Below are 115,343 nucleotides of genomic sequence, written 5' to 3' on the forward strand. Positions count from 1 at the left end.
ATTTGCCATTTCTTCAAATGGTAGTGCTCAGCAGGTCCGGCCATAGCTTCGAGGGCCATACGGCAGCCCCACCAACGCTCTTTGAAGCTGACGGCAAATTGGTCATCGCCAATGAAAATAACACGCTTCGCGCCCTCGGATAGCAAGCGTTGACAGGCCATTTTACCAGCATCCAAATTGTTATTGAGCACACAATCGACTTCGATGAGTGGTTCATGATGGTCAATGAGGACGAGTGGAATCCCACTCTGTTTCAATGAAATAACAGACTGCGCAGGAAAGGTGCCTGCTAGCAGCTGCCCTATGCAATGCGACGGATCGAGATAGGAAGGCATCTGCAATCCCAGTTGATGATGAGGTGCGATAGGAACGATGAGATGCTCAAAGCCCAATTCTTTGCTAGCTGCGGCAATACCGGTGAGAACCTTTCCCCAAAAAGGGTTGTCCTCTAAATAGGTAGACTGAATCCACACCAAGATATAGGGAGTGATTTCAGTTTTGGCGTGTGTATCTCCAATGACATGGCTGATAGATTGATGATGAGTTGGCGTGCGTTGTGGGTGCTTCTGCTTGAGGGTATAGCCCATCGCTTTCGCAGTCTCCTGAATACGAAGACGGTTCTCTTCACTGACGCCTGATTTACCAGATAATGCTTGAGAAACCGTATATTTGGACATACCTAGTCGGTCAGCAATTTGCTGCATGGAAACTTTTGGGCTCATGAGTGACATCCTTCTATGTTATACATACGTTAATTTTCCGAATCGAACCTAACAAATCTATTGTTCCTGATCAGGCGGATATTGTCAATGTGCATTATAATGGGGTTATGCAAAAAAAAGATTGACCGCAACTCAGAAAGTGAGTAAATTATGTTCATAATTATGAGTTGTTAGCCTAACAAAAATAACAAAATGAATATGAATTGACGATTGAACCCACACATCGATTTGGAGGATGAAGCATGCTTACAACGATCATATTTTACGATCCCACATTTCCATATGAAGGAATTCGGCCCGATGACAAGGCTGTTGCACAGCTTGGAGAAATAGGAAGAGTGGTTGGAGCGGAGCGGCTAGAAGCGGCGCTGCAGCAGGGGGCAGATAACTTCATCCATCTTCACGGACGTTACTTTCCGAAGTCAGCATGGCAAGCAATCCTAATTCATGCGCGTAAGGGTAAAGGATTCGTACATCTGGGCAGCGCTCCTTTCCGAGTACCGTCTTACCTAGGCGCAGAGGGCTGGGAGCTGGAAATCGAGCAGACAGCGTATCATCAGCAGCTTCAAATTCATGAAATTCTTTCCGTAGACGACGCTCCTATTGCGGAGTATGCCGTGAATACTGAGCTGCCGTTGCTGGCAGGCAAAGAAAATCTGTTCGCCATTCAACCGACGGTTGGATTCGCGCTGCATGTGACACGGACTGATGATCATCCAGGTCAAATAGGTTCTAGTGGTCCGATGGATGCGCATTTCACACCATTGTTAAAGGGGATATCGAAGGAAGGACGCGAGGTGGCTGCGCCGATCGTGCTTCTTGAGAATACAAAGGGGGCATTCGCGGGTGGCCGGTGGATTTTCGCCAATGTGGTCACGGATGAAACCTTCTGGGGTAACGGTGGAGCCGCACTAGTTGGGGAGTTAGCAGGGTATACGAAGCGTGGTGTAACGGAAATATGGTTCAAGCCGAACTACGCTTGTTATGATCCGGGCGACCGCGCAGCCTTGACGGTTCAATTGCAAACACTTGCGAATCGTACAGGGGTTGTGCCTTTGAATGAGTCTTGGACCTTCCATGTCCAAGTATCTAAAGACGGTGCAACATCACCGATCTGGACGACGGAATTCACGATGAATGCGTCACGCGAGCTCTCTTTTAAAAAGGTAAATATTCCTGTTGATATTGAAGCGGGTTATTATACAGCGGTTTGTAAAGCGGTAGCGAATACGGGGGAAACGCGCACGTTTAACCAAGGCTTCTGGGGATATGATGCCGAGTTGCTTCGCGAAGGGACGCCGATGTCCTGTGATCGCGACTACTTCTGGAAGGACGGACGTCCGCTTCCGATCGTTGGGATGACGTATATGACGAGCGATGTGGCGAGGAAGTTTTTATTCTTGCCGAATGTTTCCGTGTGGGATCGCGATATTGCGCAAATGGTTAAAGCAGGCATCAACCTGCTTCGTACTGGTGTGTGGTCGGCTTGGCGTCAAATCATGTTCGTGGACGGACATCCGTATGAGGAAGTGCTGCGCAGCATTGATGCTTTTATTTTGACTTGCAAAAGACATGGGATCGAAGTCACGTTCAATTTCTTCTCTTTTACACCAGAGCTGTGGGAGGGCGTGAATCCGTATTTGGATCCGCGCAGCGTGGAGGCGCAGAAGCGGTTTATATCTTCGGTAGTGTCCAGACATAAGGAAACGACGAATGTGCATTGGGATCTGATCAATGAGCCCTCGATGTTCAATCCGAGCAAGCCGTTTGCTGGGCCGCAGTCAGCTCATGATGCTTTCGAGCATGAAGCGTATGTAGCTTGGCTGGAGGAGCGCCATGGGGATATTCGCAAGCTGCAAGAACGCTGGAATATGTCTCCTGCGGAGCTCCCGAACTTCGCTAGTGTCCGTTTGTTGGATCCTTCTGAAGTGAACATGAGCACGACAGAAACGGTTGAGAAAAAAGGTTCCCCATGGCTGGACTATACCCTATTCACCATGGACATGCACAATCGGTGGGCGAAGGAATTGATCGCGACAATTCGCAGTATCAACCCCGCACAGTTGGCGACTGTGGGACAGGATGAGGGATTGGGCGCACAACGGCCATCGCCTTTCTTTTACGCAGAAGCTGTGGATTATACGACGGTGCATACGTGGTGGTTGATGGATCAGTTGGTGTGGGATGGCATTTTCTCCAAGGCGCCGACGAAGCCGAGTTTGATTCAAGAAACGGGCATTATGTATGTCGAGACGGCAAATGGGCGTGCGAAGCGGTCGGAATACGAGCTGCGAAATATTCTAGAGCGTAAATATGCCTATTCCTTCTCGACAGGTGGAGCGGGTGCTGTTCAGTGGATTTGGAATATCAACTTCTATATGAACAACATCAATGAGTCGCATATTGGTGCGCTTCGGGCAGACGGGACAGAGAAACCGGAGGCGGATGTTTCCTACGATTTCGGGGCATTCATGGGCGCGATTCGCGATCTCTTCGTTGGCCGCAAATTAGAGGACGTCGTGGCAGTGTTCCCGTATTCAAATGATTTCTCCACGCGCAAAGTAGCAAGTGATGCAACAGCGAAACTAACTCGCACGCTTGCCTATGGGATGAACGTACCGTTCCGTGGGTTGAGCGAGTATCATCTCGATGCACTGGCATCGGATCAGCCGAAGTTGATTATCGTGCCGAGTGCGCATAATTTCAGCGATGCCGCGCTTACGAAGTTAACGACGCATGTCCGTGAGAATGGCGGAACGCTGCTGTTTACAGGGCCGCTAGGATTGAATGAGTACTGGGCACCCGTAGCTCGGTTGACGGATATAGTAGGTGAAACAGTGCTGGGCAACATTGTGCGAGAAGAGGCAATGGTGTTGGAGGGAGAAATGGTTCCTGTGTCCTTCGGAGGTGCACGGATCGCTGAGTTGAATAAAGAGGTACCACTATCCGATGATGGAAAATGGAATTCGCAGCATGGCGTCGTTCGCAGTTATGAGCTGGGCAAAGGGCAGCTCATCTGGTGTCCACTCCCAGTGGAGCTTGGTGAGCGCGGCGATGCACTCGAGAAGCTGTACGCGTATGCTCTTAAGTCAGCTGGTGTGGATGCGGAACTAACGTGGGTAAAAGGCGGGCAGCTGCCGGGCGTATATGGGCGGAAGCTCAGCTTTGATAGCGGTTCGTTGTTCATCTTGGTCTCGGAGTTCAGCGTGGACACGCAGATCGAAGTGACGGATCCGGCAACGGGCTTGAGCTACGCGTTCGAGCTGGAAGCCGAACGTACGGTGATGTTCGCCGTGAATTCTGTCGGCGAGTTGTTGGCAGTGTATCGACCTGAGCAGGTGCAGGTTGAGGTGAAGCAGTAGACGATTAGCGGGTAAGCTAATTGAAGAAGCCTCTGAATGAGATGTAATTCTCATTTGGAGGCTTTTGGTTTTTGGCGGGATGTCGTCGATGAATGTCCCGCATTAAATAGATTTTGCCGAACTATTGCAATATTTGGAGTTAAAGTGTAAATTAAATACCTAAGTGCATAATCACGGGAGCTTGGTGAGACCAGGCTGAGAGGATAGTTATAACTATCGACCGTTAAACCTGATCTGGATAATGCCAGCGGAGGAACACAAGATCTCTTTGTATACCAAGAGACCGCCTCTATTTATAGATGCGGTCTTTTTTTCGCAGCATGAACCCTCCGCTTGATCATATCAACTATAGGAGGCATGGCAAATGTCAATGGAAACTAGTAATGAAAAGGTCACATCATCAACATCCGCTTTTCCGGGAAGCAAAAAAGTTTATGTCGAGGGCTCACGAAAGGACATCAGGGTCCCTATGCGTGAAATCAAATTGAGTCCTACTACTGGTGCTTACGGAGAGCAGGAAAACGCCCCTGTTCGTGTATACGACACGAGTGGTGCTTATACAGATGAGGAAATCCAAACCGATATTCGTGCAGGTATTGCGCCTAATCGTTTGAATTGGATTGTAGAACGCGGCGATGTTGAAATATATGAAGGAAGAACGATTAAACCGGAAGATAACGGATATACCAAGGAAGAGAACGTTACCGAAGTTTTTCCAGGCTTACATCGTCACCCGATGAGAGCGAAAACAGGTCGTAATGTAACCCAGATGCATTATGCACGTCAAGGTATCATCACGTCCGAAATGGAATATATCGCGATTCGCGAAAATGTATCTCCGGAATTTGTGAAAGACGAAGTCGCTCGTGGTAGAGCGATTATCCCCGCCAATATTAATCACCCTGAAAGTGAGCCTATGATTATTGGACGAAACTTTCTCGTTAAGATCAATGCGAATATTGGGAATTCAGCTGTATCGTCTTCCATTGAAGAAGAAGTGGAAAAAATGAGATGGGCTACTCGCTGGGGCGCTGATAATATTATGGATCTCTCAACGGGTAAAAACATTCATACCACCCGGGAATGGATTATTCGTAATTCCCCTGTTCCTATTGGTACCGTGCCTATTTATCAAGCATTAGAGAAAGTGAATGGAAAAGCAGAAGATTTGACGTGGGAAGTGTACCGTGACACGCTAATTGAACAAGCTGAGCAAGGTGTCGATTACTTTACGATTCATGCTGGTGTCCTGCTGCGTTACGTTCCTCTTACGGCCAAACGAGTGACAGGTATTGTTTCACGAGGCGGCTCCATTATGGCAGCCTGGTGTCTCGCCCACCATCAGGAAAACTTTCTGTATACCCATTTTGAAGAGATTTGTGAAATCATGAAAACCTATGATGTATCCTTCTCTTTAGGCGACGGTTTACGCCCAGGATCCATTGCAGATGCGAATGATGAAGCCCAGTTTGCAGAACTAGAAACATTAGGTGAACTCACCAAAATCGCTTGGAAACATGATGTACAAGTCATGGTAGAAGGTCCTGGTCACGTACCCATGCATTTAATCAAAGAAAATATGGATAAACAACTTGAAATCTGTGACGAAGCTCCATTTTACACATTAGGACCCTTGACTACGGATATTGCGCCAGGCTATGACCATATCACTTCTGCCATTGGAGCAGCGATGATTGGCTGGTTTGGCACTGCCATGCTCTGTTATGTAACGCCCAAAGAGCATTTGGGCTTGCCCAATAAAAACGACGTTCGTGAAGGGGTTATTACTTATAAAATTGCTGCTCATGCCGCTGATTTAGCCAAAGGGCACAAAGGCGCCATGGATCGCGATAATGCATTATCCAAGGCACGTTTTGAATTCCGCTGGCATGATCAATTCAACTTATCCTTGGATCCAGAAAGAGCCATAGAGTACCATGATGAGACACTTCCTGCAGAAGGTGCCAAGGTCGCTCATTTTTGTTCGATGTGCGGTCCTAAATTCTGCTCCATGCGAATTTCCCAAGATATCCGAGACTTCGCCAAACAACAAGGTCTTGAGGAAGCTCAAGCCATTGAAAAAGGGATGAGTGAAAAGTCAGAGGAGTTTAAGAAAGCGGGCCACGCCCTATATACGTAAACAAAAAAGGGTTGCTGCGGCAACCCTTTTCCTTGTCTAACCTTTAGCTGACGCTTGAATCATAAGAAGATCGTAACTAGCAATGATACCTTCCTGTATGCCAAACTTATCTTCGTATTCCTGATACATCTTAGCGAACAAGCGTCGCGTACTGATGCCAGGCAAAGCAACAGCTTCTGATGAGCTAGCTCCCATTCCTTTTACCGAAAAGAGAAAATCTCTTACGGTAGGATAGGTTTCCTTTCGAACCTCACGCTCATATTGGATGCTAGAAAACCCAACCTCATTAAGCCATTCCTTCCACTGATCCGTCGATTGAAAGGATAAGCCATGCCTCTGCGGCTCTAAACCGCTAGCTCGATAAACTTCATGAAATGACTTGTGCAGTTCATGGAATGTATGGGGTCCGAAGGTAGTGAACACCAGCATTCCACCAGGACGAAGCAGCCGCCGAAGATGACCAAGCGTGTGCACTTGATTACTCAGCCATTGAAAGCAGGCATTCGAGATGATGAGATCAAACGAGGCTGAAGGAGCATCTATCGCCCACACCTCAACATCAGCTTCAAGAAATTGCAAGCGAGTGGATGAGCTTTGGTAGGACTCCGAATCGTATACGGCACTGGATAAGACTCGCTGTTCAGCCACTTTGATCATCTTAGGAGCGATGTCTAGTGCAGTAATAGATACGAATGACGACCACTCCTTCAGCAAAATTTCAGTCAGTGCACCTGTGCCGCAGCCGATTTCAAGGAGGTTGAGTCCCTCTTTGTAACTATCGTCCACCCACCCTTTGAGAATTTGAACAAGACGGTCTGCCATACTACGCTGCACACTAGAATGACGGTCATACGAACCTGACGAACTACGGTTAAATTGACGCCCAATCGCAGTTATCCTAGTGCTCATGCCACCATCTCCTCAGTTTATCAACTAGGGCCGATTCCCTATCCCAAAACGGTACATGCCCACAATCTGGAATGGTAAGTAGCTCTGCTTGAGGCAATCCTGCAACAAGCTCTAATGCAGCACTGTAAGGATAAATCTTATCCTCAGTTCCGTGAACAACAAGAACGGGACAAGCGATAATCGGCAACTTCGTCAAGACTTCCTCACTTCGTAAAATCTGGAGACCAGAGATGAGCCCCGTGATTGTCCATTTACCAATAAATGGTAATATATTTCCAAGACCGGCTCCGGCTCTGATTTCAGCTTCCCTAAATAGGTTCTGTCGAAATCGGGTTTCAACCTCTTGCGGATTCTTCCTGAGCCCGATCATCATCTGTTGAATGGCAGCAACGGACCAACCGAGGTCCATCTCTTCCTTTGTCCGAGTGAATCGAGCGTTTGCCGCAAACAACACCAGTCCATCCCCATAGCCTTTGGCAGCTAATTGCAGTGCCAATAGTCCACCAAGCGACCATCCGCAAATCAACAGCCTGCCACCATCACCTCTCGAATGAGCAGCTATTCCATTTGAAGATAGGATATTCTTGGCGACCGTTTCAATCAAGACCAACATTTCCTCAGGGGAACCAGCCTCGCTGTAATCGACAGAAATATGATGAAAATCTGGCAATAACTCACGAATGGGATCGAAAACTTTATCGGACATACTCCAGCCTGTTAGCCACATGATGGTGGTACTAGCCTCTTGCCGAGTTTTCACTTCGTGGAACTGAGATGTCCTCATGGCTGCACCATTCCTAATCGTAGTCCGATATTACGGATTCGTGCAGCTGCATCTCTCAGTTCCTTTTCTGTATGGGCTGCCGACAAGGAGAAACGGATTCGAGCAGTGCCATCCGGAACAGTAGGTGGGCGTATGGCTGCTGCTGCAATGCCTTCATCTTCAAGTGCACGACTGAATCGTAAGGCCATATCGTTATCGCCGATGATCAGAGGCACTATGGGAGAGTCCCCCTCACCGATTGTGAAACCAGAGGCTCCCAACAAAGACCGAAATAACATGCTTAACGCGAATAGCTTTTCTCGCCGCCAATGCTCGCTTTGTACCACAACTAACGCCTCTGAAACACCAGCTACAACAGAGGGAGGCAATGCGGTCGAATAGATGAGCGGCCTCGCTTTGTTCACCAGCCATCGAATGAGCGTGCGACTACCGCAGATATATGCGCCGTAGACACCGAACGATTTGCTGAACGTCCCCATATGTATATCCACATCATTTTGGATTGCAAGCTCATGGCATAAGCCCTCTCCATACTTCCCGTAAATCCCACCACTGTGTGCCTCATCTACCATCAGCATGGCTCCGTACTCGCGTTTGAGCGCGACCAATTCACGCAATGGCGCCTGATCACCATCCATCGAGAAGACAGCGTCTGTTATGATCAGCTTTCGCCGTTTATCTCGGTACTTATGCAATAATGCCCGCAAATGAGCCATATCCTTATGACGGTACCGAGCGTGCTCCGCTCGACTCAAAATAATACCATCCACAATGCTTGCATGATTCCACTGATCACTGAAAACAACATCGCCTCTGCCAGCTAACGCTGCAATAACACCGGAATTAGCCATATAGCCGTTTGCAAAAACAAGTGCTGCTTCATAGTTCTGCCAATAGGCTAACTCCTCTTCAAGACGATCATACGGGGGACGATTACCCGTCACAAGCCTTGAAGCTCCTGAACCTGCTCCTTCTGTGAGCAACTTCTCGCGCATTGCTTCAATAATGGCAGGATGCCCGGAGAGTCCCAGATAGTCATTGGAGGACAAGTTGAGCAGCCTTCGTTCTTCACGCACGGTGTAGCCTGGAGCTCCGCTTACTGGACTAGATGTTCGCAAGGAGCGCTCCAAAGAGGCGTCAGCCAGAAACTCAAGTTCTTTTTCTATCCAATTCATAGTTGTCACAACCTTAAAGAGCGTTTAATTCAATTTCAAAGCCCAAATCTTCAATGATTTGGTGATCAGCCGAAACGTCTTGGCCTGCTGTTGTTAAATAGTCACCTACAAAGAGTGAATTTGCGGCGTACAGCGACAAAGGCTGTAGGGAACGGAGGTTAACCTCACGCCCGCCCGCTACGCGGATCTCTTTGGACGGACAAATGAAACGGAACAGGGCCAGTACCTTCAACGCTTTCATCGAAGGCGTGCGGCCTGCGTGTTCTAGCGGGGTTCCCTGAATCGCATTCAGGAAATTAATCGGAATCGAATCCACATCGAGTTCGCGTAATGCATAAGCCATTTCAACTATCTCTTGATTGGTCTCACCCATCCCGATAATGACACCGGAACAGGGGGACATGCCTTGTGTCTTTACTTTATCCACGGTTTCAACCCGTTGGTCGTAGGTATGCGTCGTTGTAATTGATGCGTAATTGGCCTTGCTGGTGTTCAAGTTATGGTTGTAGCGATGTACACCTGCTTCAGCAAGACGTTCAGCTTGATTGCCTTTCAGAATACCCAGACATGCGCAAATTTTGAGCGGCATCGTTTCACGTATTTCTTTTACTGCGTCTACGACTTGATCCAATTCCTTGTCTGTCGGGCCTTTTCCAGCTGCTACAATGCAATAAGTTCCTGCTTTGCGTGCCAACGCTTCACGCGCCCCGGCAAGCAGCGTATCTTTATCAAGCAGTGTGTACTTGGCAACAGGCGCTGTCGAAACGATGGATTGCGAGCAGTAGCCGCAGTCCTCAGGACAAAGGCCGCTTTTGGCATTGATGATCATATTTAACTTTACTTTTTTACCGTAAAAATGTTTTCTCACCTGAAAGGCAGCTTGTAGTAGGAGTAGTACCTCATCATTGTCGGCTTCTAGTACAGCAAGCCCTTCCTCTAGGGTTATACACTCACCATGTAACGCTTTACTAGCTAGTGATTGCCATTTCAGATCAACAGTAATTGTTTTCATTTCAATTATCCCCCTATGTGCGATAGCTTTTGATCGGCTAATGCCTCTCGGATAGGCCCTAATTGTATGGTTTGGCGAACGGTATGTATCCACATTTCTGAATGGGAATCGGCGTGCAAGCGGGGAAACCTCCCCAGTACTTTAAGGCCACTGTATTGTTCAATTAACTCCGCATTGGAAGCTATGCTAGGGTCGTCAAGCGGCTCAGTCCATTCGCTGTCATTCAAGATAATGCCTGTAATCTGAACTCCACGATTCCTAAGAAATGACACAGTCAGAAGTGTATGGTTAATCGTACCAAGGCTGGATCGGGCTATAATCAACGCAGGAATCCGAAGCTCTGAGATCAAGTCCACCATAAGGTTGTCGTTGGTAAGCGGTACAGCGACACCGCCAGCACATTCGATGAGGAGCGTGTCGTAACGTTTCGTAAGAGGTATACCTGCGTCAATGAGCTCAGTGAGCGTAAGGGTCACACCCTCCTGTTTAGCAGCTAGCAGCGGAGTAAGCGGAGCTTCGAATGTAAATGGCGCCACAGCTTCTGGTCGCTCATCAATTCCCGTAATCTGCAGCAACCTCTCGCTATCTGTCAATCCGCTGCCCAGCCGTGCACCGGATTGAACAGGCTTCCAGACTCCCACATTCAGCCCTTCAGCGCGAAGAGCAGCGGTAATAGCCGCAGTAAGAATGGTCTTTCCGACATCCGTGTCTGTCCCTGTCACAAATAAACCGCGTATGGATTCATCTCTCAATCTACTCATGTCATGAATCGCCTTCTGTAACACGGATAATGGATTCTATTAAAATATCTGTCATAGCATCAAGCTCAGCTTCATTACTCGCAAGCGGAGGGATAAAAACGATCACATTGCCAAGCGGTCTTGTTAGCATTCCGAGTGCTCTGGCACGCTGACTTGTTCGTACGCCGATTCGTTCTGACCAATCATACGGCTCGCGTGAAGCCTTATCGCGTACAAGCTCTATTCCGATCATCAGTCCCTTCTGCCTGATTTCACCGACATGCGGTCGATCCTTCAGCGCTGTGAGTTTACGCTCGACAAATGCTGCCTTAGCTCTTACACCTTCAACCATGTCGCGTTCCTCCATTAGCTTCAAGCTAGCTAAAGCAACAGCACACCCAAGCGGGTTGCCCGTGTACGAATGACCGTGAAAAAATGTCTTCTGTTCTTGGTAATTCGCATAAAATGCGTTGTAGATCTCATCTGTCGCAAGCGTTGCCGCCACAGGCAAATAGCCGCCGGTTAGACCTTTCCCAATCACCATCAAATCAGGCGATACTCCTTCGAGATCACAAGCAAACATGGAACCCGTCCGACCGAAACCAGTGGCCACTTCGTCAGCGATAAGCAATACGTCATGTTGTCGGCATAGTACTGACATTTCGCGCAGACAGCCCGGCGGCATGACAACGATGCCTCCTGCCCCTTGCACAATAGGCTCCACAATGAGCGCCGCAATCTCATCGGAACGCGTCTCAAGCAATTTACGAAGAGCAGTTAGCGTATCTTCCATTACTTTCAACGCATCACCCCCATGGCGATAAACGTAGGGATATGGAATGACGTGTGAAGGAAATAGCATAGGGCGGAACACCTCGTGATAGAGTGGAATTGCCCCGACGCTTACGGCACCAAGGGTATCTCCGTGGTAGGCTTGATTCATCGTGATGAACCTTGTTTTCCCGCTTGCTCCCTGGTTATGCCAGTATTGAAAGGCCATTTTGATCGCGATCTCAACAGCGGTCGCTCCGGAATCCGAGTAGAACACTTTGTTTAAACCTTTCGGCGAAATCCCCACCAACTTCGCTGCAAGCTCGATCGCTGGTATATTAGCCATTCCGAGCAGAGTGGAATGGGCGACGCGACCCAATTGATCTGTAATCGCTTGATTTAACTCGGGCATATTGTGTCCATGCACGTTGAGCCAGACTGATGAAAAACCATCCCAATAGGCTCGACCTTGGACATCATACAGCCTAATGCCTTCTCCACGCTCAATAATGAGTGGATCAGCGTTAATGTAGTCTTTCATTTGAGTAAAAGGATGCCATAAGTGATCCTTATTCAGGGCAGCAAGTCGTTCATAATCAGTCAACACCATGTATCACCTTCTGTCATTTATTTAATTGTCAACCAAATTAAACGAAATTAAGTTGACAATGAGTTTTGGCAATTTTATCAAACCGTGAGGATTCTGTAAAGATAATTCCACAGAGAATGGTAGTGATAAAGGAGTGACTGAGTGAAGTAGGAAATGAATAGCGGTTAAGCTAATGTCCGCTCACCCCCTCCACGAACAAAAGCCCCTCAGGGTCATCCCTGAAGGGCTTTTGTCCAGCCTTACTTTTACAATTAAGCTATCTCATCAATACAAGTGCCGCAAACGAGCTTCCCTTTGAAATAGGTCATGTCCTCGAAATTCCCACAGAACACACAAGCAGGCATATACTTCTTGAGCGTAATACGCTCAGGGTCCACATAGACCTCGATAGCGTCACCGATCTCAATATGGAGTGTCCGACGCAACTCAATAGGTAAAACAATCCGTCCCAATTCGTCTACTTTTCTTACAATTCCCGTCGATTTCATACAATTACCTCCTTTTTTCATGAACGAAGGAACTACTTTGTCTAGTTACAAAGACTCATATTCTGTTTATACATCTATTCCACATATGCACTCAAATTCCTTTTATTTACTGGGTGTGATTTTCATGAAGTGGCCAATAGGGATACTGCTGAATGAAAGCGAAAAAAATGTAAACTTACTTCAATAGAAACGTCAACTTTGAACCAGACAATCTTGGTATAGTTAGGAAAATAACAAGCGAAGGTGGAGGTTTCTCATTGATTTGGAATCGATTAGGCGTACTGACGGATGAAGTATCTCCAGATTTCGAGAAAGCGTTAAATTGGGCTGCCGAACAGGGTTTGAAACATGTTGAAATAAGAGTTGTGAATGGCATGAATGTATCCGTGTTGACTGACGATCAGATCGTTGGCATCCGTAAAATGGTTGAAGAGCGCGGATTGTATGTCTCCGCCATTGCCTCTCCTTTGTTTAAATGCGCATTGGATCCAAAGCGATTGGTTGAATCGGGGGACACATTTGGGCAGAAGGAGCAGAGTGTAGAGGAGCATTTTAAGAAACTGGATAGAGTGATCGAAATTGCTAAGCTGCTGGGGACAACGCGCATCCGTATTTTCTCGTTTTGGCGAGAGTTGGAGCCTGAGCAGCATCGTGATGAGATTGTTCATCATTTAAAAAGGGCAGGCGACATTGCAGCGCGCGAAGGCGTAATCCTGCTTCTAGAGAATGAGCCTTCCTGTAATGGAGGCTTTGCTGAGGAAGTGGCGGCACTTGTGTCTGCCATCGATTCTCCAGCTGTTAGGGGCCTTTGGGACCCAGGCAATGAAGCATATGGCGCCAGAGAGGCTTTCCCGAGCGGGTACCAGTACATGAAGAATGCTTTGGCACATGTCCATCTGAAGGATGCCTATATTCGTCAAGATGGAACACCGAGATGTGTGCCTCTTGGTTCAGGGGATGCGGCAATAACAGCTCAAATTAAGGCGCTTGAAGCGGATGGGTATGAGGGATTGTATACGATTGAAACGCATTTTGTTCCAGAAGGCGGCAGTCAGCTGACAGGTACGCGAATGACACTGGATGCGCTTCGAGCTCTGCTTGAGGAGGTATAGGGTTGGCTAACTGGAGGTTCGGGATTATCGGCTGTGGCTCGGTTGCTGATTTTCATATCGAGGCTATTCGTCAAATCGAAGAAGCAAGCCTAGTCGTGGTATCTAGTCGAACGGAGGCGAAAGCGCAAGCGGTTGCTGATCGAGAAGGCTGCTCCTGGACGACGGACTATCGTGAGCTCTTGGCCAGGTCTGATGTAGATATCGTCTGTGTAACGACTTCAAGCGGCAGCCACGCGGCCATCGGTTTGGAGGTCGTGAAGGCGGGCAAGCATCTGATTATAGAGAAGCCAATTAGTATGAATGTGTCTGACGCGGAGCGGCTTGTGCAAGCGGCAAAAGCAAATCATGTGACACTCTCTGTCATCTCACAACGGCGATTTGAAGCTCAGAATCAAGCTATTAAACGGGTGTTGGATGAGGGTGTGCTCGGTAAGCTTCTGCTAGTTGAGGTGTCGCTTCCCTTCCATCGATCCCAGTCTTATTACGATAGCGCGAAATGGCGTGGAACGATTGCTGAAGATGGAGGGGCGTTGATGAACCAAGGGATTCATTGCTTGGATCTGCTGCTGTGGTTTGCTGGAGACGTTCACACCGTCTTTGGCAAGGTGGCTACTCAGACGCACGAGATGGAAGCGGAGGATTTAGGTTTAGCCATTTTGCAATTTAAAAATGGTGCGTTCGGTACAATCATGGCGTCGACCAGCATTACGCCAGGTTTTGCAGCGACGATCAATTTGTACGGTGAAAAAGGCTCGATCAAGTTGGAAGGCTCGACGATTGTCCATTGGACAGTACCAGAGCGAAGCGAACCGACTTGGGCGCAGGCAGGTGCCTACGGCGGCATTACCGATCCGCGCAGCATCGTGTCGGATTTTCATCAAAGCCAGCTGCTCGACGTCATGGCTTCCATCGAAGCCGGCGATGAACCGCTGGTTACCGGAGAATCTGGGCTGCGAGCTGTACAGCTAGTTGAACAAATTTATAAGAGCGCTGCCGAAGGGCGGCAGCTGACTATATGATAATTGGAGGAACGATTCTATGAGCGAGCCACAAGTACAAGTGCAACCTGTTTGGCATGCACGAATCGACGCGTTGAAGGTTAACGTGTATGAGAACCGTATCGGGTTGGGGCAAGCGGCTGGGCTAGATGCAGCCAACCAAATCAAGTCGCTGCTTGCTGAGAAAGCGGCTATCCGTATTATTTTCGCGGCAGCGCCCTCGCAAAATGAAATGCTCGAAACGCTGGCTCAAGATGAAGCCATCGATTGGTCAAGGATCACTGTGTTTCACATGGATGAATACATCGGGCTCAGTGAGGATGCGCCGCAGCGATTTGGGTGTTTTTTGAAAGACCGATTGTTCGATCAGGTTAAGCCGGGTACTGTGCATCTGATTAATAGCATGAACCAGGCAGAGGACGAGTGCAGACGGTATAGCGCACTCCTGGAAGAAGCGCCGATTGATATTGTCTGCCTTGGCATTGGTGAGAATGGTCACATCGCCTTCAATGATCCGCCTGTTGCCAATTTTGCAGATCCGGAATTGATCAAGCGTGTGGAGTTGGATGACGTTTGCCGGCAGCAGCAGGTGAATGACGGATGTTTTGTCCGTTTAGCCGACGTGCCGACCCATGCATTAACCCTAACCATTCCAGCTCTGATGTCAGGTACTCATCTGTTCTGCTCTGTACCTGGGGTAACGAAGCATCAGGCGGTGAAGCGTACGTTGAACGGAGCGATCTCGACCGAGTGTCCATCGACGATTCTCCGCCAGCATCCGGACTGCACGATGTATCTGGACCGCGATTCCTATGGCCGATAGAACGAGCATCATTCGCGCACGCCATTATGCCACAGGGGCACCTGTCGCGATTACCGTCAGCGATGGACGGTTTAGTGAAGTGATGCAGGTAGAAGAATCAGATGGATTGCCGATCGTCGCCCCTGGTTTGGTCGATCTGCAGATCAATGGCTATGCGGGATTGGACTTCAACCAGCTTCCACTGCAAGCGGAGACGGTTAGTCAGATCATCCGCAAGTTGTGGCGGGAAGGGGTCACCTCCAGTTACCCCACTGTCATTACGAACACGCCCGAAGCGATCGCAAGTGCGCTCGGCAGTATTGCAAGCACCTGCGCAGCGGATCCGGCGACAGAACAAGGCATTGCGGGCATTCATCTCGAAGGCCCGTTCATTTCACCGGATGACGGAGCGCGCGGCGCTCACCGCCTGGATGCTGTAAGGCCGCCCGATTGGGACCTCTTCTGCCGATGGCAGGAAGCGGCGGGCGGCCGCATCAAGATCGTGACGCTGTCGCCGGAATGGCCGGACAGTGCCACATTCATCAAGCGCTGCGTCGATAGCGACGTGATCGTCTCCATCGGTCACACCGCTGCAGACGCTTCGCAGATTCAGGAAGCTGTCGCGGCAGGCGCGCGAATGTCGACGCATCTGGGAAACGGGGCACACCTGATGCTGCCACGTCATCCCAATTACCTGTGGGAGCAATTGGCGCAGGATGAATTGTGGAGCTGTGTCATTGCTGACGGGTTTCATTTGCCGGATCAAGTGTTGAAGGTCGTGCTGAAAGTGAAGGGGGAACGAGCGTTATTAGTTAGCGATGCTGTAACTATCAGCGGACTTGAACCAGGCGTCTACAAGACGCATATTGGTGGAGATGTTGTACTTACCTCAGAAGGCAAGCTTCACTTGGCTGCTGACCCCCGGCTGCTTGCAGGCTCGGCTCAGATGCTGCTGTGGGGCATTGCACATCTGAGCAGACGGGGCATCGCTGAGTTTCCATCCGCGTGGGAAATGGCCTCGACACGACCGGCTCGCTTGATGAGATTACCCGTCGCAGAGGGCTTGTCGGTAGGAGCACCGGCTGATTTCGTTCTCCTGGATAGGGTGCAAGCGGACGGCCGCATCCCTTTGCGGCAGACTTACAAAGCCGGCAGGCTCGTCTATGATGAGGGCAGTGAGATTTAAATAGAAGCGCTGATCTGCGCGTTGCATGATAGGGTTGTTCTATTCCGCCAATTGGCATATGCTTGAAGGAAATATGGCTTCGGACAGGTGGTAATCGTATGAGCATGGGGAAGGGAATGTCCTATTTTCAAAGTAAATTAACGCTGAAAAAGGAATTTCCTTTTAAAATATTCAGCTACTCCAGCCTTGCGCTGAAGCAGCCCTTGCATATTCACGAATATACGCAGATTGCTTACGTGCTCAAGGGTGTGTGCAACCATCAGCTGCGTGGCAAGTCGCTGAATGTCAGCAGAGGAGATATGTTCATCATCACCCCAGGGGTGGAACACAGCTTGAGCGCCATTGAAGAACATGAGTTCGAAGTGGTCCTGATTGATTTTCTCCCGTATTTGGTGAGGGAGCAGTTGAAGCCTTTCTCGGATACTTTGCAGCCCTTGCTTCAAAATGCTGACGAATTACCCGAGCTTTCCTCCTTGCCGCAGCCTTGGTTGCATATTGCGAAGTCGAAGCAACTTCTCGTCGAGCAACTGCTTCAAGATATTCAGGATGAATTTGAGCACCGTGAAGCGGGATATGAATATGCCATATGTACGAGTCTTGTCAAGCTGCTCATCATCATGGATCGCGAATATCGGCGTGCTAGGCGCAAGCAACGCGTACAATCAACATCGACGAGCCAGCATCCAATCGAAGAGGTAAAACGATATATACACGACAATTACAGTCAGGATATTCCGCTTGAGCAAGGAGCTTTCCTAGCGAATATGGCGCCTGCTTACTTTAGTACGGTTTTTAAGAAAGAAACAGGCCAGAACTTCGTCGATTATGTGAATGAGGTACGCATCGAAAGGGCAATGGAGCTGATTCAGCGCAACATGCATACGATTACACAAATTGGCTTCCAGGTCGGATTTCATCATCTTAGCCATTTCATCCGAACATTTAAGAAACGAACAGGCATCACGCCTACTGAATATAAGAAAACGTTTGGCAAGACCCCCTAAACCTACGAAGAAAGAGGTAGTTGAGATGACCAAGAAAATTGTAAAGGTAGGTATTATCGGACAGGGACGCAGCGGGCGCGATATCCATGGGAATTTACTTGTTCAACTTCCTGAGCATTACCGGATTACGGCGGTTGCGGACTCCATTCCAGAACGTCAAGAGCTGGCGAAACTAGAATACGGATGCCAAGCCTATGCGTCCTGGGAGGAGATGGTGGCCCACGAGGAGCTGGATTTGATCGTGAATGCTTCTCCGAGTCATCAGCATTTTCCGATTACACTGGATTTGCTTAACCGCGGTCTACATGTTCTGTGCGAGAAGCCGTTGGCAAAGACAACGGAGGAGGTTGACCAGCTCATCGAGTCATCTGAGCGAAACGGTGCTATCTTGGCAGTATTCCAGCAATCCCGATATCAGCCGGCCTTCGTTCAGCTACGTAAAGTAATCGAATCAGGTGTGCTGGGTCGTATCGTGCAGATCGATTTTAGCCTGAATGGCTTTGCTCGCCGTTGGGATTGGCAAACGCTGCAAAGCAATAATGGCGGCAGCTTGATGAATACGGGGCCGCATCCACTGGATCAGGCACTGCAGCTGTTTGGTGCGGACGCGCAGCCCGAGGTCATGTGCATCATGGATAGAACGAATACCTTTGGTGATGCGGAGGATTATGTGAAGCTCTTGCTTCGTGGAAAAGGTAGACCAACGATAGATATGGAAATTTCATCCAGTTCTGCTTTTCCTCATGAACAGTTCAACATTCAAGGAACGAATGGGGGCCTCCATGGAACTGGAGATAAGCTGGAGTGGAAATATTTTAAACCAGAGGAAGCGCCTGAGCAGAAGCTGATCCGAGAGCCTTTATTTTCAGCAGAAGGGAAGCCTGCTTATTGCAGTGAGAAGCTGCCTTGGCAAACGGAAAGCTGGGAGGTTGCGATTCCAGGTGGGAAGTCAGCTTTCGAGCATATGACGGAGAGGCTGTATTTGATGCTGTATGACACGCTGACCGAGGGGAAAGAGTTGGAGATTACGCCTCAACAGGTGCGTAGACAGCTGTGGGTTATTGAGGAGTGTCAACGCCAGAATCCTCACATTTATACGCAATAAGTAATAAGAAGTAAAGCCCCGAACTCGCTTTTTAGGCGGGGGAGGGGCTTTTTGAGATAGCTTGTGGTGTGAGGACGGCGTTATACCGTGATCTCACAAGCTTATTAAGGTTTGAAAGACGATTTTAGTTAGAACAACTGGATTTCCTGTAGTTAATTTTGCACCTTTTCCTCATTTTCAAGGAATAACTGTATTTCATACAGCTAATAGAGCTCAATTTGCTGGGAATAGTGAAATGTGGCGATATTAACTGTACTTTTTACATTTAATTGGATTTTCTTGGCGGACATGCAGAAAATAGCTGTAGTTTATACAGTTAGTTGTCGGCGAGTGTTGGGAAAGTGGCTAGTGAAAGTGTATGTGAGCGAGTGGCAGGCAAGTAGCTAGTGAGTGTATATGTGAGCGAGTGGCTGGCAAGTAGCTAGTGAGTGTATAGGAGCAAGATGCGTTGCCCATCTAGTTAGCCTCTTTTCATAGATGATTCTTATCATCTACAAACAATTGAAAGATTTGCTTATAGGCGAGATCGCCCAGATGTCCTATATTTCTCAGTAAGGCTATGCCATTTGCGGTAACTTACGTATGTGTAATCAGGGATACCCAGAGGAGGAGCAGCATGAACTGGATTTTCGAACGGATGGAAGAGACGCATCTGAGTGAGATGGTGGCGCTTTGGAACAAAGAGTTATTGGAGTCGTTTCCGATGAGGCTTCGATTGCTGGAGCAGAATGTCGTAGGAGACAGACTTTGGCTAAGGGAAGGATCCTGGGTGGCGCTAGAGCCATCGTCCGGGCGTGTTGTTGGATTCGTCATTGCTAAGAGGGCTAGTGAAGTTACTTCGCGTTTTGGCATTCGCGGGGATATGGGATGGATTCAGGCGCTGATGGTAGACCCCCAGCAAAGGAACAAGGGGATCGGTAGTTACTTGCTTCACAAAGCTGAAGATGCCCTGCAGAATGCTGGAGCACGGCGGATCATGCTGGGCAACGATCTGCATGGCCGTCTGTTTCCAGGGATTCCGGATCAGCTCGAGGAAACGAAAGCGTGGTTTGAGAAGAGGGATTACGCCTTCCTGGAGAAATCATTCGATCTATTGAACGCGTACGAAGATGATCAGACCGTATCTTTGCCAGCTGTCCACGAGGCGACATTCCGAGTCGCAAATTCGCATGATCGAGAAGGCTTAACAGCGTTCATGAGTCGCTGCTTTCCTGGCGCATGGGATTATCAGCATCGCGACTATTGGGAACGCGGTGGTACGGGCAGAGAGTTCGTTCTGTTAGAGAAAGAGGGCTCGATCATTGGGTTCTGCAGAATGAATGATGCGCAGTCTCCTTTGTTAGCTCAGAACATTTACTGGTCGCTGCTCTTCGAGGGGGAATTGGGCGGTATTGGGCCACTAGGCATCGATGAGAGCTTCCGAGGACATAAATATGGTATCTCGATTGTACAAGCAGCGATTCATTATTTGTTGCAGCGTGACGTCCGTCACGTGGTCATTGATACGACTCCTTTCGTAGATTTCTACGGAAAGCTGGGCTATCACAGTTGGAAGTGCTACGCGAGATATGCCAAGGATCTATAAGGTAGAAATCAAAGAGGGAGCCGTTATGCCGAACAGGCGTAATGGCTCCCTTTATTGTTTGCTCCTTTTATTCAGTTTTTATTATTGAGCCTTCTGAACTCACTTGGAGTAATCCCTGTATGTCGCTTGAAAACACGGTTGAAAGAAGCAGCTGTGAAATAGCCTACGAGCGAAGCGATTTCCTGCACTTTCAGGTCGGTATCCCGCAGCATTTCAATTGATTTATTCATTCGGACGGTGAAGATGTAATCGCTGAAATTCGTTCCTGTCTTTTCTTTGAAGTAGGTCGATAGATACGGACCGGTAATTCCCAGCTTGGCTGAGATGGCTTCCAGTGACAGATCATCTCCGAAATTAGACTCCACATATTCCATGACGAACTTGGTCATGACGTCGGTTTCAGATTTCTTCTCTTTAATGGCGGCTGCAGATCGTGCTAAGAACCAATGCAAGAAATCTTTGTACTGCGCCAAGGTATGGCATGCTTTCAAGAGATCGTAAGGTGAACCTCTGTCAGAGAACGTGTGGATGGAAATATTTTGGGCGTACATACTCTTCATTGCTTTGTTCACGATATCTTTGGTGAAGTCTTGGAACTGGTGGGCTAGTGCGCCTGCCTTCGCAAGCTGATCGAGCAGCTTATCGGCTAGAGGAATCGTGACGGCATCAGATCCTGCTTGTAGATTAGCTGTCAGCTCGTTCTCCTCAGACGGTGTAGGAATCAGTAGAGCAGGCTGTGGAAGCCATTCCGTAATAATCTGAACATCTTCGCCTAGCCGCCGTTGTTTAATGAGATCTAGCGCGTTCTGATAGGTTTCCACAAAGTCAGATGAGTTCTTGTGAATAGAACTTGGTGCAATGGTGAAATTGCAATACGCAGAGTCGATATCCAGCATACGCACAAGATGATCTAGATCATCAGGATGCCCAACATCTTCCTCATTTTCGATAAAAAGAATGGATAAGATTTGATCCTTTTCCAATTGAAAGGTTAATGAATCTGTGTACATGCGCGAGAAATGGGCCTCGATCAGCTCTTTATACGTGTTAAAAATGCGCTGATGCCCGTTCGTAATTTCCGTGAGGAATTTATCCTTGAAGTCGATTTGAAAAAGGACGAGCTTGTATGGCTTGTTCGCATCGATAGAGGTCTGCAATTGTGAGCCTTTGCCTTCCAGTTTCTTCAATCGTGTCATATAGGCAAATTGCTGCAACAGTGTATTCTTGGAGCGAATATCATTATGAAATTCCTGATTCGATCGGGATAGATCGTGAAGTGTATTGTGAAGCAAGTTGAATTCCTTAATTCGGCTATTCGTAATGTTTTGCAGGCCAGCAGGATGATATGCTTCCAGCGAGCGAAGCATATTCGCAAGTGGATTATGGAATCTCCTAGCAATCAGATAGGAAACCGCAAGTGAGATGAATAGGGAAAGTAGGATAAGTACTAGCATATTGAGGTTAAGTCGGTGAATTTGCTTGGTGAGACCTTTGTCGGAAACGACCTCGATATAAGTTAAACCTGTCTCTGCGCTAGTCTGGTAGATGTAATAGGTATTCTTAATTAATGAATAGCCACTTCCAGATTTCCCCTTGATTTCAGCTGGTAGTTGAACCATATCGGAGGAGAAAATCATGTTTTGATTACCATCCATAATCAGGAGGCTACTTTCAGGCTGTGACTGATGAAAGGCTTCATAGACCTTTGAGCTCTTCATGAAGACGATAAAAGCGAAATTCGTATCATACGCACTCTTAATTAGGATGGGCATGAGGCTGCCGATTGGTTTATTTTCGAATGCGGTAAGTGAGTTGAAGACGGCGGAAGGGTAGATTTTGAAGCTCTGTGAGCTTTCCAACTCCTTGTTCCAGAAATCAACCGTATAGGATGACTGGGCATAAAATTTACTGAACATGGTCTCGGCATTCCGGGTACCGTCTTTCTCAATGACAAACCGACTATCTTTGAAGTAATAGAGGATGTTGTCTAAATAAAGTAAGGAATTATTAAGTGAGTACTGTAAATTAGTTTGCGCTTTAACCACAATATCGTAGTGGGTTAACGGATTGCCATTCTTTAAGATTTCTGTGTCATTGCTGAACAGGTAGCCGACCATGATGCTTCGAATCAGCTTGATATGCTTCTCATAATTAGCGACAGTCGTATTCAAATTCAGACCGCTATTGAGGATAATCTCATCCTTGATCCGATCGCGGAAGAAGGAATAAGACCACGTATTAATCGATACGAGCAATAGAATAATCGCGATGAAGCTGAAGAACAAGGTGTAGAACAGTGATACTTGATTTTGAATTTTTGTCGAAAATCGTGCTATCCACTTCATCGTGTCATTCCTTTCCTTAGTAGGAGTTAACCATATTGAGTATATCACGGTGCAGTGGGAGGGGTTCAATACTCTGAGCTTTAAAAAGTTCTCCATTTTCATGATTCATGCCTCATGAAGCGAGGAGAGGGTGCAAAATAGTTACAGATAGTGGATGCTCATGCGGAATTTTCCAATCAGGTTGGAATAAAGAATGTTGACTTTTCTTAAGAATCTATGTCGATTTCGGGAATGTAGAAAATGGTGAGGAATCGAAAGTATGCCTCATTGCCCGGATGATTGCGTTACATTAAAGTTTGATGCATAGACAGGATATTCAGACTGGAGGTCAAGGCATGGGGCAATTCCAAAAGAGATGGCAGAACAGCAAGTATTTAATGCTCTTGTTTTTGCCGGCGCTTATTTACTACCTATTATTTAAGTATGTGCCGATGTTCGGGATTTTGATTTCGTTTAAGGACTACAACACCTTTAAAGGTGTGTGGGCGAGTGAATGGGTTGGTTTGAAATTCTATTCACTATTCTTTCATAGTCCCGATTTTCTGAAGCTGCTGAAAAACACAGTGCTCCTAGGGATTTATAAAGTAGTTTTCGGATTTCCCGCACCCATTATTTTAGCTCTCTTATTAAATGAAGTGCGCAGGGCTACATTAAAGCGTTTTGTACAATCGATCAGTTATTTACCTCACTTTATATCCAATGTTGTTGTTGTAAGTATGATGTTCTTATTTCTCTCACCAACGAGTGGATTAGTCAATAAAGTGATCCAGTGGTTCGGATATGATGCCATGAACTTTATGCAGAATGAAAGCTATTTCCGGACAATTTATATTTTTTCAGAAATTTGGCAGCATGTCGGCTGGGAAACGATTATTTATCTAGCAGCGCTAAGTGCGATCGATCCTCAATTATATGAGGCGGCGAAAGTGGATGGCGCAAATCGCAGACTCCAATTGCTGCATATTACAATACCTGGCATTCGGCCGGCAATTATTATTCTGTTTATTTTGAACATCGGACATGTCTTGGATATTGGTTTCGAAAAAGTGCTTCTGATGTTGAATCCATCCATTTATGCAACCGCCGATGTTCTATCTACCTATGTATATCGGACGGCTATACAGTCATTGAACTACAGCTATGGTACCGCGATCGATTTATTCAGCAGTGTCATTAACCTTATCTTCATTCTGACTGCCAATTGGATTAGCCGCAGAACGAGCGAGACAAGCTTATGGTAGGGAAGGGAGTACGTGTATGAAAAGAAAATTTGGTCTCTTTGATATTGTTTTATTCGTGAGTTTGCTGGGAGTTGTCGTATCGGCACTGTATCCCTTCGTTTATATGATAGCGGTTTCGTTCAGTGGAGTCGTTCCCGTCTTAAAGGGGCAAGTATTCCTATGGCCAAAAGAATTTAATCTGAACACCTATGCATCCGTTTTTGAAAAACCAGAAATTGGAAGGGCTTACCTCAATACGATCTTCTATACCATACTCGGTACGACGCTTTCTTTGTTAGTTAGTGCAGCAGGTGCTTATGCCCTTTCCAAGAAACATATGCTGTTTCACCGTGGCTTCATGATCATGATCGTGATTACGCTATTTTTCAGTGGTGGCTTGATTCCGACGTTCCTAGTGGTCAAAAGCTACCATCTCATCGATACGATTTGGGCGATGATTTTACCAACATTGGTCAATTCCTGGAACCTGATTGTAATGCGTACGTTCTTTGCTGGCATGCCCCAAGAGGTTGAGGAATCTGGCAAAATGGATGGGCTTACGGACATCGGCATCTTCTTTCGGCTCGTATTACCCTTATCCAAAGCGATTCTGGCGACCATTGGTTTATTCTACGGCGTTGCAATCTGGAACAACTTCTTCTCTGCTCTCTTATATTTGCGAGATGCCGACTTGTTCCCTTTACAAATTATTGTTCGCAACATGGTGCTGCAAGGTCAAGGCACGGGTGCTGGCAATATAGGCGGCGATACGATGATCGTAGACGAATCCATTAAATACGCAACCATTATTATTACAACGGTTCCCATCCTGATGATCTACCCGTTCCTTCAGAAGTATTTTGCAAAAGGAGCACTAATTGGGTCGATCAAAGGTTAATATAGAGGTACAAGAACAATGGGAAGCAAGGAAGAAAAGACAAGCGAGACAAGCTAGACAGGGAAAGTCGAATCAGTCGAGCAGCATGAGGCCATTCCGCACAAGGGGAAAGCAAATTTAAGGGAAATAGGGAGAGTGGGGCAACGTATGAAGAAGAAGTCGGTCGTTATGTTAGCAACAATTATGAGCATGAGTTTCGTCATGGGTGCATGTTCCAAAGAAAACAGTGTGGCAACACCATCCGCAGCATCGACAGCAGCTGCCTCATCGTCGTCATCAGTACCGAAAGCACAAACCTTCAAGTTTCTAGACTACAGTAACCCAAGCTGGCCTTATGATGCGAATTGGAAAGTATGGGGATATTTGACGGAGAAAACAGGTGTAAAGCTTGATATTCAATTGCCTCCAGGAAATCTGCTTGAAGATGCACTTAGCATAACTGTTGCTTCTGGTGATATGCCAGATTTGATGTGGACACAAACGAAAGCAACCGCTGATAAATTCGGGCAGCAAGGTGCCTTGGTCAACATTCTTGACTATGTGAAGGACATGCCGAACTTGAAGGCTTGGATGGAGAAATATCCAACAGAAGCGCAGAACGTATTATCGTCTAATGGCAAAATGTATGTGTTCCCTAACCAAGGTTTAGGTGAATCTAACCGTCGTACCTGGATGTATCGGGAAGATGTATTCAAGAAGCTCGGTTTAGCTGCACCAACGAACTGGGATGAACTCTATGAGACTTTGAAGAAGCTCAAAACGGCATATCCAGACAGTTATCCGTTGACGTTCCGGAATGGCTTGCGTTATTTGTACGATTTCGGAGCGGGCTTCAACGTACCTGCAGAAGTAGAGAAACGTAAAGCTTCTGTGTTCTTTGACAGCGCATCTAAAGATTGGAAATACGCACCTATTCAAAATGAATACAAAACGATGTTAACCTATTTGAATAAGTTCTATAAAGAAAGCTTGATCCCGAAAGATTTCTTAACCATTGATACGAAAATGTGGCAGGATATCGTTTCCACGAATCGCGCATTCGTAACACTTGACTACATGGGACGTATTGACTTCTACAACAGTGCATTACGTAAAGACAACCCACAGTTCACTATGAATTATATGGCCCCGCCAGCAGGCTGGGCAGGTGGACCGCGTAAGACTGCCTTTACAGCAGTGACAGAGGAAGGCTTCATGGTTTCTTCCAAGTCGACCAAGATCAAAGATGTCATGAAATATATGGATTTCTTCTACTCGGAAGAAGGTAAGAAACTTGTTAGTTGGGGGAAAGAAGGAGATACGGCTAGCGGAAATTCCTTCACAACGAAATATGCGGACATCGCAGATTTGAGAAAGAAAACCGGTTTGTCCACAGATGGAGCTTATACATGGTTTGATTTCAATGCACATATTTCCGTTTCTTCACCAGAGTTGCAAGCTGCCTATAAAGAAGCACCTAAGTATGATGGCGAGAAGAATAGTACGCTTGCCTTCACGCTGGAAGAGCAACAAATCTTGGATACGAAAGGTGATTCCCTGAATGCTAATCGTGACGAGAATTTCTCCAAATTCATTATGGGTTCACGCAACTTCAGCGAGTGGGATAAATTCGTTGAAGAGCAGAAGAAGCTTGGCTACGAGGAAATCGTGAATATTTACAGAAATGCTGACAAACGTGCGAAAGCCGCAGTGAAAAAATAGGGTTACAGAGGAATGGCTTCACTGATTACAGCCCCGCCTGAAATAGCGGGGCTTTGTATTACCCCAGAGGAGAGGAATGAAGATTATGGTTCTTCGTCGGTTTATGAAAAGGCTGTCAGCTTTACATGCAGCACTGCTACTCTTCAGCCTGCTGCAAGTGTTCCTTCCACTTCAAACCGCGCGTGCGGCGGTTCAGGAGTTTCCGATTTCCTTGCAGTTGAACAATATGGATTCGACGACGAATCTAGCTGGCGACATCAAAGGCACAGCTGATCTTGCAGTCGTAAATAATTTGGATCCTCAGTATATCAAAGAGGGAACGGGATCCAAGAAGTGGTTATTAGCCTTTAATAATGGCGCTGATGTTGCGGGTTCGGCTCTTATTTATCCCAAATTAGCGCCAAATGTTGATTTAAACGGATATAGCACAATGAAAATATGGGCTTATTCAATAAAAGCAAGAACCGGCGATCAAGCTGATAAGCCTATTCAACTTCGATTTTATATGAAAGGGGACACCAGTAATTATTATTACTACAGAGTCCTTTTGGATTGGACAGGATGGAAGGAAATTGAGGTTCCCCTCAGTGTTGTAAAAACACAGAAGAGCATCGCAACATTGAATAATTGGGGTTCGTTAGATTATGTGCGTTTCGATCAAGCCGCAATCGCCAATACGACGCTTGACTTGGGATTGCAAATTTACTTAGATGACTTCCGGTTGACCAATACGGCATCTGTCCAACCTGTTACGGCAGATAAGGCCTCTGGCGAATATGCAAATAAAGTAACGGTTAGTTTATCCAGCTTATCGACGCCAGCTATACTCACGAAGATATACTATAAACGAGTTGGCATTGATAGTGCGTTCCAACTTTACACAACTCCGCTCACGCTCACATCAAACGGTGAACAGACAGCCAATGTGACACTGGTTACGAAATCGTCGATTAACAATATTGAAAGTGAAGAAACGAGTTATCAGTACTCAATTATTTATCGAGACTATGTAGAAACGGTTAATGTGAACCCTCCAGCGGGATTGTATGCGGAAACGAAGTCGGTTACCTTATCATCACCGACAGTCGGGGCTGCGGTCTATTATAAAATTGATGGCGTAGATAACGCTTATAAGTTGTATACAACACCCCTTGTGGTTGATCACTTACAGACGGTAACGACGAAAGCTGAATTCGAAGGCAAGGTCAGTGAAGTGAAGAGTTACACGTATAACATTGATTTGTCTGGAAGTTCCAGTACACCAATTGGTAATATGGAAACTTTTGCAGGTTGGACGAACACGACAGCAACCTCTGAAATACCAGCCGTTCTTGGTACGAAATCGGGGAAATGGACAGATCCAACAACGGCCATTAACGTAACAGGGATGACTGGACTTTGGAAGCAAAATGACCAGATTGAATTCTGGATGTATTCGGAAAAAGCATCGAATAAAAAGGTGTATTTCATTCTTGAGTGTAACGTTCCAACGCCAGGGTTCGATTATTTCATGTCTACCTTTTATGTGGATTGGGTAGGATGGAAGAAAGTTGAAGTACCTTTCAATAAAATGCTGAATTCAACGGGATTAGCTGACTTAGCGAATTTCAACCAAGTCATTATTCATCCGAATTGGTACAATTTAGATGTATCCGATCCGACGGATAAGTTGTATTTCGATGGTTTTGCTCTGGCTAAGAATGCGGTAGAATCATCCATTAAGCAAATTGATAAGAGCACATTACCAGATAGCACGCTGAACTATACATTTTCACTCAAAAACATTAGTGACGTTGATACCGCTTATCAAATTACACCGAAAACAGCATTTGGATCTGGTTATGATGTAACGGTTACTCCGACAACCGCTGTCGTTGCGAAAGGCGCGGAAACGGATGTGAATCTTCAGGTCAAGGTGCCTGCCTCTGCCCAAGCGGGTGATGTGCAGAAGGCGATTTATACTGTGAAGCCTTTACAAGGTGGTAAAGAAATAACAATTGAATTGAATGCGAAGGTCGGGGCTCCAAGGGTCGCGACGAAGCAACATCCGTACATTATGACATCTCAAACGCAACTGAATGAGGCGAAGGCTAAGATTCAGAGCTATGGTTGGGCTGAAGATTACCTAGATGCGATTAAAGTAAAAGCGGATGGCTGGTTGAACAAAACGGTCTATTATCCTTCCAAACCAGCAGGAGAGAGTGGGAAATTCGTCTGCGGAGATACGCCACTCGTATTTAATTATGACAAACCTCATGAACATTTATGTCCGACTGACAATCAAATATATACGGGTTCGGATATCGATGCCGGATGGCGGTTTACAGCACATACAGTTAATATCGAGGCAGTACGCAATCTAGCGCTGACTTATGCATTAAGCGGTGAAGCTAAGTATGCGCAGAAAGCCAAAGAGATGCTGCTCAATTATGCGGAGCTATATCCAAGCTACGCGTTGCAAGCGCTAAACGGCAGACTGTATTATCAGTCGCTGGATGAAGCGGTTCAAATGATTGAACTCGTTCAAGCCTACGACTTGATTGAACCAAGCGGTCTGTTGAGTGCCGCTGAGAAGTACAATGTGGAGCAGAATTTATTTGCCCCTTCAGCTAAAACCTTGCAAGGTTATGATGTGGGTAAGTCCAACTGGCAAACGTGGCACAATGCCGCAATCGGTGCTGTTGGCGCAGCATTGGAAGATAAGACGCTGATGGATTTCTCTGTCACAGGGAAGAGCGGATTTAATTTCCAAATGGCAAACAGCGTACTATCCGATGGATTCTGGTATGAGGGTGCGATCGGATATCATTTCTACGCACAGTCAGCGTTGTTCTTCCATGCGCAAGCTTTGAAGAATATGGGGTATGATCTTTTTGCTAGTCCGAATTTCAAGAAAACATTTGATGTTACACTGCAATATGCGTTCCCGGATCTCGGAATTATTAACAGCAACGATTCTGGTAAATATCCTACGAATTTAGGGGCGCCAGGCAGAGTTGTGCCGATGGATTACGAAGGCGTATATGCGGAGTACAATGACGCTGATTACGGCACGCTGTTGAGTATGCTTTATAATGATAGAGAGCGTGCCAGAGGCGGCTTTATTGTGCCGGGCAATACAAACTCGGGTATTGTTGGCGAACAAGCGGTGTTCTACGGGAAATCCATTATTCCAAATGGAGGAACATTGCCGTCCGAAAGTATGAATTTCACGGGACTCGGCCATTCTGTTTTGCGTGCGGGTACTGGAGAAGAGCAGCTTTACGCACTTGTTGATTACGGTGTGCACGGAGGTTATCACGGTCATCCGGATAAGCTTCATTTAGAGGTATTTGGGAAGGGTGAACGGTTAGCCCCTGATCTTGGTATTCCTCCTTATAGTAACTCTATGTACACGTCTTATTACAAAACGACATTCTCTCATAACACCGTCATGGTTGACGGCGATACGCAGGCAATTCCGACTGTGAACAATGTGGAAGTGTATGAACCGACGAAGTTATTCATGCAATCTGAGCCATTCAATATTATGACGAACACATCAAGTAAAGCTTACGCGGGCATGGGGCGCTATGAGCGAACAGTGGCTGTGACCAAGGATTACATGATCGATCTATTTACACTGGAATCGTCAACAAGACATCAGTATGATTGGTTATTGCATGGTATTGGTGCATTCACACCTGGCACGACAATGGACACTTTCGCAGGTCCACTGGGCACGAAGGACTCAACGCCTTTCTTCCGAAATGGCACATCCAAGGAGCTGTCAGGTAATTGGGAAGGTACATGGAATACTGTCAATGGAAATGGGTTAAAGCTATTTAGCTTAACAAGCTCTCCTAGCGCGACTTCTACGATGATCGTAGGCGAAGCACCTGGGCCTGGTAACGATACAGCTGCTTACACACCTACAGTGGTAAATCGGGTGTATGGCAACAATGCGCAATTCGTGAGCGTACTTGAACCGTACAAAGGTACAAGTAAAATCGAGAACGTGCGCAGAACCGATCCAACACACATCGTGGTGGACATGAAAGATGGTCGTAAGCAATTATTCTATTCGAATAGTGAGAAGGAAGTCGCTGGACAGTTGCAATATTATTTCGTAGACGGTTTGCAACAAACAGCGGAGAATGTGGATATTACAACGAGTGTGAACACGAATGAATTACAGCTGACGATAAACGAGCTGTCAGGCGTCAGCAGTGTGACTACGGTTACTTACGCACCATCCACAACGAAGGTGTTATGGAACGGCAGCGAAGTACCTTTCACCAAAGATAATGGTTTTGTGATGGTAAGTGTGAACGTAGCATCTGCCCCCGTGTTAACAGCAGATGTGACAACGAACGATACGCTTAGCGCAATCGATATCACGTTCACAGAGGATGCGGCATGGAGAGCGGCCATTACAGCCGTGAAGGATGGCACAACGACGTTGTCACCGACGGATTACACCATCCAATCAGGGAAGATCACGATTCATGCTGGCGTGCTAGGTGAGGGGAGCCATACAGTAACGTTAAAAGCAGCGAAGTATGAAGATGCCGTGGTTACACAGGTTATCCTGCTCGGTGTTCCAGTCGTGATAAGTAACGATGCTTTGCTATCGGACTTAGGTGTAGATCAAGGCACAATAACGTTCGATTCTGCGCAGCTTTCTTATAACGTTGAAGTTCCGAATCGTATTACCAGTCTTATTTTGACAGTAAGTAAAGCTCATGCAAATCAAACTCTGACAGTGACCGGAGCAACGTATAGTTCAGTAACGGGTAGTGTGTATACGTACACAGTGAACGACTTACAAGTGGGATCTAACCTAATAGATATTCAGGTGACAGCCGAAGATGGCATTGCCATGAATCCATATCAACTTCGTGTGAATCGATTGCCAGAAGTGCCTGTAGTTAGCAGCAATGCCGACTTAAGTGGATTAACATTATCTACTGGCGTAATATCTCCTGCTTTTGCAGCTGGCACAACGTCCTATATCTTAAATGTACCTAATTCGGTATCGCGTATATCGGTAACGGCGAATGTGTATGACAGTCATGCGTCGATGACCGTGAATGGCGTTTCAACGAGTAGTGGCCAAGCAAGTGGAGGGGTTAATTTACAAGTAGGTACGAATGAAATTAAAATTGTGGTAACTGCTCAGAACGGTAGTAGTAAATCTTATACAGTAACGGTAAGACGCGATGCAGATAACAGTAGTTCTTCACCGTCACCGTCAACTTCAAACAACCAACCCATTGTTTCTAAAAATGGGACGTTGACATTACCTCAAGGTAGAACAGGCGAGGTTAGTTTGAATAATGAGGTGAAGATTATAATCCCGGCTGATGCTTCGGCCAAAGAACTGAAGGTCACGATAGACAAAGTGCTAGATACTGCAAAACTGATAACCAGTAAAGAGGTTCTCGCTAGTCCGATTTTTGAGATTTTGAAAAACATCTCTGAGAACTTCAGTAAGCCAATCACGTTAACGTTTGCTTTTGACAAAACGAGCTTGAAGGCTGACCAGAAAGCAGCGGTTTTCTACTATGACGAAGTTAAAAAAGTGTGGGTGGAGGTCCCAGGCGGTAAGGTAAATGAGGATCTAATCACTGTCGATGTGAATCATTTGACGAAATATGCGGTATTCGCTGTTAACCAATCGACGGCAGTACCTGGGAAACCATCCGTAGACCCCATATCGATTCTTCGTGATATCGCAGGACATTGGGCAGAGGCAGATATTCGAGCAGCGTTGAAAACGGGCATCATGCATGGGTATGAGGATGGCTCATTTAAGCCGAATCAGTTCGTGTCACGTGCAGAATTCATCGTTATGCTGATGAACGCTTTGCATCCAAACGCCGGGGCAGAAAAGCTGCCGAATTACAGCGATGGTGATACGATCGGCGATTGGGCGAAGCAAGCGATTGCGCTGGCAGCCAAATCGAACCTTGTTCAAGGCTACGAGGACAGCACGTTCCGTCCTGGCAATCCATTGACAAGAGCACAACTGGCTGTTGTGCTGGCGAACGCGTATGCGCCGGGCACCTCAGGGGTGAAAGCCGTGACATTCGCGGATGTCTCCGACATTCCTGCGTGGGCCCTAGAAGCTGTAGGCATCGTACAAGAAGCAGGACTGATGCAAGGATATGCAGAGAACCGTTTTGGACCGCTTGCCACAGTTACCCGTGCAGAGGCGATTACGGTGATTACGCGATTGTTGCCTAAGCAAGCTAGCAAGTAAAATCAATTAAGCCATTAACAGGAACCCGAAAGATGTACGCTTGGAAAGCGTTGTCTTTCGGGTTTTCCATTTGTGTGGCTCCCGCCTCTTCCCAGGCCCTCGCCCCCGCCTCCGCCTCCGACTCCCTCGATTCCCCTTGACGCCCCGACACCCCCAATATGAGTAGTGAGAAGTAAGGACAGCAATGAGGAGTTAAGAGTGTAATGAGAATAATTGGTGAGTAGTGAGGATAAAGAGAAGAATGTGGGAAAAGTGGAGTAATGTGAAGTAGTAGTAGGATGTGGAGTAATGAGTAATGAGTAATGAGTAATGAGTAATGAGTAATGAGTAATGAGTAATGAGTAATGAGTAATGAGTAATGAGTAGTGAGTAGTGAGTAGTGAGTAGTGAGTGGAGGCAACCAATATAGTGCCCGATCGAGAAAGGTTGTTGAGTTTCTGAGAACTCTTAAGTCTTTAAGTCCTCTATCTCTGTCAAAAATGCAAAAGAGCACTTTTTGAAAGGTTTTCCCCTCCGTTATGGGAAATTGATGCAAATAGGCATCAATTTAGCGTGATTTCAGGAGATTCTCCTGAAATACGTTAAAAAAAGTTGCCTATTTGCACGCATTTTCTAATATCGACATTAAATTAGTAGAAATGGTTGTATTTTTGCATTTTTGAGAGTGAGATGGAGTGAAAAGAGAGAAGTTGAAGGAACGATGGATGGATGGATGGATGGATGGATGGATGGATGGATGGATGGATGGATGGAGTATGTTGTCAGGTTAGTAGAATTGGGCATACGAAGCATCGCTCCAAACAACTCTCGTACAAGGAAAATAGGTAAATAAGTCGGTAGAATCGGACTATTAGGCTATTTTAGGATAGAATGTTCGGTAGTTAAGAGATATCGGGTTATAGGATTTTGAGGAGGAGTTGAGAAGATTGGAAAAAAAAGAATAAGCCAATTGCCTAAGCAACTGGCCTATCCCTCCTTCACGTCAAATTAATATAGTTTGGTGATTTTCCACCAATTGATATCGAAACCGCCGGTCGCCGCATAGAGACCGAATTGATGTGTGCCTGCTGGGATCTGCACCTGATGGGAGACGGTTCGATAAGTGGAAAAGCTGCCAGTATTGGGAATATCGATTTGACCTAGTACGGTTCCGCCGGCGTTGATGTCCAGCGAGATTTTTCCGTTATTATTCGGGGTCGCGATCCGATATTCGACCAAATACGTGCCCGCCGTGGGAATGTTCACATTGCTGAAAGCGATCCAATCTTGGTTGTCAATCGCTCCAATATTTTGGCCACCGCCTGTATCGGGTGTGGTTTCCGTGATGACGCCGCTCATGGAATTATAGCTTTCGGCTTGGAACGTGCGGTTATAACAGCCGCCAACGGCGAGTTCGCAGATTTCTGCTTTACTAGTGGAAACCTTGAGATCATCGTACCAGATATAGGAGTCATTCTGAGGTGCGAATGCGGAGGTAGCTCCACCGAAGAACGAAGAGAAGTACGCTTTATCAACCTTATCGGTGTTGCGAACGAAGCGCAATCCTGTAATGTTGGCTGCCGAAGTGCCGTTATACCAAATTTGGATTTCACCATCTGGATTGGCATTTCCGTTCGTAACGGTGTTGACTTTGAGGCGCTGAACGATGTTCACCCAGGATCCTTTTGGATAATAGATGTCGGCACCGTTGTTTTTCAAAACAGCATAGTCCCCATATTGCCCAGCATTGCCCATGTGATAGTAATAAATAGCGGCTTGCCCGCCGGAACGCCATATCATCCGAGAGCTAAAACCATTATAGCCCGTACACTCCTGCCCGCCAGAACAAGCGGCACCGCCGGCTAATCCGAGCCCTAGTTTACCTGCATTTTCGGTCGATCCCCAACTGAAATCACTGCTAAATCGAACCCAATAAGATAAATAGTATTCTTGCCCAGGTGTAATGGTAAAAGGTGCTTGAGCGCCAGAGTTTTGCGGATCAATTTGGCCTTGGGGGTAGAACACGCGTAGTGACTGACCGCCAGAGTGGTTAAAATTGTAGCCATCAATCCATGTGCGAGTGCTCATGCCAAGATCCCAGGGGGCACTCCAACCGTCAACACCCCATTGCGATAAGCTGTAAGCGCTTCCGCGTGCGGGCCGTTCAAAGGTATTCACTTTTGGTGCGGCATATGCAACAACCGATCCCATCATCATGAAGAAAACAAGCACTAACAGCAAGACTTTCTTTTTCATAAAAAACCTCCTGTTTACAATAATAAACGCCTTATTTCGGAATGAATGATAAGCTGATGCAAATTCATGCTGATCGTTGGCCGTTCGTGTCTTGCGACGTTAAGGTATCACCTTCTTCCTTCGTCTGGGGAATTCTCTCCACTACGCAGAATTACGAACTCTTGCTGACTCTAAGACTCGATAGATGTCTGCGCTTCTTAATTGTAGTAGCGAAAAGCTAGGTGAACTATCGTCTAATTTTCGGAAAATAGCCCTAAATACGTCTTTGAGGGTGTGTAGGGTTATCACTTTTTAAGAAAATTGATCAAAATGGGTATGTATGGATTATGTTGAATTCTCCATGTTAGAATAGAGGTAAATGGACAACTAGGAGGCACTATGGATTCCATCAGATTGTTGAAAAAAGATGATTTTCAAGACAGTCTTGCCTTGTCGGAGTTTGCTTTTCAATATACGTTTTTGCCGGAGGAACGGGAAAAACGTCTGGCAGAGATGGCATCCCAACAGACTCTTGGATATTTTGCCCAAGAGCAGTTAGCAGCCAAATTAACAATTCTGGAGCTGGAAACATGGGTAAACGGCAAAGCTTTTGATATGGGCGGTATTGCGGGTGTAGCGACTTGGCCAGAATATCGTCGGCAGGGAATGGTCGGTCAATTGTTGTCCCATGCACTGCAAACGATGAAAGAATCTGGTCAGATTCTGTCTTTCTTGGCACCATTCGCTTTTGCTTTTTATCGCAAGTACGGGTGGGAGGCATACATCGAGTACATGCGATATGAAATTGCTACCCACCAGCTGTCGAAGCCAGAGGTTGCAGAGGGCAGCACGCTCCAACGGATTGAAGCGGAACCGGCGGTGCTGAATCCGATCTATGAGGCGTACGCCAAACGTTTTAACGGCATGCTCGTGCGGACGGAGGATTGGTGGAGAAAGAGAGTTTTTGGCAGGAAGAAAGGGATCGTAACCTTATATCGAAATGCTGCAGGGGAGCCAGAGGGGTATATCATTTACCAAGTAAAAGATAAGGTGCTCACTGTGCATGAACTGATTGCCCTGACAGAGGATGCGAATCGTGGGCTATGGCGATTGATCTCCAATCATGACTCCATGATTGACAAAGTGGTATGCCAGGCACCGCTTGGCGACCCGCTGCCTTTTATATTGGCGGATCCTCGGATCAAGCAAGAGGTCGTTCCCTATTTTATGGCACGCATCGTCGATGCTGCGGAGTTTCTTAGGGGTTATCCTTTTAACACGGTTGTGGAAGGAGCAAGCGAGGGTAAGCCGTTTTATCTTCAGCTTAGTGACGGACATGCCGAGTGGAATAACGGGATATTCCGAATTCAACTAGCGCGAGGTGATGGGAATGACGTTGTTAAACTAAGTGAAGAACAAACGTTCGCTATTGAGGAAGGCGGCGATAAAAAGGAAGAGCGGCATATCGTCTCGTGTGATATCCAGACTTTATCCGCGCTGCTCATGGGTTACAAACGAGCATCGTTGCTTTATCGCATTGGCCGTCTGCAAGGTGACGCAGGTGAGATCTCCAGATGGGAGCGATTCATTCCGGAGCGTACAACGTATCTGACGGATTTCTTTTAAAAGAGTGAAAGGCACGGATCTCGGATCCGTGCCTTTTGAGTTCCTGGGGTAAGGGAAGGAGGCAAATAGAAGGAGACCGATTCCGCTGGCAAGTCTATTCCACTAACTTTACATCCACGATAACTTCCAAGTCCTGTGTGCCCGAGCCGCGATAGACGCCTTTGACAGGGACGATATCATTATAGTCTCGTCCATGCCCAAGCTTGATATAGCGCCAATTCACTTCGCAATTGTTCGTTGGGTCATACCCGAACCAGCCTGAGCCGGGGATAAGACATTCCACCCATGCGTGGGAGGCTTGCGTGAAATCGGCGCTGCCTCCTTGCAAATCACCGACGAAGTGGTAGCCACTCACGTAACGGGCTGGAATACCTTTTTCGCGGCAAATGGTGATCATGAAATGAGAGTAGTCCTGACAAACACCACGCCGCAGCTTCAACATTTCGCCTACTGTGGTCTGTACGGAGGTCGCCGAAACATCATAAGTGAAGTCGCGATTGATGGTGGTATAGATGGTTTGGAGTAGATCATATAAGGGTACGCCATCATCGACAATGGCATCGGAGTAAGCTTTCAATTCAGGCGTTAGCCCGGTATAGCTGGTGGGTAATAAATACTCAGCGTATTCATTCTGGAACTCTTCTCCGTATCTCAAGGCCTTATCCTCATAAGAAGATCGAAGGGAGACAGGATTGTTATTATTTTCGTGGGTGACAACGGTGGAGACCATCTTGATTGTGAGCTCGCGATGGAGCTTGTTGACCGTAAAGGCGTGCACGCGGTTGTGGAAATAGTCGGAATAGGTGAAGAAAGCCGATACAGGCTCGGTTGTGATCGCATGGTGATAACAGGACTGACGATTGTCCGTTAACGGAGTTAGCCGAATTTCATTGACACTGTCCTGTGCGGAATCGGTGTAGGAATAGCGAGTAATGTGCGTGATCTCCAGCTTCTTCATGCGATAACCTCCTCCCGAGAGGGAAAAAAGACTTTGGACATCCGTACCCCCATCCCATTACAGGAGTCGAGGAGTGTTTGCAATGTCGCTTCTAATTTACCTGATCTCAAATCCTCTTCGTCCATGCAAGCCAAATTCGCTTTCACTTTCCCTGCTAATTTGGCCAGTTTATGCACAGCGTTGGTGAGTTCAGGATCATCCAATTGAATGCCCTTGAACGAGCGCTCCAAAGACTGTATGGAGAAGGCAACGGATCGAGGGAAAGTTTCATTTAAAAGCAGAAATTTGATGATGCTATTCAAATTGACCGTATCCGCATACTCTTTTCGATACGATTCGTATCCACTGACGGATTTCAAAACCGCAAGCATGAGCGGATAGGATGAAAAGTCCTCTTTGGCATATTCCGAACAAAGCGATTGAATTAAACGCAGCAGATTCTCTGCACGTTCTAGATAGCGCCCAGCTTCAACGAAGTGCCATTCGTTCTGACGAGGCATGACGGAAGTCGCCGAGCCTTGAAACATAGATAGCGTATCCCGGATGAAGCGATAGAACAAATGAGGCGAATCGTTCGTGATATCGCGGACTTCTTTTTCTTTTAGCCATAAATAGAGGCCATTCATAATATCCCATAACTCGGATGGCATTTTCTCCCGAATATTTCGCAGGTTAGCACGTGCATGGTTCGTGCAGGCAAGAAGGGAGTTCGCATTATTTTTATCTAGCGTAATGTATTGAAGGACATGTTGTTCGGTGAAGCTGCCGTACTGCTCTAAGAAAACAGCACGGTCTCCGATTGTATCGATGAGCCGGCTCCAGGATTGCTTACTGCTGCCTTCCATGTCCTCACGGATATGATAATACACATCGATCAGCCTCGCGTGATTCTCTGTTCTTTCCGAATATCTACCGATCCAGAATAAAGCTTCCGCTGTTCGTCCCATCATGACCATATCCCTTGGCCTCCATTCGAATTGTAGGTTGCGTTTAGCGAACAACCCACGTATCTTTACATCCCCCGCCTTGCGAAGAATTCACAACGAGGGAGCCTTCTTTCAAAGCAACGCGCGTAAGTCCGCCTGGAATCACTTGTATGTCTTCACCCGCGATGACAAAAGCTCGCAAATCAATGTGCCTTGCTGCCATTTGACCATCGATCATGACAGGTGCTCTGGATAGTTGAATCGTAGGTTGCGCGATATAGCGATCGGGGTTAGCTAGTATTTTGAGCCGGAAGTCAGCGATTTCGCTCTCAGAAGCCGTAGGCCCAATTAGCATGCCGTAACCGCCAGATAGAGAAGTTTCCTTCACGACCATTTCATGCAAATTCTCCAGGACATGCGCTCGCTCATCAGGCCGCGAAAGAATATACGTTGGTACGTTGTTTAAAATAGGTTCTTCATTCAAGTAATATCGAATCATATCGGGCACGTAGGCATAGATGGCCTTGTCATCGGCTACACCTGTACCTGGTGCGTTCACAATGTTGATATTACCTGCGCGATAGGCGTTCATTATGCCAGCGACCCCAAGCATCGAGTTGGGATCGAAAGCGAGTGGATCTAAGAAATCATCATCGATCCGCCGGTAGAGAACATCAATTTGACGAAGTCCTTTGATACCGCGAATGTACACTTTGTGATCAATGACGACGAGATCGTGTCCTTCAACTAACTCTAATCCCATTTGCTGAGCGAGGAACGTATGCTCGAAATAAGCGGAGTTATAGCAGCCTGGTGTCAAAAGTCCAATGACAGGATCTGATTTGCCAGAAGGATTCAGCTTGCGTAGCGCGGTTAGAAATACGTTTAAGCTATGCTCAATATCTTGAATGGAATGACTGAACACGAGTTCAGGGAATAAGTGCGTCATGATCGATCTGCTTTTATATAGGTAAGAGAAGCCAGAAGGGGAACGGAGATTATCCTCGAGAACGAAATATTCACCCTGCTCATCTCGAATTAAATCAATCCCAGAAGCCGTAATATACACATCGTTTGGAATAGAAAGACGCATCATCTCCGGTCGGAAATAACAATTGGAAAGTACCATTTTCCTGGGAATAATCCCATCCTTCAGTATGGACTGCTCATGATAAATATCTTTGAGGAACAAATTGAGTGCCTTTACGCGCTGCTTGAGTCCACGTTCGAGCTTTATCCACTCTTCCTGCGGGATAATCCTAGGGATAGGATCGAAGGGGAGAGTGCGCTCTAGCGCCTCCGTCTGATCGGGACTATAGAGGGTGAAAGTAATACCTTCTTCCATCATCCGTTTCATCGTAGCGGTCTGGCGTTTGTTTAAGTTACCTGTCTTCATCGACATGAATTGAAGGAAGGTACTTTGATAATGAGGGCGAACCGAGTAGGCGTTCATAAACATCTCATCAAAAAAAGGACGAGGATCATAAGGGGTAGTGACCAGATTCTCAGGTTTGGACATCGCAGCTCCCTGGTTTCATCAATATGCTTTCGGAAGCTACATGTTGCTAAGGGCCCGAAGCAGAAACCAGGCCTCCTTTCTGATCTAAGTTCTTTATTTGTTAGTTTACATGACGTGATAAGCTGGAGGAGATGTGTATTTTCTTTTATTTTAAATTTTTCAGAAAATTATGTCAATATAGCTAACACATAAAAATACCGACATTCCTCATGAATTTTTTGTTAATGTTCGGAAAATTCATGAAAATTTCAGTTATTTGTCTTGATTTGCATGAAAAATCACTATAATATTGTCGAATAAGACAAATGTAAAAGAAAGTCACATTAAATGTGATAAAAGGGGTGTTGTGGTATGTTTGATTGGCTGGGGTTTAGAAAAGGTCTGCCTTTGTGGTGGTCTTACCGCCTGAATCGTCATATCAAGGAAGATGTTGAGCATATTTTCGAAGGAATTGCGCACACAAGAACGGAAATTTTACGTGGCTGGGCCCTCGCCTACTGGTCCAATTTGGATCGATTGCTTGAACAGTTAACGGGAACTGAAGCGTTGAAGGAGTCTGCGGCGAAGGATGCATCTGTGGTAGGAAAGCTCCTGACAGCAGCAATGAAGAGTGGAGCTGATTTCTCCGAAGTATTCATTTTGAATGAAAAGGCTGCTGTCGTATACTCCACACACAACGCGCATGTGGGAAGATCGTATGCGTCGGGAGGCGTGCTTGGGAAAGGCTTGGAAGAAACGCGCAAAGGTGTGAAATGCTTATTCGGACCTTTCTCGGACCCGCTTACGCTCCAAATAGGCCCAAGCACTTCGCCATTTCATGATGCAATGACGATCGCTTTCATTTCACCTATTATGGTAGGTGGGCAATGGAAAGGAGCCGTTTGTGGACGCGTACCGAACGATGTGCTCGGAGATCTGATTCAGCGCGAGTCGGGACATGTGTATCCCGATTCGGGTGATAACTATTTATTTATGGCGAAGCCTGGGTTAAATAAGCAAATCGTTCCTGGAACAGCGTTATCGCGAAGCCGATTCGAAGATTTGACCTTTACCCATGGCGATAATTTGAAAGACGGCGTTCGCACCGATTATGGTATCGTTGGCGTCAAGGAGCATACGGAGCTGGAGCTTGTTTTCACGGATCCTGCGACGGGACAGCTGCATCCAGGCGTAGCAGGAACAATTGCTAAGGGAAATAATCTATTCGTTGAATACCCGGGATATTCCGATTATCGTCATATTTCTGTTATTGGAAAAGGTGTGACCTTCCAGTTGCCGCATTGTCCGGACGTGTGGGGAATGATGTGTGAAGGCGATTTGGAAGAGGTTTATCGGATTCGTTCGATCGATTGGAAGATGTTCAGTCTGCAAATACGGTTTATTGTTCTCATGCTGCTTGTTACCGCGGGTAGCTTCTGGCTGCTAAATGGACATGTTTCAAATGGTGTCGGCGCGGCAATTATGGTGGGGGTCAATCTACTCTTTGGCGGGATTGGTGCAAGTTTAATTAGACGCCAAGGAAGTAAGCCAATTGCTAAACAACTTGCTCAAATTAATAAATTTATTCGAATTAATGCAGAAGGTAAAGGGGATTTGACGCAGCGTCTGAAGGTTGATGAGTTCGCTGGCGATGAGACGCGTGATTTGGCCAAATGGATCAATAATATGATCGATTCTTTGGAAGGCATTATGCTGCAAGTGAAGCAAGCGGCTGCTGAGGTGCAGGTGAGCCAAGAGCGGATGAATGACTCAACAGGTTCTACGGAGCAATCAACGGGAAGGATGAGTACGAAAATCCATGATATGATTCGCTCGCTGCGTGGACAGCTGAAGGATATTGATGTCGCGAAGGACGTTACGCAAAATATGAGCGGAACCTTGCGAGAACTGGAACAGAAGGCTTCAGGGCAGATTGCAGTTGCACAGGATGAGGTTGAACGTATTGGTCAGAAGATGACCCATATATCGGCGAAGGTAGAAGAAACGAATCAAACCATTCAAACCTTCTTGCAAACAACGCAGGAAATTCCGAAGCTGCTTAAAGTAATTGAAGAAATCTCTGCGCAGACGAATCTACTGTCATTGAATGCCTCCATTGAAGCAGCTCGTGTAGGTGAGCATGGCAAAGGATTTGCCGTCGTTGCCGGAGAGATCCGCAAGTTGGCAGATTTGACGAAGAAATCAACCACGGAAATTAATGAGACGATCGAGCACATTGAACGACATGCGAATGAAGCTTTCATCTCGATGGAAGAAGGGACAAAGGTCGTTCTAGAAGGAACACAAATTGTTGCAGCGGCGTCTGAGATTCTTAGCACGGCGAATGCTCACGATACCATGAAAACACAGGTTGTGGAGGAAGTCGTTGCACTTATGGAGAAGATTGCGGCGGTAAGCAAAGAGAACCGTCAGATTTCAGCGGAGGTTGAGCATACTGTGAAAGAGCTCCTGCAAGACATGCATCATGTGCGACAAACGACGGGTGATGTAGGAGCAATAACGCAATCTATGTTGCTGCTTGTGAATCAGTTTCATTTGACGGAGAGCCGTATTCGTTAAAAGGTTATTATTATCTTTCGCATGTTAACAACCCCATGCCGCATACAATGATAATGCGGTATGGGGTTGTTCTGTTTCATACAATGTGAATACTTACGTGGCAAGTTTCTAAAGAAACTTTGCGTTAATGCTTACGAAGAAAGTTTTCTTACGAAAAACTCGGAGGAGGATGTCGAATGAGTGACCGTTTGAGCATTCAAACGAATCGGGCAGATAATGTGAATCCTAGTGAATTTAGAATGCTAGCCCAGCGTTTGAAGGAGGAGCATGTGCAAATGCGTGAGCAGCTCTCCGACATTCGAACGCTAGCTGCAGCTTTGTACACCCTTGATGATTGCTCAATTGGAATGTGTCGTCTGATCGAACTTCAGGACGGCATTCTATCCTTGGTGGAGGAGTTGGAGCAGCATTCGGAATGGGAAGAACAAGTGTTATTCCCGAGTCTGCAATCCTATTTACATCCGACGATGGCCATCTCTGTTTCGCGGTCCATGCATGTGTTGGAGCAGGATCATGATTTGGCCAAAAGAGTCGTACAGTCATACGTAAACGGTGTCAATGCCATGAGCGTGCCGGTCGACATGGACTTCGTCCATGTGATGGCTTCTGAGCTATTGACGGCTTGCCTCATTCTGCTTAAGCACTTCACGTTGGAGGAAGAGCTAGTCTATCCTCTAATTGATCGGATTATGGACCAGATCGAGGATCAGATTAGTTAGGCAGGGTAGCCAAGAGGCCTCTCCCAAGTCAATCGACTTGAGAGAGGCCTCTTCTAGTGAAAGTGATAGTTTATGTGGTGGGAAGCGATGCTCCCAATAGCCACGCCACTTTTAGGCTCCATAGGCCGCTACAAGCGCTGCTCCTCCGCAAATAACGGGAAAACCTACATCTATTTCAGTCAAGCTAGCCTGATTCGAGTGAATAACTGCAAAAACTCCAGCTATTTTCAACCATTTGCTCGCTCTTCGCGACAAAGGTGAAATTTAACTAGAGTTTTTCCATTTAAATGGAAGTATTCGCCGAACCGAGCGAAATTAGATGTAGTTTTTCCATCTAAACGCTGCGGGGGCTGCGATTAGCGTGGCGAGGGCAGATATTTCCGCGATAGAAAGGGCAAGCCCCCCTCTTATGCCTCCAACGCGCTCAACGTTTTCTCTTCGCATTCCTTGGAACAGAAGCTGTCATGCTCCTCCTCACAAGCCTCGCAGCAAATGTGCTTCAAGTGGCATAGATCGTTCGCACAGTTAATGTACCGATCCTCTGCGGTTCCGCAGTGGTAGCATTTGCCCACAACGATATCTTCATCTGTTCGGTTAATCGGTACGGAGATGCGCTCATCGAACACATAGCATTTTCCATCGAATAAACGACCTTGCACCTCTTCGTCTTTGCCGTAGGTGACGATCCCACCGTCCAACTGATACACGTCAGTGAAGCCTTCGTTGATCAAGAAACCAGATAATTTCTCACAACGGATGCCTCCCGTGCAGTAAGTGAGAATTGGTTTGTTTTTGAACTCCTGCAGATTGTTGCGAATCCACTCAGGGAATTCCTTGGTCGTCTCGACTTCAGGACGAATGGCGCCGCGGAAATGCCCGATATCATACTCATAATGATTACGTCCATCAAGCACGATGACATCTTCATTTTTGAGCTTCTCATAAAATTCCTTCGGCTTCAAATGCGTACCCGTAAGCTCATTCGGATTCACGTCTTCTTCAAGACGGAAGGTAACGAGCTCTTTTTTCGGACGGACAAACAGCTTCTTGAAGGCATGTCCTTCATGCTCATCAATCTTGTAAACCATATCTTTAAACAATGGCATGAGATTCATCATCGCCATGTAGGCTTCCGTTTGCTCTACGGTCCCAGAAAGGGTGCCGTTAATGCCCTCAGGAGCAATCAGAATGCGTCCTTTTACACCAAGCTTTTTGCAATAAGCCAAGTGTTCTCGCGCCAATGCTTCGTGATCAGCAACAGCGACGAATTTATAATACAACAAGATGCGGTATGGAGCGCCATGTTCAGTCATAACAATAACCACCTATACGTATAAAATGACACACTCCATCTTGATGGAGTATACGCATATAGTGACATAAATTCGTGTTTTTTTCAATCAAGCAGCAATTTTTGGATGGTTTGATAAACGAACTGCAACTCAAACTCTACAATTTGAAGCAAATGGAACACGTCAGACAGATCTCGATCCGCTGCTTGCAGTTTCCCTTGTGCCTTCACAGAATCCTCCAACTCGCTTGCCGCGGCAAACACACGATTAGCTGAAAGGTTGCTGGAAGAACCGCGTATGCCATGAAGTAAACGAAGAGCCTCCTCAAAGTTACCTGCGTCAATGTTACCTTTTATTTGCGCCATCTGCGGGTCGGTTTGGTCTTGGAATTTACGGAGCATCTCACGATAGATATCCGTTTTTCCGCCCATGCGTTGGAGCGCCTCCGCGATATCGAGTCCAGCCGTCCTATGATTATTCTCCACTTGCAGATGAAGAGTGGATTCAATAGCAGCTCTTAACCGTTCGGGTATGATGGGCTTGGAGATCATATCACTCATGCCGGCATCTATACAGGCCAGCCGATTGTCGAGCGTTGAGTCCGCTGTTAAGGCAATAATCGGAATATGTGCCCATTTCGGCTCAAGACGAATGCGCTTGGTCGTTTCGATCCCATCGAGCTCAGGCAAGTGGATATCCATGAGGATCAAATCATACGTGTGATTCGCCAAATTATGCAGAGCCTCGAATCCGTTACCAGCGACTTGAATGCGACAGTTCATCATACTTTCTAGAAGAGAGCGAGCCACTGTTTGGTTAATTTCATTGTCCTCCACAATCAGAATGCGGAGTGGAGCATTACTTAAGCTGTTTAAAGGGAAGAGCGCCCAGTCCTTCTCTCTATCCTTCACCATGGTTTTTGTCAAATGGGTATGAACGATATCGCTTTCAGCTTGCAGCGAAGCTAGCGTCCTGTACAAGAGGCTTCGAGAGATCGGCTTGACCAGAATAGCATCGGGTGAGGCTTCTGTAGGTAGCTGTTCAAGAGCATCTCTTCCTGATAACGAAGTGTAAATAATCGTTCTAATCCCCTGTTGTTGGCAAGCTGCCAGCATGCTTAGCCACACTTCCTCTCCATACATATCGTCTGCCTCCATATCGAGCAGAAGGAAGTCGAGAGGGATGTGATCGATGACCTGGAGGGCTTCCTTCCAGGCGTACACACCCGCAGCGTCGTTGCAAATGGATTGCAAGCTTTGGACAAGTACCCTATTGAGCGTAGGATGGTCTTCTACGACGAGCATAGCCAGCGGTAAGGGATTGTACGCTTTGTTGCCAGGCAGGTAGAGCGTGAAGGTGAGAAGGACCACAAATTCGCTCCCTATACCTTGCGTGCTGGAGACAGAGATTGAGCCGCCCATATTCTCGATAATATTTTTGGAAATAACAAGCCCAAGCCCTGTTCCTCCATATTTGCGGCTCGTCACCTCGTCACCTTGGATAAAGGGTTGGAATAAATTGGCCAACTGCTTCTCATCCATGCCAATCCCGGTATCCGTGACGCTGAACCGGAGAGTAACTTCATTCTCATGCAACTGATCGACGCCAACACGAAGTATGACGGTTCCTTGCTCCGTAAATTTAATCGCATTGCTGGAAAGATTCAGAAGCACCTGATAGAGTCGCAAAGAATCGCCTATCAGCCCACCAGGAACTTGGTCAGGTATATCGCAAATGAAATCCACTGGCTTATGACCTAACAGCACACTCAGCGTTTCGCACACGCGATCGATGGTTTCATCTAGCTGAAAAGGGTGATGTTCAATCACGAGCTTATCTACTTCCAGTTTAGAAAAGTCCAGAATATCGTTGATGATATGTGAGAGCGACTGGGAGGAACGAGAGATCTTGCGTATATAATCCATCTGTAGTTCAGTCATTGCTGTTCTCTCAAGCAAGTGGGAAAGTCCAACAATCCCATTCAGAGGCGTACGTATTTCATGGCTCATTCGAGCGAGGAAAACACCTTTGGCCAAATTGGCATCATCCGCCTCCTGTTTAGCTAGGATAAGCTGCTCCTTGGCATGGACTTGATCCGTAATATCTCTCGTAATCGCCGAGAAATACAGCTCACCATTATCGAGAGGAAAGTGGGGAACGATGATAAGTGATGCTATGATGCGTTGTTGTTTCTTGGTCATGACCTCTGCTTCGAATTCCCAGAAGCCATCTCTGATCGCAGTTTGAAGCCCTTCCTCAAAATTAATGTCATTGAAGACATCAATAAACTCATGAAAATGTGTTCGTTCATAATCGGTTCCAGCTAATCCCATTGTATGGATGCCGGCGGGATTAATATAGAAGATATAACCGTCTTGATCGAAGGTGAGAATGGCATCCCGTGCGCTCTCGACAATCGTTAACAACCGTTCTTTCGTCTCATTACTTTCTTTAATATCACTAATATCGCGTGCAATTAAGACGTATCCTTTTAACTCGCCATTCGGATGCGTGATGCAGCTAACACTCGCTTGCACATAGATCCGGGTGCCGTCTTTGTGATACCAGGTCCACTCTAAATCCTCTTTCAGATGACGCAAGGAACGAATGACAAGTGTTGTACAGTCTGCGGGAATCGTCTCGCCTAGCTCTGCGGAATACTGTGCAGCTCTTTCATTCAGTTGTTTTTGATCTAACCAGATTAAGGGAGAAGCGATTTTGTGTACGTCTGCAAAAGAATACCCTAGCATCTGCGTAGCTCTGCCGTTGAGATGGTTGATCATAAAGTTCGGATCCATCACGATCATGGCGTATTGATTATGACGAATGAAAGCCTCAAACGGCTCGAAAAGCTCACGGATATTCTCCATCATGCCGTTGACCGATAAGGCGAGGGCACCTAATTCATCTTTACTTTTTAACTCGATGGGCTTCGTGTGGAAATCACCGGCAGCAACCGCCTCGGTTACTTGGAGGATTTGTTTAATCCTTTTGATAATCAGATGGTTCGTTGTGAGATGAATTAGGAAAAATATGACGAGTACGGTCATCAGAATGATTCCTACAGTTAACCAAAGGAGAGGACTTGTGGGAGCTTCGATAGCCCTGATTGGCATAGAATAGGTGAGAAACCAATCTAATTGAGGGATTCGCGCATAGAACCACCTTGTCTTGTGACCCGTTAGAATAGATTCGTCAATAAAGCCGTTGTCTTTTCGTAAAGCTTTTTGAAAAGCAGGTCCAAGTTCGGGATATTCGGTGAAAATATTCAACTTCAGAATGTCGGGCTTGTGAGTAGCATAGAGGGCGAGGCCATCTCGATTGAGGATCAGTAATTCTCCATTGTCGAGCGGAGTAAGTAAATGTTCTTGAAACACCGGAGCAGCTTCGAGTGAAGCATTGACGATACTAATCACGTTATGTTGATCATCAAAAATAGGAGCTGTAATGGAGATCACATAGAAGCCCTTTATTCTGCTTATATAGGGGTTAGAAATATAGCTTTTCCCTTTCAGCGCTTCCTGAAACCGGGGCTCGTTCGAAACGGAGAGTGTAGTCCCCGTAGTAAATTGAAGAGTACCTGTCATATCAATAATTCCCATGCTGTAATATTTATTTCCATCCGTTTGTAATTCATGGGCTAGGAAATTTAAACGATCCGCTTGAGTGCCTTGTTTCATAATACTTACGCGACTAATGAGTTCAATCTCCGCCAAACGGATGGACAGGAAGTCATACATATTTCGCGCAGAGTTCGAGACGGAGGTCAAGGATTGCTCATTCATCTGCTTCAACAGCTTATCGCGAGAGAAGGTATAATTGGTAATCCCTACGACGGCAAGGGAGATGGATGTGATAAGAACAAGCCAGGCGACGAGTTTAAAACGCAAGGATGATGACATTTTTTTCCTCCAAAAACCATGTAATTGTTAAGAAATCTCATAGTTTCATCATGATTAGAATAGAACAAATTTAATGATTTCAATTTATGATATATCCAACAGATCATTCACGTATACATACTTGTTCAAAATTGGGTCAATGAAATAGGGGGATTTACGTATGCAGGTGACAGTACGGACGAAATTTATTGCGGTATTTGCGATCATCTTCTTGATGGTTGTTGGAATGAGCTATACAGCTATGAGTCGTATGGGCGCGTTAAAGGACATGAATACTAGTCTAGCAAACAACTGGATGATGGGGATTCAAGATATTGAGGAAGTTCATTATTACTCGGAGCATTTATTAACCCTATATTATCAGAAGAAATTAGAGCCAGACGTGAAAAAACATGAACCTATAGACAATGGTATGGTAGCAACGATTACACAAATCGACAATTTGTTAGGAAAATATAAGGATTCTGTGTCAAGTGATGATGAAGGGGCACGTTTGCAAGAGCTTACCCAGAACTGGGATGGATTTAAAGCGGCATTCGTTGCCAATAAACAGCTAGCAAGTGATCCAAGTAAAGTGAAGGAAGCGGCAGAGAGCCTTACAGTGATGTCTGCGGCCTTCACTAAAGCACAGAAATCGATGGCGGATATGGTTAGCTACAACCAAGAGGGCGGTCAGCAAGGTGTAGTCGACAGCACAAAGGAATACAAGAAAAGCGTCCAAATATCACTTACTGCATTGGCTGTGATGCTTATATTCATGATTGCGACTTGTTATTTCCTCGTAAGTAACATTTCAAATCCTGTTCGAAAAGCATCACAAGCTTTGAATCGTATCTCAAAAGGTGATCTAACCGTTGAACCGATTGTTGTGAAAAATAAAGATGAAATTGGCCATCTCATCGGGGCCGTTAACCAAATGGTGAACCATCTACGCCATTCCGTAGAGCAAATGCTGCATGCTTCGACTAGTGTGGCGGCTTCCTCTCAGCAGCTGTTTGCCAGCTCGGAGCAGAATAGATCTGCTTCACAGCATGTTGCAGTTTCGGTGCAGGATTTCGCTAATGGAGCGGATGCGCAAGCTCAAAGCTCTGTGGAGTGTGGGAGAGCCATGGAAGAAATGGCAGCGGGCATTTCCCGTATCGCCGAAACCACAGCTGATGTATCAGAACTATCTATGACGGCTACGAACATTGCCGAGCAAGGCACACATGCCATGGAACGTGTTGTGAATAAAATACAGGCGGTCAGCACTTCCGTTGATGCAGCGAATCAGGTGATTCAGGAGCTTGAGAAGCATTCCCAAAGCATTGGTCAGATTACCACGTTAATCGGGAATATTGCATCGCAAACGAACCTGCTTGCGCTGAATGCAGCAATTGAAGCTGCGCGTGCGGGAGAAAGCGGAAAGGGCTTTGCCGTAGTAGCTGGTGAAGTGCGCAAGCTATCTTCTCAAACCGATGATTCCGTTCGTGAGATCTCGGAACTCATTTCGTCCATTCAACGGGATTCCGCTCGGGCTGTTGGAGTCATGAACAACGGAAGAACAGAAGTGCAGGAAGGTCTATATGAGGTAAGCATTGCCGAGAAAGCATTCGGTCAAATCGTAACAGCTTCGCAAGAAGTAGCTAGCAAAATTCAAGAAACAGCAGCAGCTGCAGAACAGATGGCAGCGAGCTCGGAAGAAGTAGCTGCAACCGTCGCACAAGTTGGCTTCGTTGCTCAGCAAACCTCAGGTACAGCGCAATCCGTCGCTGCAGTTACCCAGGAACAGCTGGCATCAGCCGAAGAAATTACGGCGTCAGCCAAAAACCTTGCCGGAATTGCCACGGATTTGAATCAAGTGGTAGGCACTTTCCGTCTTTCGTAAATTTAATTAATTTTGAAAAAAATGGTCTAGGATCAGACTTTTCCGAAAGCTGGTGCGTCTAGTTATCGTGAAGGTTAAACAAGCGACACAAACACGATAACTCAGAAGGAGTGAATACGAAATGAAAAAGAATCCTTGGAACATGTTGAAAATGGGTGTTGTTAGTTGTGCGGTGCTCGTAAGTGTGAGTGCTTCGGTACTGCCAGTTGCGAGCATTGCTTCAGCAGATACCGTTGTAGCTATATCGGCAACTACATCATCAGTACCCGTTGTCATTAAAGAAGTGGTGCTTACTTCCAAAAGTACAGACTTAACGACCAACATCAAAGTACCACAGCTGAGCGGTATGTTGGATACGAAATACCAAGACGAACTAAATGACATTATTCTCTCCCATGCGAACAAAGATTTAGCAAGCTGGGAAAAGGATGCTGCGGAGGCTGCTGCAGCTGCCAAAGATAAGGGATATACGTACCGTCCTTATGGGCTTACAATTGTCTACACATTGAAATCGGATGGCAAAGGAAATCCATCAGGTGTTGTTTCTCTTACTGTTACTACGTACGGAGAAACGGGCGGCACTGGCATGCCGAGAGTGGATACGTATAATGTGCTGAATGCAGCAGCTGCTCAACGTGTAACGCTGCAGGATCTGCTTGGCGCAGACTACAAGGCAACGGTTGATGCAGGTGTTATTGCCAAGATGGAGGAGGAACCGCAATATTTCTTTAAAGATCAATTTAAAGGGATCTCCTCCGAGCAAGGCTTTTATGTAGAAAAAGGGGCAGCGGTTGTTGTATTCCCGAAATATGCGATTGCAGCTGGTGTCGCTGGAAGTCCAGAATTCCGTTTCATCTTGCCTAACGATCTGACAATTAAACCGAACCCTACTCCGCTGCCTGGTACCGACAAAGTGAAAGTGGATTTGGCTCCTGTTGATGTGGAACAGAATGAGGATGGCGTTACACTTGTTCCTTTCCGTAAAGTAGCTGAAGGTTTGGGCTACACCGTGAAATGGAATCAAGATACGTATGCGGCTGAACTATCGAAAGGTGCGCAGTGGACGAGTGTGAGTGTGGGGAAAGATAGCTATTTCTTTGCCAAAATGGCGCCAGTTGCGCTAGGAGCGGCTCCGGTCATTCTAAACGATACCCTTTATGTGCCTACAAAATTTGTGTCAGACATTTTAAAGGCCGATGTGACTATTGATTCGAAAGGTATTCATATCGCACAGTAATTGAGTGGAAAACATGAATAACCAGTAAAATAAGCCTTCAGTTGCCGATTTAGGTGATCTGGAGGCTTTTTTAACTAACACGTTATTGTAAGCGTTTGCATATACTAGAACATCCCGCATGTAGGAGGTGTGATCGGTATGTATCTCAAAAATAGTTTGTCAGCACTCATGGGTCTCTGGTTTCTGATGACTCCTTGGGTGTTTGGATTTGGAGATGTAACCAATGCGCTTTTCACCTGTGCACTGTTCGGAAGTCTTCAATTCGTAAGTTCTATGCTAGCTTTAGGGAAAACGGGGAAGCATATGTGGCAGAACTGGGTTTGTGTCGGCAGTGGTGTCGTTTTTATCGTATTCCCGAATGTGTATCACCTATCTTTCATGGCTTTTTTCTCTTTCGTTGCACTTGGGTTTATGACGATTCTCATTAATTATGCTAATTTGTACCCAGATTCACAATAGATTTCTTGAAATACCTATTGATATGTGAATTCAATTATGTCATAATGAATTTATCGAAATGACAATATGAAACACGGAAAGAAATATGTAAAGATCAAATGCCTTAGCTGTTGTTCTACAGTTAGGCTTCTCTTTTTACTAGTTGATAAAGTCGTTATAATAATATTAAATATACATTATAAGGAGTGGTGAATATGAAAGCCTTCATTCTGATTGATTATACGGAGGATTTCGTAGTAGGCAAACTGCCTTGCGGGGACCCCGCTATTGCGATAGAAGCTCGCCTGTGTGAGCTAACCAAAAGCTTTGTTTCAGAGATGGACTTTGTCGTGATGGCTGTTGATGTGCATGAGGAAGGAGATCCGTTCCATCCTGAGACAGCCTTGTTTCCACCTCATAATATACGTGATACAGATGGCAGGGAGCTCTTCGGTGGTTTAAAAGAAGTGCATGAAGCTCACAGCGCTGCGATCTATTGGATGGACAAAACGAGATACAGCGCATTCTGCGGAACAGATCTTGAACTGCAGCTTAGAGCTAGAGGTATTCAGGAGCTTCATCTGGCTGGTGTGTGTACAGATATTTGTGTCTTACATACAGCGATGGATGCGTATAATAAAGGCTTCTCTCTCGTCATTCATGAGGATGCGGTTGCGAGTTTTGATGCAGAAGGCCATGCGTGGGCATTGAGACATTTTGAAAAGACGCTAGGGGCTAAAGTTGTTCATGGTTGGAAAAATTAAGTAAAATGAGATTGTGGAGATGAATGGATGTAGGATGGGGAGGATGAAGGCAATGAATTGGCAAACCATGAATGCGATGAATAACTTAACGCTGCATACCGATAAATATCAAATTAACATGATGTACGCCCACTGGTTACAAGGGACACATACGGAGAGAGCCGTGTTCGAGGTGTACTTCCGCAAGCTGCCCTTTGATGGGGGTTATGCGGTCTTCGCTGGGCTAGAACGGGTGATTCATTATGTGCAAAATCTGCATTTTGGCGAGGAAGAAATTGCTTATTTACGTGAGCAAGAAGAGAACTATAAGGAAGAGTTCCTTGATGCGCTTCGTGCCTTTACGTTCAAAGGCGATATCCAAGCCGTACCCGAGGGAACGCTTGTCTTCCCGAATGTGCCGCTTGTTCGGGTGATTGGAAGCATATTCGAAGCGCAATTGGTTGAGACGACGATCCTCAACTTCGTGAACTTCCAGACGCTCATCGCGACGAAAGCCTCGCGCATGAAAGGCGTTGCTCCGCACGATGTGCTGATGGAGTTCGGTACGCGCCGCGCCCAGGAGGCTGACGCCGCCATCTGGGGCGCAAGAGCCGCTTATATAGCGGGGTTCCACGCGACATCGAACCTAAGGGCCGGGATGCTGTTCGGCATCCCGACCAAGGGCACGCACGCGCACGCGTGGGTGCAGGCCCACGACACGGAAGCGGACGCCTTCCGTGCGTATGCCGAGGCCCTGCCCGAGCAGGTCACGCTGCTCGTAGATACCTACGACACGCTGCGCAGCGGCGTGCCGAATGCCATTGCGACGGCGCGGCAGCTCGCGAGCCGCGGCAAGCGCTTGAACGCCATTCGCCTCGACAGCGGCGATTTGGCGTACTTATCCCAGCAGGCGCGGCGCATGCTGGATGAGGCGGGCTTTCCGGAGGTGAAGATTGTGGCATCCAATGACTTGGATGAGCACATCATCGCCGGGCTGAAAGCCCAAGGGGCTAAGATTGACAGCTGGGGCATCGGCACCCAGCTGATTACGGCAGCCGACCAGCCGGCGCTGGGCGGGGTGTATAAGCTTGTTGCCCGTGAGAAGGACGGCGCGCTCGTGCCGGTCATTAAGATTTCGGGCAACCCAGAGAAGGTGACGAATCCGGGCTTCAAGGAAGCCTACCGGATTATGAACTTGGCGACGGGCAAAGCGGAAGCTGACTATTTGGCATTACAGGACGAGGTGGATATTCGGGAAGGGCAGCGAATTAAGCTATTCGACCCCATCCATCCGTATCTGTTCAAATATATTGAGAATTATGAGGCCGTCCCGCTGTTGAAGCCAATTTTCGAAGCGGGTGAGCTAGTCTATGAATTGCCAACCTTGGATCGTATTCGTGACTACCATGCTGAGCAAATGCAGACCGTTTGGCCGCAATATTTGCGGATGCTGAATCCCGAGGTATATCGCGTTAATTTGAGCGCTGCTTTGTGGCAGCTGAAAATGGATTTAATTCATGCGCATCAAGACTAAAGAGTCTTGATGCCATCAAACGCAGGATTTTGGAATATCCGACTTCGGTGGTATGATTAATGGGAGCTACACGGTAAAGATGCGCTCATTCTAATCTTATTCCGATGGAGGTTATGACCAATGTCTACGAAAGCGAATCAAGCATTTACACCAGGAGTTACACTCAATAATGGTGTACATATGCCTTGGCTGGGTCTCGGCGTTTATAAAAGCAAGGAAGGTCAAGAGGTCATCGGAGCGGTTCAAACCGCTTTGCAATTAGGTTATAGAAGCATTGATACGGCAGCAGTTTATCGCAACGAAGAAGGTGTTGGTCAAGGTCTGCGTCAAAGCGGTGTACCGCGTGATGAGATTTTCGTAACCACGAAGGTGTGGAACGCGGATCAAGGTTACGAGTCTACGCTGCAAGCGTTTGAAGCGAGCCGCAAACGACTTGGTTTGGAGACGATTGATTTGTATTTGGTGCACTGGGCCGTATCCGCAACGTACCGCGAAACGTGGAAAGCGTTGGTTCATCTTTACAACGAAGGGCATGTTCGTGCGATTGGCGTGAGCAATTTCCAAATCTCTCATTTGGAGCATGTCATCGATGATACCGGCGTAGTGCCTGCGGTTAATCAAGTGGAATACCATCCGGAACTGTCGCAAAAGGAGCTGCTCACGTATACCCGTGAACACGGCATCCAATTGGAAGCGTGGAGCCCGCTTATGCAGGGCAGGCTGAACCAGCCTGAATTGGCGCAGCTTGCGGCTAAATACGGCAAATCAGCAGCACAAATTGTGTTGCGTTGGGATATCCAGCATGGTGTCGTAACGATTCCCAAGTCTGTGACAGAGCATCGTATTCGAGAGAATGCGAACATTTTCGATTTTGAGCTGAGTGCTGAGGATATGGCTTTGGTGGATGCTTTGAATGTCAACAAGCGTATCGGTCCAGATCCGGATCATGTGACGTTCTAGTTTGATTCCATAGAGGAAGAGGAAACACCTGATTGTACGGGGTTTCCTCTTTTTTGTTTGATCCTCCCTCCGCTCATTTCAACAAAGCTATCATCTGATACACCTCGCGGTGGTCACCTGGCAGTAAGAAATTCGCGACTTTCAGCTGAGAGGAACCATCGCCGTCAAGGAAAAGCCCATCGACCAGTTGTTTCTCCCCTACCTGCTCCTGTACGGCTGTTCGGAACTCTTCGCCCGTACAAGGGGTAGGCGCAACCACCAGATACACGTTGTTCATTCGATCATATACAATACCAGATCGCATGCGCTTCTCGTTAATGACAGGCATTTCTTCCGAAATGGCTTGCTCGGCCCATCCCATTGGATTCGTAAGCCCCATGCTTACGCCTCCCTGCGCCCAATATCGGGTGCGATCCAGCACCTGTAACTCACTTGCATTTTCGACAATTTGGACGGTAAAGGTCTGCGCCTTCTCATCCCACACAAGTGTCCCTCGTTTGCGATCCGTATTGTACCAGCCTGAACCGTAGTCGCCAGGTTGTCCCTTAACAGGCTGATCATTGGTCACGGCGATGCTTAGCAAATACCCCTGCCAGAAAAATCCGCCATTAATCCCATTGTCCTGCCGATCGGTTACATTTGCTGTAATAGCTTTGAGTCCTATGTTTTCAGGAGTAGTTTGAATGACGTGCAGAAGGACACCGTTCGTCGCAGGCTTAATGCTATACTCGGCACTTGCTTGTGGAGGCAGTTGTGAGGTGGTGTGAAGGCCCCAAATTAAGGTCCATACGAAACTGATGATTACGATAAGTAGATAGATTAGTAGCTGAGCAGCATGCGCTTTGAAAAGGCGAATAAGGTACATAGATTTCTCCATCCCAGCTGTAGTAGCTTCCTTCATTTCTATTAGTCTATGAAAAGAGTAGGAGAGTTATGCCTATTTATCTACGAAAAAAACGCTTACGAAGGAATCTACCATTCGTAGGCGTTTTTTCTGAAACATCTATGTAGCGACAAGAATTAGAAAATAGGTATGCGCGCCTTATTCCCATCTGTAGCATATAAAATGGCTTCTGAACTAAATAAATCTACACGCTCTAACGAATTAACTAAATTCATGGTGGTGAATTTGTTATGGCGAAGTGCGTTGATCAAAGAGGGAATTAACTTATGGTCCGTGCCGACGAAATTAACGGAAATCGGCTTCTTATTAAATAAAATATTCATTCTCACTTCAACACATCTCCTTCTGATTTTGTTTGCTAAGTAGATATTAAGATTATCATATCTTTCTCAATAAGTTCGTCGATTGGCGTTGTCGGAATTCCACTAGTTCTGTCAGTAGATATTTCATAGTGGTGTTGGACGGCGTATCTGTTTATTTTGTATGATAGGGGGAGTTACGTAAAATTTGGAAACGGAGGGGGCTAGCTTTATGGAGTCTTCACACATTGTTATTGAAGCGGATGGCTTAATTAAAAATTATGGGTCCTTCCAAGCTGTGCGAGGCGTTAATTTCCAGGTCTATCAAGGCGAGGTATTTGGTTTGCTTGGTCCTAATGGTGCCGGAAAAACGACAACGATGGAAATGATCGAAGGGCTGCGGAAGCCTGACGGCGGACGTGCTATTGTGGCTGGATTTGATACACAGAAGGATTTGGGTAAGGTCAAGGAAGTCATTGGTGTTCAATTGCAATCAACTTCGTTATTCGAGTTGTTGACCGTAGAGGAAATTATGAGGATGTATGCCAGCTTCTATCCGAGTTCTGTTCCTATTGGACCGCTTTTAGAAGATATGACGTTGGTTGATAAAAAGAACGGCCGTGTCAAGCATCTGTCCGGTGGGCAAAAGCAACGGCTAGCCATTGGTCTAGCGCTTTTGAATGATCCCAAGGTCATCTTCTTAGATGAGCCTACGACAGGGTTAGATCCGACAGCCAGACGAACGCTGTGGGAGATTATTTTGAAGCTGAAAGAGCGAGGCAAAACGATTGTGCTGTCCACGCATTATATGGAGGAAGCGCACGTGCTTTGTGATCGTATTTGTTTAATGGATCAAGGGAAAGTCGTCGCATTGGATACACCCCGTAATCTTGTGAGCAGTTTGCAATCAGATAGCGCAATAGAGTTTAGACTGCAAGATTTGGTGGAAGCGGACAAAGAATCGGTTGTCGAGGAGCTTCGCGATATTCGTGAAGTCAAGGGCATCGACGTGCGTAAGGATGTGTTCGTCCTTTATACAGATAAGCTTCAGGAATCGCTCATTGATCTTGTAGAGAAAAGCGCTGGCGGCAGATGGCAATTGGCAGACTTGCAGACGCGAACGGCTACGCTGGAAGACGTGTTTATTTCCATGACCGGAAGGAGCTTGAAAGAAGAATGAATGCTTATATCCAATTGACGCTAAGCCAGCTTCGGTTTTTTGTCCGGAATCGACAAGTACTCATATTCACCTTGTTCATGCCGCTTTTCTTCATGATTATGCTCGGTTCCTTTCTCGGAAAAGGAAATGATATCATCGTCGATGGCGTTGTCATTGATCAAGATCAAAGTGCAGAATCCAGGATCATGGTGGAGGCGCTGCAAGCAAATAGTATTTTGAAACTAAAGCCCGCGGATGACATGGATAAGTCGTTAGAGCAGCTGAAGCATGGGGATCAGAAGTTAGTCGTCGTCATTCAGAAAAATTACGGGCAAGCAGTAGGGCTGAAAGGAGCTGAAAGCTCGAAGGCCAGCTTCCTTCAGGTTTACTATGATCAAACGAACCAACAGAGTGCACAAATCGGTTTGCAAACAGTAGGTCAAGTGGCGGATGGCGTTTCCAAGCAAATGTCCAACTATATTCCGATTGTTAAAATTGAACCGGTTGGCGTGCAAGCTTTGCAGCTTCGCTACATCGATTTCCTTGTACCAGGTATTCTGGCGATGATGATCATGACCAACAATCTAAATGGCGTTTCGGGACAAATTGCTTCATGGCGTGAGCGAGGTGTGCTGCGACGCATGCAAAGTACGCCGCTAAAAGCGTCGACGTTCATCGCTGCGCAGATCACTGCACGCCTTGTGATGAACACGGCGCAGGCCTTGATCGTACTTCTTGTCGGTGCTTTAATTTTTGGAACGCAGGTGAACGGCTCATGGTGGCTGCTTCTGCTGTTCGTTGTCATGGGAACGTTGACGTTCATGTCGATCGGCTTCATTATCGCTGGTTTGGCCAAAACCCCAGAAAGCGTAGGGCCAATTTCTGGTTTAATCTCTTTCCCGCTGATGTTCTTGGGTGGCGTGTTCTTCTCCGTGTCCAGCATGCCAGAGTTCTTGCAGCCGATCGTGAAATCGATCCCGATCACTCAACTCAGCACTGCTCTTCGGCAGATTATGAATGTGGGCGCAGGCATCGGGGATCTGTGGCAGGAAGGGCTGATGCTGGCCATCTGGCTGGTCGTGTCGTTCATTGTGGCGACGTTTACGTTTAAGTGGGAGTAGCTAACTGAAAGCCCAATCTCTCTGAGATTGGGCTTTTTGCTGGGAGTAATAGCACAATTTATCATAAATCCATAAACGATAAGCCATACTGTAAGGGGAACTTACCTATAAGCAGGAGGACTTGAATGAGTAAACAGCAATGGCAAATTCCGGCTACAGAGGGCCTCGGTTTCCAGCTCAAGAAGGGCCAAGTGATTCGAGTTACCGATGTAGAGGGAGAACAAGTTGCCGACTTTGTGGCTTATCGTGAGGATGATTTCAGCGAGCGGCTTGACCCTAGCGTTACGATGGACGCTTTACATGCGATGAAAGTGAAACCCGGCGATATGATCTACTCTAATAAATATACCCCTATGTTCACGATTATTAGGGATACGGTAGGACAGCATGATTGGATTAACTCGGCCTGTCGGCCTGAAATGTATGAGCTGCTTTACAATAAGCGAGACCACACCAGCTGTTATATGAACTTAAATGCAGCTCTGGCACCATTTGAGATCCCAGCCCCAGATCAGCATTATCCCTTTAATATATTTATGAACACCATCATTCAGCCATCTGGACAAATTAGTGTTGAGAAGCCTCTATCTAAAGCCGGAGATTATATCGAGCTTCGTGCAGAAATGGATTTGATTGTGGCTATATCTGCTTGTCCCTGCTCAGAAAGTCTCTGCAATGGATACAAATGTACTCCTATTCGCGTTGATATCATTTGATCTTCTAATGGACTAGCGCCTCTCATACACTAACTTGTACAAGTTAGTGCTATTCAGGGGGGCGAAGTCTATGGATGCTTTTGTTACTTATCTGTTTCTTGGCATTTCGTTATCGGCTCCAATCGGTCCAATTAACGCTGCTCAACTCGACAAGGGAGCCAGATTTGGCTTTACTGCGGCGTGGTTGATCGGACTAGGCGCGATGTGTGCCGATTTGCTGTATGTGCTGCTGATTTATTTTGGTTTAGCCCATTTCTTGACCACCCCGTTTATGAAAACATTTCTATGGTTGTTTGGCTGTTTTGTTCTTATCTACACAGGCGTGGATACGCTAAGAAACGTGAAGATAACCAAGGAAGCCAGCCCCCGCGAGGCCCAATCCAGTGTTAGCTCCTTCCGCTCCGGGTTTATTATGGCTCTTACCAATCCGCTAAATATCTTATTTTGGCTAGGCATTTATGGCTCTATTTTAGCCGAAAGTGTGCAGAATTATGGTCTCACCCAGGTGCTTTGGCATACCTCCGGTATCTTTGCAGGTATTCTTCTGTGGGATGTTGCTATGGCTACGCTCGCCAGCTCCTTTCACAAGTTCGGGAATCGCACAGTCTTGCAAATGATTTCTGTCATAGCTGGACTTTCTCTCATGGGCTTCGGTATTTACTTTGGCTATCAAGCTTATAAGCAGCTACTGGGTTAGTCAGAGGATTCTTAGTCCAGTTGTACCTCCTACCGGGATACTCACCTATCTAATTTCCTTCGCATAGTATGCTTCGTACTTACGAAGGAGGTTGTTATTACGACATGGCTGATTTATATGCCAGAGACTGGCTTGATACACATATGACCATCCTTGCCGCATGGCAGCAGGATGCCTTCCGCCAATTCGGCAATATGATTGCAGATACAAGCAATACGTACCCTTGTATTCCCGGCCGTCAAGGCTTCCTTACCAATAACCTGCGCTTTGGTTTTGCGGCAGATCCGAGATCAGAGCAAGCTGCCCTTGACGTCGTCCAGCTCCTGCAAGCTTATGGCCGATGCTCACGGGAGACAGGGAAGTTCGCCTCGCTCGTTATCTTTTTCCACACACCAGCAGACATGCTGAATAGCTTCTCGGTAGAAGACTACGAGGAGCTATTTTGGTCTGTTCTAAGTAGGGTTAGCGCCAATGACACGGCATCATGGCCTGAACATATTTCAAAGGATCCATCACACCATTCATGGGAGTTTTGTTGTGATGGGCAGCCTTATTTCTCTTTTTGCGGAACACCTGCCCATGTGGTTAGAAAAAGCCGAATGTTTCCACATTTCCTCATAGCTTTCCAGCCGCGATGGGTGTTTGAAGAAATCAACGATTCTACCCCTTTTGGACGCAATATGAAAAAGCGCATTCGCCAAAAGTTAGAGGCCTACGACGGTATCCCCGCACATCCTTCTCTGAAATGGTACGGGCAAGCAGATAACCAAGAATGGAAGCAATACTTCTTGCGTGATGACGAAAGCGTCCCTTCTAAATGTCCGTACACGTTTATGAAAAATAAATTAAAAGCCGTAGGCGTACTATTTCATAAATAGAACATCGTTACGCAGGCTTTGTTCGTTCTGATTTATGCTTCATCCACCATGTAATTAGGATAATCACCATGACGATAAGAAGGCTAGTCCAGAATCCCAGTCTTCCGGTTTTCTCCAAGAGTGAACCCGTTATTGCTGCCATGATTAGAAGGATAGCGGTCCAAGATTTTAGTTGTCCGCTAAGGCTCGGCCGAAGTTGTTTCAGATAGGATGCGACGATTAGTAACCACGTATATAGGAGCACCAAGCCCCCAGCTGTGGTTATATGTTCAAATATTTGGCTTGGCATCACTAGTGCTAAGACGATAGAAACAGATAGCCCGATCGTATTCACACCTAGTGCATACAGTGGTAATTGCTTTTTGCCTTTCCTATTGGCTAGCCGTGGCGGGGCATCACCGCCTTCCGCTAAAGCAACCAGCATCGTAGATACGCCGTATAGCGAGGCAACGAGAATAGAAAATCCTGCAATAATCAGAACGCCATTCATCAAGTGCTCGAGAATAGGCAATCCCATGATGTTCAGAGCGAGAAGCAGAGGGCTTTTATCAGGTGTTAACTGCTCTTTGGTCATAAAAAGAAGCGCTAAAGTAAGAGATAACACATAGAGGACCGTGATCGTAAGCAGCATAACTCTTCCAGCCTTAGAGGCTTCTTTGGGATTATGCAAATGGATAGCCATAAAGCCCATGACTTCTATACCGCTAAACGCATAAAACGCATACAAAAGTCCTTTCCATGCGCCTGTCCAACCTGAACTAAACCAATGGGTTGTGCTGCCTTGAATGGTGTTTATGCCATGGCTTCCTTTGAAGAAAACGATGCCTGCAATGGCGATGAATAGTAATATGGCTCCCATTTTAACGATAGCGCATATATTCTCAGTTTTGTTAATTCCTTTCGAGCCAAGGATAACAACGAGGAGGGCAAGGAATGAGTAGATAGCGGTCAACAACCAGAGTGGCAGGTTAGGAAACCAGAATTGTGTGAAAATTCCTATTGCCGTTAAGGAACTGCCGAGAATGAGCATTTCTGAGGACCAATATAACCATCCCACGCCAAATCCTGCCCAGCGGCCATATGCTTCCCTCACATAATTTCGAAAAGACCCCTTTTCAGGGTTGGCAGCCGTCATCTGTGCTAAGTCATCATATACAAATAAGGTGGCTAGTGCTGCCAATAAAAATATGACGACAACCAGAAACCCACTCTTCTGAATGGCGATGCCAGAACCTAGGAAGAAACCTGTTCCAATGGTGCAGCCAATTCCGAATAAAGTTAACTGCCACCAGGATAGCTTGTTCGTGTTGTCGTCATTGTTCGTATGCTGCAAAGTCACCATAAGTGATTGACCTCCATATCTCTGGCTACAATATGAAAGCCCAAACAGCGGCCGTTGGGCCGATGCTGGGCTTCACAATTTGCTAGCTAGTGAACAGACGCTGCCCCTCTGTTATTGGGCGGCATTTGTGGCGCCGCGGTTGCGGGGACGAATGCTGTTAGCATGCTTTGCATATCGGACGCTTCTAATTGTGGCACCTGGTAGTAAGCAAGTCTATTTTGATAAAGGAAGATTTCATAAGCCATTTCTATGAAATTTTGTACCTGAGAGGCTAATACACGCCGAACAACGGGATTCGTCACTTCCACGGCTGTCATGGTTAGCAACGACGCATGCGTTTTGATCAGACCTAGCATATGCCCGCTTATTCCGGCATCCTTCACATCAGCGAGCGATTGGTTTGGCTTTTTCGGCACCGTTGGCTTAATGCCGTAGATCGGCTCCGATAATTGCCTAATCATATACGTGGACGTTTCTTGGCTTGGCTTAAGCCCGGTTGTGAAACACTCAGCAGTTAAATTGTACTGGGCAAGTGTGAACTGGTATTGACGATCCAGAATGTCCAGCAGCTCGCTGTCTTGTACAAACTGTCTAAACATCATGAATTGGTCCAGCACATTGATGGTACAGGCCAACACTTCATGTAAATCGAAAAGCTCATGACCGCCGTGGTTTGTGTTCGGCGTAGTTTGCGTTTGATAATTGGGCTGTATTTCCTGTTGCATAACGAAGTCTCCTTTGGCGTTGAGGTAAAGTAACTTCGTTAATGTTGGTTTTAGTTCGTTGGTTTATACATGGCTAGTGTAAAAGTAGGCAGCGCCTTGTTAAAGCCTATAACATATCCCCGGCTCCGACATCATTGCATCAATATATTGTGGGAGAGCTTTATTATGCTCTCAGGACTTTTTTACCGGAATTGCTTTGTTTTCGTGGCTCCATTTGATGTGTTTTTAGTGAAACTGAAGATTACGAGTCGCCCGATCACGTCACCCAACCCGATCTCTCGGTGGTTTGCTCGAAGGATCAGATTTCAAAAAGTGGCTGCCAAGGTGCTCCAACAATAATCATTGAAGTGCTATCCCCTTCTACCGCATTGAAAGAATTAATTTAGAATAAATGCACACCCAAAAGCCCAACCCCTCGGGGTTGGGCTTTCTCTTATAGAAACCTCCGATGATGCTTCTTTCCATCAAAGCTAAACAACACCGGCTTATCTTCTACCATCGTATGCATATGAATGGTCTTACCCCACAGCTTATAAATATACGGCAGCGTCCGCTCGACATATTTCAGATCCAGCTCCACACCTTCAAAAGCATGCTTCAGATACAGCTCCCCGTTACGCTGATAGTCGCCATCCTCAACAACAATGTAAGGGAATCCTCCATTTACTCTGGAGTAAATGAGCTGATCCCGCGTATTTTCCCACGTTTTATCTGTGATTTTCCACTCAGGGCCTTTCTTCTCAAATACGTATAGATCTAACTCTTCAACCAGTGGTTTATTCAAATAGTTGCGGATAAACGAGGTATCAGATTCATATTCACGAACTTCGAAGATTTTCTTCCTGCCTTGCCCAGGCTTCCGCCCGAATCTGCGGATTTCTTCATCGGTTGGAGCATCCCAATGCTTTTCGATGTCTTCAAATATTTTGACACCCAGATAATAAGGATTTAAGGAATGGCGAGAAGGAACGACGACGGAGGAGTTCAGCTTTGAGTATTCGATCGTTTCTTCCTCGGTCAAATCCAACTCACGCAGGATATGTTGATGCCAGTAGGAGGCCCAGCCTTCGTTCATGATTTTGGTTTCGAGCTGCGGCCAGAAGTAGAGCATTTCATCACGCAGCATGGTCAGGATATCTCGTTGCCATTCTTCCATATAAGGGGCATTTTCCTCTATAAAAAGAAGGAGATCCTTCTCCGGTTTCGGTGGAAAACGCTTCGTATCTTCTTTATCCAAGGAGACAATAGGCTTGTTTCGACTATCTAAGTCCCATAAATCCTCATACCCGTATGTGGCTTCGCCTCGAACGGTTGGTGTAGCTGCCTTGTTATTTTCTTGGCGTTTGCGAGTCTGACCATACGTTAGCGTTAGTACAGGGTCAATGTGCTCTTGGATGGCGAGAACGGCATCTATGAATTGTTCGACCTCATCGATTCCATGCTCAATTTCATATTGGCGGATGCGTTCAGCCGTAGCGGACATGCTCTCGACCATGTTGCGATTCGTTTTGGAGAAGCGTGCGTTATTTTTGAAAAAGTCGCAGTGGGCAAGCACGTGCGCAACAATGAGTTTATTCTGAATCAGCGAATTTCCGTCTAAAAGGAAGGCGTAGCACGGGTCCGAATTGATGACCAATTCGTAAATTTTACTAAGTCCAAAATCGTACTGCGTTTTCATACGATGAAAATTTTTACCAAAGCTCCAGTGACTGTAGCGTGTCGGCATCCCGTAGGCACCGAAGGTGTAAATAATTTCTGCCGGACAGATTTCGTACCGCATGGGAAAGAAGTCGAGCCCAAAGCCTTTCGCGATCTCCGTGATTTCATCAATAGCATATTCCAGCTTTTGGATTTCGGATTTACTCACTGTGCAGGCACTCCTTCCTGTTTGGTAAAAAAGGTTTTCAACGCTTTATACACTTCACCTTTTTCACGAATGACATAATGCAAGAATTTCGGATTGTTGATATGTCGGAAAGCGGACATCAGTGTTGAACTGCGGTTATATTGATTCACTTCCCCGTAGCCAAACATGTTCGAACGCTCCATTAATTGTGTAATCAGCTTCACACAGCGCTCGTTATCGGATGTTAAATTATCGCCGTCCGAGAAATGGAAGGGATAAATATTGAACTGAGAAGGGGGGTACCTTTTATCAATAATATCAATGGCAGTTTGATAAGCTGAGGAGCAGATCGTGCCCCCACTTTCGCCTTTCGTGAAAAACTCTTCCTCTGTCACCTCTTTAGCTTCGGTATGATGCGCGATGAACACAATCTCAACGTTCTCGTATTTCGTGCGCAAGAAGCGGGTCATCCAGAAAAAGAAGCTGCGGGCTATGTACTTCTCGAAGGAGCCCATGGAACCAGAGGTATCCATCATGGCAATAATGAGCGCATTGGAGTGCGGTTTTTCGATTTCTTCCCATGTTTTGAAACGCAAATCATCTGGGGAAATATGATGGATTCCCGGTGAGCTGCCGCGCGAATTGCGGCGCATATTTTCGAGGATCGTCCGTTTCTTGTCGATGTTGGACATGATCCCTTTTTTACGAATATCGTTGAAAATAACTTCGGTGGATGTCATATTCCGCTTCTCTTTTTGCTGCAAATTCGGCAGCTCCAGCTCAGAGAACAGCATCGCTTGCAGCTCTTCCATACTCACTTCGGCTTCGTAATAATCCTCGCCAGCTTGATCGCCAGCGCCTTCGCCTTTGCCAGGACCTTGGGCAGGCTGCGGGTCTGTTCCAAGTACATCGCCAACCTGTGAATCACCGTCGCCTTGACCGACATGCTTGCCTTTGTTGAAGTTGTAGCGGAAGCGATATTCGTCTAAGCTTTTTATCGGTACCTTCACGACTTGTTTACCGTTGGACATGACAATGCTTTCGTCTGTAACGAGATCAGGAAGGTTCTGTTTAATTGCATCTTTGACCTTCTCTTGATGTCTGGTTTGATCTTGGTATCCTTTGCGGTGGAGTGACCAATCCTCTTTGGAAACGATAAATAAGGGCTCTGTCATGGGGACACCTCCTTGGCGTTTATGATAAGCAGAACGCTAATCAGACATAGGGGAATAAAGCTTGTTATTAAATATATTCAAGTGTGCGGGGGATATGTGGTGGCGGGCGGATTTTCTCTTCGACTTCGACTTTTCAACTGATTGTGTTAAAATAAGGGAAATATTGTAGAGAGCGAGGTACTTTCCATGAAAATGCCTGAACAGGATCATCGTTATAAATTTCAAGATCTGTTAGAATGGGAAGGCAGATGGGAATTAATTCATGGAGAGCCATTTAGCATGACGCCTGCTCCCTCTACGACACATCAACGGATCTTAAGAAGTATTTTTCTTGAACTTCACACATTTCTGCAGGGCTCATTTTGCGAGGTGTTTATCGCTCCATTTGATGTGAGATTAAGTGAAACTGAAGAATACGATAATCCAGATACAGTCTGTCAGCCAGATCTATCTGTCATATGTAATCCCTCTCAAATCGATGATCGAGGAGCAAAAGGTGCTCCCAAGCTCATTGTTGAGATACTATCTCCGGCTACTGCGATAAAAGATAGAAATCAAAAATTTAAAACATATGAAAAGTTTGGTGTTTTGGAATATTGGATTGTTGACCCTGCACATCAAACGGTTGAGGTATATGGACTACAAGAGGGTTCGTTTCAAAAGCGAGAAGTTTTTGGAAGAGAGGACAAGTTGCGTTCATTTGCTTTTTCTGACTGTGTCTTTGAATTAGAAGGAATATTCCAAGCGTAGTTTTCTATATAAAACAAAGTCTGTTGATTCTCCCGCGGCCACGCATCGGAGATCAAGCAGACTTTTTTCTTATTTCTGGAATCCGTCAAAGATCAATGGTTTGAACGATCACAATCGGTTATGATGTAAGGTGGATATATTCTCAAACAGGAGCATGCGTTCATGAATTCCAACTCTATCATTCGTACATATTTGCAAAAAGTAAAGAATAGCAAAGTCTCACTTCACGAATTAGAAGCTCTATTTCAAGGCCAGCCATGTACCTACGAACAATTCGCTCAGTCGGTACTTGAGCTTGAAGCTGAGGAGATCATTCAGATGGTTCAGAGCAAAGGGAGAACGGGTAAGCGACCATCCCTTGCCTATCAATATAGCGTGCAGAAGAATCGGTTAACGATATCGATAGAGTAGGCATCCATATTTGGCATCTATTTAATGAGCGGGTACTTGCGCTTTTTGGCAGACCAGCTAATCTAGCCCTTCCCTTTTACAGAGCATGTCTGAGCCTAGAGTTTGCATACGGAAAAGAAAACCAACGTGGCCATAAGCAAGCATTGCAAGATTTTCTCTCTCATTTCACGGTGGAAGAACAGAAAATTATTAACCAGTGTCTAGCAACGGGGGCTATTTTCCCCAAGAAATAGTATCAACATACGAGCTTTGCAAGATTTGGAGGCACACAGCATGGACTACGTAGAAATTGGTCAGGTGATTTCCGGGTTTCGGGAACGAATGACCAAGCTGGCACTTTTTGATCCGCTCTATGAGCTGCAGAGAAAGCGCCAAACAGATCGACAGAACAAACCCATCGATTTCATGGAACTCGGGCTGCTAACGCTGCTTTACTTTTTCGAGCAGAAGTTGATGCGAAACAATAAGGCAGGTGTCAAGGACTTAGCCGAGTTTCTACTCAAAGTGGCGGGAATCTTCATTGATTTAGATGAAGCAGGATTTGAGGATCTAGCTAGACAGATCACGCAAGTGTTTCGCCCGACGACAGGGAAGAAGCGGGATTTTACGTTTATGAACTGGGAATCTGGGGTACAGGAGCATATTTACATATCGATTCTGAAAGCGAATGCCTTCGATTTAAAAACGAATACGCAGTACTACACGCTCGACGAGGATGGGTTGGAGCTTATTTTTGCGACCAAGGAATTTTACACCGAATTTCAATTGTCCATTCATCAGTTGGTATTGCGCAAACAATTGGAAAAGGGCGAGTTTGAAGGCGCACTGCGGCAAATCAATGAAATGCGGATCGATGTGGAAGCTTTGCAGGAGCGGATGATCAAGCTAGAACATGAGTTGAAAAGAAACATTGTATCGGAGGAAACGTTCGGACGATATAAAGGTCTGCTAGAAGATATTTATTTGCGATTGCAAATGGAGAATGAGGAGTTTGAAGAATTACGACAATTCGTCAAAGAGACCAAGGATCGCGTTCAGGCACAGACCGTTAGACAGGCGGATCAACGACCTTATGAGTTAATTTTACGGATATCGAATGAACTGGAGAAGGTACATGGCGAGCATTCCGTTCTATTTCACCAGAGTATGGTGTTGAAATCACATGCCTTGGGCGCAGCGCAAGAATCCTTGTATTATACGGGACTAGATTCCTTTAATTTTGATCAGGATATTGCTTCGCTTATCTTCAGTACGCCACTGCCTTTGGAGACAATGAAAGGTGTCATTGCTCCGTTCTTACCTGTGCAAGAGACGAAGATGTGGTCGCTGTTGACGGTGTGGTCTGAGCAAAATTTACTAGAAGACAGCACTGGACAGGAGCGTGAGGATACGTTTCTTGAAATTGGCGGAGACAGCGAAGAATACCGGTACCAGACGATGCAGAAAAAGTTGTACAAGCATCTGATGGAGCTCCTTCTGCAGATGATGGAAGAGCAGGGCCAAGTTGAAGTGAAACTTTTCATCGAACAGTTCGAAATACGCAAAGATGCAAGATTGCTGAGCGAGAGAGCTTTCTATGATTTTTGGATTTATCTGCATCAGAGAAGCCCCTTGCGGGCGGTGGATATGGATCAGCAGCAGAATGAGGAGCAGGCGACATTAATGGAAGATATGTATGCGCTTCTGGGAAGCCGCTGTTTGGTCGTTATTGAACAACAGGACATCATTCAGGCGAATGACAGGTTTAGCATACAGAATATGTTGATTTCATGGGGAGAACAGGATGACAATCGGACTTGAAAATGGAACAGTAATGAAAGCTTTTCGGATCTACACGTTGCTCGCTCGCGATAACGAGGTGGGGAAAGAGTGGCTCCAAGCCTATATGGCGGACGACGTGGTACGCGGACTTGTGGATCAATTTGCGCGAGAAGTCGATTGCGTAACGATCATTGCTGGCGAACAACTGTATATGATTCCGGAGACAAGGCTATCGCCTTTTCATATGAATAACGAAGTGATTAAACGCACTTATCTGCGGGCGAATGCTGTGAATGCGGATCTTTATCTGATGTATGTCAGCATTATTGTGCTTATTGGCGCTTTCTATGATAGCTATCAAACGATGGAGCCTACGAGAAGTTTTATCGGGATTGAAGAATGGACAGCGCTTGTGAATGAGCGAATTTCCTTATTGAAGACTCATCCGGAAGCGGAATTAAAAGAGATGGAGAAAGAATTCTCCTATAACTGGACAGCCTTGATCGAAAAATGGAGTGCCATGGACGATATCAAGGAGACGGCCGCGAGGCAAAGCGGGAATACGATCAGCCGGGTTAGTTTCATGGATTCTGTCCGCAAGTTTCTCATCGCGCAAGAATTGGTAATCGATATTGGCAATCAGGAAATTACGTTGACCGAAAAGGCCAAAGTGGTTGTGCAGCGCTATTTTATGGAACTCGAGTATAACCGTGGTATTTTGGAGTTTTTATATCAAAGCCATGCATTTGAGGGGGAGGGAAGCGAACATGCCAGCGATCTCTAGAATACGATTTACGAATGTCGTGTATGAGGACGGAAATAAGCGTTACAACGACGAGTTGTTTCATTTCGATGGGCATAATGGCGCGATTCTGTTGGAAAATGGAGGAGGCAAGACGGTTTTCATCCAGTCTGCTATTCAAGCCATTTTGCCTCATGAGGAACTAGCCGGACGTAAAATCAAAGATACGTTAAGTCTCGAAAATGGTCCTGCGCACATCGCGATCGAGTGGATTCTAAGTGAACGGCCTCGACGATATGTCGTGACCTGCATCAGCTTATTTCTGACGGCTACAGGGATTGATTCGTATCGGTATGTGTATGACTATCCAGTGCTTGATCCCGACGCGATTGATCGGATTCCTTTTGTGAAGGAAAGTGCCGGTCATCTGCGAGCAGCGGATAAAGGTGAAATTCATGATTATTACCACCAAATGACGGTGAAGAGAATGAATGCGAAGCTGCCAGCTACGATGAAAGAATACAGAAAAATATTGGAAAATGATTACCATATAATAGCTTCAGAATGGGAACGGATTGCGAAGATCAATAGCTCGGAGGGCGGGGTTGAGAGCTTCTTTGACGAATGCAAAACGACGGGCCAGTTGTTTGATCGTTTGTTGATCCCGACGGTAGAAGATGCGATGGCTGGCTATGAACAAGGCGAGTTCGCGAATAATTTTGAAATGCATAGGGACAGCTTCAAAAAATATAAAGAATTAAAAGAAAAAATAGAAGAAAACAAAAAAATCCTCGTGGAATTGGACCAGTATGTGCATCGTTATGCCACGATGGATACGAAGCAGGTGGCTTATGCAGCTGCACAAGCTGAAACAAAGGCCTATTGGCTGCTCGTCAATGAGCAGAAGAATGAGGAAACCGCCAAGCTCTCGAGGTGGCATCAGATGATGTCGGCTTGCGATGAGCAATTGCTGGTATTGGCTCGGAAGAAAGAATCGCTGCATATTGCAAAGCAGATGCAGGAGCAATCCGTGTTGGAAACAAAGCTTAGATTAGTTGAAGACGACGTTGAGTTCAAAGAAAAGCTTGTCCGAAGTGCAAGAGAGAGCTACTATTCGTTGCGTTTGGCCGATTACAAACAGCAGTGGACCTCGGCCGAGGAACGTATGAACTACGTGCAGCGGGAACTTGAACAATTCGGTCACACCCAAGAGGAGGATGTTCTGCGGAACGCATGGAGCCAGAATGGCGGGCAAATTCGCGGTATTTTCAGCAAGATGGAGCAGGAGTGGCAGGCTGAACAAGAGAAGCTCAGTCAGGAAGAAGCTGCTCATCAGAATAGGTTGAACCTAGAGGAAACGATTCTGCGTGATCTCACAAGCGAACTAGAGCTATTAAACAAGCAACTCATTGAACATAGATCGCTTGTACAAGCCCGCGAGAAAGATAGAGATGTGCTGAGGGCAAATGTTTTGGCCAATCCGGCTGTCGAGAGCATGGAAGGCAGCATGGCGGAATGGAGTCAACGTTGCCAGAAGTTGGATGACAGTAATGTTCAGCTGGTCCAGAAGAACAAGGATTTGGCATTGGGTAAAGAGGAAAGTGAGAGACAACTAGCAGACGTGAGTGAGAGCCTCAAGACTGCCTTCGTGGAGCGGGCCAATACAGAGCATAAGCTCGAATCATTTAAAAAAGAGCAGCAATCCATGCTTGAAGCAATTGCTTCGTACAGGTCTTCATGGGAAAGACTCTCGTCTGTTTATGAGAAGCAGAGTTCGATTGAAGAACGACTTAGTGAGGATACGGCGAAGCTCCTGCTCGAGAAAGAAGCTTACTTGCTGAAAGAGCGTCTTGCTTTTCGCTATATCGATGATTATAGCTCTCAGCCCATATTTTTTGCCGATGTCTATGTGGCTGGCTTGGTGGACAAGTGGAGAAACCAGTTCACGTTACTAGAGACAGGTATTCAATATTTGCAGAGTTTGAAGTTAACCGAGCGGGCGATGACGCATCCGCTATGGTCCATCACGTTGATTACGACGGAAGGCGAAGTTGGGTTAGTCACAAGCAAGCTGCAGCAGTATGCGGAAGATATGCAGTTCCCGATTCAGGTAATCTCTTCTCAGGAAGCGGCGCGTCTAGCGGGTAGTGATACACCGGAGGCAGCGGAGGATAGCGCGTGGGTTGAACCGCAGCATTGGCGTGATAATGCGGAGGCGGCGGAATTCATCAACTGGAAGCATACGATCTCTCAAAAAGGAGAGGAAGTTCGGACAGCACGCAAAGAAAAGGAACGTGATCTGCAGCGTACTTCTGAGCTTCAAGCTGCGTTTAGCCGATTCCTCTTGCAATATCCGCTTGAGGTTGTGCAAGAAATGGAAAGGCGAGTAGGACTTGCGCGCGATTCTGTGCGTGAACTAGAAGGCCAAGAGGATGCTATCAAGAAATCCATTCGTCAGGCAGAGCAGGTGATTCAGCAGCATAATGCCGTTCTGGATGAGCAAAAAGAGGAAATGATTCGGCTCGGGCAGTGGATTGAAAAAGGGCGGAAGTATGTCGAGCTGGGCAAAGAAATCGTGACGTTGAACGGGGCGATCGACCAGCTTGCCCAGCAGTCTGACGATCAGCAGCATAAGCTGGAGGGCAGACGGCGCTCAATGGAGCAAGCGAAGCTGCAGAGCGAGTCCGTGAAGGGCAGAATGAGCGTTTTGAGAACGGAGAAAGCGAGTCTGTTAAGCCAAGATCTATATATCGAACTAGTGGATGTGCAGCCCATTGAAGCGAAGTATAGCTTAGATTGGTTGAAAACAGAGAGAAAAGATTTGCATCTCAAGCTCAATCATATTTCCCAAGGGCGCCAGCAGCTTGAAACGGAGTTAAAGCATGCTCAAGCTAGCAGAACAACGTTGGAGCGAGAGATGAACAAGCTTCGCTTGGAACAAGCGGATCTGAACTTGAACGAGGAGCTTGCTTTCTCTGTGACGGGTGAAGATCAGATGTCACAGCTATTGTCTGAGCTCAAGGAACACGAATCACGGTTGACACGCCATAAGGAAGAATTGGTGCGGGTCGACAAACAATTTAATGAATTGACAGCGCGAATTAAATTACTGATTGAGCAGTATAGTGGTTTACACGAGGGTGAGCGGCCACTAACCTTTACGGAGTCGCTGAGCGTAGTGGATGCCCAAGTCCAGAGTGAGGATGCACGTCTGCAACAGCAGAAATTGGGCTTACAGCAGCAACACACGCAAATCCAGGCGCAATTAAGTAAAATCGGAGATGTGATCGATTACTTAAATCAATACAAAATTTTGCATGGGTTTGAAAATCCACTCATTCAGGCAGCTTTTATCACACCGGAGCAGAAAGTAGAGTTTCCGAACGACAGAATGAAATGGGTGCGGAAATCGGTGGCGTCGCTAATCGCCTTGATGAAAGAACTAGAAGCGGAAGAGTCGACGGTGAAAAAGGCCAGGCTGCATTTTATTGATTTTTGCCGGAAACAAATTAAGGATGTCAAAATGAGAGATATGGCTGAGCAAGGTGTCGAGAACAAAGACAACTATGTGGAGCTGACACAATTTCAGCATAAAATGCACAGCCGCATTGAACGTGTCAATCATGTCGCGGAAGAGACGATGCGCACACACAATCAGCAGCTTGAACAGTATATCATTCATGTGCACAGCCATTTGAAGCTGATCGCGTCTGAACTTCGAGATATTCCCAATAAAACGAGAGTTAAAGTTGAAGATCAGTGGAAGCATATTTTCTCCTTTCTCATTCCTGAATGGGATGAACTTGAGGCGAAAGATCATTTGCGCAAGCATCTGGAATGGGTTTTGACTGAACTAGAAAAAGGCCATTACCGTGATGAGAACGATCAAGAAGTGAAATCAACGGTTCGCAAGGAGCTCGAAAAATGGTTGGATACCAAGCAGCTTCTGCAGATTGTTTTGCAAGAAAAAGTCATGAAAGTTTCTTGCCGTAAAGTCACCAATGAGAATAATGTAACGAAGGCTTCCTTCTCATGGGAACAGTCGAATAATTGGTCTGGCGGGGAAAAATGGAGCAAAAATATGACATTATTCTTAGGCTTACTTAACTATGTCGCCGAAAAACGGCAGCATATTCAAGCGAATATGAAGCGGCATCGCACCGTGATCCTTGATAATCCCTTCGGGAAGGCATCGAGTGACCACGTGCTAAGTCCTGTGTTTTTTATCGCTGAGCAGCTTGGCTTCCAGATCATTGCACTGACAGCGCATGCGGAAGGCAAATTCCTCAAGGATTATTTCCCAGTTGTCTTTAGCTGTAGGCTCAGACAGGCAGCCAATGGAAGTAAACTGGTCATGACCAAAGAAAAGGAGATCAATCAGGCTTATTTCCGTGATCATGCGCCGATTTCGCTGGAAAGACTAGGGGACGTTAAGCAGATGGAGTTATTTATCTAGGGAGGGCTTTACTACATGAACCAAGCGGGAGTATATGCTGTATTACGTACCTAACAACGATAGTATGTTCCCCGTTTAATGGACACGAGGGACGCTATTTCTAATTAAGCAGACAGTTTTCTCGTGTAACGGACACCAGCGACGTTATTTACTGTTTTGGAGGCAAAATTGTGCCCTAAGCAGGGGAATAACGGCCATGTTGTCCGTTATAATTTGTAATGGCTACATTGTCGCTTAATAACGTTCCCTGCGTCCGTTAAACATTGGGTTGGCTTTATTTCCTGGCGAAAAATAAATGCTTATTGAATTACAAAAAGTCTGCTTAATCTCCTGTGGCTACGCTTCGGAGAGCAAGCAGACTTTTTAGTTACTTCAAAGACGGAACGAAATGGTATACTAGTTCCCAATAGGATGAAGATGGGTGAAACACGCTAAAGACAAGGAGAGGGGAATATGAGCACATCGGTTCAGGCTTATATAGCGGAAAATTACGGAGTTAGGATGGAGTCCCATCCAGACCCGCTTTTTACGATGGCAGGACAGCATCTTTTAACGGAAAAAGGGATGCAAGAGTTCTTAGCTGCTTACTCGCCCTTGATGAAAGCACTCGAACCCGCAGCGGCTGGTGCCTATTTGATTAGCCGTCTCGGAGGTCTGAATGCGGCGATGCAGTATATGGTCACACATGATGAATTATTTGATCTGTCTCCGGGGTTATGGGTGCTGCAATTGTATCGAAGTGAGAAGGGGTTCGTTGAGTTCCGTATTGTGCTTCAAGAATTAAGAAAACTTAGTGGTCCAGAGTGCGGACATCGAAGTGAATGGCGTGAAGAACACTTATCCCACTGGTATGCTGGGACTATTCGGCCAATTGTCGAAGCAATCGCCGTTGCCGCCGATATGGACATTCATCATTTGTGGAAAATGATTCCGATGCGCCTTCGTTTTATTTTCGAACAATGGAAACAAGTGAATACGTCAGAAGAGTGGCATGCTCGTTATGCTGAGGACCATATATTTGTAACGAAGGGATTGAAAGGTGAAGTATTCGGCCGACTTCGGAATCCCTTGTATACCAAGGTTGTGACTGTGGATTACCCTGGTTATCCCGGCGAGCCCGACACGAAAATTAAACTGAAGACGGCCTGTTGTATGTACTACCGAACAGAAGGCGGGCAATATTGTTATACGTGTCCCCGGATGAAGCCGCAAGAGCGCGATGAGCGCAAAGAACAATTGCGAGTTCAATTCGCCCAAGAAGCAGCCGCTAAAATTGCTGTGAATTAACGCACTCATACGCGTGTATTGGAATAATTGCAAGAGTTTCACGAAAGTCTGCCTCTAATCTCCCGTGGCTGCGCATGGGAGATAAGGCAGGCTTTTTAGTTGCTTTTTCCTCAATTTTCGTTGCGAGATTGGATAGTCCTTCCTTGGTCATTTTCCTGTTGGTTTTTTTCTGCAATATGCATACAATAAGGGAAAGCACTTATTCGATGCAGCAGGGTGATGAACTTTTTGAAAAATTGGCTAGCTAGTAATATGAAATCGACATTGATTTTCGGTATTCTCGTATTTATTACGATAGCTGGCGGAGTTTTAGGCTACTTCGGACTGCTCCGAGACAGTGATGGGGGATTTACCCTACATACGCATTCGACCTTTCAGCCAGATGTGGTCGTCATGGGAACAGAATTAGAGGGCATGTATCTTGCTCAAAAGGCAAAGAAGGAAGGTCTCGACGTATTAATCCTCGAAACGAAAGGCCGATTAGGCGGGCAACTCATTCAAGGTGAGATGCTCTATCTCGATGGAACCTACGATGATGAAGGCACATTGCTCATGCAAGGCGGCATGAAGGAGCTTTTCCAAGCGTACACACAAGGAAGTATCCGTACAAAAACGGATTTTGCCCATTATTTTCACAAACTTATTGAAGGCATACCCGTTGAGAAAAATATCGTGCTTGAAGACTTGAAAGTGACAGGCAATAAGGTCATTTCTCTCGCCTATCAAGACGGTGATGGGAAAAAGCGGATAGTGAAGCCTTCCTATCTGGTTGATAATTCGGATGACGCTGCGTTGATTCGCAAGCTCAATGTGAAACCGCTTCCAGGGTTGGAAGCGCTATATGGGAGCAAGGAACGCGAATATATGAGTGGCACGTACATGATGAAATTTAAGGGAGTCGATTGGGACAAGTTTCAAACTCAGTTTTGGAAAATGACGAAGATCGAGCGTGCTCATACATTCGGACCCGAAAGCTATGTGAATTCGCACATCGCTTATGGGTTTCCGCCTATCGTATCGGCCTATGAACTGCACAACAAGAACGAGCTTAATCTCCGAGGATTGAACATTCTTAATCAAGGTAATGGAGAAATCATGATTAACGCGCTTCAGGTATACGGTATCGATCCAAGCCGGAAGGAAACGATCGAACGAGGGATGCAGCTCGCCAAAGAAGAAATGCCTTTCATACGCGATCATCTTCGCAAACATATGGCTGGCTTCGAGAAGTTGGAGCTAGCTGGAGAGCCGAACGAATTGTATATTCGAGAGTTTAATCATTACCCAACAGAATATGTGCTGCAGGCATCGGATTTAATGAGCGGCCGGATGTTCTGGGATAACGTTAGCGTTGGTGGGTATTTCATGGACATTCAAGGCTCACGCTCGAATCGGGAGGGACTGGCTATTGGGCGTCCGGATAAATATGGGATGCCTCTACGAAGCTATTTGCTTCATGATTACGACAACGTTGTCACCGCGGGGAAGCTGGTTGGTGCAACCGCAGTGGCTTACGGAAGCGCAAGAATTCAGCCGAACGGGGCAATGGCTGGGGAGAGCATAGGCGTATTGATGGCGCAGATGCAGGGGAGAAGCCTGAAGTCGACGACCCCAGAGGAAATTGCTCGACTTCATAAGCGGATGGAGAAGACTTATCAGATCAAGCTGTATGACCAAGTAGCGAAGGACAAAATTGCTCATCTCTCAGAGGTGGAGCGGTCAGAGTTGGACAATGGAAGGATTACATTGCTGAAAGGCAACAAAATCGCACATCATTTGCCTTTTATCCGAATCAGACTGGAAGGTCAAGCAATCACTTATAACGGGATCAAGCCAATTGTCATTGGAGGCATCCCCTGGGTGCCACTCAGTCAAACGTTCGAGAAGCTAGGCCAAGGTGATGCTACATACGATGAAGAAAATAGACGTATTCAATACACGTTTATGGGAAGGAATGGAACGATTCCTTCGGCAGACGTACAAGTGCTGAACAATTTCGTGCTCGTAAGCTGGGCGAAACTTGCGGAAGAACTAGGCTACCATTGGGATTGGAATGAGTCTCGAGATGAGGTCATCGTGAGGCGTTTATAAGCGTGTTGGAAAGTCTGCCTGAGCATAAGCTCAAGCAGACTTTTTTGTTTCGGCCTATGCCCACACGTTCCCCCGCCATAAGCAATAGTCTACTCTATATGGTGATTGGGAGTGTGTATACAGATGAATAGATACGGAACGAGTAAGCGACTCGTCAAAATCAAAAGAAAAGCTAGCTTGCACGTGGCAAAGCCAATCCAACAACGCGTGTATGCGATCCGCAAAGTCGCTACGGTCATGTTGCCTTTCTACCGCAAGTTGGCGAGCAGCCGTACGTACTCCGTCCAATGGGCGAAGGCCGTGCGGGAGGCCGATATTGCACGCATGAATAAGCTGCTGCGCTCAGTCATCGGTTCAGAGCCACTTTCAGCCTTAGCGTCGAATGGCGTGGGGTGGTTTGTCGATTTGCCGCTGCCGAAACCACTGCTCGTGATTACGAATGGGACGACGATTCGTCCTGGTCAAGTGCAGTTCACATTCAGTTCCACGATTAATCGTGCGATCGCGAAGGCAGTCACTCCCCTATATCGGGAATTAATTTGCAATCCGAGTTACGCGGCGCTGATCGTGAAGGCAATCAATACGCAGAATGAGACCTTGTTGAATCAATTGATACGAAGTACAGTGACGAGTCGGAGACTTGTTTCTGTCCAAATTGATTTCTCTGGCTTTTTCCTCGGGTTCAAATATCCAACGAGCAAATATGTGTATTTGAATGAGGTTTTTCGTGAGTATGTCATGTAAAAGGTTATGATTAGGCGCCTCGATTCTTGTGCTCGGAGGATTTGGAGGTGCTTGGCTGATTGACAGATGGCCAAGCCCTGCACAGCTATATCAACTTCCCTCGTCGGGAAACCTATCTCCTTCAGCGCTCGTTCCTATCAATAATGGATATGCATCTGTAAACGCTTCATTTGTGATAGTTTTTATCAAGGCAGCGTCCTATATTTCCCAGGTGCAGGATGATATTCTCTTAATAGGAAAGAACAAGGCACACAACCATTAGAACAAACCATTCAGGAGGAAGCGGATATGAACAAAAAATGGGGTAAAATGCTCGGCAGTGTGGGGATTATGTCGGTACTTGTCTCCGCAGTTGTTGGATGTAGTAGTGAGAAGGCAGCGGTAGAGACGACGAAGCCAGCGCAAAGTACAGAGACACCTAAAGCGCAAGCAAAACCTGTTACGCTACGGTTTGCTTGGTGGGGGTCTGATGCCAGACATAAAGCAACTTTAGCGGCAATTGAGGCTTACACCAAATTGAATCCGAATGTGAAAATTGAAGGCGAGTACCAAGGTTATGAAGGTTACCAGCAGAAGATTATGACGCAAATTGCTGGCAACTCTGCTCCTGATCTGATGCAATTGGATTACCCGTGGCTGCCAAGTCTTTCTGCACAAGGTGATATTTTCGTGGATTTGAGCAAAGAATCAGTGATTGATCTTAGCCAATTTCCGAAGAAAATTTTGGATGAATACGATTCCGTAAATGGCAAACTGGTTTCATTGCCGATGGGAACGAATGGTTTTGGGACGATGATTAATAAAGCCTTTTTCGATAAAAATGGTCTTTCCACTGACACGGTCTGGACGTGGGATAAACTCATTGAGGCAGGTCAGAAAATTAGTCAAACCAACAAAGGGAACTATCTTTTCGCACTGGAGCCAGGTACGACAACGGGTGGGTTAGGTGAATTCATTTTAGGTGAATACTTATATTCCAAAAATGGTACATACTGGGTATCCGATAAACCTGCGATTACAGCACCCAAGGAAGATATCTCCGAGGCATTGACGATGATGAAAAAGCTATTCGACAGTGGCGCTGCGCAGCCATTGGGTGATGCGGCTCTGTTCAGCGGTAAAATGGAACAAAATCCGAAGTGGGTCAATGCGGAAATCGGGATGACATCCGATTGGTCTTCAACGGTTGGTAAGTATAAAACGGCTGCAGGCGAAGGTAAATTCGCCGTGGGGATGCCGATATTTGCCAAGGACGGTAAGGCGCAAGGCGTGAAGACGAAACCGTCGATGATCCTTTCAGTTAACAAAAAATCACCGAACACGGCAGAAGCTGTGAAGTTCAGTAACTGGCTATTGAATAGCAAGGAAGCTGCACTTATCCTTTTGGATACACGTTCTGTACCCACTTCTGAAATTGCTAAGAAAACGTTGGTCGAAGCAAATAAAATCGATCCAAGTGTTGCCAAAATGGTGGACAATGCTGTGAAGAACCCGACGTCACCACCGCCGATTGTTCAAAACAATCCAGAAGTTGCCGATATCATCCGCGATATTTGTGAGAAGGTTGTCTATGGCAGTCTGACCCCTGACAAGGGTGCGGATCAGCTGATCCAACGTGTGCAAGATAAATTCAAAGACTTGAAATAAACCGATAGGGTGATGGGCCAGTCGAGACATCACCCTATTCTATTCCACATAAAGTCAGGTGAAATCGGAATGAGTAGCTTTCTTAAATTGACTAAAAAGAATATTGGTCTCGTCTATATCGCACCTTGGTTAATTGGTTTCTTGATTTTTCAGCTGTACCCTTTTGCGTCGTCCTTCATCTATTCCTTTACGGATTACAGCATTACGAATACACCTAGTTTTGTTGGGTTCAAGAACTATATCACGATGTTTACGAAGGATACGGCCTTCTATCACTCCTTGATCATCACTCTTCTGTATGTCGTTATTTCTGTTCCGATGAAGCTGGTTTTTGCCTTGCTTGTGGCTCTCATGCTGAACACGAATATGAAATTCATTAACTTTTATCGGACTGTCTATTATCTACCATCCATTCTTGGGGGGAGTGTGGCTGTCTCCATCTTGTGGCGATTTTTGTTCATGAAGGAGGGGATGGTGAACGGCATCCTGAACGCGATGCATATCCCACCTGTTGATTGGCTTGGAAGTCCCAATATGGCGCTATTCACCTTAAGTTTGCTGTCCGTTTGGCAGTTTGGTTCCTCCATGGTTCTCTTTCTAGCAGGCTTAAAACAAGTTCCCAATGAACTCTATGAAGCTTGCAGGGTGGATGGTGCAACTAAATTTAGAATGTTTTTCACGATAACGCTGCCGCTGATCTCGCCAATTATTTTCTTTAATGTCATCATGCAAATGGTCAATGCTTTCCAAGATTTCACGGGAGCATTTGTCGTAACCAATGGCGGGCCAATGAATTCAACGTATTTGTTTGCGCTCAAGCTGTATGACGAAGGCTTTAAATTTTATAAAATGGGCTATGCCTCCGCGCTCTCATGGATCCTATTCATTATCATTTTGATTGTGACATTGGTAATGTTCAAGTCCTCCAAGCATTGGACGTATTACGAGGATGGAGGTGACCGGAAATGACGCTAGCAGGCGTAAGAATAAAACGTGTTCTCAACATTGCTTTCCTCACGATTTTCGGATTGATCATGGTGTATCCGCTCATTTGGCTGTTCTTTGCCTCGTTCAAAGCGAATAATGAGATTTTCGGAACGCTTAGTCTTTTTCCTAAACATGTCGTCTGGAATTCATATGCCAAGGGTTGGCAGGGAAGCGGGCAATTTACATTTGGTGTGTTTCTATTTAATACGATCAAAATGGTTGTCCCTGTCGTACTGTTTACATTGCTTTCCAGCACCGTTGTGGCCTACGGCTTCGCACGATTCAACTTCCCACTGAAGAACGTGTTGTTCGCGATTATGATCTCGACGCTCATGCTTCCCAATGCGGTTATCATTATTCCGCGCTATATTTTGTTTAAAGAATTTGGCTGGTTGAATAGCTATTTACCCTTTACGATCCCAGCTCTCTTCGCTTGCTATCCGTTTTTTATTTTTATGCTCGTGCAATTTTTCAGAGGTCTTCCGAGGGAATTAGACGAGTCAGCGACGATAGATGGGTGTAATTCTTTCTCGATTCTGACCCGAATTCTACTCCCATTATGTAAGCCCGCGTTATTCTCAGCAGCGATATTTCAGTTTATCTGGACATGGAATGACTTCTTTAATTCTTTAATTTACATCAATAGTGTGAAAAAGTTTACCCTGGCGCTCGGGCTCCGCATGTCGCTGGATGTCAGCTCAGCCGCAATGTGGAATGAAGTGATGGCGATGTCCATCGTAGCGATTGTGCCTTGTGTCATGATCTTTTTCTTTGCTCAAAAATACTTCGTGGAAGGCATTGCGACAACCGGTTTGAAAGGTTAAGGTTTGGGATATAGGGGATGCAGCACCAAGTTAGAATACTTGGTGCTGCATCCCTTGTTCGACATCGTGAAGTTAGTCGCTAAAACCGACTAACTCCAGCGAAATCATGGCCAGCAGCCCGAGTTAGTCGCTAAAACCGACTAACTCCAGCCAAATCAAGGCAAGCAGCCCCGAGTTAGTCGACAAAACCGACTAACTCTAGTCAAATCTAGCTCTCCACTTGCCTGCACAGATTTAACATGAGGTTCTGGAGGTATTGAACCTTTTCTGGTTATTCTGGTGTACAAAGATCAGGGGGATGTTTACTATAATAGAGTGAAAACTGCGAGTGAATATACGTTGTGAGCGGTTAAGAACAAAACCCTGCAAATTCTGCAGGGTTTTCACTTCTTTCATTTTGTTCACTTGTACGAATGTCTCGTCTGCAATTTCAAAAATTCAATGCCACTTAGCATCACGATCCCGATGCCGTGTGTGTCATTAAGAATCCAGCCTAGCTCCTCTTTATAATAAGCGGGGGTAAAGGAATAGCCGGAGCCTCTGCATACGCCATAAATATTGCCGGTGGCATCGATGGCGATCTTGGTGAGTGCTTCCCAACCGGAAGCGATGGACTTCTTGTAAGGCGCGATTTCATCCAGCCAACCGTATCGAATCCCTCGGCTAAAGGCGTAGATGAACATAGCGGTGCATGAAGTTTCTTCATAGGAGGTGGGATCTGTCAGCACCTGATGCCAAAGTCCATTAACACCTTGCAGCTTCAGGTATCCCTCAGCCAGTTGACGGAAAAACTGAATTAGCTCCGGTCGCTTACTGTGATCCTGTGGGAGTACGGCGAGCAACTCGGATAGTGAGAAAATGACCCATCCATTCCCACGTCCCCATGGTACATAAGTGGCGGTTTCATATTTGAAATCGTACACGTGTGACATGGCTTGTAGCTCTGGTATGTACAAATAGGGTTTGAACAGGAGGAACTGTCTGGCAGCCTCGTCCACACAACGGATATCGCCAGTATGTTTATAATATCGAGTCAAGAAGGGTGTGCTCATGTACAAATCATCTGCCCACAAGGTATTAGTCTGGTATTCACCATCTCGCTGGCGATAGAAGACACCATTTTCTTTCCTTTCTTGGGTGTTCATGATGTAATCTGCGATGGTATGTGCAATTGTTAAATAGGTGGGGTTTTTGTTGGTCTCATAAGCTTCTAACATAGCTGAGCCGAATGAACCGCAATCATCGAGCATGTTTAATTCGACGAGTTGATGATTAATAGCAGGGTATCCGTAGGTATCTCTATCCCATTTGGCATATGCGTAGAGCTGTGTGCACGCATCGATATGACGGGTGACATAAGCGAGGATATCCGCTCGACCAAGCTCTCGGCCTGCTTGGAGCAGTCCATATAAGGTTACGCCTAGTGGGTAGTTCCATTTGGCGAACAGCTCATTTTCCAAATAGGGCCGTACGCTGTATCCTTCCGCAGACTTCCAATACACATTCTCTTGCGGTTCAAAACGATAGAGGGTGCGTATACTTGCAGGCTTCTCGATCGCTTCATCAAGAGGACCTAGATAAAGCCAGGGTGATCGCATTCCCTTGATATCTACGGGTAAACGGAAGTCAAGCGAGGTGCTATTCATTTCAGCGAATACGTGATAGTTCCAAGATTTCTCGGAACAGGTAGATTCGATAACGATGTCGTGCTTGCCAGCAGATAGCGTTAGCGTAACATCAAAAGCGCCATGCTCTGATGTAACGACAAGCTCATGATCCACCCATAGTTGGATCGTGCCGTCGGAAGTTCCTTGCAGATGTAACAGGTTATCGCTATCTTCGTCCAAGTAGACAGAGCTCCACGCATACGCTAGTTTCCCATAATGTGCGCCAAATAACGTAGAGAGGGAGCTGTTAGATGTTGATTCCTGCAAACGTGGGAACCAATCGAGATCAGTTTCCACCTCTAGGCTATCTACAGCTGGCACGGTCCTATCCGTGTAGTCGTGTGGCACATTCCCTAATGCGTATACCCAGCCTCCCATGCCGGTTCGTTCTTGAAATGGAGAGAGGAAATGGATCGGAAACCATTTGCTATTGCTGGAGCCGAAGCGGCAGCCGAATCCGGATGAAGTTTTGATTAACGTGATGAAAAAGGCATTCCAGCCTCTTTTTAATGGGACATTCAGTAGTTTATGATGGTTCACATTGACATCGTCGGCCATCGTCGATCGGTAGAATAAGCTGCCATTTACGAAAATTCTAGCTGGACCGTAACAGCTTAAGGACAGTTCTGTCACGGTTTCCTGGTTGCTATACACCATAGCGTAGGCATAACCATAGCTGCCAAGCGGGCTTTCCGGGAAGCTGGTATTCAAATTCAAATCGCTGCGTCCATCTTCCATTTGCTTACAGGTATCTGGATGGATCGTTCGGAAGGTAAAACCGCTAGGAGGATTCGTGCTAATATACTTATTGGCAATGGTTTCGATGATTGTAGGAACATGATGGCCTTGTTGATAGTGAATACTTTCTTGACATTCAAAGTACGTCTGCATGGAGGCAACCCCTTCACCAAGATAGGATGGAAATGATATGCAACAATGATAGCAATACTTTTGTGATTTAAAAATTCATCTGGTCAGACATAAACTATCAATTGTAGAGCGCTTTGACGGGGATGTCGGATGATGCGTATAATCATGTCTTTTGAGGATATGGACGAGAGGGGAAAGCATGCTGTATAGTCTTTTCAATGGCTATGTCCGGCATGTACGGCAGTTAGTAGGGGGATATTAACAAATATGGAAGCGCTTCAATTGAAGTGGGGTAAGAGATGACGGGCTAGGCATGGAGGTTGCTATGTATAGATTACTAATTGTGGATGATGATGTTGAAATAAGAAATGGACTGTGTAAATTTTTCCCTTGGGACTCTATTGGATTTCAGGTTGTGGGTGATGCGGAGAATGGGAAAGAAGCCTATACGTTTATCCGCAATCATCCAGTAGACGTGGTCTTGTGTGATATCAAAATGCCTATCATGTCAGGGGTTGATCTAGCTGCAGAGCTTAGTGTCCATTATCCCAAGATTAATATTATCTTCTTTAGTGCTTACAAAGATTTCGATTATGCTCAAAAGGCAATTGAAGTTGGTGTGAAACGATATATTTTGAAATCCACGAATTTCAATGAACTAGTTCGTGTTTTCACGACGATTAAGACAGAGCTGGATAACCTGAACCAAGCCGCAACCCCGCTGCAAGCGAGGAGTCAGCCGGAAGATCTAGCTAATTTTGCCGACAAAATGATCCACACCATTAAAGAGCACGTGGAGCAGAACTATCAGCATGTGACCTTGGAGGATCTGGCGCGAATCGTGAATTTGAACCCCGATTATTTGAGTAAGTTTTTCAAAAAACACGCAGGCATTCTTTTCTCTGAATACTTAACACAGGTTCGTATGCAGCGAGCAGCACAATTTCTGGATGATATTCAATACAAAACATATGAAATCAGCGAAATGGTCGGCTATAGCAATGCTTTCAATTTTACGAGGGCGTTCAAGAACTACTATGGCATGAACCCGAGGGATTATCGCAATAAGAAGGAGTTGAAATGAGGAAAAAGTTTTTTATCAAAAGCCTAATCCGTTTAATCATTCCTTTATTGATTCCATTAATCATTTTGGGGACATTTTCCATTATTACGACGCAGCGCTATATCAAAAAAGAAGTCAATACGTCCAATTACAAAACGCTTGAACAAACGAAAAGTACAATTGAATTGCTTTTTAATGAGCAGGAGTCGCTTCATTATACCTTTAACTACAATGCGCGATTGATTCAAAAGCTGAAGTCCGTTTTGCGTAACGAAGAATTGAATCCGTATGACATAGAGGCTTATGGAACATTCATGAGTATGATGAATTCCCCTGCGAACATTAAACCCTATATTCATTCTATCTATCTGTACTTTTCTAATGACAAAGGGAATTTCCTTGCCTCGAATGAGGGGATTACGAGTATTACCCAGTTCTATGATACGTCATGGTTCCGGACGGCGAGTTCTATGACGAGTGAAGGTAACCTAGTTATCCAAAATAGAACGATAAAGAGATTCTCTTTTGATAAAACCGAAACGCCGGTCGTGACGATCTACAAAAAAATATACGCGCCGGGCTCCACGAAGCCTGATGGCTGCCTTGTGATGAACATTAAGAAGGAAGATTTAGAGAAGGTAATGAGTGATTTCCTATACCTGCCGCATCAAGCTATTTTTCTTCTGAACACCGGCGGTGAGGTTATTGCGAGCTCGAATGAAGATGAGCTGGATGTTAGTCAACTGCTGGACGCAAGTCAGCTTCCTTCAAACTTTTATGAGAAGACGACTTCGAATGAGCGATACATTATCTCGAGTATTGCTTCTACGCAATATCCGATGACCTATGTGACCGTTTCGCAGGAAAAATATTTTTACCAGTTGCCCATTAAGCTCATGTATGTGACGTTTACACTGCTCATTGTCTCCCTCATCCTGGGTTTCGTTCTTGCTTACTATGTGTCGCGGAAAAATTATAACAATCTCGTAACAATCTTACTTACGATTGACAAGGCAGAACGGGGGCTGCCGATCCCAGATTTGACGGTTAAAATAACAGATGAGTACAGTTTTATCCTGCAAAATATGATTAAATCCTTTATTGAACAAAGCTATTTGAAAATTCAGCTGTCAGAGAAGAAATACAGGCTGCAAGCGATGGAAATGATGGCGCTGCAATCCAATATTAATCCCCACTTTTTGGCGAATACGCTGCGAACTATTTTCTGGAAATCGATGGGCCTAACGGGTGGTCATAACGAAGTGAGTCAGATGATCGACTATTTGTCGGAGGTTGTGCAGTATTCAATTAGCCAGGGGAATAAAATGGTGACGCTAGCTGAGGAGATTTATCATACGAGCAATTATATTGAAATTCTCAAAATTCGCTACAAATCGAAGTTTCAAATCATTTGGGAATACGACGAGGCGATCACCCATCATAAGGTTATGAAGCTAATGCTGCAGCCACTTGTTGAGAATGCCATTTATCATGGGATCAAAGAAAGTGAGCGCTTCGGCTACATCCGAATTCGAATGAGAGCACGTGGCCCTCTCATTGCGATTACGATTTTGGACACAGGTGTCGGAATGACTAGAGCGAAGCTGTTGGAACTTAGGAAAACGTTGAAAGCGGAGGATCAAGTCGAGCATATTGGTCTCTTTAATACGAGTAAGCGGCTTCAGCTCACGTTCGGTGATAAGCATCGTTTTCACATTCGGAGTAAGGTGGGATATGGTACGGTGATTTACATTACTTTCCAGACAGAAGAGGGATTGGTCTTAGAAACAGGTGCGGAGAGGGATGCGGTATAAATTTCTAGGCGGGCCACTAATCAATTAGGCGTATTTCGTAGTATAATGTTCCTATTGATTATTGGAGGCACACACATGACATTAATTAAACATTTACAAGCACCAGATGAATTTACGGGCTTTTACTTAATTAAAGAGTTGGAAATTAAACAGACGAATACAACACCTGCCAAAGATTTCATGGATATTGTACTCTGTGATGCGAGCGGACAAGTATCCGCCAAAATGTGGGACGTCAGCGCTGCGGATAAAGAGACCTTTTTCCCAATGACCTTAGTGAAGGTACAGGGACTGGTTCAGTTGTACCGTGAACGCTTGCAAGTGAAGATTGGGAAAATTCGCAAAGCATTGCCGGAAGATGGCGTGCAAATCACTGATTTTATTCGTTCTGCGCCGATCAGTCCAGCTGATCTGATTCATACGATTAATGGCGTGTTGGCGAGTATTACAAATCCAACAATTCAGTCTATCGTCTCGTTTTGCGTGGCGAAGGTCGGAGATAAGTTAGACCATTATCCAGCGGCTAAGACGCATCACCATGCGTATTTCGCAGGGCTTGCCTATCACATCGTGCGGATGCTGGAGCTTGGTGAGTTTGTTTGCAAGCAGCGTCCATTTCTCAATGCAGACTTGATCAAAGCAGGCATTATCCTTCATGATATTGCAAAGCCAGAGGAAATGATCGCGCAACTCGGCATCGTTTCCGACTATAGCGTACAAGGGAAGCTGCTGGGACACATCTCGATGGCGTCCAACTGGATTACAGAGGCTGCTCTGCACCTTGGATTAGATCTGCAATCCGACCTCGTCATTGGATTGCAGCATATTGTCCTTTCCCACCACAACTTGCCGGAGTGGGGAAGTCCTGTACTGCCGCAGCTACCGGAGGCAATCGCTCTACATTACATCGACTCCATGGATGCGAAGCTGCAAATGGTCGAGGACACGCTGCTAGTCACACCTGAGTCCGAGTCTTGGACGCCGATGATCCGTGGCTTAGAAAACAAAGCGATGTATCGCTTGAAACTGTAATAGAGGAAAGCTGTTTCCAAGTGGAAAGATCTACTTGGAAACAGCTTTTTGTTTTTGGGGGAGGTAGCTGGTGTTGAGTGCCACCGCAACGCCGCCACTATTACCCGCGGCCGCACCTGCACCCACACTCGCACTCGCACCCGCACTCGCACTCGCCCCCAAACGAGCCCCCAAACCCACCCCCAAGACCCAGCCTAGGCGCTCATATAAAAGTGAATAGATGGAAAATATGTAGTTAATTTCATGTCATTCTTAGTTTTATTTGAAATAACTGTAAAAAGTACAGCTGTTTTCAGTCGAATCCACCGAAATCAACAGAATCGAGAGTATTAGATGTACTTTTTCCATCTACTCTCTACATTTCACCCTAAACTGACGAAAAAGCTGGAGTTTTTCCAGTTAATTGAATCTGAGCGGGCACGCCCTCCGAGACTTCTCGATCTAATAGTAAATCTCCGCGGGTGGCTCTCTTTACAATCGATTAATGATGCTACTCAACACCCAAGCCTGCCACAATTCTCTTATTCAGCAGCATTATTATCAAGTTTCCACCTCACCAACTAACCAATTCCAATCCCATCAACAGTACCTCAACCCCACAAGCTCACTTAAAGTAGCCAATCTGTTCTCCTCGACCCAATCCTCGCGCCTAGTCGCCCCCAGATAGTCCAAATCAAAGCTCCAAACCCGTCCCTTGTTTGAATCTTTTAATCACCATTTGTGTGTTCACGCGCACAACGCCGTTCAGCTTGTAGATGTTCTTATAGAGGAATTCCTCCAGCGCAGCATCATCCTTTAACAAAGCGTGCATGTGTAAGGAGCTGGTTCCCGTCATTTGGTAGATCGACACCACATTCGGGTCCGCCGAAAGTGTGTTTCCCACTTCCTCCGCGAAGCGCGGCTCCACTTCCACTTCGAAGAATGCACTAACTACCTTCCCTAGCTTCGTTGCATTCAAGCGAATCGTAAAATTTTCGATAATTTCATTGTCAATAAGGTGTTCAACACGCTTTTGAATCGCAACACGCGATAGATTCAGAATCTCACCGATTTTTGCATAGGACATTCTGCTGTTCTCATGCAGCAACTTTATAATTTCTTGATCGACAGGGTCCAGAACGTGCAAATCTAACATAAACATCACTCCTATTCATTATCTAAAAATATATACAATTGCTCAGTATTTCTTGATATTTTCAAAATACGACACGAAAAACATTGAAAATACAACTAATGTTAATTAAGAATCACAATATTTTTAAATAAACGAAACAATTTTTGTGATATGCATTTACACAAAGTGTTGACGATATACGAAAGTGTTCATATAATCATGTTAATTAATATAACATAAATTGAACAGAATTAATTTAATGTTAGATAACATAACAGAATTAAGCGAGGAGGTGCCGCATGACCAAAAAACTCATCTATAACGGAACCGTCCTGACAATGAATGCCACGAACCAAATGTTCAAACCAGGCTATGTGTACATAGAACATGATGTTATCTGTGAAGTTGGCGAATGGAAATCAGATGGCAGTTTAGATCATCTTCTCACAGAGTCCTCCTACCGTTATAACGCAGAGGGGAAAGTAGTTATCCCCGGCATCGTGAATGGCCACACGCATCTGTTTCAAACATTCATGCGAGGCGTATCCGATCACTCCCCCTTAGCCCAGTGGCTGAAAGAGATCATTTGGCCGATGAGTCTCGCGATGGAACCGGAGGATTTCTATTTGGCCGCATTGATTGGGTGCATCGAGAATTTGAAATCAGGCGCTACCTATATGATGGATCATCACTACATCCACACGTACCCCGAGAATGATGCCAGTGTGTTAAGAGCAATGATTGATTCGGGGATTCGTGGACATTTGGCACGAGGGGGCTCCGACCTAGCAGGAGAGGTTCGCTTGCGAGAGACAGGTGAGCAAATTTTCAACGCCACAGATCAATTGCTTGATCAGTGGGAAGGTACAGGAAATGGCCGCATTCGAATAGCGCTCGGACCACTCAATTTATATGGTTGTTCCCGAGAATATCTCGAACAAGCAGCCGTGTTCAGTCGAGATCGCAAGCTCATTTCTCATGTACATGTCGCAGAAACGAGTGAACAAATCGACACAACGATGGCGCGATACGGTCTTAGAAATTTGGAGCTTCTAAATGAAGTGGGCTTACTCAGCGATCAGACACAGATTGTCCACGGTGTTTGGCTGGATGACGGAGAACTCGACCTCATTAAAGAAAAACAAGCATCCGTCATCCATTGTCCCGTTTCCAATATGTACCTAGCTTCCGGCGTTGCACGGGTACCTGAGATGCTGCGGATGGGCATCAATGTTGCGCTAGGAACAGATGGTCCTGGCAGCAACAACTGCCAAGATAACCTCGAAGTGCTGAAATTTACTGCTTGCTTGCACAAGGTGAATGAGTTGGATGCCACATTGCTGCCTCCGATGGATGTCCTGCGTATGGCCACAGTGAATGGGGCAAAGGCTGTTGGCCGAAGCCAGGATTTAGGCAGCCTCGAACCAGGGAAGAAAGCAGATCTAGTGACAGTTGATATGATGAAAGCCCATATAAGTCCCGTGCATCGCGCTTCTTCAGCCCTTGTCTATAATGCTAACGGGAATGACGTCGATTTGGTGATGGTAGGCGGGCAAGTCGTTGTGGAGCATGGGAAGAGCACATGGATTGATGAGCAGGAGATTTTGAGAAGAGCGCAAGCCAGAGTTGACGTACTTAGAAGCAAGTTAGCGGGGCAGTATCCTATTTTTGCGAATCAAATGTAGGTCCAATTAGAGGAGGATGAATTCTATGGCATTACAACGTCTACATGATCCCGTTCTTGAAAATGATTGGCATGCGGTGTACCTTGCATCTGAGCTGAAAGATCAACCGGTAGGTGTCATCATTTTAGGAGAAAGAGTAGCCCTTTATCGCTCAAGCCGAGGCGTTCACGCCATGCAGGATCTCTGCGTCCATCGTGGAGCCATGTTATCCAAAGGGTGGGTCAAGGATGATGTGCTGGTTTGTCCGTATCATGGCTGGCAGTACGACTCCTCGGGACAGTGTGTTTGTATTCCTGCACAACCCAAAGGCGAGAAAATTCCGCTTCGCGCGAAAGCCGTGACGTACGCTTGTGAAGAGAAATATGGCTTCATTTGGGTATGTATTGGTGAACCCGCTGCCCCAATTCCGCATTTCGAAGAGTTTGCGAATCCAGAGTACCACCCACTTCCGTGCGGACCCTATAAGGTTGCTGCAGCAGGGACACGTGTCATTGAAAATTTCACAGACTTCGCTCACTTAATGTTCGTCCATCAGGATTTACTGGGTCACCCAGACTATGCCGAGCTTCCTGATTTCCAGGTTGTGAAAGAAGAGGATCGCATCTATATCGAAAATATTCCGATTTTCCAGCCTGTTGCGCATTCGGGTTCGGATAAAAGTGAGGGTACTACGTATGTCTATATGAAGGAAGTGTATCGGCCATTGTCAGCTAGACTATCGAAGGCGGATCCAAGTAATGGTCAAACGTTATGGATTATGCTCACTGTACTGCCTGTAGCTGCTGAAGAATGTGTTGTCTTCATGATGGTTTCACGTAACTATGCGTACGATGTTGATGATGCGAATTTCATTAAATTCCAAGACATCGTGTTTGAGCAGGATGCTAGGGTCATTGAGACGCAGAAACCTGAGCTGCTGCCTCTAGATCTGCAAGTCGAGTTAAATCATAAGGTGGATCGCTTCTCAATTGCGTATCGTCGTTGGTTAAAAGAATTAGGTGTGGTGGTTGGTACGATTTAGTTTCGCAGCTCAATGTTCGGTTTTAACTGATATAAAACACTTTGCAATAATTATAAAGTTGGAAAAGTAATGAAAAGGCGTACTTTTATTGTGTAAAAATACAAAACGTCAGTCTATTCGTTGACGGAGACAAGCAGTGAAACGTATATTTGACTCAAGGTTAAACAAGATTTGTAGACATAGAAAACCAAATATGGAGGGGAAGTTAACCATGAAACGATTTCAACGTACATTGGCACTTGCAACGAAACGCCCAGGAGCTGTATCCCTTAGTTTAGTGATGATTTCTAGTTTGCTAGCCGCGTGTGGAAGTTCCAGTACTCCCGTTTCCTCGTCAGCGCCAACAGCAGCACCAACGACGGCGACGGCGGCTTCTCCTGCAGTATCAGCGGCACCAGCCGCCAAACCGATTGTTCCAGCAACGGTGGTGTTGAACTGGTTCGCGGAGCCTGAGCACGGTGGGAATTTCGCAGCATTATCGAAAGGCTATTACAAGGATGCAGGTTTCGATATGACATTGATGCCCGGTGGTCCTTCTGTATCCTCGACACAGATTGTAGCTTCTGGTAAAGCTCAATTCGGGATGGCGAACGGTGATGATATTTTGGTAGCCAGACAAGAAGGAATACCAGTAGTGGCGATTGCAACCTCGATGCAAAAGAGTCCACAAGCCCTGTTTTATCATAAAGATGCCGGTGTGAAAGATTTCGGAGATTTAAATACTCACAAAGTGTACGTAGCGTCCACGGCGAGCTTCTGGCAATTTATCAAAAACAAATACAAATTAACAAATGCACAAGAAATGAAATATACAGGTCAATTAGTGAACTTTGTGAGTGACAAAACGGCATTAACGCAAGGCTACGTGACCTCAGAGCCATTCACGATGGATCAACAAAAGGTCGAATACGGTACGCTGCTCGTTGCCGATTCGGGTTATAAAATCTACGCAGGCGTGTACTTCACAACAGAGAAGATGATCGCAGAGCATCCGGATCAAGTCAAAGCTTTCGTTGAAGCGACGGTGAAGGGTTGGGATTACTACAAAGATCATTCCGATGAGATTAATCCAAGCATTCAAACGAAAAACCCAGACATGGGCCTCGACATGATGAAATACAGCGCAGCGAAGGAAATGGACTTTGTATTCGGTGGCGATGCAGCGACTAAAGGCACAGGCATTATGACCAAAGAGAGATGGGAAGAAGTGCAGAAGCAATTAGTTGAAGTAGGCGTACTGAAGACTGCTGAGAATATTGATAAAGTGTTCACGACACAATTCTTGCCTAAGAAATAAACAAACTTCGGGAGGTGGCGGCATTGGCTTCTAACAACAACATCGATCTATGTAACGTCAGATTGCCATTATTAGATGAAGGGGAATTATATCGTCTCTCGATTCGCGATGGAAGTTGGACGCATATTCGGAAAGAAGAAGCGGGTGCCGCTGCTCCCATTTCAACCTCGCTCGAGTCATGGAATCCTGATCAACATGTAGAAACATCCAGCATCACAGTACTCGATCTACAAGGTAAAATCGTACTTCCAAGCTTTGTGGATTCGCATATGCATCTCGACAAAGCGTTTTCCTTAACCACCGTGGAGAATATCAGCGGTACGTTGGAAGAGGCAGTTCGCAACTACTCGGCGGCATCGCCAACGTTCTCGAAAGACGAGATCAAAGCCAGAATGATGCGATCGGCGCTGCAGGCTCTGTCTTTTGGAACCACGCACATTCGCACGCATCTGGATTTCAATCTTCGATATTCACGTGATATCGCTTTACGCACAATTGAAGCCGCACTGGAAGCCAGAGAAGCCTTAGCGCCATACATGACTTTGCAGCTTTTCCCGATGTGTCCTTACAATTTCATGTCTTTGGATAATGAAGCTATTGAGGAAGCCTTACGCATGGGCGTGGATGGTATCGGTGGTGCACCGCATTTATCGTTAACACCGAAGGAAGACATTGATTTTATTTTCAAAATGGCAGAGAAATACGATGTTCCGATTGATCTACACTGTGACGAAACCGACAATCCGCAGATGCGAACTGTAGAATATGTAGCAGAGCGCACGAAAGAAACAGGCTATGAGGGCAGAGTGACCGTTGATCACTTGTGTGCATTAGCCTCGATGACCGATGAAGATGCAGGCGGCATCATTGACAAGATGGCAGAAGCCAAACTAAAGGCAGTTTCCTTACCTGCAGTTAACCTGTATTTGCAAGGTAGACATGATTCATTCCCTGTGAGAAGAGGCGTCACTCGCTTAAAGCAAATTCATGAGCGAGGCATTCCAATCGCAGTTGCATCGGACAATATTCATGATCCATTTCACCCTTTCGGGCGAGGGGATATACTTCAAATAGCACTGATCTCTTCCTATGCTGCGCATATGGGCAGACCCGCAGATCTTCGCACATTGCTGCGGATGATCACGGAAGCTCCCGCAAAGGTTCTTGGACTTTCTGCCTATGGGATTACAGAGGGTTATCCAGCCAATTTCGTCATCTTAGATGGCAGCTCAACCGAAGAAATCTTTACCATGCTCCCTGAACGCAGATGGGTATACAGCCAAGGACGCTTTATCAGATCTCCTGGCACGAAAGCAGCGTGGAACAACAATGCCTTAGCTCAGTTCTGGCAAAAGGCAAGTGAAGCCGTATCGTTCCAAAAGCCCGAATTTGCGAAAGGGTGAACCGTCAAGATGGCTAATCTGTTGGTCATTTATTACAGTGCCTTTGGTCACGTGTATCAGATGGCGCAAGCCGTTGCAGATGGTGCCAGCCAATCAGGTGCGCATCCTGTACGAATTGTGCGTATACCCGAAATGGCTGCGGATGTGAATCGTGTGATTACACCTGATAAAGACAGACGCCCTGTCATGCAGGAGAAGACATCTAGCGCTTCTACGTTATCTAAGCAATTTCGTCTAACGGATCGTTATCAGAAGTATGAAGCAACATTAGCGCTGCAAAAAGAAATCCCAATCGCGACAAATGATGACCTACGTTGGGCTGATGGGATCCTGTGGGGCTTCCCGACATATTACGGTTCGATGCCCGCGCAAGTTAAATTGTTCCTTGAGATGGCTGGTGAGCTTTGCATCGAGGGTGCCCTTGAGGGCAAGCCGACCGGCATATTTAATAGTACAGCGTCCATCCATACAGGACATGAAGCAGCCATATTAACCGCGATGGTTCCCTTATTTCATTTTGGTATGATTTTCGTGGGATTGCCTTATTCGGAAAATCCGGAGTACTTAACGGCTGATGCGATCGGCTGCTCGCCTTATGGGGCTTCCACTTTAGCTGGACCGGATAGTTCACTTTCACCAGATCCTAGAGAGCTGCTGATGGCAGCACGATTAGGAGAGCGAGTGGCGGACATTGCGGCTGCCATCAAGCAGTTTCAAACCAAGAAAGCATAAGGCGTGCATCATTTAAAATTGGAAAGCAGAAAGAACCCCTCTTTGAAGAGTTTGGTTCTTTTTTCGCAAATAGATGACCCATCTTACAGGAGGTGCTCAGCATGACATTCAATCGCTATCAAGGGAAAGCCTGGGATCAGTGCTTCCTCCCACGCCTTAGTAAACTACAAGTGGCTGAGATTCCCAAAGAAAATGCATTAATCGTACTGCCAGTCGGAGCTGTTGAGCAGCACGGTCCACATATGCCGGTGTTTACTGACACCTTAATCTCGGAAGTGTTGCTGACAGAAGCCTTCGAGCAGCTTCCAGATGATGCGAATATATGGCTTCTGCCAGCCATCCCTTATGGGAAGAGCACAGAACATTTAGGTCATGCAGGAACCATCACCTTATCGGCAACAACGTTAATGGCTGTTGTGATGGATATTGCCAAAAGCCTGCGGCGAAGCGGATTTCAGAAGCTCGTTCTCGTTAACTCGCATGGCGGGAATACCGATCTGTTGAACATGATGGGCAGAGAAATTCGCATCGAAACGGGTCTAGCTGTGTTTCGCTTAGATCCCGGTGGACTCGGCGGTGCTGATGAATGGATAACACCGCTTGAGAAACAAGCGGGCATTCATGCAGGAGATATGGAGACATCCATCGTCATGGCAGCAATGCCGCATTGGGTGAACATGGATGTGGCACCAACGGAATATCCGAATTACCCTGAATCGCGTTATCTGGCACTTCGGAATCGCGCCTTCGCTTGGGTGATGGATGATCTCTCTCATACCGGCGTCTCTGGAGATGCAACAGCGGCATCAATGGCCAAAGGTAGGGCTATGACGAAAAAATATGGGAATTACATCGCAGAGGCGCTGCTCGCATTCCAAGCCTTCGATATGCAATCGCTCAAAATCAGCAAGTAGATCTGATAAGCCACTAACACGTATAGGAGATGACAAATATGTCGAAACATTCTTCTCTAATGGATACAGCTAGCCCCCAAACCGCAGGTTCATCTTTCGTGAGTATGACGAATCTCTCCAAGACCTACCCGAACGGAACGATTGCCTTGCAGGATGTCAATCTGACCATTCAAGAAGGTGAATTCTTATGCTTTGTAGGTCCATCGGGTTGCGGGAAATCGACGATATTCAAAATCATTACAGGCTTATCCAAACCAAGCAAAGGCTCGTTGGATGTCTTTGGAACGACTCCGAAGGAAGCGCGCAAGCAAAGTGACATCGCTTTTGTGTTTCAAGATCATACGCTCTTACCCTGGTCGACAGTTGAAGCGAATGTGAAGCTTCCGCTGGAATTACGCGGAGTGGATAAGAAGACCCAACAACAAGAAGCGGAGCGAGTGCTTGAACTTGTTGGATTGAAGGATTACATGAAAGTGCTGCCTAGGCAGCTTTCTGGTGGTATGAAAATGCGCGTATCCATCGCGCGTGCGCTCATTTCGAGGCCGAAGCTGCTGCTGATGGATGAACCGTTCGGTGCGTTGGACGAAATTACGCGTCAAACATTGCAAATGGAGCTGCTCAATATTTGGCAGCAGGATAAATCGATGACTGTGTTGTTCGTGACACATAATGTGTTCGAATCGGTGTTCTTATCAACAAGTGTCGTTGTGATGACACCTCGACCAGGTAAAATCTCAGCACGTATTGATATACCTGTTCCTTTTCCAAGGGATGAAACGTATCGAACAACAACGCAATTCAGCGATTTAGTGCGCATTGTGAATGACGCTTTGGACCATTAAGACGAGAGGGTGAAGACAGTATGTCCACAGAAGCGGAAGTTACCTGGGTTCATCAGATTGAAGAGCAGCTAGGGAAAGAAATCGTATCCATCGATCAAGCAACAAGAGATAAGCTTTCCAAGGATTATTACTGGTACTCTCCTGTACTTAATCGTAGGCTGGAGGGGATTGCATCGGCTGATGTCGTCGTGCTGCCCCGTAATGAAGACGAAGTGGCTAAGGCTTTGGCTTTTGGCTATCGCCATGGTATTCCCGTAACAGTACGTGGTGCTGGGACTGGTAATTACGGTCAGGCCGTTCCCTTACAGAAAGGGATCGTTCTAGATCTAAGTCGCATGGATGAAATCCTCGAGATTGGACTTGGCTTTGCACGTCTGCAATGCGGAGTTCGTCTAGGCGTAATTGATAAGAAAGCGCGTGAAGTTGGGCAAGAAATTCGGATCTATCCTAGTACCTATGTGAAAGCGACGGTCGGAGGATTTGTGAGTGGTGGTTCTGGCGGTATTGGTTCGATCATGCATGGCAACCTGTGGGATGGCAATGTCCTTGAGGCTGTGATCTATACGATGGAAGAAACACCCCAACGCCTCGTTGTTACAGGTCCTGAATTGTTTAACTATATCCACAATTACGGGACTACCGGTATTTTGACCGAGGTCACCATTCCACTTTCACCGCGTACTGAATGGACACAAGGCATAGCCCAATTTCCTACTTTTGAGCAGGCGATGCAGTTTGGTGAGGCTCTCGCTCGTGAAGAAGTGATTCCCAAACGTCTCATTGCACCGATGGAATGGCCGATTCCTTCCTATTTTGTACCCTTTAGTAAAGTCATTATGCCAGAAATGGCTGCTGTTATGTTGGAGTTTGCTGAAGAAACACTGCGGTTAATAGATATGCTTGCGAAGCGGTTTGGAGGTCATGTCGGTCATGTGATCGAGGCCAAAAACTACCGTAAAACCATAGGTGTATCTGACTTTACATGGAACCACACGACTTTGTGGGCGATGAAGACAGACGCATCGATGACGTATCTGCAAGCAGGCTTTAAAGTGGATAGCTACTTAGAACAAATAAAGCAAATCAAATCGAAGTACAGCGACGAAGTCTATCTGCATGTCGAATGGGTGCGCAGTGGCGGAGCGGTGACGCCTACAGCCCTCCCTGTTGTAAGGTTTACAACGGAAGAACGCTTATATGAAATCATCGAATTTTTCGAATCTATTGGTGTCAAAATATTTGATCCACATACCTGGGTGCTCGACCAAGGTGGACGTGGCGAAGTGGGCAGTATGGAACGCAAGAAGCGGGAGAATGATCCGAAGGGGCTTCTCAATCCTGGCAAAATCATTTGTAAGTCATAAAGAAGGGGGATATGTGCAATGGCTGTCGATTCGAAGTACCTACAAATATTACCTGATGAAATATTTCCCGCTCGTGAACGTGCAGCTTGGATGAGTCGCATGGAGGAGGGCGTGTCGTTTAGTCGCCGTCTGTTGATGCTGCTCAAACAGCTGCTGCCGCCTTTAGTAGCGTTCGTAGTCTTTATTGGCGGATGGGAGCTAATCGCAGCCTTGACGCACGCGCCAGTCTATCTTGTTCCTAAACCATCGGATATTGTGAAAGCCGCTATCGAGAATAGGAGCGGTCTTTGGGTATCCGTGCGAACGACTACTTTCGAAGCTGTTCTTGGATTTATTCTCAGTATTATCTTAGGCATAGCGGGGGCAATTCTGCTTGCGAGTTCGAAATGGATTGAGAAAAGCGTGTACCCGTACGCGATTATTTTACAAACGATTCCCATTGTTGCGATCGCACCATTGATCGTAATCTGGTTCGATGCAGGTATGAATGCGATCGTGATCATTACGTTCTTAATCGGGTTCTTCCCGATGCTATCGAATACCTTAATTGGACTTAATTCGACGGATCAAAATATGAGCAATTTGTTCTATTTGTATAATGCCAATGGCTTTCAAACGATGTGGAAACTTCGCATTCCGGCCGCGCTTCCTTATATTGTGGCGGGTTTGAAAATTTCTTGTACCTTGTCGGTTGTCGGCGCCATTGTCGGTGAATACATTGCCGGAATTGGCGGGGGGCAAGGCGGACTAGGCTATGCTATCACGTACGCAGCTGCGCGATTAAAGACGCCATACTTGTTCGCATGCGGGTTATCCGCTTCTGCGCTGGGGATTGTTTTCTTCCTGTTAGTGAATGCCTTTGCCAAATGGCTCCTAAGCTCCTGGCATGAGTCTGAAATGAAGCGTGATAATTAATCGCGTAGCTCTAGATATGAGGTGATTAACTTGCTTGATATGGTCTATCGTCAAATTCGTTTACTCGGTGATCACGAGTTCCAAGGACCTATAGATATTGGCGTGGCAAATGGTAAAATTGTCGCGATGGGTGAAGTTGCCGATCACGGGGAGCGAGAGGTTGATGGGACGGGGCACTTGCTGTTGCCGCCTTTCGTGGAGTCGCACATTCATCTAGATACCGTGTTAACTGCGGGGGAGCCTAATTGGAATGAGAGTGGCACGTTATTCGAAGGGATTGATCTATGGCAGAAACGAAAGCGGACACTCACGTATGAGGACGTCATGGCACGCGCTGAGAAGGTGCTTCGGATGCAAATCTCATCGGGCGTCCTTCATGTCCGGTCGATGGTGGATATATCAGATCCAAGTCTGACTGCTTTAAGAGCGATTCTCACGCTTCGTGAGCGTGTGAAGCCTTACATGCATGTGCAGGTTATCGCCTTTCCGCAGGAGGGGATTCGTGCCTGTCCAGATAACGAACGACGGCTCGAGCTAGCCTTGGAGCTTGGTGCCGACGGTATAAGTGCAGTCCCGCATCTGGAGCCTACGCGATCAGAAGGAGAAGCATCCTTGGAAATCTGCTTCCGAATTGCGGAAAAGCATGGATGCTTCGTTCACGTATTCTGTGATGAAATGGATGATCCCCACTCCACATTCTTAGAAAATGTTGCTTATTTAGCCCTTCGTTCGGGCTTAAGAGAACGAGTAACAGCTGCACATGTGAATGCGACAGCCTACTATAGTGAAGCTTATTTTCAAAAAATATTGGGCCTCGTGGCTAGATCCGGCATTCATATCGTTTGCTGTCCGCTGATCAATAGTGCTATGCAAGGACGATTCGACAGTAGTCCCAAAGGTCGTGGTATTGCTCGCATCAAGGAGATGTGGCAGGCCGGCATCAATGTAAGCATTGCTCATGATGATATTCGGACGCCATTCTATCCCTTAGGAACGGGAAATATGCTGCAAGCAGCTCATATGGCTGCACATTTAGCCCATATGACGGGGCGCGAGGAACTAGATGAGCTCGTTCGGATGATTACCCTACGAGCTGCCCGAACGTTACAACTTAAGGATTACGGTATTGGCTTAGGCTTACCTGCTAGTTTCATTATGCTTCCTGGTCAGGCGGCAATGGATCTTATTCGCGGGCAACCTCCATGCCGTAATGTCGTTAGTCAGGGTCAACTTATTACCGAAACCTTGCCAGCCAAAACGTTTTGGTTCACTGACAATTAAGGAGCGCTCGCCTGTTGGAATGTGGCGAGTGTTTCATTTTGTTTGTATAATGTTTACCTAGTTAAGAAGGAAAGCACATAACCCCGTCGAATTCATTTAATGTAAATTACTTACAGTCATCGGGGGAAGGTGAATACATGCAGCATTGGCTTCAAAAACATCATTTGCGATGGAAAATAGGGTTAGTTTTCTTGTTTGGCTTATTATTTATGGCTAATCATGTGATGGCGGAGCAGCCCGATGGTGTGAAAACGATTCCAAACTGGGAGATGAAGTGGGGGGGGGCCGATGATAAAGTTCAAGATATCATAGCTTCGTCAAATAAAGATCAATGGATGACGATCGAGAGCGGAGCGGAAATGCCGGATAAACCAAAAGATGTTTCTACTGCTTGGGTCCGTATCCAACTACCGGAAAATCTTCCTAAGGACTTTGGCTTGTATATCGATGGTATTTATGCACAACAGGTATCGGTTTACATAGGTGGTAGATTACTTAATGAAGTGAAATTTGACTTTCCTTATGACGAACAACGGAGTTTGCTTCCTATAAGCGCGGAGGACGGTGGGGGGAGTGTTTACTTAAAGCTTCAGACAAGCATGGAGCGGTTGGGCATACATTCCGATATCCAATTGGATCATTATACCTCCTTGACACATACATTCATATTTCGCGATTTGCAGAATATCATCCTCGGGTTTGCTTTTCTATTCATTGCTGTCATTATGCTGATTTGTTCACTCTTTCTCAAACAGAAACAACGGGCAAGCTGGATTTCACTTAGTTTAATTATTCTTACATTAGGTACGATCTTTCTTACCTACTCCCCTTTTCTTTATGCTAATTTCACACCTTTTGGTGCTTTGATTCTGAATATTTTTGATGTTTCTTTAGCCATATTTTTGCCATCACTTATTTATTTTTATGAGAAAATATTTGACAATGGCAAATTTAAATGGATTCGTATTTTCCGGAAATTTCAGATTGCCTATTCAGCTTTCTGTATTATTTTGATGTTATTTAATCAGGTCAATCAATTTCAGTTTATCGAAACGTATTTATTTTTCACACTGACCATGCTAAGTGTGATTATGATTTTTGAGTTTATTTTAATTATTAGTCTGTCCATTGTTTTTGTTATTCGAGGAAACAGAGAGGCTGTTATTTTCTCTTCAGGTTTCGCTATATTTGCATTGATGGGGATCTTTGATCTTATTCTTTACTATAGTAATAATCAAAAGTATCAGTTCTTCCTATGGAAATTTGGTGTGGTTGGATTTATTATTGCACTCATCGTGATATTGGGTAGGCGTTTCGCAATCAATCAGGAGCAGATGTCGAACTATTCGAAGGAATTGGAATTTTATAATCATCAGCTGCAGCTATCAGAGAAGATGGAGATGATTAGCTCCTTAGCGGCCTCGGTCGCACATGAAGTCAGGAATCCCTTACAAGTTACAAGAGGGTTTTTGCAGCTTGTTGCGGCTCGAACGGATGATAAGAACAAGGAATATATGACGATAGCGATCGAAGAACTGGATCGGGCTTCGGTGATTATCACAGACTTTCTTACATTTGCGAAGCCGCAGCTGGATGAAATCGTCGAATTGAATGTCAGCAAGGAAATTGGTCAAATAGAAGGAATCATTGTTCCATTAGCAACATTGAATGGCGGTCAGATTATCGTCAATGTTCCTTCTGATTTACATATTTTCGGGAATTCTTCGAAGCTTAAGCAAATTTTGATTAACATTATCAAGAATAGTATCGAAGCGTTTCAAGCGGATGGGCAAATACATATTTGGGCTTATGAGAAGAATGAAGAAGTATTCATACATATCAAGGATAATGGTGAGGGAATTGAGCCCATGCAGCTGAGAAAATTAGGCGAGCCTTACTATTCCACGAAGACGAAGGGGACGGGACTAGGGTTAATGGTGACGTTTCGGTTGATCGAGATTATGAAGGGGCATATTGAGTTTAAAAGTCAAAGATTCTTAGGTACAGAAGTAATTATACGTTTCCCAAATGTGACAATAAATTAAGAAAAGGTGTTCCGCTAATGGCGGGACACCTTTATTTTATTTTACCAAACTGCTGCTACGGCATCAGATGTAACAAGAATCTTAGATGGATTTGTAGGGATTACTAGAACGAATTCTGTCGAAGTTTCTTCAACAGCTTTGACTTTGATGTCGTCTGGGAGTGTAATGTTAAATGCTTGTTTCAGCGCTGCTTTCGGGTTGGCTAGAAGTTGTTGTTTAAAGGCTTCATCTTCCCAAGCTTTTTGAATAATTTTGGCTTTTACGCTATCATTTGTGGACATTTGTATTCACTCCTAGTCATTTGGGTAATTTTTCCTACAAATAAAAGTATACCACGATCATATCTATTAATCTATCAAAATCTATCAGAATTAGACAAAAAATAGTAGAACCCACCAGAGACTAAAGTCGCCCTTCGCTCTTTGATTTCTTGGGCTACCCGATGGATATTTTGCACGAGAGAATCATGGAAGGCAAACAGTTGCTCCATGCCTACTGACAAGGTTAGCAGGTGCTCGTGATGAGAGTCAGCAGTCTTTCCGTAATCGGCGAAGAAGTCATGGACATAGAGTAGCTGCTTAATCATTTCAGGCGTTAGTGTATCTACTGTCGAAAGCTGCAATTGCTTGCGGATAGATGCGATTAAGCAATTATATGATCCATCTACGAGATCCTCTTCCCAGTCTGACCAGTCATCTAACATTTGAAGGGTTACAAGTGTTTGTTCAACGGCATTGGTAACTACAGGGATGAGATCATCTTGGTTGGCAAGTAGTAATGCCCCTGTACTGGCATTTTTAACTGGACTAGCTTTCTTGGCAATTTGAAATTTTTCCTCATGGAAATAATCGGATTGTCGTTCATTTGTGACACTTTTCGACCATTCTAGGATATAGGTTTCGTAATAGTCCCAGAAGGGGGAATCTGAAGGGAATAGCTCTCGATAAATCGAGAGGAATTGGACATGGAATAAGTTGGCGAGTGGCAGCTTGCTTGCGTGTTCGCCTTTGTTAGCGTCCATAATATCATCTTGTATGAAATAGTACAGCATGACAAAGATATTCGCTAGAGAAAGCTTGTTAAACGATTCTGCAGGCAGCTTGCAGATGTCTTTCATCCAATACGGAAGAAGATAACAAATATAATTCTTGCTGCTACCTTCTTGAGTGGGATCAAACTTAGCTAAATAGGTAAGACCTAGCTGGTCCAATGGAGAAGGGAATTGGCGTACAGCATCCTTTGCTTCTGCAAAAATAAGATGTAATTGATTCTTGTGATCATGGAGCCAATTCATCGTTCTTCAATTCCTTTCTGTTGGAGCGTATTTTCATATTTGAGTTGTTTGCGGAAATCATTCGGTGTAATCCCATTATACTTTTTAAATAAACGATAGAAATAAGAGTCGCTTGTAAAGCCTGTCTTCTCCGCAATTTCAGCAACGGATAGCGATGAGTTTAAAAGCAAATCTTTGGACTTGTTCATCCGCACATCTTGAATCACATCGGTAATGGCCGCCATCGTGTGCTGTTTGTACAACCGGCTAATATAAATGGAAGACATCGCGAGTTCATCGGCAATTGAGTTCAGTGACAAGTTCTGATTCGCATAATCCCGATCAATGATGTCGTTCATTTTCTTGATCAGCTCCACATGCTTAGAGCTTCTTTTCTCATCGAGCTTTTTCTGAAGCTGCTTGAATACGTCAATGAACTGTGCGTTAATTTCTTCAATGGTCTCGACGTGGGTCAGAGAAGCGACAGCGGCATCCAAGTAGAGGGGGAAGGCTAGCGCATTATTCTTGTTAATCGTTGTTAGTACATTATTAACAGTTAAGGTGAGGTGGGAGACGGCCAAGTGGACGACCGTGTAAGGATATAGTGATGTTTCATTCACGATGTCGATATAAAGCAGTTCGGCCTCTTCCGAATCGCCTGTCATGAGGCAATCGACGAGTTGTTTTTCCTTCTGAGATGGAAATTTGTACTCCTTGGTGCGGTACGCAATGATTTCATCGGACCAAATGATGCAGCCATGTCCTCTAAATAAACGATGGTAAGAGGCCTCGAGCAGTTGCTTATAAAGTTGGAAACACGGTATCGCTTCGTCTTGCAGCGGGCTTACTGTAATCGATACGGATAATTTAATAAAGGAAGAAATGGATGCTTGCATATTTTGAAGTAACTCAGTGAAATGTACAGGTTCCCATTTGAAGTCCGTTTCTTTCGCAGAGAGAAGCAACAAAATATGGTCATCTCCCATATCGATGCCTTCCGCGTGAAAGGTGGAGGCGCTGATTTCGGTACCGATATTCATGATGGCATAGCGTAATAAGGTAAGTTGATCTTTATAAGTTCGAATGTTTTCTTCATATTTATCAATTTTAACCATGAGAAGTAGAGCCGGATGATCAATGGTGATTTTGGATCCGAAATAGGATAATTTCGATTTCAATGCCTGAGGGTGGTAGGCATCTCTGCCCAACATAATATTTCTCAGGAAATTTTGTCGTAAAATTTGCAGGTTGTCACGCTTTTCTATTTCTAACGTTTTTAAGCTTCGAATGACCTTATCAATTGGACCGAATAATCGTTTGGACATGAAGAACGAAATGAGCAGCCCGAGTAGAAGAATGCTAAGTGAGATATAAATCGTTTTGAGACGCATGTCTCTGATCTCTTTTGTGATAATGGTGTAAGGGGTTGTGCGAACGTAACGCCATCCTAGAGAATCAGGAGCTGTATACGAAATCAAAGACTTATTCTCATTGACGGTATCAACCAAATAACCCGGTGAAGAAGCATTAGCGATAATTTTCTGGATGTAGCCTTTATCTGCATAATTGGAAAGTACAGGATTGGATCCATCTGTGGAGATCAGAATCCCTTCTTTATTAATAATAAATTCGTTGCTTGCCCGATTGTTTGCTATTTTTTTCAATGACTTATTGAAGAAGGACTCTGATATATTGACGACAACGGCTGAATTCAAAGAATTATTCAAATTGATGGCATCATAGCACAAATAGGAATAGATCCCGACAGTTGTGGTTTGGAGTGAGCTTACATTAGTTGACTTGAAGGTTCTTGGAATCGGTAAGAAAGGAATGTAATCCTGAAAATGATCGAGGATATCGACCATGCCAGGGTCGCCAAGATTGGCTTTTGTTTGGATGCCGCTCTGAAAGTTATTCGAGCTGACGTAGAAAAGCTCTGAGTTTCCGTTATACACATAAATGGAATCAATAAATGGCATTGCTAGCCGATATAAATTCAATTGAGCCATGCTGCCTTGGACATCATAAATATCTGGTTTATCGTAAAACAACAATTTACTAATGACGAAATCACGATAAATTTGAAAAGACAGGGAGGTTGCAGTCTCTGTTATCGTCCGAATTTCTTGACTCGTTTGGAGCAAGGAGTTGGAGTCGGATTCATACACTTGCTTCAGCGCAATATTGTCGAAGTTGACATAAAGAATCGTAGAGGAGACAAGCAAGGTAATGACAATGGATAAAACAATACTGAGAAGTATGTTGCGGTACATAAATTTGCTCTCTTGATTTCGAAGTATCAAGTTATCCGTCCCCCCTTAGGTAAAAAAAGTATATCCCAACTTTATACGGCTTGCAATGGAATCGGATAGTCCAGGGGCTGAAAAAGCACTAGAAACGCCGATTTCTCCATGAAAGTTTACATTGTGCATATGCCGTTTAGACGGTTTTGGGTGGGTTCGTTCATAAATGTTAGCAGATCTTCAGTATCCTTGACGGAACGATTCTGTCTATAATTCGAGTATGGCAACCGACAAGATAAACAGGACATATTAACGCAGGGAGGTTTACCAGCATGATCCGGAAGAAAGGGTTTTTCTATGAGTTAAACAAAAATAAATTGTTATTTCTCATGATAGCGCCAACGTTGATCTTCTTTTTTATTAATTCGTACGTACCGATGGTTGGGATCTACTTCGCATTTACCCGATTTGATTTTAATGGGGGACTTTTCGGAAGTCCATTTGTAGGACTTGCGAATTTCGAATTCTTATGGAAATCAGGTGTGCTGTGGACGTTAACGCGGAATACGGTTGCCTACAATCTGGCATTTATCGTGTTCTTAAATGCGACAGCCATCTTTTGCGCCATCCTATTAAGTGAAATGACAGGGAAGTTTTTCAAGAAACTTACGCAATCCGTGATGTTCTTACCTTATTTTATTTCATTTGTTCTCCTGAACGCAATCGCTTACAACATGTTTAATTATGATACTGGCTTTGTAAATACGACACTTAAATCCTGGGGATCTAACCCGGTAGACATCTATAACACACCTTCTTCATGGGTTTTTCTGCTGATTATGTTCTATGTATGGAAGAATGTGGGCTACACGATGGTGATCTATCTCGCCACGATAACAGGCATCAGTGATGAGTATTACGAAGCGGCTACGATTGATGGAGCGAATATCTTCCAGCGGATTTGGTACATAACGATTCCAATGCTAAAGCCTACCTTCATTATATTGCTGTTATTCGCACTAGGCAGCATTATGAAAGGTCAATTCGATCTCTTCTACCAATTAATTGGGAATAACGGGATCTTATACAATGCAACCGACATCTTGGATACTTACGTTTTCCGCTCTTTGAAGGTTACGTTTGACATCGGGATGGCGACTTCAGCGGGATTGTTCCAGTCGATCTTCGGTTTTGTACTTATTATGACTGTGAACTATTTGATTAAAAAATCAAATGATGAATATGCACTTTTCTAGGAGGTGACTGCACTTGCGTACCAGAGGAATTGATTCCGTTACATTCAACATTATTGCTTATTTTGTCATTATCGCGTTTTCTGTGATCTGTTTGTTTCCATTCATTCTCATCATTTCTGGTTCACTAACAGATAATGAATCCATTATACGAGATGGATATCACCTCATACCGAGTGTCTTTTCATTGACAGCCTACAAGGCGGTTCTAACGTTCCCTGAAAAAGTATTAACAGCTTACGGGGTTACGATCTTTGTGACGGTGGTCGGGACGGCGCTAGGGTTGTTCATGATGACGATGGCTGGTTACGTGCTGCAAAGGAAAGATTTTAAATATAGGAATAAGCTTTCCTTCTATATTTACTTTACTACGCTTTTCGGTGGTGGCCTTGTCCCTTGGTACATCATGATGACGAAATATCTGCAGTTAACAGATACGTACGCTGCACTGATTTTCCCAGGGCTCATGTCTCCCTTCCTTATTATATTGATGCGCAGCTTCATTAAGTCATCTATTCCAGAAGAGTTAACAGAGTCTTCGAAGATTGACGGCGCGAATGACTTCACGATTTATTACCGTGTTGTTCTTCCACTAGCTATGCCTGGGATTGCCACTGTTGGATTATTCCTGGCTTTACATTATTGGAACAGCTGGTTTTCGACATCGCTCTTCATTAATGATCAGAACAAATACGAGCTGCAGTATTTCTTGTATAACATCATTAATACGGCTGCTGCGGTTTCACAGCTGGGTGTCAGTACGGGAGTAACGATGAGTCAGGACATTCCATCGGAATCTACCAAACTAGCAATGGCTATTATCGTAACCGGCCCGATTTTATTCCTGTATCCATTCGTTCAACGATTTTTCGTTAAAGGCCTAACCATAGGCGCTGTAAAAGGTTAGAACTGTAACGGAGTTATTCCGTCAGCTAACATAGATGGTTTGACCTATTAAATTATGTGCAAATAAAGGGAGGATTTACATGAAAAGTAATGCGAAAAAGATGTACAGTGTGTCAATGGCATTAGCACTTGCCGGTTCCGTTGTTGCAGGGTGTAGCAGCTCCACATCCACAAGTTCGCCAAGCCCTTCCGCAGCAGCAGCAACGAAAGCACCAGAAACTACTGCAGCAGCGGCTACAGCTAAGCCAGCAGGTTTAGATACATCGAAGAAAGTAGAATTACAATTCTATATGTTAGGACCTGCACCGAAGGATCTTCCAGTCATTGAGGAAGAAATTAATAAGCTGGCTTTGAAGGATTTGAACGCGACGGTTAAATTCAATTTCACAACATGGACGGATTGGGATCAGAAATATAAGTTGTTATTATCTTCCGGCCAAGCGGTTGATTTGATCTTCACAGCAGAGTGGACGCAATACCAATCCTATGCTAAAAAAGGAGCTTTCCTAGCACTCGATGAGTTGCTTCCGAAAGCAGCGCCTAAATTGAATAGCTTCGTACCAAAGGACATGTGGGAAGCTGTCAAAATTGATGGCAAAATCTACACCGTTCCTGCCACTTATAAAGAGTATGTAACGACAGGCTTCATCTGGCGTGAAGACCTCAGAGAGAAATTCAATTTGCCGAAACCGGATTCCCTTGCTAATTTCGAAGCGTATCTAGCTGGAATCAAGAAAAATGTGCCTGATATGGTACCATTAGCAGCGAATAGTGATGTTAAGGGCAGCCTCTCTGATCAGTACAAAAACCTGACAATCGATCCAATTGGAGCTGTTCCTTATGGGTTGAACATTGGTTATAAAACGCCAACTGAGGTTGGCTTGTATTGGGGCTCCCCAGAGCATTTGAATGAGCTGAAAACGATGAAAAAATGGCAGGATGCCGGCTACATTACGAAGAACGTCCTGAATACGAAGGATGCTATGACTGATTTGATTACAAGCGGTAAAGCAGCAGCGAACCTAGGAGATAATCCTAGCCGCTTCAATGACCAAAAGCTGAAAATTGCTTCTACACACCCAGACTGGAAGCTTGAGTACTACCCAGCGCCAATGATTAAAGGCCATGCAGAGCCGGTTCACCCGATCCACAACGGCTTCGCGATTCCAAAAAGCAGTAAAAATGCCGAGCGTGCACTTGCCTTCTACGAAAAAATGGTAACGGACAAAACTTACAATCAATTGACTGAGTACGGTATCTTAGGCAAAAACTATACGGTTGATAATGGCTACTACACCATGATCGGTGATACGAACAGCAATGGTTTCCCTAGAGAAGCTATGCAGGGCTGGGCTTGGAGAAATCCTGAGTTTATGTTATTCGATAAAGGCTACGATGGCGTGAAAAAGATTTTCGCTGATCTGGATAAAATTGCAACACCTGATAAATACACAGGCTTTGCAGAAGACTACACGAGCTATCAAGCAGAAAGAGCGGCATTAGAGCAAGTGGAGAAACAATACCTGTATCCTCTTGAAGCAGGTCTCGTTGCGGATGTTGAAGGCGGATTGAAAACATTTATGGAAAAAGCCAAAGTAGCAGGGCTTGATAAAATCCAAGCTGAATACAAGAAACAATGGTTGGAGTATGTGAAAAGCCAAAATATTAAATAAGTAAACTTAAAAAACGCGGATGTGTGCCCGATGGATGGGTGCTCATCCGCGTTTTGTATTGACAGTCGGAGACTTTTTGTTTAAATTGGAAGCAAATCGATTGTTCACAATATGACGGAGGGAAGGAAACGACTATGAGCAGCAGTGAATTTTTGAAGCTGGAGAATCAGCTTTGTTTCAGCCTATATGCGAGCTCCAGAGCGATCACTCGGATGTATCGCCCTTTTCTCGAGGAGCTCGGTATCACGTATCCGCAATACTTGGTTCTGCTTGTACTCTGGGAGCAAAAGGAGAGCACAGTGAAGGAGCTTAGTGAGAAGCTAGATCTGGACTCCGGAACACTGACCCCGATGCTCAAAAGAATGGAAGCGCAGAAATTGCTCGTTCGGAACCGTTCACAGGAAGATGAGCGGGTCGTCCTTATTCGCATCACAGAAGCCGGACTAGCCCTCTACGACCAGGCGCTGTGCATTCCGCAGACACTGTTCGCTTCGAGTGGTTTATCACCGGAAGAAATTGCGAATTTCAATGCGCAGTTGAAACGAATTATCACAAGCGTTAATGCCTCCATGTAAGGAGCATCATGGGGATTCTCGATGAATTGAGGCTATTGCAATGAATTATTTCGTGTATATTCTAATCAATAATATTGTTCCGATTTGTATCATGATTGCGATTGGCGTGACCATGTATCGCGCCTTTCAAATTGACATTCGCACACTCTCGAAGCTGAACTTTTATGTATTTTCGCCAGCGCTTGTTTTTGTAAAGCTGTATGAATCCGAAATGAGTCTCTCTATCCTCATGCAGGTGCTCTTATTTTTTGTCATTTTCTTCAGCCTTTTATTTGCGATCATTGAAGTGATCATCCGCATACAGAAGCTGCAGCGCGGCATGCGGATCGCCATGCGAAATAGTGTTATTTTCTACAATAGCGCGAATTATGCGCTGCCACTCAATCAAACCGTATTTGGCGGCAACGCCTATACATTAGCTATCCAGATCGTTATTATGATAATGCAGACGCTTATCCCTAATACTTACGGAATTTACACGTTAAATGCACATAAGGCTACTTGGAAAGCGACGATGAAAACGATTCTTTCGTTACCTGTCATTTATGCCATTCCAATAGCACTCTTATTGCGTTATTATCATGTGCCTGTGCCATCTTCGATCGACATCCCGTTGAACTACATCGCAAATGCCTTTATGGCCACAGCGTTGTTGACGTTAGGCGTACAGCTTGGTGCCATGAAATGGACATTTCAGTTCTCGAATGTATTATTGTCGAATATGCTGCGCTTGGCGATAGGTCCGTTGTTAGGTTTTCTGGTTGTGTGGATGCTGGGTATTGAAGGATTGACCGCGAAGGCGTTGATTCTGTCCTGCGCAGTTCCTACGTCATTAAGTAGTGTACTCCTTGCCATTGAGTATGAGAATGAGGCTGAGTTTTCTTCACAGGCAGTCTTTACTTCGACACTATTTAGCATGTTTACGATACCAATTGTCATCTATTTGTTGGATTTTATTTGAACATTGTGGGGAATCATGAAACTAGCAGGAATATCGACAATTTTCGGCGAATGGGTATATATACCTAAATACATCCAATTCGAGGGGGATTTTTTACGATGAGATACCAATTTTGCCAGTACGTCACGATTGTCGATATGAATGATGAGATTTTGTCCGAGGTGATATTTGAACACGGAGAATTCGAATCGAATGCAGTCTCCATTGGTTCTTCCGTTTTGATTCATCAACTAGGTTTGAAGCAGTTCGACGTTGTCTATGACAAGCGTGAGGGAAAGACGATTCGTTATAAGATCGAAGATATTGAAGTCAATTTAATCGAGCAGCCTACCGTTACGCGTGTTTTCTTGGAGCCTGTTCGTTTAATTGTTGGCCAACATGATATTGGTGAAGTCGAGTAGTTCATTACAGCAGTGAAAGGAAATAAAGTCTTATGATGAAATTGTTTATGATTTTTGGAAGCTTGAATGCTTTCCTATCTGTCGCATTAGGTGCGTTTGGCGCCCACTATTTAAAAACGAAAATACCTGATAAGATCGACGTGTTTCAAACAGGCGTTCATTATCACATGATACACGCGATTGCTTTACTCGTGATCGCGCTGCTCTCTGACAAGCTAGGAAATACTTCCCTGGTGAATGCCTCAGGTTGGGCCATCTTCATCGGAATTATCTTGTTCTCTGGTAGTTTGTATGGATTAAGCTTGACAGGTATTAAAGCCTTTGGACCTATAACTCCGCTAGGCGGATTAAGCTTCCTTGTCGGTTGGACCCTGTTAGCCATTGCGGCGTTTAAATTAAATTAGTCGAAAAGAGCCGGAGAAATCTGGCTCTTTTTCGCGTTTCATGGCAAGTTAGCAGGAAATGGCACAACCTTTGTAGAAAGTAAACAGTGATTGGTAGTGTGCGCGAGATTCATTTACATCATTTGGGAGCTAGGGTCGGACATTTACGAAAAGCTTCCCTATCGAACATAGAATTATAGAAGGAGGCGAATTCGTGAACAATCGGCTCTATATTGGCGTATATGTCGTCGTAGCCATATGCGTTAGCATTTTCGTAAAGCCGTACGCCCCATGGATTTGTCTCTTGGGCGCACTCGCACTACTTTATGTATTGCGTGCTAAGAACTCGCTGCGTCAACCGCAGATACCCAAGGAACTCCCGAGAGATCATGCGTATCTAAGTGTACTGGATTCACTATTTGAACATAATCCCAATGCGATCGGGATATTTAATGATGAAGGTAAATTCATTCGCATGAACCAAGCAGTAGAATCGATTCTGGGATACTCGGTCACAGACCTGCTGCATCAACCTTTTACGGACATTGTAACGGAAGAACAGTTGGAGCTAACCGAGTGGCAATTGCAGCAAAGTCGCAACGGAATTCCATATACCTTTGATACGTCGGTGCTGCACCAGCGCGGTTATCGCGTCGATTTGCACGTAACCGCTGTACCAGTCGATATTCATCACCATTCCAAAGGTAATATTCTGATTTGTCAGGATATTACGGAACGTAAACGTGGCGATGAGCAAGTCCGTTATATGGCCTATTACGATGATATGACGGGCCTTCCGAATCGACGGTTATTTAAAGATCATTTGAACGAACGACTGCGTCTATGTAAAGAAGAAGGAAATAAGGTCGCAGTGTTTTATTTGGATATTGATCGCTTCAAGCTTGTAAATGATAGCTTTGGACATGACTATGGCAACATGCTGCTGCTTCAACTCGCAGAACGGTTCACTCGCTGTTTGACCGCTGAGGATTTCCTGGCGCGTACGGAAGGTGACGAATTTGCCTTTTTCTATTCCAATGTAGAAGATGTGAATGATGTGATGACTGTCATTGCCGAAATCAATCGTGTCTTGGAGAAGCCCTTCCTCCTTGAACAGTATGAGCTGCATGTCACGGCAAGCATTGGTGTCGCCATTTCCTCGGAAGATACAGATGAGGCTGACGTATTGATGAAATATGCGGATATTGCATTAGCCAGGGCCAAAGAGAAAGGTCGAAACGATTTTCAGATATTCAATTCGGATATGAAATCTGTTTCGATTAATCGTTTGAGGCTGGAGAATGAGCTGCGCAGAGCGTTAGTTAATGAAGAATTCGTACTTTACTACCAACCTCAAGTGGATATAGGATCGGGGCGAATTGTTGGTGTAGAAGCTTTAATTCGGTGGAATCACCCGGACAAGGGAATGGTTATGCCTAATCATTTTATCCCATTAGCGGAAGAAAGTGGTTTGATTGTACCGATTGGCGAGTGGGTGCTCCGTGCGGCATGTAAGCAAAATAAAACATGGCAGTCTGCAGGGTATGCCCCTATTCCGATCTCCGTGAATTTATCGATGAGACAGTTTTTTCAGCATAATCTGAAAGGGAAAATAAGCCATGTTCTTGAGCAGACCGAGCTGGATCCGCGATATTTGGAGTTGGAAATTACTGAAAGTATGACGATGGATGTGGATCATGCCATTCAATCTCTTCTTGAATTGAAAGAGCTTGGTGTGAATGTGAGCATCGACGATTTCGGTACTGGCTATAGTTCGCTTTATTATTTAAAGAAATTTCCGATTGATAAGCTGAAGATTGACCGCTCCTTTGTACGCGATATTATGGTAGATCCGAATGACGCAGCCATTGTTGCGACCATTATCGCCATGACGCACCATTTGAATCTGAAAGTTATCGCGGAAGGTGTAGAGACAGAGGATCAATTGAAATTCTTATATCAGAATCGATGCAACGAGGTTCAAGGTTATTGGTTTAGTCCTCCTGTTGATCGAATAGAGCTGGAGCACATGCTCAGGCATGGCATTTCAGTTGCAGCTGCGTCAGGTGAATAGAAAAAGGTACCCTTGCAGATCGTTTGCAAGGGTACCTTTTATTCAATTTGTTGCCACGTAGTCATCAATTTCATTTAACTTGAACAAATATACCTTCTTCTCATCAACATGATAGACAGTCACATTCTGGCTGCTCGCGTCAAAATTGAGGATTCGACAAGGGAGGTTTAGTTTAATTCCTTGCGCTTTGACCACCGTCAAACGAATCAAGGTATTGTTCGTTTTGAAACTCTCTAACTGCTCAACAATGTGCTTCGCGGCTTCAGTTGGGTTCGTTCTGCCAGTTGTGGTTGGCGTAGGAACGACAGTTTTTTTATTTGTATGTAAGGAAGCTGGACTTCCTTGTTTCGTATTCAATTCAATAAGTTGACCAAGCTGGATACCTTTAAGGATTTGATAATCTTTGATCGCGTCTACATTTAACAAATGAAGGAGCTTTTCCATTGCTAGGCCATTGGTTCCATCTTCAATTAAAATCTCTACGGTGAATAAATGTCCTTGCTTCGGACTTGTGTTTGAATCCCGTTGGTTCATCATAGCCTCCTAACTGCACTGAAATCGCACTCATCTTAA

General features: G+C 45.7%; 88 protein-coding genes, 1 pseudogene and 1 riboswitch (1 of these 90 cut by a window edge). Of the genes and pseudogenes, 61 read left to right on the top strand and 28 right to left on the bottom strand.

Annotated features, from left to right (window positions below):
* On the bottom strand, positions 1-722 hold the 5' portion of the coding sequence (locus ACSQ8O_RS09685; protein WP_436241386.1) for a LacI family DNA-binding transcriptional regulator. 349 nt of this gene lie to the left of the window's left edge; only the first 722 of its 1,071 coding nucleotides appear in the window; it begins with the start codon at positions 720-722; the stop codon falls past the left edge of the window.
* 242 nt (positions 723-964) lie between these two features.
* Between ACSQ8O_RS09685 and ACSQ8O_RS09690 the strand changes: the two genes are divergently transcribed.
* Together ACSQ8O_RS09690 and thiC are read left to right on the top strand one after the other, a co-directional pair.
* Positions 965-4,084 carry a beta-galactosidase gene (locus ACSQ8O_RS09690; protein WP_436241387.1) on the top strand — a complete coding sequence of 1,040 codons (3,120 nt, stop codon included), beginning with the start codon at positions 965-967 and terminating at the stop codon, positions 4,082-4,084.
* A 163-nt stretch (positions 4,085-4,247) separates the two neighbouring features.
* A riboswitch (TPP riboswitch) is annotated at positions 4,248-4,357 on the top strand.
* A 91-nt stretch (positions 4,358-4,448) separates the two neighbouring features.
* Positions 4,449-6,224, top strand: coding sequence for a phosphomethylpyrimidine synthase ThiC (gene thiC / locus ACSQ8O_RS09695; protein WP_436241388.1), 1,776 nt, complete (start codon positions 4,449-4,451; stop codon positions 6,222-6,224).
* Between the two features lie 36 nt (positions 6,225-6,260).
* Here the strand turns inward: thiC and bioC are convergent, their stop codons facing one another.
* The 7 genes from bioC to ACSQ8O_RS09730 all read right to left on the bottom strand — a co-directional run bounded on the left by bioC (position 6,261) and on the right by ACSQ8O_RS09730 (position 12,713).
* Positions 6,261-7,133 (bottom strand): malonyl-ACP O-methyltransferase BioC, encoded by an 873-nt coding sequence (gene bioC, locus ACSQ8O_RS09700; RefSeq protein WP_436241389.1) that lies wholly within the window; start codon positions 7,131-7,133, stop codon positions 6,261-6,263.
* The gene (locus tag ACSQ8O_RS09705; protein WP_436241390.1) at positions 7,123-7,917 is read right to left on the bottom strand and encodes an alpha/beta hydrolase; all 795 of its coding nucleotides are present in this window, start codon (positions 7,915-7,917) and stop codon (positions 7,123-7,125) included. Before ACSQ8O_RS09705 ends, bioC begins: the two co-directional genes overlap by 11 nt.
* Positions 7,914-9,092 carry an 8-amino-7-oxononanoate synthase gene (gene bioF, locus ACSQ8O_RS09710; RefSeq protein ID WP_436241391.1) on the bottom strand — a complete coding sequence of 393 codons (1,179 nt, stop codon included), beginning with the start codon at positions 9,090-9,092 and terminating at the stop codon, positions 7,914-7,916. The genes ACSQ8O_RS09705 and bioF overlap by 4 nt, the downstream gene beginning before the upstream one ends.
* A gap of 13 nt (positions 9,093-9,105) precedes the next feature.
* Positions 9,106-10,104 (bottom strand): biotin synthase BioB, encoded by a 999-nt coding sequence (gene bioB, locus ACSQ8O_RS09715; RefSeq protein WP_436241392.1) that lies wholly within the window; start codon positions 10,102-10,104, stop codon positions 9,106-9,108.
* Positions 10,105-10,109: 5 nt separating this feature from the next.
* Positions 10,110-10,865 (bottom strand): dethiobiotin synthase, encoded by a 756-nt coding sequence (bioD, locus tag ACSQ8O_RS09720; protein WP_436241393.1) that lies wholly within the window; start codon positions 10,863-10,865, stop codon positions 10,110-10,112.
* 1 nt (position 10,866) lies between these two features.
* Complete coding sequence (bioA, locus tag ACSQ8O_RS09725; protein ID WP_436241394.1) at positions 10,867-12,225, bottom strand: adenosylmethionine--8-amino-7-oxononanoate transaminase; 1,359 nt, start codon at positions 12,223-12,225, stop codon at positions 10,867-10,869.
* A 251-nt stretch (positions 12,226-12,476) separates the two neighbouring features.
* Positions 12,477-12,713 (bottom strand): AbrB/MazE/SpoVT family DNA-binding domain-containing protein, encoded by a 237-nt coding sequence (locus ACSQ8O_RS09730; RefSeq protein WP_056624479.1) that lies wholly within the window; start codon positions 12,711-12,713, stop codon positions 12,477-12,479.
* A gap of 257 nt (positions 12,714-12,970) precedes the next feature.
* Here ACSQ8O_RS09730 and ACSQ8O_RS09735 point away from each other — a divergent pair, with 257 nt between their 5' ends.
* The 7 genes from ACSQ8O_RS09735 to ACSQ8O_RS09765 all read left to right on the top strand — a co-directional run bounded on the left by ACSQ8O_RS09735 (position 12,971) and on the right by ACSQ8O_RS09765 (position 20,505).
* Positions 12,971-13,825 (top strand): sugar phosphate isomerase/epimerase family protein, encoded by an 855-nt coding sequence (locus tag ACSQ8O_RS09735; protein WP_436241395.1) that lies wholly within the window; start codon positions 12,971-12,973, stop codon positions 13,823-13,825.
* A 2-nt stretch (positions 13,826-13,827) separates the two neighbouring features.
* Entirely contained in the window at positions 13,828-14,844 is a 1,017-nt protein-coding gene (locus tag ACSQ8O_RS09740; protein WP_436241396.1) for a Gfo/Idh/MocA family protein, read from the top strand.
* A gap of 19 nt (positions 14,845-14,863) precedes the next feature.
* On the top strand, positions 14,864-15,646 hold the full coding sequence (locus tag ACSQ8O_RS09745; protein WP_436241397.1) for a glucosamine-6-phosphate deaminase: 783 nt from the start codon (positions 14,864-14,866) through the stop codon (positions 15,644-15,646).
* 82 nt (positions 15,647-15,728) lie between these two features.
* A complete protein-coding gene (locus tag ACSQ8O_RS09750; RefSeq protein WP_436241986.1) occupies positions 15,729-16,811 on the top strand; it encodes an N-acetylglucosamine-6-phosphate deacetylase in 1,083 nt (360 codons plus the stop codon).
* 98 nt (positions 16,812-16,909) lie between these two features.
* Positions 16,910-17,815, top strand: coding sequence for an AraC family transcriptional regulator (locus tag ACSQ8O_RS09755; RefSeq protein ID WP_236293320.1), 906 nt, complete (start codon positions 16,910-16,912; stop codon positions 17,813-17,815).
* A 25-nt stretch (positions 17,816-17,840) separates the two neighbouring features.
* Positions 17,841-18,920 (top strand): Gfo/Idh/MocA family protein, encoded by a 1,080-nt coding sequence (locus ACSQ8O_RS09760; RefSeq protein ID WP_436241398.1) that lies wholly within the window; start codon positions 17,841-17,843, stop codon positions 18,918-18,920.
* A 616-nt stretch (positions 18,921-19,536) separates the two neighbouring features.
* Positions 19,537-20,505, top strand: coding sequence for a GNAT family N-acetyltransferase (locus tag ACSQ8O_RS09765; RefSeq protein ID WP_436241399.1), 969 nt, complete (start codon positions 19,537-19,539; stop codon positions 20,503-20,505).
* 71 nt (positions 20,506-20,576) lie between these two features.
* Here the strand turns inward: ACSQ8O_RS09765 and ACSQ8O_RS09770 are convergent, their stop codons facing one another.
* A complete protein-coding gene (locus ACSQ8O_RS09770) occupies positions 20,577-22,850 on the bottom strand; it encodes a helix-turn-helix domain-containing protein (protein ID WP_436241400.1) in 2,274 nt (757 codons plus the stop codon).
* Between the two features lie 335 nt (positions 22,851-23,185).
* Here ACSQ8O_RS09770 and ACSQ8O_RS09775 point away from each other — a divergent pair, with 335 nt between their 5' ends.
* From ACSQ8O_RS09775 to ACSQ8O_RS09790, 4 genes are all read left to right on the top strand, one after another.
* The gene (locus ACSQ8O_RS09775) at positions 23,186-24,091 is read left to right on the top strand and encodes an ABC transporter permease (RefSeq protein WP_436241401.1); all 906 of its coding nucleotides are present in this window, start codon (positions 23,186-23,188) and stop codon (positions 24,089-24,091) included.
* A 16-nt stretch (positions 24,092-24,107) separates the two neighbouring features.
* On the top strand, positions 24,108-24,968 hold the full coding sequence (locus ACSQ8O_RS09780) for a carbohydrate ABC transporter permease (RefSeq protein WP_056624454.1): 861 nt from the start codon (positions 24,108-24,110) through the stop codon (positions 24,966-24,968).
* Positions 24,969-25,115: 147 nt separating this feature from the next.
* Positions 25,116-26,669: an extracellular solute-binding protein gene (locus tag ACSQ8O_RS09785; RefSeq protein ID WP_436241402.1), complete on the top strand. Its 1,554-nt coding sequence runs from the start codon at positions 25,116-25,118 to the stop codon at positions 26,667-26,669.
* A 76-nt stretch (positions 26,670-26,745) separates the two neighbouring features.
* Positions 26,746-32,913: an S-layer homology domain-containing protein gene (locus ACSQ8O_RS09790; RefSeq protein ID WP_436241403.1), complete on the top strand. Its 6,168-nt coding sequence runs from the start codon at positions 26,746-26,748 to the stop codon at positions 32,911-32,913.
* Between the two features lie 987 nt (positions 32,914-33,900).
* Here the strand turns inward: ACSQ8O_RS09790 and ACSQ8O_RS09795 are convergent.
* Positions 33,901-35,148 (bottom strand): carbohydrate-binding protein, encoded by a 1,248-nt coding sequence (locus tag ACSQ8O_RS09795; protein ID WP_436241404.1) that lies wholly within the window; start codon positions 35,146-35,148, stop codon positions 33,901-33,903.
* A 378-nt stretch (positions 35,149-35,526) separates the two neighbouring features.
* Between ACSQ8O_RS09795 and ACSQ8O_RS09800 the strand changes: the two genes are divergently transcribed.
* On the top strand, positions 35,527-36,753 hold the full coding sequence (locus ACSQ8O_RS09800) for a GNAT family N-acetyltransferase (protein WP_436241405.1): 1,227 nt from the start codon (positions 35,527-35,529) through the stop codon (positions 36,751-36,753).
* 94 nt (positions 36,754-36,847) lie between these two features.
* Here ACSQ8O_RS09800 and ACSQ8O_RS09805 read toward each other — a convergent pair whose 3' ends face one another.
* The 3 genes from ACSQ8O_RS09805 to ACSQ8O_RS09815 are packed head-to-tail and all read right to left on the bottom strand — an operon-like array spanning position 36,848 to position 40,156.
* Entirely contained in the window at positions 36,848-37,711 is an 864-nt protein-coding gene (locus tag ACSQ8O_RS09805; RefSeq protein WP_436241406.1) for a transglutaminase family protein, read from the bottom strand.
* Positions 37,708-38,667, bottom strand: coding sequence for an alpha-E domain-containing protein (locus ACSQ8O_RS09810; RefSeq protein ID WP_056624438.1), 960 nt, complete (start codon positions 38,665-38,667; stop codon positions 37,708-37,710). The genes ACSQ8O_RS09805 and ACSQ8O_RS09810 overlap by 4 nt, the downstream gene beginning before the upstream one ends.
* Positions 38,668-38,701: 34 nt before the next feature.
* A complete protein-coding gene (locus ACSQ8O_RS09815) occupies positions 38,702-40,156 on the bottom strand; it encodes a circularly permuted type 2 ATP-grasp protein (RefSeq protein WP_436241407.1) in 1,455 nt (484 codons plus the stop codon).
* 351 nt (positions 40,157-40,507) lie between these two features.
* Between ACSQ8O_RS09815 and ACSQ8O_RS09820 the strand changes: the two genes are divergently transcribed.
* Together ACSQ8O_RS09820 and ACSQ8O_RS09825 are read left to right on the top strand one after the other, a co-directional pair.
* Entirely contained in the window at positions 40,508-42,715 is a 2,208-nt protein-coding gene (locus ACSQ8O_RS09820; protein WP_436241408.1) for a methyl-accepting chemotaxis protein, read from the top strand.
* A gap of 176 nt (positions 42,716-42,891) precedes the next feature.
* On the top strand, positions 42,892-43,434 hold the full coding sequence (locus ACSQ8O_RS09825; RefSeq protein ID WP_056624428.1) for a hemerythrin domain-containing protein: 543 nt from the start codon (positions 42,892-42,894) through the stop codon (positions 43,432-43,434).
* 407 nt (positions 43,435-43,841) lie between these two features.
* On the opposite strand, the gene trhO is transcribed toward ACSQ8O_RS09825, so the two are convergent.
* Entirely contained in the window at positions 43,842-44,747 is a 906-nt protein-coding gene (gene trhO / locus ACSQ8O_RS09830) for an oxygen-dependent tRNA uridine(34) hydroxylase TrhO (RefSeq protein WP_056624425.1), read from the bottom strand.
* 83 nt (positions 44,748-44,830) lie between these two features.
* A complete protein-coding gene (locus tag ACSQ8O_RS09835) occupies positions 44,831-48,628 on the bottom strand; it encodes a response regulator (protein ID WP_436241409.1) in 3,798 nt (1,265 codons plus the stop codon).
* A gap of 160 nt (positions 48,629-48,788) precedes the next feature.
* Between ACSQ8O_RS09835 and ACSQ8O_RS09840 the strand changes: the two genes are divergently transcribed.
* The 6 genes from ACSQ8O_RS09840 (at position 48,789) to ACSQ8O_RS09865 (ending at position 55,407) form a co-directional block, all read left to right on the top strand.
* Positions 48,789-50,495, top strand: coding sequence for a methyl-accepting chemotaxis protein (locus ACSQ8O_RS09840; RefSeq protein WP_436241410.1), 1,707 nt, complete (start codon positions 48,789-48,791; stop codon positions 50,493-50,495).
* 121 nt (positions 50,496-50,616) lie between these two features.
* Positions 50,617-51,732 (top strand): stalk domain-containing protein, encoded by a 1,116-nt coding sequence (locus ACSQ8O_RS09845; protein ID WP_436241411.1) that lies wholly within the window; start codon positions 50,617-50,619, stop codon positions 51,730-51,732.
* Positions 51,733-51,870: 138 nt separating this feature from the next.
* On the top strand, positions 51,871-52,191 hold the full coding sequence (locus ACSQ8O_RS09850) for an SPW repeat domain-containing protein (RefSeq protein WP_056624415.1): 321 nt from the start codon (positions 51,871-51,873) through the stop codon (positions 52,189-52,191).
* A gap of 194 nt (positions 52,192-52,385) precedes the next feature.
* Complete coding sequence (locus tag ACSQ8O_RS09855; RefSeq protein ID WP_436241412.1) at positions 52,386-52,934, top strand: cysteine hydrolase family protein; 549 nt, start codon at positions 52,386-52,388, stop codon at positions 52,932-52,934.
* 67 nt (positions 52,935-53,001) lie between these two features.
* Positions 53,002-54,447 carry a nicotinate phosphoribosyltransferase gene (locus ACSQ8O_RS09860; RefSeq protein WP_436241987.1) on the top strand — a complete coding sequence of 482 codons (1,446 nt, stop codon included), beginning with the start codon at positions 53,002-53,004 and terminating at the stop codon, positions 54,445-54,447.
* A gap of 120 nt (positions 54,448-54,567) precedes the next feature.
* A complete protein-coding gene (locus ACSQ8O_RS09865) occupies positions 54,568-55,407 on the top strand; it encodes an aldo/keto reductase (RefSeq protein WP_436241413.1) in 840 nt (279 codons plus the stop codon).
* A gap of 73 nt (positions 55,408-55,480) precedes the next feature.
* Here the strand turns inward: ACSQ8O_RS09865 and ACSQ8O_RS09870 are convergent, their stop codons facing one another.
* Together ACSQ8O_RS09870 and ACSQ8O_RS09875 are read right to left on the bottom strand one after the other, a co-directional pair.
* A complete protein-coding gene (locus tag ACSQ8O_RS09870; protein ID WP_436241414.1) occupies positions 55,481-56,284 on the bottom strand; it encodes a hypothetical protein in 804 nt (267 codons plus the stop codon).
* A 143-nt stretch (positions 56,285-56,427) separates the two neighbouring features.
* Positions 56,428-56,640, bottom strand: a complete 213-nt coding sequence (locus tag ACSQ8O_RS09875) for a hypothetical protein (protein WP_157257133.1) — start codon at positions 56,638-56,640, stop codon at positions 56,428-56,430.
* 202 nt (positions 56,641-56,842) lie between these two features.
* On the opposite strand from ACSQ8O_RS09875, the gene ACSQ8O_RS09880 reads away from it, so the two are divergent.
* From ACSQ8O_RS09880 to ACSQ8O_RS09900, 5 genes are all read left to right on the top strand, one after another.
* Entirely contained in the window at positions 56,843-57,790 is a 948-nt protein-coding gene (locus ACSQ8O_RS09880) for an ABC transporter ATP-binding protein (protein WP_436241415.1), read from the top strand.
* A complete protein-coding gene (locus ACSQ8O_RS09885) occupies positions 57,787-58,890 on the top strand; it encodes an ABC transporter permease (protein WP_436241416.1) in 1,104 nt (367 codons plus the stop codon). Before ACSQ8O_RS09880 ends, ACSQ8O_RS09885 begins: the two co-directional genes overlap by 4 nt.
* Before the next feature lie 125 nt (positions 58,891-59,015).
* A complete protein-coding gene (locus ACSQ8O_RS09890; RefSeq protein ID WP_436241417.1) occupies positions 59,016-59,606 on the top strand; it encodes a DUF1989 domain-containing protein in 591 nt (196 codons plus the stop codon).
* Positions 59,607-59,676: 70 nt separating this feature from the next.
* Positions 59,677-60,303, top strand: coding sequence for a LysE family translocator (locus tag ACSQ8O_RS09895; RefSeq protein ID WP_436241418.1), 627 nt, complete (start codon positions 59,677-59,679; stop codon positions 60,301-60,303).
* 104 nt (positions 60,304-60,407) lie between these two features.
* Positions 60,408-61,181 (top strand): YqcI/YcgG family protein, encoded by a 774-nt coding sequence (locus ACSQ8O_RS09900; RefSeq protein WP_436241419.1) that lies wholly within the window; start codon positions 60,408-60,410, stop codon positions 61,179-61,181.
* A 7-nt stretch (positions 61,182-61,188) separates the two neighbouring features.
* Here ACSQ8O_RS09900 and ACSQ8O_RS09905 read toward each other — a convergent pair whose 3' ends face one another.
* Together ACSQ8O_RS09905 and ACSQ8O_RS09910 are read right to left on the bottom strand one after the other, a co-directional pair.
* Positions 61,189-62,523 (bottom strand): amino acid permease, encoded by a 1,335-nt coding sequence (locus tag ACSQ8O_RS09905; protein ID WP_436241420.1) that lies wholly within the window; start codon positions 62,521-62,523, stop codon positions 61,189-61,191.
* A gap of 86 nt (positions 62,524-62,609) precedes the next feature.
* On the bottom strand, positions 62,610-63,248 hold the full coding sequence (locus ACSQ8O_RS09910) for a spore coat protein (protein ID WP_436241421.1): 639 nt from the start codon (positions 63,246-63,248) through the stop codon (positions 62,610-62,612).
* A gap of 263 nt (positions 63,249-63,511) precedes the next feature.
* On the opposite strand from ACSQ8O_RS09910, the pseudogene ACSQ8O_RS09915 reads away from it, so the two are divergent.
* Positions 63,512-63,634 (top strand): annotated as a pseudogene (locus ACSQ8O_RS09915) (Uma2 family endonuclease); the annotation flags it as partial.
* A gap of 47 nt (positions 63,635-63,681) precedes the next feature.
* Here the strand turns inward: ACSQ8O_RS09915 and ACSQ8O_RS09920 are convergent.
* Positions 63,682-65,115, bottom strand: coding sequence for a SpoVR family protein (locus tag ACSQ8O_RS09920; protein WP_056624388.1), 1,434 nt, complete (start codon positions 65,113-65,115; stop codon positions 63,682-63,684).
* The gene (gene yhbH, locus ACSQ8O_RS09925) at positions 65,112-66,269 is read right to left on the bottom strand and encodes a sporulation protein YhbH (RefSeq protein ID WP_056624384.1); all 1,158 of its coding nucleotides are present in this window, start codon (positions 66,267-66,269) and stop codon (positions 65,112-65,114) included. The genes ACSQ8O_RS09920 and yhbH overlap by 4 nt, the downstream gene beginning before the upstream one ends.
* Before the next feature lie 186 nt (positions 66,270-66,455).
* Here yhbH and ACSQ8O_RS09930 point away from each other — a divergent pair, with 186 nt between their 5' ends.
* From ACSQ8O_RS09930 to ACSQ8O_RS09980, 11 genes are all read left to right on the top strand, one after another.
* Positions 66,456-67,019 carry a Uma2 family endonuclease gene (locus ACSQ8O_RS09930; protein WP_056624380.1) on the top strand — a complete coding sequence of 188 codons (564 nt, stop codon included), beginning with the start codon at positions 66,456-66,458 and terminating at the stop codon, positions 67,017-67,019.
* 162 nt (positions 67,020-67,181) lie between these two features.
* Positions 67,182-67,430, top strand: a complete 249-nt coding sequence (locus tag ACSQ8O_RS09935) for a hypothetical protein (protein WP_436241422.1) — start codon at positions 67,182-67,184, stop codon at positions 67,428-67,430.
* A 273-nt stretch (positions 67,431-67,703) separates the two neighbouring features.
* On the top strand, positions 67,704-69,230 hold the full coding sequence (locus tag ACSQ8O_RS09940) for a replicative DNA helicase (protein ID WP_436241423.1): 1,527 nt from the start codon (positions 67,704-67,706) through the stop codon (positions 69,228-69,230).
* Positions 69,214-69,975, top strand: coding sequence for a DUF6063 family protein (locus tag ACSQ8O_RS09945; RefSeq protein ID WP_436241424.1), 762 nt, complete (start codon positions 69,214-69,216; stop codon positions 69,973-69,975). The genes ACSQ8O_RS09940 and ACSQ8O_RS09945 overlap by 17 nt, the downstream gene beginning before the upstream one ends.
* A complete protein-coding gene (locus ACSQ8O_RS09950) occupies positions 69,959-74,389 on the top strand; it encodes a chromosome segregation ATPase (protein ID WP_436241425.1) in 4,431 nt (1,476 codons plus the stop codon). Before ACSQ8O_RS09945 ends, ACSQ8O_RS09950 begins: the two co-directional genes overlap by 17 nt.
* A 453-nt stretch (positions 74,390-74,842) precedes the next feature.
* Positions 74,843-75,676: a (2Fe-2S)-binding protein gene (locus ACSQ8O_RS09955; protein ID WP_436241426.1), complete on the top strand. Its 834-nt coding sequence runs from the start codon at positions 74,843-74,845 to the stop codon at positions 75,674-75,676.
* A gap of 228 nt (positions 75,677-75,904) precedes the next feature.
* Positions 75,905-77,767, top strand: coding sequence for an FAD-dependent oxidoreductase (locus ACSQ8O_RS09960; protein WP_436241427.1), 1,863 nt, complete (start codon positions 75,905-75,907; stop codon positions 77,765-77,767).
* Between the two features lie 123 nt (positions 77,768-77,890).
* A complete protein-coding gene (locus ACSQ8O_RS09965; RefSeq protein ID WP_436241428.1) occupies positions 77,891-78,511 on the top strand; it encodes a hypothetical protein in 621 nt (206 codons plus the stop codon).
* Positions 78,512-78,799: 288 nt separating this feature from the next.
* Complete coding sequence (locus ACSQ8O_RS09970; protein WP_436241429.1) at positions 78,800-80,158, top strand: ABC transporter substrate-binding protein; 1,359 nt, start codon at positions 78,800-78,802, stop codon at positions 80,156-80,158.
* Positions 80,159-80,227: 69 nt separating this feature from the next.
* Positions 80,228-81,127, top strand: a complete 900-nt coding sequence (locus tag ACSQ8O_RS09975) for a carbohydrate ABC transporter permease (protein ID WP_436241430.1) — start codon at positions 80,228-80,230, stop codon at positions 81,125-81,127.
* Positions 81,124-81,969, top strand: a complete 846-nt coding sequence (locus ACSQ8O_RS09980) for a carbohydrate ABC transporter permease (RefSeq protein ID WP_436241431.1) — start codon at positions 81,124-81,126, stop codon at positions 81,967-81,969. The genes ACSQ8O_RS09975 and ACSQ8O_RS09980 overlap by 4 nt, the downstream gene beginning before the upstream one ends.
* Before the next feature lie 401 nt (positions 81,970-82,370).
* Here ACSQ8O_RS09980 and ACSQ8O_RS09985 read toward each other — a convergent pair whose 3' ends face one another.
* Positions 82,371-84,527, bottom strand: a complete 2,157-nt coding sequence (locus ACSQ8O_RS09985) for a glycoside hydrolase family 88/105 protein (protein ID WP_436241432.1) — start codon at positions 84,525-84,527, stop codon at positions 82,371-82,373.
* Positions 84,528-84,831: 304 nt separating this feature from the next.
* On the opposite strand from ACSQ8O_RS09985, the gene ACSQ8O_RS09990 reads away from it, so the two are divergent.
* From ACSQ8O_RS09990 to ACSQ8O_RS10000, 3 genes are all read left to right on the top strand, one after another.
* Positions 84,832-85,590: a response regulator transcription factor gene (locus ACSQ8O_RS09990; protein ID WP_436241433.1), complete on the top strand. Its 759-nt coding sequence runs from the start codon at positions 84,832-84,834 to the stop codon at positions 85,588-85,590.
* Complete coding sequence (locus ACSQ8O_RS09995) at positions 85,587-87,383, top strand: cache domain-containing sensor histidine kinase (protein WP_436241434.1); 1,797 nt, start codon at positions 85,587-85,589, stop codon at positions 87,381-87,383. The genes ACSQ8O_RS09990 and ACSQ8O_RS09995 overlap by 4 nt, the downstream gene beginning before the upstream one ends.
* A 75-nt stretch (positions 87,384-87,458) precedes the next feature.
* A complete protein-coding gene (locus ACSQ8O_RS10000; protein ID WP_436241435.1) occupies positions 87,459-88,415 on the top strand; it encodes a 3'-5' exoribonuclease YhaM family protein in 957 nt (318 codons plus the stop codon).
* A 30-nt stretch (positions 88,416-88,445) separates the two neighbouring features.
* On the opposite strand, the gene ACSQ8O_RS10005 is transcribed toward ACSQ8O_RS10000, so the two are convergent.
* The gene (locus ACSQ8O_RS10005) at positions 88,446-88,589 is read right to left on the bottom strand and encodes a hypothetical protein (protein WP_436241436.1); all 144 of its coding nucleotides are present in this window, start codon (positions 88,587-88,589) and stop codon (positions 88,446-88,448) included.
* Positions 88,590-89,088: 499 nt separating this feature from the next.
* A complete protein-coding gene (locus tag ACSQ8O_RS10010; RefSeq protein ID WP_436241437.1) occupies positions 89,089-89,550 on the bottom strand; it encodes an Lrp/AsnC family transcriptional regulator in 462 nt (153 codons plus the stop codon).
* A 278-nt stretch (positions 89,551-89,828) separates the two neighbouring features.
* On the opposite strand from ACSQ8O_RS10010, the gene ACSQ8O_RS10015 reads away from it, so the two are divergent.
* The 11 genes from ACSQ8O_RS10015 to ACSQ8O_RS10065 all read left to right on the top strand — a co-directional run bounded on the left by ACSQ8O_RS10015 (position 89,829) and on the right by ACSQ8O_RS10065 (position 103,028).
* The gene (locus ACSQ8O_RS10015) at positions 89,829-91,214 is read left to right on the top strand and encodes an amidohydrolase family protein (RefSeq protein ID WP_436241438.1); all 1,386 of its coding nucleotides are present in this window, start codon (positions 89,829-89,831) and stop codon (positions 91,212-91,214) included.
* Between the two features lie 25 nt (positions 91,215-91,239).
* Complete coding sequence (locus ACSQ8O_RS10020) at positions 91,240-92,235, top strand: aromatic ring-hydroxylating dioxygenase subunit alpha (protein ID WP_436241439.1); 996 nt, start codon at positions 91,240-91,242, stop codon at positions 92,233-92,235.
* Positions 92,236-92,446: 211 nt separating this feature from the next.
* Positions 92,447-93,532, top strand: coding sequence for an ABC transporter substrate-binding protein (locus tag ACSQ8O_RS10025; protein WP_436241440.1), 1,086 nt, complete (start codon positions 92,447-92,449; stop codon positions 93,530-93,532).
* Positions 93,533-93,555: 23 nt separating this feature from the next.
* Positions 93,556-94,935: an amidohydrolase family protein gene (locus ACSQ8O_RS10030; RefSeq protein WP_436241441.1), complete on the top strand. Its 1,380-nt coding sequence runs from the start codon at positions 93,556-93,558 to the stop codon at positions 94,933-94,935.
* Positions 94,936-94,944: 9 nt separating this feature from the next.
* Entirely contained in the window at positions 94,945-95,667 is a 723-nt protein-coding gene (locus ACSQ8O_RS10035) for an NAD(P)H-dependent oxidoreductase (RefSeq protein WP_436241442.1), read from the top strand.
* Positions 95,668-95,768: 101 nt separating this feature from the next.
* Entirely contained in the window at positions 95,769-96,581 is an 813-nt protein-coding gene (locus ACSQ8O_RS10040; RefSeq protein ID WP_436241443.1) for a creatininase family protein, read from the top strand.
* 38 nt (positions 96,582-96,619) lie between these two features.
* Positions 96,620-97,423, top strand: coding sequence for an ABC transporter ATP-binding protein (locus ACSQ8O_RS10045; RefSeq protein ID WP_436241444.1), 804 nt, complete (start codon positions 96,620-96,622; stop codon positions 97,421-97,423).
* Positions 97,424-97,443: 20 nt separating this feature from the next.
* Complete coding sequence (locus tag ACSQ8O_RS10050; protein ID WP_436241445.1) at positions 97,444-98,787, top strand: FAD-binding oxidoreductase; 1,344 nt, start codon at positions 97,444-97,446, stop codon at positions 98,785-98,787.
* A 99-nt stretch (positions 98,788-98,886) separates the two neighbouring features.
* Positions 98,887-99,702 (top strand): ABC transporter permease, encoded by an 816-nt coding sequence (locus ACSQ8O_RS10055; protein WP_235550648.1) that lies wholly within the window; start codon positions 98,887-98,889, stop codon positions 99,700-99,702.
* A gap of 39 nt (positions 99,703-99,741) precedes the next feature.
* Positions 99,742-100,983, top strand: coding sequence for an amidohydrolase family protein (locus tag ACSQ8O_RS10060; RefSeq protein ID WP_436241988.1), 1,242 nt, complete (start codon positions 99,742-99,744; stop codon positions 100,981-100,983).
* 137 nt (positions 100,984-101,120) lie between these two features.
* The gene (locus tag ACSQ8O_RS10065) at positions 101,121-103,028 is read left to right on the top strand and encodes an ATP-binding protein (protein ID WP_436241446.1); all 1,908 of its coding nucleotides are present in this window, start codon (positions 101,121-101,123) and stop codon (positions 103,026-103,028) included.
* A gap of 41 nt (positions 103,029-103,069) precedes the next feature.
* Here the strand turns inward: ACSQ8O_RS10065 and ACSQ8O_RS10070 are convergent, their stop codons facing one another.
* From ACSQ8O_RS10070 to ACSQ8O_RS10080, 3 genes are all read right to left on the bottom strand, one after another.
* Complete coding sequence (locus tag ACSQ8O_RS10070; RefSeq protein WP_056624295.1) at positions 103,070-103,309, bottom strand: NHLP leader peptide family RiPP precursor; 240 nt, start codon at positions 103,307-103,309, stop codon at positions 103,070-103,072.
* 74 nt (positions 103,310-103,383) lie between these two features.
* Positions 103,384-104,322 (bottom strand): hypothetical protein, encoded by a 939-nt coding sequence (locus ACSQ8O_RS10075; protein ID WP_436241447.1) that lies wholly within the window; start codon positions 104,320-104,322, stop codon positions 103,384-103,386.
* On the bottom strand, positions 104,319-106,604 hold the full coding sequence (locus tag ACSQ8O_RS10080; protein ID WP_436241448.1) for an AraC family transcriptional regulator: 2,286 nt from the start codon (positions 106,602-106,604) through the stop codon (positions 104,319-104,321). Before ACSQ8O_RS10080 ends, ACSQ8O_RS10075 begins: the two co-directional genes overlap by 4 nt.
* A gap of 272 nt (positions 106,605-106,876) precedes the next feature.
* On the opposite strand from ACSQ8O_RS10080, the gene ACSQ8O_RS10085 reads away from it, so the two are divergent.
* From ACSQ8O_RS10085 to ACSQ8O_RS10120, 8 genes are all read left to right on the top strand, one after another.
* Positions 106,877-107,800 (top strand): ABC transporter permease, encoded by a 924-nt coding sequence (locus tag ACSQ8O_RS10085; RefSeq protein WP_082596031.1) that lies wholly within the window; start codon positions 106,877-106,879, stop codon positions 107,798-107,800.
* Positions 107,801-107,813: 13 nt separating this feature from the next.
* Positions 107,814-108,704 (top strand): carbohydrate ABC transporter permease, encoded by an 891-nt coding sequence (locus ACSQ8O_RS10090; RefSeq protein ID WP_436241449.1) that lies wholly within the window; start codon positions 107,814-107,816, stop codon positions 108,702-108,704.
* A 79-nt stretch (positions 108,705-108,783) separates the two neighbouring features.
* A complete protein-coding gene (locus tag ACSQ8O_RS10095; RefSeq protein WP_436241450.1) occupies positions 108,784-110,376 on the top strand; it encodes an extracellular solute-binding protein in 1,593 nt (530 codons plus the stop codon).
* A 134-nt stretch (positions 110,377-110,510) separates the two neighbouring features.
* Positions 110,511-110,951 carry a MarR family winged helix-turn-helix transcriptional regulator gene (locus tag ACSQ8O_RS10100; RefSeq protein ID WP_436241451.1) on the top strand — a complete coding sequence of 147 codons (441 nt, stop codon included), beginning with the start codon at positions 110,511-110,513 and terminating at the stop codon, positions 110,949-110,951.
* Between the two features lie 40 nt (positions 110,952-110,991).
* Entirely contained in the window at positions 110,992-111,912 is a 921-nt protein-coding gene (locus ACSQ8O_RS10105; RefSeq protein WP_056624274.1) for an AEC family transporter, read from the top strand.
* A 98-nt stretch (positions 111,913-112,010) separates the two neighbouring features.
* Positions 112,011-112,313, top strand: a complete 303-nt coding sequence (locus ACSQ8O_RS10110; RefSeq protein ID WP_236286166.1) for a hypothetical protein — start codon at positions 112,011-112,013, stop codon at positions 112,311-112,313.
* A 35-nt stretch (positions 112,314-112,348) separates the two neighbouring features.
* Positions 112,349-112,717: a DUF423 domain-containing protein gene (locus tag ACSQ8O_RS10115; RefSeq protein WP_436241989.1), complete on the top strand. Its 369-nt coding sequence runs from the start codon at positions 112,349-112,351 to the stop codon at positions 112,715-112,717.
* A gap of 193 nt (positions 112,718-112,910) precedes the next feature.
* Positions 112,911-114,770, top strand: coding sequence for a putative bifunctional diguanylate cyclase/phosphodiesterase (locus ACSQ8O_RS10120; RefSeq protein ID WP_436241452.1), 1,860 nt, complete (start codon positions 112,911-112,913; stop codon positions 114,768-114,770).
* 42 nt (positions 114,771-114,812) lie between these two features.
* Here ACSQ8O_RS10120 and ACSQ8O_RS10125 read toward each other — a convergent pair whose 3' ends face one another.
* Entirely contained in the window at positions 114,813-115,307 is a 495-nt protein-coding gene (locus tag ACSQ8O_RS10125) for a hypothetical protein (RefSeq protein ID WP_436241453.1), read from the bottom strand.
* Between the last annotated feature and the right edge of the window lie 36 nt (positions 115,308-115,343).

The organism is Paenibacillus sp. LjRoot56 (genome assembly GCF_964253335.1).
GTDB classification, from domain to species: domain Bacteria; phylum Bacillota; class Bacilli; order Paenibacillales; family NBRC-103111; genus Paenibacillus_E; species Paenibacillus_E allorhizoplanae.

Bases quoted from the DNA above. Each gene is read 5' to 3' on its own strand.
- ACSQ8O_RS09690 (WP_436241387.1), top strand. From the start codon at position 965: ATGCTTACAACGATCATATTTTACGATCCCACATTTCCATATGAAGGA.
- thiC (WP_436241388.1), top strand. From the start codon at position 4,449: ATGTCAATGGAAACTAGTAATGAAAAGGTCACATCATCAACATCCGCT.
- bioC (WP_436241389.1), bottom strand. From the start codon at position 7,133: ATGAGCACTAGGATAACTGCGATTGGGCGTCAATTTAACCGTAGTTCG.
- ACSQ8O_RS09705 (WP_436241390.1), bottom strand. From the start codon at position 7,917: ATGAGGACATCTCAGTTCCACGAAGTGAAAACTCGGCAAGAGGCTAGT.
- bioF (WP_436241391.1), bottom strand. From the start codon at position 9,092: ATGAATTGGATAGAAAAAGAACTTGAGTTTCTGGCTGACGCCTCTTTG.
- bioB (WP_436241392.1), bottom strand. From the start codon at position 10,104: ATGAAAACAATTACTGTTGATCTGAAATGGCAATCACTAGCTAGTAAA.
- bioD (WP_436241393.1), bottom strand. From the start codon at position 10,865: ATGAGTAGATTGAGAGATGAATCCATACGCGGTTTATTTGTGACAGGG.
- bioA (WP_436241394.1), bottom strand. From the start codon at position 12,225: ATGGTGTTGACTGATTATGAACGACTTGCTGCCCTGAATAAGGATCAC.
- ACSQ8O_RS09730 (WP_056624479.1), bottom strand. From the start codon at position 12,713: ATGAAATCGACGGGAATTGTAAGAAAAGTAGACGAATTGGGACGGATT.
- ACSQ8O_RS09745 (WP_436241397.1), top strand. From the start codon at position 14,864: ATGAGCGAGCCACAAGTACAAGTGCAACCTGTTTGGCATGCACGAATC.
- ACSQ8O_RS09750 (WP_436241986.1), top strand. From the start codon at position 15,729: ATGCAGGTAGAAGAATCAGATGGATTGCCGATCGTCGCCCCTGGTTTG.
- ACSQ8O_RS09755 (WP_236293320.1), top strand. From the start codon at position 16,910: ATGAGCATGGGGAAGGGAATGTCCTATTTTCAAAGTAAATTAACGCTG.
- ACSQ8O_RS09760 (WP_436241398.1), top strand. From the start codon at position 17,841: ATGACCAAGAAAATTGTAAAGGTAGGTATTATCGGACAGGGACGCAGC.
- ACSQ8O_RS09765 (WP_436241399.1), top strand. From the start codon at position 19,537: ATGAACTGGATTTTCGAACGGATGGAAGAGACGCATCTGAGTGAGATG.
- ACSQ8O_RS09770 (WP_436241400.1), bottom strand. From the start codon at position 22,850: ATGAAGTGGATAGCACGATTTTCGACAAAAATTCAAAATCAAGTATCA.
- ACSQ8O_RS09775 (WP_436241401.1), top strand. From the start codon at position 23,186: ATGGGGCAATTCCAAAAGAGATGGCAGAACAGCAAGTATTTAATGCTC.
- ACSQ8O_RS09780 (WP_056624454.1), top strand. From the start codon at position 24,108: ATGAAAAGAAAATTTGGTCTCTTTGATATTGTTTTATTCGTGAGTTTG.
- ACSQ8O_RS09785 (WP_436241402.1), top strand. From the start codon at position 25,116: ATGAAGAAGAAGTCGGTCGTTATGTTAGCAACAATTATGAGCATGAGT.
- ACSQ8O_RS09790 (WP_436241403.1), top strand. From the start codon at position 26,746: ATGAAGATTATGGTTCTTCGTCGGTTTATGAAAAGGCTGTCAGCTTTA.
- ACSQ8O_RS09795 (WP_436241404.1), bottom strand. From the start codon at position 35,148: ATGAAAAAGAAAGTCTTGCTGTTAGTGCTTGTTTTCTTCATGATGATG.
- ACSQ8O_RS09800 (WP_436241405.1), top strand. From the start codon at position 35,527: ATGGATTCCATCAGATTGTTGAAAAAAGATGATTTTCAAGACAGTCTT.
- ACSQ8O_RS09805 (WP_436241406.1), bottom strand. From the start codon at position 37,711: ATGAAGAAGCTGGAGATCACGCACATTACTCGCTATTCCTACACCGAT.
- ACSQ8O_RS09810 (WP_056624438.1), bottom strand. From the start codon at position 38,667: ATGGTCATGATGGGACGAACAGCGGAAGCTTTATTCTGGATCGGTAGA.
- ACSQ8O_RS09815 (WP_436241407.1), bottom strand. From the start codon at position 40,156: ATGTCCAAACCTGAGAATCTGGTCACTACCCCTTATGATCCTCGTCCT.
- ACSQ8O_RS09820 (WP_436241408.1), top strand. From the start codon at position 40,508: ATGTTTGATTGGCTGGGGTTTAGAAAAGGTCTGCCTTTGTGGTGGTCT.
- ACSQ8O_RS09825 (WP_056624428.1), top strand. From the start codon at position 42,892: ATGAGTGACCGTTTGAGCATTCAAACGAATCGGGCAGATAATGTGAAT.
- trhO (WP_056624425.1), bottom strand. From the start codon at position 44,747: ATGACTGAACATGGCGCTCCATACCGCATCTTGTTGTATTATAAATTC.
- ACSQ8O_RS09835 (WP_436241409.1), bottom strand. From the start codon at position 48,628: ATGTCATCATCCTTGCGTTTTAAACTCGTCGCCTGGCTTGTTCTTATC.
- ACSQ8O_RS09840 (WP_436241410.1), top strand. From the start codon at position 48,789: ATGCAGGTGACAGTACGGACGAAATTTATTGCGGTATTTGCGATCATC.
- ACSQ8O_RS09845 (WP_436241411.1), top strand. From the start codon at position 50,617: ATGAAAAAGAATCCTTGGAACATGTTGAAAATGGGTGTTGTTAGTTGT.
- ACSQ8O_RS09850 (WP_056624415.1), top strand. From the start codon at position 51,871: ATGTATCTCAAAAATAGTTTGTCAGCACTCATGGGTCTCTGGTTTCTG.
- ACSQ8O_RS09855 (WP_436241412.1), top strand. From the start codon at position 52,386: ATGAAAGCCTTCATTCTGATTGATTATACGGAGGATTTCGTAGTAGGC.
- ACSQ8O_RS09860 (WP_436241987.1), top strand. From the start codon at position 53,002: ATGAATGCGATGAATAACTTAACGCTGCATACCGATAAATATCAAATT.
- ACSQ8O_RS09865 (WP_436241413.1), top strand. From the start codon at position 54,568: ATGTCTACGAAAGCGAATCAAGCATTTACACCAGGAGTTACACTCAAT.
- ACSQ8O_RS09870 (WP_436241414.1), bottom strand. From the start codon at position 56,284: ATGGAGAAATCTATGTACCTTATTCGCCTTTTCAAAGCGCATGCTGCT.
- ACSQ8O_RS09880 (WP_436241415.1), top strand. From the start codon at position 56,843: ATGGAGTCTTCACACATTGTTATTGAAGCGGATGGCTTAATTAAAAAT.
- ACSQ8O_RS09885 (WP_436241416.1), top strand. From the start codon at position 57,787: ATGAATGCTTATATCCAATTGACGCTAAGCCAGCTTCGGTTTTTTGTC.
- ACSQ8O_RS09890 (WP_436241417.1), top strand. From the start codon at position 59,016: ATGAGTAAACAGCAATGGCAAATTCCGGCTACAGAGGGCCTCGGTTTC.
- ACSQ8O_RS09895 (WP_436241418.1), top strand. From the start codon at position 59,677: ATGGATGCTTTTGTTACTTATCTGTTTCTTGGCATTTCGTTATCGGCT.
- ACSQ8O_RS09900 (WP_436241419.1), top strand. From the start codon at position 60,408: ATGGCTGATTTATATGCCAGAGACTGGCTTGATACACATATGACCATC.
- ACSQ8O_RS09905 (WP_436241420.1), bottom strand. From the start codon at position 62,523: ATGGTGACTTTGCAGCATACGAACAATGACGACAACACGAACAAGCTA.
- ACSQ8O_RS09910 (WP_436241421.1), bottom strand. From the start codon at position 63,248: ATGCAACAGGAAATACAGCCCAATTATCAAACGCAAACTACGCCGAAC.
- yhbH (WP_056624384.1), bottom strand. From the start codon at position 66,269: ATGACAGAGCCCTTATTTATCGTTTCCAAAGAGGATTGGTCACTCCAC.
- ACSQ8O_RS09930 (WP_056624380.1), top strand. From the start codon at position 66,456: ATGAAAATGCCTGAACAGGATCATCGTTATAAATTTCAAGATCTGTTA.
- ACSQ8O_RS09935 (WP_436241422.1), top strand. From the start codon at position 67,182: ATGAATTCCAACTCTATCATTCGTACATATTTGCAAAAAGTAAAGAAT.
- ACSQ8O_RS09940 (WP_436241423.1), top strand. From the start codon at position 67,704: ATGGACTACGTAGAAATTGGTCAGGTGATTTCCGGGTTTCGGGAACGA.
- ACSQ8O_RS09945 (WP_436241424.1), top strand. From the start codon at position 69,214: ATGACAATCGGACTTGAAAATGGAACAGTAATGAAAGCTTTTCGGATC.
- ACSQ8O_RS09950 (WP_436241425.1), top strand. From the start codon at position 69,959: ATGCCAGCGATCTCTAGAATACGATTTACGAATGTCGTGTATGAGGAC.
- ACSQ8O_RS09955 (WP_436241426.1), top strand. From the start codon at position 74,843: ATGAGCACATCGGTTCAGGCTTATATAGCGGAAAATTACGGAGTTAGG.
- ACSQ8O_RS09965 (WP_436241428.1), top strand. From the start codon at position 77,891: ATGAATAGATACGGAACGAGTAAGCGACTCGTCAAAATCAAAAGAAAA.
- ACSQ8O_RS09970 (WP_436241429.1), top strand. From the start codon at position 78,800: ATGAACAAAAAATGGGGTAAAATGCTCGGCAGTGTGGGGATTATGTCG.
- ACSQ8O_RS09975 (WP_436241430.1), top strand. From the start codon at position 80,228: ATGAGTAGCTTTCTTAAATTGACTAAAAAGAATATTGGTCTCGTCTAT.
- ACSQ8O_RS09980 (WP_436241431.1), top strand. From the start codon at position 81,124: ATGACGCTAGCAGGCGTAAGAATAAAACGTGTTCTCAACATTGCTTTC.
- ACSQ8O_RS09985 (WP_436241432.1), bottom strand. From the start codon at position 84,527: ATGCAGACGTACTTTGAATGTCAAGAAAGTATTCACTATCAACAAGGC.
- ACSQ8O_RS09990 (WP_436241433.1), top strand. From the start codon at position 84,832: ATGTATAGATTACTAATTGTGGATGATGATGTTGAAATAAGAAATGGA.
- ACSQ8O_RS09995 (WP_436241434.1), top strand. From the start codon at position 85,587: ATGAGGAAAAAGTTTTTTATCAAAAGCCTAATCCGTTTAATCATTCCT.
- ACSQ8O_RS10000 (WP_436241435.1), top strand. From the start codon at position 87,459: ATGACATTAATTAAACATTTACAAGCACCAGATGAATTTACGGGCTTT.
- ACSQ8O_RS10010 (WP_436241437.1), bottom strand. From the start codon at position 89,550: ATGTTAGATTTGCACGTTCTGGACCCTGTCGATCAAGAAATTATAAAG.
- ACSQ8O_RS10015 (WP_436241438.1), top strand. From the start codon at position 89,829: ATGACCAAAAAACTCATCTATAACGGAACCGTCCTGACAATGAATGCC.
- ACSQ8O_RS10020 (WP_436241439.1), top strand. From the start codon at position 91,240: ATGGCATTACAACGTCTACATGATCCCGTTCTTGAAAATGATTGGCAT.
- ACSQ8O_RS10025 (WP_436241440.1), top strand. From the start codon at position 92,447: ATGAAACGATTTCAACGTACATTGGCACTTGCAACGAAACGCCCAGGA.
- ACSQ8O_RS10035 (WP_436241442.1), top strand. From the start codon at position 94,945: ATGGCTAATCTGTTGGTCATTTATTACAGTGCCTTTGGTCACGTGTAT.
- ACSQ8O_RS10040 (WP_436241443.1), top strand. From the start codon at position 95,769: ATGACATTCAATCGCTATCAAGGGAAAGCCTGGGATCAGTGCTTCCTC.
- ACSQ8O_RS10045 (WP_436241444.1), top strand. From the start codon at position 96,620: ATGTCGAAACATTCTTCTCTAATGGATACAGCTAGCCCCCAAACCGCA.
- ACSQ8O_RS10050 (WP_436241445.1), top strand. From the start codon at position 97,444: ATGTCCACAGAAGCGGAAGTTACCTGGGTTCATCAGATTGAAGAGCAG.
- ACSQ8O_RS10055 (WP_235550648.1), top strand. From the start codon at position 98,887: ATGGAGGAGGGCGTGTCGTTTAGTCGCCGTCTGTTGATGCTGCTCAAA.
- ACSQ8O_RS10060 (WP_436241988.1), top strand. From the start codon at position 99,742: ATGGTCTATCGTCAAATTCGTTTACTCGGTGATCACGAGTTCCAAGGA.
- ACSQ8O_RS10065 (WP_436241446.1), top strand. From the start codon at position 101,121: ATGCAGCATTGGCTTCAAAAACATCATTTGCGATGGAAAATAGGGTTA.
- ACSQ8O_RS10070 (WP_056624295.1), bottom strand. From the start codon at position 103,309: ATGTCCACAAATGATAGCGTAAAAGCCAAAATTATTCAAAAAGCTTGG.
- ACSQ8O_RS10075 (WP_436241447.1), bottom strand. From the start codon at position 104,322: ATGAATTGGCTCCATGATCACAAGAATCAATTACATCTTATTTTTGCA.
- ACSQ8O_RS10085 (WP_082596031.1), top strand. From the start codon at position 106,877: ATGATCCGGAAGAAAGGGTTTTTCTATGAGTTAAACAAAAATAAATTG.
- ACSQ8O_RS10095 (WP_436241450.1), top strand. From the start codon at position 108,784: ATGAAAAGTAATGCGAAAAAGATGTACAGTGTGTCAATGGCATTAGCA.
- ACSQ8O_RS10100 (WP_436241451.1), top strand. From the start codon at position 110,511: ATGAGCAGCAGTGAATTTTTGAAGCTGGAGAATCAGCTTTGTTTCAGC.
- ACSQ8O_RS10105 (WP_056624274.1), top strand. From the start codon at position 110,992: ATGAATTATTTCGTGTATATTCTAATCAATAATATTGTTCCGATTTGT.
- ACSQ8O_RS10110 (WP_236286166.1), top strand. From the start codon at position 112,011: ATGAGATACCAATTTTGCCAGTACGTCACGATTGTCGATATGAATGAT.
- ACSQ8O_RS10115 (WP_436241989.1), top strand. From the start codon at position 112,349: ATGAAATTGTTTATGATTTTTGGAAGCTTGAATGCTTTCCTATCTGTC.
- ACSQ8O_RS10125 (WP_436241453.1), bottom strand. From the start codon at position 115,307: ATGATGAACCAACGGGATTCAAACACAAGTCCGAAGCAAGGACATTTA.